We start from the raw sequence: 113,209 nt of genomic DNA, 5'->3' as shown, positions 1-113,209 counted from the left end.
TTTCATACACACCGAGCTTGCGGTGCAGCGGGGATTCGTCGGCGATGAAGACGAAGGCGGACTGGTCGGCCGAACGGTTGCTCAGCGTCACGGGTTCGTAGCCGGGCGCGCAGCAGGTGTCGGCCTCGACCAGGCCGAAGGTCTTGCCGCAGGTGGACACGTCGACGCCGCCTTCGATCAGGTGGAACACCTGCGCCGGCGAACGCGCCGGCAATGTCAGTGTCTGGCCGGGTCTGAGCATCAGCGCGTAGAAGCCCAGGATGTTCTCGGCGTCGTCGCCCGTTTCGGGGTTCACGTAGGTCACCTGCACGCAGTCGAGGTCCGGCTGGTTGGCGGCCATGGCCTGCAGCGCGGCGCGCGTGTCGACCCAGGGGTAGCGCAGCATCGGGTAGCGCTTGCCGCTGCGCGAGAACACCTGCGTGGGCACCACGCCGGCGCGAGTCCAGGCGCGGTCGCCGCTGCCCTGTTGGACCTGTTGGCGCGAGCCGTTGATGTGGTAACTCGCCTCCATGTAATAGACCAGCGGCAGGTCCAGCACGTCCAGCCACACCACCGGGTCGCTGCCGTCGTGGCCGTGCTCGTGCCACAGGCCGGTGGGCGTGAGGATCAGGTCACCGCGGCTCATCGGGCACTGCTCGCCATCGACGGTGGTCCAGGCGCCTTCGCCCTCGACCACCATGCGCACCGCGTTGGGCGTGTGGCGGTGGCTGGGCGCCCACTCACCCGGCAGCAGCAGCTGCATGCCCAGGTAGATGGCGGGGCTGGCCTTCATGTTCTCCAGCCCGTGGCCGGGGTTGGCCAGCACGAGCACGCGGCGCTCGGCCTTCTCGATCGGGGTCAGCTCGCCGGCCTTGAGCAGCAGCGGCTTGAGCGTGGCGTAGGGCCAGTGCACGGCCTGCGTGGCGCGCTTGGGCACGCCCGGCGGCAGCACGGCGCGCAGGCTGGGCCACAGCGGCACCAGGTTGAGGTTCTTCAGGTCGTCGCGGTAGTCCTGCGGCAGGTCTTCCAGTCGGCCGAGTGCGTGGCTCATGTCTTGTCTCCTTGGGCCGGATCTGCTCCCGCCGCATGCTAATAATCAGTGTGCTGATGATAAGAGGGCGGTTAGACTGGGTCAATCATCGAATCTCCGTTGCCCACCACCCTTGCCCTGTTTGCCATGGACACCCCCGAACCCGCCGGAATCCAGATCGACCAGCAGCCCGGCTACGCGATCCGGCGCCTGCACCAGATCTCGGTCGGCATCTTTCTGCAGGAGGCGGGCGAGCTCGGTGTGACGCCGGTGCAGTACGCCGCCCTGCAGGTGGTGGGCAACCAGCCCGGCATCGACCAGCGCACGCTGGCGCGCAGCATCGCGCTGGACACCTCCACCACCGGCGGCGTGGTGGACCGGCTGGAGGCGCGCGGCTGGCTGGAGCGGCGCCTGTCGCCGCAGGACCGTCGCGCGCGCCAGCTGTTCCTGACGCCCGCGGGCGAGCAGGGCCTGGCCGACACCGTGCCCGCCATGCTGCGCGCGCAGGAGCAGATCCTGGCGCCGCTCACCCCGCGGCAGCGCACCGAGTTCATGCGCCTGCTGCTGGTGCTGGTGACGCAGAACAACGACCTGAGCCGGGCACCGGCCGAGGTCGCTGGCCGATAGTGCCTGACGCCCCGTCAGGCCAGGTCTTGGTGGAAGTCGCTGGCGCCGGGCTTCCAGTAGGCCGAGACCTTGACGTGGCTGCGTGGCCGTCCGCGTTCGTTCAGCAGGATGTCGCGCAGCCGCCCCATGCATGCGGCTTCGCCCGCGCACCAGACAAATCCGTCGCCTGCGGGCAGGTCCACCGTGCGCATGGCGTCGCACAGCGCCTCGCCGGACGGCAACCAGCGCAGGTTCAGACCAGGGCGCTCAGGCAGCGCCTGTTGGTCCTGCTCGTGCGGGGTGTGCAGCAGCACCGTGGTGGGGGTGCCCGCCGGCAGTTCGTCGAGCCGCCGCGCGATGGCGGGCAGCGCCGTCGCATCACCGGCCAGCAGGTACCAGGGCAGGTCGTCCGCAATGACGATGGAGCCGCGGGGGCCGCCGATCACCGCCGCGTCGCCCGCCCGGGCGCGCTGCGCCCAGGCGCTGGCCGCGCCCCCTTCGTGCAACGCGAACACCAGGGTCAGCTCCTGGCGGACCGTGTCGAAATGGCGCGGCGTGTAGTCGCGCCGGTGTTCCTGTCCGTCGGCGTCGGTGAAGATGAACTTGACGTGGTCGTCGAAGGAGAGCGAGACGAAGCTGGCCAGCGCCGGCCCGCCGAAGGTCACGGCCAGCAGGCCTGGGCCGAGCGGCCGGACATGGCGCACGCGCACGTCGCGGCGCAGCAGTTCGTGGCGCACGCGGCGCGTCGGGCCGGGTGGGTGCTCGGTGGGAACAGGATGGGACATGGGATGGGTGAATTGATTGATAATGTCATCCATTCTGTCAAAGCAAGTTGATGGAGTCAACCAATATGTCGAAGCTGTCCGATGACGATCTGATGGAGGCGGTGCACGACCTGATGCACCTGGCCCGCGCGCAGCTGCTGCGCCACATGCCCGACGATGGGCTGGGGCCGATGGAAGGGCGGGCGCTCGGCTTCTTCGTGCGCCACCCGGGCAGCACGCAGACCGATCTGGTGCAGCACGCGGGGCGGGACAAGGGCCAGCTGGCGCGCCTCATCGCGGTGCTCAAGGACAAGGGCCTGCTGGTGGCCCGGCCGGACGGGCACGACCGCCGGGTGATCCGGCTCTATCCCACCGAAGCGGCGCAACACCGGCACGAGTCCGTCATGCGCCACCGCCGCCAGGTGGCGGCCCGAGCCGCCCGCGGGCTGGAGGCGCCGGAACGGCAGGCGCTGCTGCGCGCGCTGCGCCACATGCAGGACAACCTGCGAGACGGCGGGCCTTGAAGGGCGCGCGCGGGCGCCGCGCTGGCGTCTGCGAAACAGAGGCGCCGGGTACACTGCGCGCGGAAAAAAAGCCGGCATGAAGATCACCATCGACACCGACGCCCAGTCCCTGGAGTACCAGGCCGGCGATGAAACCCCGAAGCGACTGCCGCTGTACTCGTCCGAGGCCTTCCGGGTGGTGTCCCAGGTCTGGCTCAGGCAGGAGTGGAACCTCCTGCACTGGCAGTCGTTTTCCTGGCTGGGCTTCCAGCTCTGGCAGCTGCCGGAAGATGTGCTGCGGCTGCAGGAGGTGATCGCCAGCGTGCGTCCCGACGTCATCATCGAGACCGGCGTCAACCGCGGCGGCAGCGCCGTCTTCTTCGCCTCGCTGTGCCGGGCGCTGGGGCGCGGGCGGGTGATCTCGATCGACATACAGATACCCCCGGAGCTGCGCGAGGCGGTGAACGCCTGCCCGCTGGGTGACCTCATCACCCTGATCGAGGGCGACTCGGCTTCTGCGGCGGTGGTGGACCGGGTGCGCCGTTCCGTGGGGCCGGGCCAGACGGTGTTCGTGTTTCTCGACAGCGACCACAGCAAGGCGCATGTGCGCCGGGAACTGGACGCCTACGGCCCGCTGGTCACACCGGGTTCCTACATCGTCGCGACCGACGGTGTCATGGCCCATCTCGCGGACACGCCCGGGGGCCAGGCGCACTGGCTTGAGGACAATCCGGCCGCGGCGGCGCGCGCCTACGCGGCCGAACACCCCGAATTCGAGCTTCGCCGGCCCGCAGCGCTCTACAACGAGGCCTTTGTTGAAGAGGCGCTCACCTACTGGCCCGACGCCTGGCTGTACCGACTCCATCCCCCCGCCGACTGAATCCATGCACACGAGTTCCCGCGACAAGATGCGCCTTTTTGTTGAACAGTACCTGGGCGCGCGTCGCGGGGAGCCGCTGGTCATCCACGACCTGGGCAGCCAGGACGTGAACGGTTCGTACCGCGACCTGTTCGATTCCCCGAACTGGCGCTACACCGGGCTGGACATGGTGCCCGGCGACAACGTGGACCTGGTGCTCAAGACGCCCTACACGTGGCGCGAGGTGGCCAGCGGCTCGGTCGATGTGCTGGTGTCCGGGCAGGCCTTCGAACACATCCGCTACGTGTGGATCACCATGCTCGAGGTGGCCCGCGTGCTCAAGCCGGGCGGCCTGTGCATCGTCATCGCGCCGTCCAGCGGGCCGGAGCACCGGTACCCGGTGGATTGCTGGCGGTTCTACCCCGACGGCATGGAGTCCCTCGCCCGTTTTGCCCAGCTCGATCCCGTTCAGGTGAAGACCCAGTGGCAGGACGAGGGCCATGACGACGGCAGCGATGTCTGGCACGACTCCGTGCTGGTCTGCCGCAAGCCCGACCATGGCCCCTGGTGGAACCTCAAGAGCGCGCTCAAGCGCTGGCTGCAGCACCGCAGCCTGGTCCAGGGCCTGCCCGATCCGGCACCTCTTCCTGAAGCGGCGGCGCTGCGCGTCGCCATGCCAGCGCCGGCCACCTTGCCGGCTGCACCTGCGACACCCGCAGCAGCGGAACCGCCCGCGCTGTCGCAGTGCCGCTTCTACCACTCGGTGGACCTTCCCGGCGGCGAGTCGGTGAAGGGGGAATGGGACCTGCGCCCGAACGTGGATGCGTATCTCGGCGGTGTCGACTTCGCGGGGCGCTCGGTGCTCGAAGTAGGGCCGGCCAGCGGCTTCCTGAGCTTTCACATGGAGGCCGCGGGCGCCCGGGTCACGGCGTTGGAGCCGCCCATGGAGCACCTCTGGGATGTGGCCCCCGTGCCCGGTTTCGACGTTGCCGGCTGGCGCCAGGAGTTTGCCCACGTCATCACGGGGGTGCGCCAGTCGTTCCAGTACCTGCACCATGCCCGCGCCTCCCGGGTCCGGCTGATCGTGGCGCATCTGGACGCCCTGCCCGAATCGGAGGGGCCATTCGACATCGGCCTGCTGGCCTCGGTGCTGCTGCACTGCCGTTCGCCGTTCTCGGTCATGGAGCAGCTGGCGCGCCGGGTCCGCGACACCCTCATCGTCACCGAGGTGTACGACGCCAACCTCGGGGATCTGCCGGTCTGCCGCCTGCTGGCGGACCCCGCGATCCCGCAGGTGCACACCTGGTGGGCACTGACGCCCGCCTTTGTCATCCAGTCCCTGGGGCTGCTGGGATTTCCCGACGCGCGGCTCAGCATCCACCACCAGAAGCGGGATGTCGACGGCGCCATGGTCCCGATGTTCACCGTCGTGGCGCGGCGCGCCTGGCCGCCGCAGCAACCGACACCAAGGAACCCTGATGCACGATTCTGACGCCAGCCTGCTGGAGCCACTGCTCTCACCTGCGCTGGACAGCCTTTTCCGGACACCCCGGCGCCTGGGCAAACCCAGCGGGTGGTGGGGCCATGTGCCTTTTGCGTTCTGGATCGTCCAGGCGACCGAACCGCGACTGCTGGTGGAACTGGGCACCCACCATGGCGTGTCCTATGCCGCCTTCTGCGACGCCGTGCTGCAGCACCGTCTGCCCACCCGCTGCTTCGCGGTGGACAGCTGGCAGGGCGACGCACATGCCGGTTTTTTCGACGAGGCGGTCTACCGCGACGTCCAGGCCTTCAACGACGCCCACTACGGCGGGTTCTCCGAACTCATCCGGGCCGACTTCGACACCGCGGTCGCGCACTTCGCCGACGGCTCGATCGACCTGCTGCACATCGACGGCTTCCACACCTACGAAGCCGTGCGGCACGACTACGAAACCTGGCGGCCCAAGCTGTCCGAGCGCGCCGTGGTCCTGTTCCACGACACCAATGTGCGCCGGGACGACTTCGGCGTGCACCGCTTCTTCAGCGAGCTGGCGGGCCGCCATCCCCACTTCGAATTCCTGCACGGCAACGGCCTGGGCGTGGTGGCCCCCGGGCGGGCCATGCCGGCGGCTGTCGCGCAGCTGTGCAACGCCGCATCGACGGCACAAGGCGTCGCTATCCGGGAGCGCTTCGCCGCGGCGGGCGCCCGCTGGCTTGGCCACGCCAATGAACGTGAGATGGAGCGTTCCTTCGCGCTGCAGGTCGACGCCCTGGTCGCTGCGCGCGCCCAGGTGAGCAGCGAGCGCGACCGGGCGCAGGCCGCCGTGGCGCGTCTGGACGGGGAACTCGCACGGGAGCGGGCGGCCGTTCAGGCGCAGCGCCAGGACGCTGGCGAGCGGGATGCCTCGCTGCGCAAGCTGGCCCGGCTGGAAGGGGAGATGAGAACCGCGCGCCAGGAGCGTGCGCTGGTGGAGCATGGCCTGACCGAAGCACGCCAGACCATCGCCACCCTGACGCTGCAGCAGCGCGCGCTGGCCCAGACCCTGGAGACCGCCGAGCCCGCTTTGCGCCAGCTGCTGTCCACGCTGCTCGCGCCCCCGGAGCGAGGGCCTGCCGCCGACAGGCCGGGCGTCCTGCAGCGGCTGCAGCGGCGGCTGGGCCGGCGCGAGCCACCGGACCCGCAGCAGCCGGTGATCGACACCGTGCGCCGCTCGGCATTCTTCGACGCGGCCTGGTACCTGGCGGCCCACGCCGATGTGGCCGACGCCGGGGTCGACGCCGCCGTGCACTACGCGCTGTTCGGCGGCCTGTCGGAAGGCCGGGACCCCGGGCCCTGGTTCTCCACCCGGGCCTATCTGGAGGCCCACCCGGATGTGGCGCAGGCCGGACTCAATGCGCTGTACCACTTCGAGGTCCACGGCCGACACGAGGACCGTGGCTTCCCCCTCAGGCCGCTGGACCGGCCGTGGCCGGCCACGCCTGCCCCGGCCCCGGTCGTGGTCGAGCCGCCCGCGGCGGTGCAAGATGCCAAGCTGGCGTTCCGCCAGCGCAGCCAGGACGAGCTCGCGCGGTTTCTGCAGGACGGGCACGAGCTGCACTTGCCCACCGCAGAAACACCCCGCGTCTCCATCGTCGTGGTGCTGCACAACCAGGCCGAACTGACGTTCAAGTGCCTGGCGTCGCTGGTGGAGGCGATCGAGGCCCCTTGCGAGGTGCTCCTGATCGACAACGCATCCACCGATGCCACCGCCACCCTGCTGGCCAGGGTGCGCGGCGCCCGGGTGCTGGCTCAGGACGAGAACCTGCATTTCCTGCGCGCGGCCAACCTGGGGGCCACCCACGCCCGGGGTGAGCACCTGCTGTTCCTCAACAACGATGCCCAGCTCAAACCCGGATCGATCCGGGCGGCGCTGGCCCTGCTCGACGGCCGGGGGCGCGTCGGTGCGGTGGGCGGCAAGGTGGTGCTGATGAACGGCCGCCTCCAGGAGGCGGGCAGCATCGTCTGGGCCGATGGCAGTTGCTCGGGATACGGCCGGGGCGAGGACCCGGACGACGCCGCGTTCCAGTTCCGTCGCGAGGTGGACTACTGCTCGGGGGCCTTCCTCATGGTGCGACGCGCTCTTTTCGAGGCGCTGGGCGGGTTCGATCCGGCGTACGCGCCGGCCTACTACGAAGAGACCGACTTCTGCATGCGCCTGCACCAGGCCGGACACACCGTGGTGTACGAGCCGCAGGTCGAGATCCTGCACTACGAGTTCGGCAGTTCGGAGAGTGAGCAGACCGCGGTGGGGCTCATGCAGGCGCACCGGGCGGTCTTCGTCGACCGCCACGCCCAGGTGCTGGCCCGGGGGCACCGGCCCCACGGAACACGCGCCATCGAGGCACGCCAGCGCCCGGCCACGCAGCCGCGCGTGCTGGTGGTCGACGACCGCATCCCCGTCCCGTCGCTGGGCTCTGGTTTCCCGCGGGCGCGCCAGCTCGTCCACAGCCTGCACGAAGCCGGTGCCTTCGTCAGCCATTACCCGCTGACCTGCCCGCAGGTCGACCTGGTGGAGGCCTACGAGGTGCTGCCGCGCGAGGTGGAGATCATGGCCGGTCGCGGCATCGACGGGCTGGCCGACTTCCTGCGCGAGCGCTGCGGGTACTACGACGCGGTGATCGTCAGCCGGCCGCACAACATGGACCGCTTTCTCCGCGCCTGCCGGGAGGTTCCCGCCTTCCTGCCCGGCACCGCGCTGGTCTACGACGCCGAGGCGATTTTCGCCACCCGCGAAACGCTGCGCGCCCAGGTGCTGGGCGAGCCGGCACCGGAGGAAGACGGTGCGGCTGCGCTGACCCGCGAACTGCAGCTGGCCGAGGCGGCCCGCCACGTCTTCGCCGTGAGCGAGGCCGAAGCCGAGCGGTTCCGCCAGGCGGGCTGCCAGGACGTGCGGGTGCTGGGCAACGGCATTGCCGCGCAGCCCACGCCCCAGGGTCACAGCGAGCGGCGCCACCTGCTGTTTGTCGGCCGGTTGGCGGAGGAGGGTTCGCCCAACGCCGATTCGGTGTGCTGGTTCGTGCGCGAGGTCATGCCCCGGCTGGACCAGCTGATCGGCGAAGGCTATGTGCTCCACCTCGTGGGCAGCCCGTGCGAGAGCCTCCAGCAGGCGCTGGGCGGACCGCGGGTGGTGTTCCATGGCCGTGTCGAGGACATCCGGCACTTCTATGAACAGGCCCGCGTGTTCATCGCGCCCACCCGCTTTGCGGCCGGCATCCCCCTCAAGGTCCAGGAGGCGGCGGCGCAGGGCGTGCCGGTGGTGGCCAGCGGACTGGTGGCGACGCAGCTCGGCTGGGCCGGGCAGGGTGCCCTGCTGGGTGCGGACAGCGCCGAGGACTTCGCCCAGGCCTGCGCGCGGCTCTACTTCGATGCCGCCCTGTGGCAGAAGACCCGCCAGGCGGCGCTGGCGGCCGTGGAGCGGGACTGCGCTCCGCAGGCGTTTGACGCGACGGTGCGGGCCGTGCTGCGCGAAGCGTGTGAGTCGTCGGGCCGGCCGGTCGATCTGGCGCCCGGGAATGAACAGGCGCGCGTGTCGGAGGCCTGGAGCGTGTCACCGTCGCAGCGCCAGGACATCCAGGGCATGAACTGGATGGCGCATCCGAGGGTCATGGCACGCCTCCACCACAAGGCCACCGGCCAAGAAGGCACGGATGTGTACATCCATCTGAAGGACACGCTGACCCGTCTGGGCTGGAGCCTCCCTGTGCCGCGCCTGGTCAGCCTGGGCTGCGGGTTCGGGGCCCTGGAGCGCGGTTTCGCGCAGATCGGGCTGGCCAGCCGGATCGATGGTTACGACATCGCCGAAGGCGCGATTGCCGGTGCGCGCGCACGGGCCGCCGACATGGGGCTGGACCAGCTGCACTACCACGTGGCCGATCTGGAGCGGCTGGAGCTGCCCGAAGCGTCCTGCGACCTGGTGGTCGGCTTCCAGTCGATCCACCACGTCAACGACCTGGACCGCCTGTTCCGCATGGTCCGGCGGGCGCTGCGCCCGGGCGGTATCTTCCATCTGCACGAGTACGTCGGGCCCGACCGCTTCCAGTGGACCGATGCCCAGCTGTCCCACATGAACGCCTTCCTGCAGACCCTTCCCGAGCGCTACCACCGCCTGCCCAACGGCGTGGTGCGGGGGCCCCGGGAGCGTCCGCGTGCGGCCGACGTGATCGCCTGCGATCCGTCCGAGGCGATCCGTTCCTCGCAGATCATTCCCACGCTGGAGAAGCACTTCCGCGTGCTGGACCGGCGCGACCTTGGCGGGGCCTTGCTGCACATCGGGCTGAGCGACATCGCGCAGAACTTCAGCGAGTCCAGCGCCGAAGACATGGCCCATCTTGACCGCTTCTTCGCGCTGGAGGACCAGCTGATGGCCGAAGGTCAGATCGGCTCCGACTTCGCCGTGCTGACGGCGGTTCGGCCGCACGACGAATGATCTTCAGCTCCGTCGAGTTCCTCTTCTACTTCCTGCCGATATTCCTGCTGGTCTACCAGGTCTCGGGCCGCCACAACGCGGTGTTGCTGGTGGGCAGCGCCGTGTTCTATGCCTGGGGTGAACTCCGGAACGCATGGGTGCTGGCAGCGTCGCTGGCCGGGTGCTACCTCGGCGGCCTCGCGCTCGGCCGCGAGGCAGACCGCCGGGACCGCCAGCGCTGGGTGCTGGTGGTGTCGCTGCTGTTCCAGCTCTCGCTGCTCGTGGCCTTCAAGTACCTCGGTTTCCTGGCCGACACCCTGCACGACCTGGGCTGGCAGGTGTCCATCGAGCCCGGGTCGGTGCCCGTCCTGCCGGTGGGCATCTCGTTCTTCACCTTCCACGCCATGTCCTATCTGGTCGACATTTACCGCGGCCAGTTGCCCGTCGAACGCAAGCTCTCCCGGCTGACCAACTACATCCTGCTGTTCCCCCATCTGCTGGCCGGTCCCATCGTCCGGTACGCCGCCATCCGGCGGCAACTGATCCGGCGCCACCCGACCATGGCCCGCCTTCGCTTCGGCATGGAACTGCTCATCATCGGTCTGGGGCAGAAGCTGCTGCTGGCCAACCCGTTGGGCAGCGTGGTCGACGCGATCTACCAGATCGACAGCCATGCGCTGACCACCGCCATGGCCTGGCTGGGCGCAATCGCCTACGCGTTCCAGGTGTACCTGGACTTCTCGGGCTATTCCCACATGGCGCTCGGACTGGCGCTGCTGCTGGGGTTCTCGTTTCCCCGCAATTTCCGTTTCCCGTTCCACGCCCTGTCGGTGCGCGAGTTCTGGCGCCGCTGGCACATCAGCCTCTCGTCCTGGCTGCGCGACTACGTGTACACCCCGCTGGGGGGCAGCCGCCGCGGCGGGGGCAGCACCATCGCCAACATCCTCATCGTGTTCGGGCTTTGCGGCCTGTGGCACGGGGCCGGCTGGAATTTCGTCTGCTGGGGGCTCTACAACGGCGGACTCATCGTGCTGGAGCGGCTGGGGCTGGGCAGGATCACGGCGCGCTGGCCCCGTGTGTGCCAGCAGCTCTACGCCTGGCTGGCCTTCGTCATCGGCATGGTCATGTTCCGCGCCGTGGACTTCGCGCAGGTCGGAACGGTCTATGCCGCCATGGCCGGCGGGTCGTCCGCCGCGGCCGGCGCCCTGCATCCAGGCCGCTTTCTGGACGTATACACGGTGCTGGTGGTGCTGCTGGCCTTCTCATCGATGCTGCCCCTGTCGCGCTGGCTCGGCGGGGGGCACTTCGTGCGCCCGCGCTGGGCTCCGGTGCGCTGGGTTTTCCTCACGCTGGTGCTGGTCCTCGGTGCGATGAGCCTGGCGTCCGGCAGCCACAACCCCTTCCTCTACTTCCGCTTCTGAGCATGAAGGCCCTGCCGACCCGCCGCGCAAATGCCCTGGTGCTGGCCCTGTGGTGCGCCCTGCTGCTGACGCCGCTGCTGGTGCACCTGTTCCGGCCGCCGCACGAGGCGCCGCTGGAAAACCGGACACTCGCACCGGCACCGGGCTGGCCCCGCACCCTGGACGAGGGCAGCACCTTGCCGGTGAGGACGCAGGCCTGGATGCGCGACCATTTCGGTCTGCGTGGCGAACTGCTGGAGGCCAGCCACCGCTGGCGCCATCGGTTGTTCGGCGATTTTCTGTCCGCCGATCTGGTCCCCGGTCAGGCGGGCGAAGTGTTCTACAACGTGTTCGGCGACACCGCGGGCAGCTCGCTGCGGGTGATGTGCGGGGCCGAACGCATCAAGCTGCCGGTGGTCGGCCAGCGGGTCGCGGACCTGCTGGCAGCGACACGTGCCGAGCTGCCCCGGAGCTACCTGATGATCGCCCCCGACAAGTCGCGCCTGCGGCCTCGGTTGTTGCCCCGCTGGCTGCAGGTGGAATGCGCCAGTGGTCAGCCGCCGGCCGAATCCTTGGTTGGCCGACTGGCGCAGCAGCCCGAGATCGCGGACCGGCTGTTCTACCCCATCGATGCGATGCGCCAGGTCGATGGGGTGGACCCGGTCTACCGTCCCTGGAACCTGCATTGGGACTTTCATGGTGCTGCCGTCGCCGCCGACTGGCTGGCACAAGGCCAGTGGGGCATGCCCCGTCGCTACGAGGTCGCGCTTGAGCCGCGGGAGACCGCATTCGACCTCCAGGGCTTGGCGCCCGGCGTGGAGCACCGCGACACCACCCTCGTGCCGGTGTATCCGGATGGGCAGGTGCTGGTGTGCCACAACGACCCGGCCTGCTTCCCCGAGTTCGCCGCCGAGGCCGCCCTGCTGTTCCAGGTCGCCCGTGTGCGCTCGGCCTGGCAACTGCCCGCGGGACAGCGCCGGCCCACGCTGGTCATCATCGGCGACTCGTTTGGCGACAACATCACCGAACCCTTGGCGCGCTACTTCGCCGAGGTCTGGTACCTGTCGATGAACCACCTGTCCCGGCTCAGTCCGGAGCAGCGCCGGCATGTGCGGTCGGTCGTGATCGACCAGTTCCGGCCCGACGTGTTGCTGCACGTGTACAACGAAGGCACGGTGCTGGTCGACCAGGCCCGGTACCTCGGACTGGCCCGGGCGCTGCTGGAACCTGTACCCACCCAGTAACCCGTTTCATGGACAATTGAAACCAAGTTACAACGGAGACACCTCATATGCCCCAGCGCGCCACCAAAATCGTCGCCACCCTTGGTCCTGCGTCCAGCGACCCCGCCCTGCTTGAAGCCATGATCCGCGCCGGCGTGAACGTCGTTCGGCTGAACTTCTCGCACGGCAAGGCGCAGGACCACATTGACCGCGCCAACCTCGTGCGCGAGGCTGCGCGCCGCGCCGGCCGCGAGGTGGGCATCATGGCCGACCTGCAGGGCCCCAAGATCCGCGTCGGCAAGTTCGCCGAAGGCAAGGTGATGCTCGAACCCGGCCAGCCCTTCGTGCTCGACGCCTCGCGCACCGAGCCGGGCGACATCGCCGGTGTGGGCCTGGACTACAAGGAGCTGCCGCGCGACGTGAAGGCCGGCGACACCCTGCTGCTCAACGACGGCCTGATCGTGATGACGGTGGACAAGGTGATCGGCGATGCCGTGCACACCACGGTCAAGCTCGGCGGCGAGCTGTCCAACAACAAGGGCATCAACAAGCAGGGTGGCGGCCTGACCGCGCCCGCGCTGACCGCCAAGGACATGGAGGACATCAAGACCGCCATGAGCCTGATGGCCGACTACGTGGCCGTGAGCTTCCCCAAGAACGCGACCGACATGGAACTGGCGCGCCAGCTGTGCAACATGGCCGCGGCGCAGTACAACCACAAGCCGGGCCTGATCGCCAAGATCGAGCGCGCCGAGGCGATCCCCGAGCTGGCCAACATCCTGCGGGTGTCCGACGGCATCATGGTCGCGCGCGGCGACCTGGCGGTGGAGGTGGGCAACGCGGCGGTGCCGGGCCTGCAGAAGCGCATGATCAAGATGGCCCGCGAAATGGACAAGGTGGTCATCACCGCGACACAGATGATGGAGTCCATGATCGTCAACCCGGTGCCCACGCGCGCCGAGGTGAGCGACGTGGCCAACGCCGTGCTCGACGGCACCGACGCCGTGATGCTCAGCGCCGAGACCGCGGCCGGCAAGTACCCGCTGGAGACCGTGGAGCAGATGGCCGCCATCTGCCAGGAGGCCGAAAAGACCGACCACGACCCGCTGGAAGACGACTTCGTGGGAGCGACCTTCACCCGCATCGACCAGGCCATAGCCATGGGCGCGCTGTTCACCGCGCACCACCTCAAGGCCAAGGCCATCGTGGCGCTGACCGAGTCGGGCTCGACCGCGCTCTGGATGAGCCGCCACAGCGTGCGCATGCCGATCTATGCGGTCACGTCCAAGCTGTCCTCGCAGCGCAAGATGACGCTCTACCGCAATGTGCGGCCACTGCTGGTGGACACCAGCGCCGACCGCGACACCGCGCTGGCCGAGGCCGAGGCCGACCTGAAGGCGCGCGGCGTGATGCAGAAGGGCGACGTCTACGCCATCACCGTGGGCGAGCCCATGGGCACGCCGGGCGGCACCAACACGCTGAAGATCTGCCGGGCGGCCTGAACCGCCTGTCATCGGCACGCAAGGCCGGGCGCCTTAAAATCCCTGGAGTTACAGACCGGTTACCAACTTTGACTAGGGGATCCTCATGGCGCTCGTTTCCATGCGCGAACTGCTCGACCACGCTGCGGCCAACGGCTACGGCATTCCGGCGTTCAACGTCAACAACCTGGAGCAGGTGCAGGCCGTCATGGCCGCGGCCGACGAGGTCGGCGCACCCGTCATCCTGCAGGCCTCGGCCGGCGCCCGCAAATACGCCGGGGAAGCCTTCATCAAGCACCTGATCCAGGCCGCCGCCGAGATGTACCCGCACATCCCGATGGTGATGCACCAGGACCACGGCACCAGCCTCAAGGTCTGCGAAGGCGCCATCGGGCTGGGTTTCGGCTCAGTGATGATGGACGGCTCGCTGATGGAAGACGGCAAGACGCCGGCCAGCTTCGACTACAACGTCGACGTGACCCGCAAGGTGGTCGAACTGGCCCACAAGACCGGCGTGACCGTGGAAGGCGAACTCGGCTGCCTGGGCAACCTGGAAACCGGTGATGCCGGCGAGGAAGACGGCATTGGCGCCGAAGGCAAGCTGGACCATTCCCAGATGCTGACCGACCCCGAAGAGGCCGCCCAGTTCGTCAAGGCCACCCAGCTGGACGCGCTGGCGATCGCCATCGGCACCAGCCACGGCGCCTACAAGTTCAGCCGCCCGCCCACCGGCGACATCCTGGCCATCAGCCGCGTCAAGGAAATCCACGCCCGCATCCCCAACACCCACCTGGTGATGCACGGTTCGTCGTCGGTGCCGCAGGAATTGCGCGCCATCATCAACCAGTACGGCGGCGCGATGAAGGAAACCTACGGCGTGCCGGTGGCCGAGATCCAGGAAGCCATCAAGCACGGCGTGCGCAAGATCAACATCGACACCGACATCCGCATGGCCATGACCGGCGCGGTGCGCAAGTTCATGGCCGAGAACCCCGAGAAGTTCGACGCCCGCGAATGGCTCAAACCCGCCCGCGAAGCGGCCAAGGCGGTGTGCAAGCAGCGCTATCTGGAATTCGGCTGCGAAGGCCAGGGCGCCAAGATCAAGGGCGAGACGCTCTCCGTGATGGCCGCCCGTTACGCCAGCGGCGAGCTGGCTCAGAAGGTGGTCTGATCCCGCCGGGACCGACCTGCGATAATCCGCCGGAATGGTTCAAAGCCCGTTGACTGTTCGGTCACCGGGCTTTTTTCTTGTCTGTCACTTTCTCCGCGACCGATCATGAGCACCGCCCTGCACACCTCCGCCCTCAAGTCCCTGCCCCTGCTCGCACGCGGCAAGGTGCGCGACAACTACGCCGTGGGCGACGACCGCATCCTGATGGTGGCGTCCGACCGCATCAGCGCCTTCGACGTGATCATGGGCGAGCCGATCCCCGGCAAGGGCGAACTGCTGACCACGCTCAGCCTGTTCTGGTTCGACCAGCTCGGCCCCAAGGGCCTGAACATCTGCCCCATCCACCTCACCGGCGACGCGCCCGAGAGCGTGGTCTCGGCCGAAGAGGCGCCCCAGGTCACCGGCCGTTCGATGCTGGTGCAGCGCCTCAAGCCCATTCCGGTGGAGGCTGTGGTGCGCGGCTACCTGGCCGGCAGTGGCTGGAAGGAATACCAGGAGAGCCGCTCGGTCTGCGGTGTGCCACTGCCCGAGGGCCTGCAGAACGCGTCCAAGCTGCCCGAGCCGATCTACACCCCGGCCGCCAAGGCCGAGATGGGCGAGCACGACGAGAACATCACCTACGAGAAGACGGTGGAGATGGTCGGTGCCGACATCGCCGCGCAGATCCGCGACAAGGCCATTGCCCTGTACAAGGCCGCGGCCGAGATCGCGCTGAAGAAGGGCATCATCATTGCCGACACCAAGTTCGAGTTCGGCCTGGACAAGAACGGCACCGTGGTGCTGATGGACGAGGTGCTGACGCCCGATTCCTCGCGCTACTGGCCGGCCGACCAGTACGCCGTGGGCAGCAACCCGCCCAGCTTCGACAAGCAGTTCCTGCGCGACTGGCTGGAGACCGCCAAGGTCAACGGCCAGCCCTGGGACAAGGCACCGCCCGCGCCGCGATTGCCGCGCGAGGTGATCGAGAAGACTGCCGCCAAGTACCAGGAAGCGCTGACCCGTCTGATGGGTTGACCTGCGGGGGCCCGCCCCGGGGCGGGGGCGAAGGGTTGTTCGGCCGGTGGTGCCGGTTACCGCGAGGTTACTGGGTAGAGTGCGGTCACCGAACACCAGGAGACGCATCATGTACACTGCCCACCCCCAGCGCTACGAGCGCATGCCCTACCGCACCGTCGGCAAGAGCGGCCTGAAGCTGCCTAGCATCACTCTCGGCCTGTGGCACAACTTCGGCGATGCCACGCCGATGGAAACGCAGCGCGCCATGCTGCGCACCGCTTTCGACGCCGGCATCACCCACTTCGACCTGGCCAACAACTACGGCCCGCCCGCCGGCAGCGCCGAGACCAATTTCGGTGAACACCTGCGGCGCGATTTCCGGCCCTACCGCGACGAGCTCATCATCTCCAGCAAGGCCGGCTACGACATGTGGCCCGGCCCATACGGACAGGGCGGTGGCTCGCGCAAGTACGTGCTGGCCAGCCTGGACCAGAGCCTGAAGCGCATGGGGCTGGACTACGTGGATATCTTCTATTCCCACCGCTTCGACCCCGACACGCCGCTGGAAGAAACCATGGGCGCGCTGGCCACGGCGGTGCAGCAGGGCAAGGCGCTGTACGTGGGCATTTCCAGCTACTCGGCCGGCAAGACGCGCGAGGCCGCGGCCATCCTGCGGCAGATGGGCGTGCCGCTGCTGATCCACCAGCCGTCGTACAGCCTGCTCAACCGCTGGGTCGAGGAGGCGCTGCTCGACACCTTGCAGGCCGAGGGCATGGGCTGCATCGCCTTCAGCCCGCTGGCGCAGGGCCTGCTGACGAGCAAGTACCTCAACGGCGTGCCGCAGGATGCGCGCATCCACCGCCCCGGGGGCGGATCGTTCAAGCAGGAACACCTGAGCGAACAGAACCTGGTCCATGTGCGCGCACTCAACGACATGGCGCAGGCGCGCGGCCAGAGCCTGGCGCAGATGGCCGTGGCCTGGGTGCTGCGCCATCCGGGCATGAGCTCGGCGCTGATCGGCGCCAGCAAGCCCGAGCAGATCACCGAGCTGGTCGGCGCGCTGCAGAACCTGCACTTCGGCGCCGACGAACTCGCCGCCATCGACCAGCACGCGGTGGACGGCGGCCTCAACCTCTGGAAGAAGCCTTCGACCGACCAGCGGCTGTGACGCCGGGCGCCGCCCGGGCGGGGTCCAGCGACATTTCCTGGGCGAGCGCCAGCGACTCCTGCATCACCGCGCGGGTGGCCGGGCTGAGCGGGCCGGTGCGTGCCAGCGCCAGCGCGATGTGGCGCACGATGGGCGGGTCCACCAGGCGCGCGGCCTGGAAGCGGTGCTGGCTGCGCGCCACGTCGATGGCGTAGGACCCGAGCAGCGCGTAGGCGCCGCCCTGCGAGGCGATGCCCAGCTGCAGCGCGAGCGAATCGGCCTCCAGCACCACGTTGAGCTGCACGCCGCGCTGGCGCGCCACCTGCTCCAGCTGGTCGCGCCAGCTGCTGGGGCGGCAGAAGGCCACCAGCGGCAGGCCGTCCAGCGCCCTGAACTTCACCGTCGGTTTCGCGGTCACCGCGTCGCCCTCCGGGCCGACGAGGTAGGTCTGCGCCTCGGCCAGCGACAGCGCGTCGCTGCCGTTGGGCTGGCCGTGGCGGAACAGCAGGGCCAGGTCCAGGCTGCCGTCCTCCAGCCAGGTCTCCAGCTGCGCGCCCTGGCCCTCGCGCACGCTCAGCTGCACCAGCGGGTGCTGCTGGCGCAGGCGGGCGAACAGCGTGCTCACGAAGGGGTGGGCCAGCGACGGGATGGTGCCCAGGCGCACGCGGCCCATGGTCTGGCCGGCGGTGGCGCGGACGTCGTTCTCCAGCTGCTCGGTGCTGCGCAGCCAGACCCGCACCTTGGGCGCGATGCGCTGGCCGAAGGCCGTGAGTGCGACACCCCGGCCGGTGCGCTCGAACAGGCGCCCGCCGCACCGCTGCTCCAGCTCGGCGATCTGCCGGCTCACATGCGGCTGGCTGGTGCCGTGCAGCAGCGCGACCTTGCTCAGGCTGCCGGTTTCGGCGGCGTCGAGGAACAGCTTCCAGAGCGCAGGATTCATGGACTTGGCATGCGGAAAACGTATGTCTGAAATGTACCGTCAGACAGTTCCGCTATGGGTTGCGTTGGCCGACAGTCCGTTCCACGGCGGCGGACCTGCAGGGCCCCGCCGCCCAGGCGGTCACCGGGCAGAAAGCACGGCGGCTGTGCCGAACGAACCCCTTGCTGAGGAAATGCCATGAAAGCTCCTGATCTGCGCGGCCTGAACCCCGCCCCCGTGACCCCCTTCACCCGCGACGGCGCCGTCGACTACGCGGCCATCCAGCGCCTGGGCCGCTGGCTGGCCAGCGTGGACGGCGTCAAGAGCCTGACCGTGCTTGGCCACGCTGGCGAGGGCACCTTCCTCGAACGCGACGAGCAGTTCAAGGTCATCGAAGCCTTCCGCAAGGCGGTGGACGACAAGCTGCCCATCATCGCGGGCATCACGCTCGAAGGCACCCAGGTGGCGGCCGCCGAAGCCCGGCGCGCTGTGGAGGCCGGCGCTTCGGCCGGCCTGGTCTATCCCTCGCACGGCTGGCTGCGCTTCGGCTACCAGAAGGGCGCACCGCAGGACAAGTACAAGGCCATCTACGAGGCCAGCGGCCTGCCGCTGATCCTGTTCCAGTACCCCGACGCCACCAAGTGCACCTACGACCTGGAAACGCAACTGGACATTGCCGCCCTGCCTGGCGTGTTCGCCATGAAGAACGGCGTGCGCAACATGAAGCGCTGGGACCGCGAGATCCCGGTCATCCGCCAGGAGCGCCCCGACCTGCAGATCCTGACCTGCCACGACGAGTACTTGCTGCACACCATGTTCGACGTGGACGGCGCGCTGGTGGGCTATGGCTGCATCGCGCCCGAGCCGCTGGTCGAGATGATCAAGGCCGGCAAGGCCAAGGACTACAAGAAGGCGCGCGAACTGCACGACCGCCTGCTGCCGGTGACCGCCAACGTCTACCACCGCGGCTCGCACATGGAGGGTTCGGTGGCGCTGAAGTGGGCACTGGTGGCGCGCGGCATCCTCGAGCACGCCACGGTGCGCAGCCCGCTGCTGCCGCTGGCCGAAGGCGCCGAGCACGAAATCGCCGCCGCCATGCGCGCCGCAGGCCTGGGCCTGGCGCAGTGAGACCCCTCAGGCGCGCCGGGCCGGCGCGCCTACCATCCACCCGTGGAGACAAGAAGCATGAAGACCAAGATCTGGATGGCCGCCCTGGCGCTGGGGCTGTCGCTGACGGCGCCGGTGCAGGCGCAGGGCCAGTTCCCGTCGGGCACGCTCAAACTGGTCGTTCCCTTTGCCGCAGGCGGCGGGGTGGACCAGGCGGCGCGCCTGCTGGGCCGGCAGCTGCAGACCGACCTGGGCGTGTCGGTGATCGTCGAGAACAAGGCCGGCGCCAGCGGCACCATCGGCGGCAAGGCGGTGCAGATGGCCCCGCCCGATGGCATGACCCTGCTGTTCTCGGCCGCCACCCACGTGCTGGCCAGGCAGGTGCTGGCCAACCCGCCCTACGACCCGCAGGCCGACTTCGCGCCCGTGGCACGTGTGGGTGAGGCGCCGCTGATGCTGGTGATCCCGCCCGGCGCACCGCAGAAGAACCTGAAGGAGGTGCTGGACGCCGCACGTGCGCAACCCGACAAGTGGACCGCCGCCGTGCCGGCCCTGGGTGCGCCCAGCCACCTGGCGACGCTGCTGCTGGCCCAGCAGGGCAGCCTCAAACTGACCATGACGCCGTACAAGGGCACCGCGCCTGCGCTGGCCGACGTGGCTGGCGGCCATGTGCAGTTGCTGATGGATTCCATCATTTCGATCCAGGCCATGGCGAAAAGCGGCAAGGTCAAGGCCATCGCCACCACCATGGCGCGCCGCAGCAAGGTGGCGCCGGACGTGCCCACCGCGGCCGAAAGCGGCTATCCCGGCATGGTCTACGAGTCCTGGTACGGCGTCTGGGCGCCCAAGGGCACGCCGGAAGACCGGGTGCAGCTGCTGAACAAGGCTGTCAACAAGGCGGTGGACCAGCTGGCGAAATCGGGCGCCCTCGACACCCTGGGGATCGAGCCGGTGCAGGAGAGCACCGAGCAGTTCCGCAAGTACGTGGCCGCCGACGTGACCCGCAGCGCCGAGCTGCTCAAGGGGGCTGGCTTCAAGCCTGAGTGAGGCGGCTCAGTTCAGCGCCATGCTGAGCTTGCGCCGGTACTGCGAGACCAGCTGCGCCTGCGGGTCTTCCTGCACCGCCGCCTTGCCCGCCAGCTCGATGCCGCCGGCGCTCTTGCCTGCGGCGGCCGGGTCGGCCTTGGGTTTGGGCGGGGTCATGAGTTCGAGCAGGCCGACGTAGGTCTTGCGCGGGGCCTCGTCGTCCCACTTCTTGTCGCGCATGATGATTTCCAGCAGCTCTTCCAGCGCGGCGGGCCACTCGCCCATGGCGATCAGCACGCGGCTCTTGGCGAAGCGGGTCTCGAAGTCGCGCTTGTTCTGGCCGATCAGCTCGTCGAACTTCTCCAGCGGCCACTGCCCGCGCGGGTCGGTTCCGACAAATTCCAGTGCGTTGAGCCACTGGGCCAGGGCGTCGAAGCGCAGCGGCACGGGGATGCGCGAGAGCGCGGGCGCCAGCGCCCCGGCGGCCTGTTCGAACAGGCCGTGGCTGATGCACTGGCGGATCAGTTCGAAACGCAAGTCGTCGTTGTCGGGCGCCTGGGCCACGGCCTGGGCCAGCTTCTCCAGCGCGGAGCCGGCCTCGGCCTCATCGGCGCCGTTGGCCAGCATCTGCTGTGCCTCGTCGGCCTCGGCCAGGGCGGCCAGCTCGTCCTCGCTGGGCAGGTGCTTGTCCAGGAAGGCCTTGATCTGGCCCTCGGGCAGCGCGCCCATGAAGCCGTCGACGGGCTGGCCGTTCATGAGCAGCACGCAGGTCGGGATGCTGCGGATGCCGAAGGCCGCGGCCAGCTGCTGCTCCTGGTCCGAGTCGATCTTGACCAGCTTGAAGCGGCCGCCGTACTCGGCCTCGACCTTCTCCAGGATGGGGCCGATGACCTTGCAGGGACCGCACCAGGTGGCCCAGAAATCGACCAGCACCGGGGTGTGCATGGAGGCTTCGATGACCTCGGCTTCGAAGTTGGCGACGGTGACGTTGATCATGGCGTGCAGCGGTGGTGTGGGGGCGGGACGTGGCGGCCGGCGTGGCGCGAAACGTAAAATCCGCACTTTACCGGAGCCGCCCGCCCGCGGGCTCCGGCTTCACCCGAGTCCCTTTCCAACAGCGCCCGCCCGGCGCGCACGAGAGCCTTCCCCATGAGCACACCCCTGGTTGGCGTCGTCATGGGTTCCAGCAGCGACTGGGACACCATGCAGCACGCCGTGCAGATCCTCAAAGACTTCGGCATCGCGCACGAGGCGCGCGTGGTCTCGGCCCACCGCATGCCCGACGACATGTTCGCCTACGCCGAAGCCGCCGCAGGCCGGGGGCTGAAGGCCATCATCGCCGGCGCCGGGGGCGCGGCCCACCTGCCGGGCATGATCGCCGCCAAGACGGTGGTGCCGGTGCTGGGCGTGCCCGTGATGTCCAAAGCGCTGTCGGGCGTGGACTCGCTGCACTCCATCGTGCAGATGCCCAAGGGCGTGCCGGTCGCGACCTTCGCCATCGGCCCCGCCGGTGCCGCCAACGCGGCGCTCTTCGCCGTGGCCCTGCTGGCCAACGAAGACCCGGCCCTGCGCCAGTGGCTGCTGGCTTTTCGCGCCGAGCAGACCGAAGCGGCGCGCAACATGACCTTGCCCGTCTGACCCCATGAGCCTCAAACCCTTGCTTCCCGGCGCCCTGTCCGACCGGGGCCAGCAGATGACCTTGGGCGTGATGGGCGGCGGCCAGCTCGGCCGCATGTTCGTGCAGGCCGCGCAGGCCATGGGCTACTTCACCGCGGTGCTGGACCCCGATCCGGCCAGCCCGGCCGGCCTGGTGGCGCACTGGCACATCGACACCGCCTACGACGACGAGCAGGGCCTGGCCCAGCTCATGCAGCGCTGCGACGCCATCACCACCGAGTTCGAGAACGTGCCCGCGCCCGCGCTCATCACCCTGGGCGCGCACCGCCCGGTGGCGCCGTCGGCCAATTGCGTGGCCGTGGCGCAGGACCGCATCCAGGAAAAGGCGCATTTCGTCCAGTGCGGGCCCGTCAGCGGCGTCTACCCCGCGCCCTACGCCGCCATCGAAACGCCCGAGCTGCTGGCCGCGGTGCCGGCCGACCTGCTGCCCGGCATCCTCAAGACCGCGCGCCTGGGTTACGACGGCAAGGGCCAGATCCGCGTGAAGAACCGCGAAGAACTCGCTGCCGCCTGGGACAAACTCGGCCGGGTGCCCTGCGTGCTGGAAAAGCTGATGCCGCTGCAGAGCGAGTGCTCGGTCATCGTGGCGCGCGGCGCCGACGGGCAGGTGGTCGCCTTCCCGGTGCAGAAGAACACCCACCACGACGGCATCCTGGCCATCACCGAGGTCTACGAGGGCGCCGTGCCGGCCGATCTGGCGGCGCGCGCGCAGGCCAGCACGGTGGCGATTGCGAACCACCTGAACTACGTTGGCGTGCTCTGCGTCGAATACTTCGTGGTCGACAACGGCCAGGGCGGCAGCGACCTGATCGTCAACGAGATGGCGCCGCGGCCGCACAACAGCGGCCACTACACGCAGAACGCCTGCGACATGTCCCAGTTCGAGGCGCAGGTGCGCACCCTGGCCGGCCTGCCGCTGCCCGTGCCGCGCCAGCACAGCCCGGCCATCATGGTCAACCTGCTGGGCGACCTCTGGTTCAACCCCAACGGCGTGCGCAGCGCCGCCAGCGAACAGCCGGTGTCGCCGCCCTGGGCGCAGGTGCTGGCGCTGCCCGGCACCCATCTGCACCTGTACGGCAAGCTCAGCGCCCGCCCGGGCCGCAAGATGGGCCACCTGAACATCACCGGCGACTCGGTGGTGCAGGTGCGCGAGACGGCTTCCAAAGTCCTCGTCCTGCTCGGCCTGCCCGCGCTGGACTGAATCCCGTGCCCCTGACCCTGAACGCCAGCGATCCGGCGGCCATTGAGCAGGCCGCGCAGCGCCTGGCCGCGGGCGGCCTGGTGGGCATGCCGACCGAGACCGTCTACGGCCTGGCGGCTGACGCCGGCAACGCCAGCGCGGTGAGCCGCATCTTCACGGCCAAGGGCCGGCCCAGCGACCACCCGCTGATCGTGCACATCCCCCCGGCCGAAGCCGGCGACTGGCGCGCGTCGGTGGCGCTGCTGGCGCACAGCGTGCCGGACTTCGCCGTGGCGCTGATGGCCGCCTTCTGGCCGGGTCCGCTGACCCTGATCCTGCCGCGCCGGCCCGAGGTGGCCGCGGTGGCGGCCGGTGGCCAGGACTCGGTGGGCGTGCGCTGCCCGGCGCACCCGGTGGCGCAGGCGCTGCTGAAGGCAGCAGGTCGGCACGGCGTGATCGGCGTGGCCGCGCCCAGCGCCAACCGCTTTGGCCGTGTCAGCCCGACCACGGCCGCGCACGTGGCCGAGGAGTTCGCCGAGCTGGGCGACGAACAACTGCTCATCCTCGACGGCGGCGCCTGCCCGGTGGGCATCGAATCGACCATCGTGGACTGCTCGCGCGGGCACCCGGTGCTGCTGCGACCGGGCATGCTCACGCCGGCGCAGATCGAGGCCGCCTGCGGTCAGCCCCTGCGCGAGCGCGACGAGGCGGCGCCCCGTGCCTCGGGCACGCTGGAGTCGCACTACGCGCCGCGCGCCAAGGTGCGGCTGATGTCGGGCGAGCAGATCCAGGCCGCGCTGGACGTACTGGGCCAGGACGCGAAGCACATCGCCGTGTACACCCGCACCACACAGCGGGCCGCGCGCGCCGTGGCGCAGCGCCGCATGCCGGCGGATGCCGCCGCCTGCGCGCAGGAGCTGTTCGCGGTGCTGCGCGAGCTGGACGCCACCGGCGTGAAGCTGATCTGGGTCGAGACGCCGCCCGAAGGCGCCGAGTGGGACGGCGTTCGCGACCGGTTGCAGCGCGCCGCGGCCTGACGCGGGCGAATCTTTCCCTCAAGTTCGGCGGCGGCCGGCCGATAGCCCCTGCAGGATGCCCGTCAGGGCGCCTGCACCTCCGTCCGCCGAACCACCTGCGAGCCCGCCGTGAACCGCAACCACTTCGCTTTCCAGAGCGTCAGCGACGACCGTCTGGCCATCAACGACGCCACGAGACACCAGTACTACAGCACCATGCAGGCCGAGACTTGCGACGACGACCTGCTGCTGGCTGCGCTCAACCGCCGCAAGGCGCGCGCGCTGATCGCCCGCCGCGACCACCGCCGGCTGGGCATCGGGCTGGTGGTCCTGGCGGTGTGTGTCGTGCCCGCACTGGTCTGGTGGCTGGGCTGAACCCCCACCCGCGGCGGCTTCAGTCGGGCAGGGCGGCGGTCCACTCGACCAGGGTGTCGAGCGCCGGGCGTGCCGCCATGGCGTTCGGGTGGTTGATGAACCCGACCACCACGTAACGACCACCGTTGCCCGCGTTCACATAGCCGGCGATGCCGGTCACGTCGCGCAGCGTGCCGGTCTTGAGCCAGGCGTTGCCATAGGCCGGGCTACCGGGCTCCCGGCCGACGCGGGCCGCCGTGCCCTTGACCCCGGCCACCGACAGCGACTGGACGAAGGTCGCGCCGCGGGGGTGGCGGGCCGCGTGCTGCAGCAGATCGCCCAGGGCCTCGGGCGTGATTCGCTCGATGCGCGAGAGGCCGGAGCCGTTTTCCATCACCGGCACGGTGTGGCGGATGCCGAAGGTGGTTCTCCACCAGCGCGCAACGATCTCGCGCGAGCGCTCCAGCCGGCCCTGGCGTTCGGGCGTGAGCCGGCCGCGCGGCACGGTCATCGAATCCACCCGCGCGGGCGCCAGCTGCCCCAGCGTGAGGAACAGCTGCTGCGCCATCACGTTGTTGCTCCACTGGTTGACGTCCGCAATGATCTCCGACAGCGGCAGCGACCTCGCCTCGTGCAGCAGGCGGGCCCGGGCCGGGGTGGCGCCCATGACCACCTTGCCGGTAAGCGCGCCGCCGCTGTTGCGCCACAGCCCTTCGAGCGCGCGCGCCGCGTAGCTGGCCGGGTCCTGGTAGGCCACCGGCCACTCCTTGTCGCCGCAGCCCACCGGGTAGCGGCCGGTGAAGCGGATCGCGTTGACGTCGTCGAAGCGGGCACCGATGGCGCCGCGCCAGTCGCCGCAGCCACCGCTGCGGGTGAGCGGCAGCGTGGCGTCCACCGCCAGCCCCGCCATGGGCGGTTCGCTGAACACTCGCGCCACGCCGGCGGCCGGGTCGGGAAAGAACTTGAGCACCACCGACTTGAAGTTCACCAGCAGCGCGTCGGGCCCGGCGTTGTAGGGCCGCAGCGCCTCGCCGTCGAAGGCACCGGGGTCGCGCGGTGGCAGGTCGAAGGCGCTGTTGTCCAGCACCATGTCGCCCAGCACGACCACCACGCCCAGGTTCTGCAGCGCCTGGAAGGCGCCCTGGATGCGTTCGAGCACCAGCTTGGGGTCGCCGCCGCCCTTGATGTAGAGGTTGCCGCGCAGCGTGCCCCGGTCCACCACGCCGTCGGTGTAGAAGCGGGTCGACCAGGTGAAGTCGGGGCCGAGCAGGTCCATCGCGGCGTAGGTGGTCACCAGCTTCATCACCGAGGCCGGGTTGACCGGCTGTTCGGTGTTGAAGCGCACCCGGGCGGCACCGGGGCCACCGACCGGCAGCACCAGGGCCGACATGGCCGCCGCGGGCACCTGGGCGCGCTGCAGCGCCGCCAGCACCGACGGCGGCAGGCCGGTCTGCACGGGGGGCGGAAGCTCCGCGGCGCGCGGCAGCGCGGTGGGTGCGGTGGGTGCGGTGGTGGACGGTGTGCCGGGGGCATGCAGACCCGTATCGGGGGTGAGGCGCAGCTCGCCGGCCGACAGCTCCTGTTCCTGCGCCTGTGCGAGCGCACCACCGCTGACCAGGGTCAGCAGCAGGCCGGTCAGCAGGGCGGCGTGCAGGGGGTGTCGCATGGAGTGCCGATTATGGGTCCGGGCCCCTCACGGATAATCCCCCGAATGCCTGTTTCCGACCTGCGTTTTCTGGCGATCGACTCCAGCACCGACACCCTGTCGGTGGCCCTGGGCTCGGGCGCGCCCGGCGAGACGCCGCTGGCGTTCACAGGACCGGGCGCGGCCCAGGCCTCGGCCACGCTGCTGCCGGCCGTGCAGTCGCTGCTGGCGCAGGCGGGCTGGTCGCTGGCCTCGCTGGACGCGATCGTGTTCGGGCGCGGCCCGGGCTCGTTCACCGGCCTGCGCACCGCCTGCTCAGTCGCCCAGGGCCTGGCCTACGGGGCCGGCGGCCGGCCGGTGCTGCCGGTGGACACCCTGCTGGCGCTGGCCGAATCGGCCCGGCTGCAGCGGATCGCCGACGGTTTGCCGGTGCCTTCCGTGATTGCCGCCCTGCTGGATGCGCGCATGGACGAGATGTATGTGGCCCTGTACGCCTGCGGCCCCGCAGGCCTGCAGACCGGGCCGCTGCAGGCGCCGCGCCTGTGTGCCCCGCAGGACCTGGGCGGCTGGCTGCGCGCCAGTGCGCCGGGCGCGGCGCGCGACGGCTTGCTGGCCGGCAATGTGTTCGAGGTGTACCGCGACCGGCTCGACCTGCCGGCGCTCCCCCGGCAGCCCGCGCTGCCCACGGCCCAGGCCCTGCTGTCGCTGGCGCCGGCGCTGCTGGCGGCGGGCCACGCGGTGGACGCACGCGACGCGCTGCCGCTGTACGTGCGCGACAAGGTCGCGCGCACCACGCTGGAACGGGAGGGCCGGGCATGACCGCCCTGGCTGCGACCTGGCCTGCGGCGGCCGCCGATCCCCAGCGCGGCCGCCGGGTGGCCTTCGAGCCCATGACGGACGCCGACCTGGACGCGGTCTGCGAGGTCGAGAAGACGGCCTATGCCCACCCCTGGTCGCGGCGCCATTTCGCCGATTCGCTGGCCAGCGGCCACCCCGCCGTGATGCTGCTGGCCGAGCCTCTGCCGGGCGAGGTGCCGCACCCGAAGCGCAGCGACGGCCGGGTGCTGCTGGGTTACCTGGTGGCCATGCCCGGTGTGGACGAGGTGCACCTGCTCAACATCACGGTCGCGCCCGCGCAGCAGCGCCAGGGCTGGGCGCGCTTCCTGCTCGACGCCCTGGTGCTGTGGTCGCGCGGCCAGGGCGCGCAGTGGCTGTGGCTGGAGGTGCGCGCGGGCAACGACCCGGCGCGCACGCTCTACACCCGCTATGGCTTCCAGCAGGTCGGCCTGCGCCGCGCTTATTACCCGGCCGGGGGACTGCAGCGCGAGGACGCGGTGGTGATGAGCCTGGACCTGGCGGTCCGCGGCCCGGGAGACGGCGCATGAGCGACGCCAACGACGACCCCACCTCCTTCGTGCCGCACCTGGACGCGCGCCAGCGTGCGATGCTGGCCGAGATGGGCGTGCGCGTCTGGGCGCCGCGCGCCGAAGCGGCCGTGGTGGAGCCTGCGCCGGCTGAGGTGCCGGCGGTGTCTGCTCCGGTGGCGCCCCCGCCGGCCGAGACCCGCCCCTCAGCCCCTCCTGCACCCGCCACCGCGCCGAGGACGGCGCCGGCTGCACCGGCCGTTGCACCGGTGGCCGTGCCGACACCACCCGCGGCCACCGAGCGCCTGCGCCCGGCCGCCGTGGCGCAGATGGACTGGCCGGCGCTGCAGGCGGCCGTGGCCGGCTGCGAGGCCTGCGGCCTGTGCAAGACACGGCGCAACACGGTGTTCGGCGTCGGCGACACGCAGACCGACTGGATGATCGTCGGCGAGGCGCCGGGCGAGAACGAGGACCTGCAGGGCGAGCCCTTCGTGGGCGCGGCCGGTCAGCTGCTGGACAACATGCTGCGTGCCGTCGGCCGCAGCCGCACGGGCGAGGGCGTCAAGGGTGCCTACATCGCCAACGTGCTCAAGTGCCGCCCGCCGGCCAACCGCAACCCCCAGCCGCAGGAGGTCGCGCAGTGCGAGCCCTACCTGGCGCGCCAGGTCGCGCTGGTGAAGCCCAAGATCATCGTGGCGATGGGGCGCTTTGCGGTGCAGTCGCTGCTGCGCACCGAGGAGCCCATCGGCCGCCTGCGCGGCCGCGTGCACCGCTACGAAGGCGTGCCGGTGATCGTGACCTACCACCCCGCCTACCTGCTGCGCACCCCGGCCGACAAGGCCAAGGCCTGGGAAGACCTGTGCCTGGCGATGGAGACGGCCGAAGGCCTCTGACGGTCCGGGGGCAGGGGTTCCCCCGGGTTGGCGGCCCGCGCCGGTCGCGCGATCCTGCGGTCATCACCAACGACGGGAGACCCCCATGACCCAGCTCTTCGACGCCCCCCTCATCGGCACCGGCCCGCGCAAGGTGCTGTGCCTGCATGGCTGGTTCGGCCATGCCCGCGGCTGGGGCCCCATGGTCCAGCACCTGGACAAGGACGCCTTCACCTACGCCTTCCTCGACCAGCGCGGCTACGGCCACCGCAAGGACAGCGGCGGCCCCTACACCATGGCCCAGATCGCGCAGGACGCGCTGGCGCTGGCCGACGCGCTGGGCTGGGACCGCTTTGCCCTGGTCGGGCATTCGATGGGCGGGCTGGCGATCCAGCAGCTGCTGGCCGACGCGCCGCAGCGGGTGCAGGCCCTGGTGGGCGTGACCCCGGTGCCGGCCTCGGGTGTGCCTTTCGACGATGCGGGCTGGACCTTCTTCTCGGCCGCGGCCAAGGACGTGGGCACGCGCCGCGCCATCATCGACCTGACCACCGGCAACCGGCTCTCGGGCGTCTGGCTCGACGGCATGGCCCGGCGCTCGCTGCAGCACTCGGATGAAACCGCGGTGGCCGACTACCTCGTGGCGTGGGCCAAGACCTCGGTGCTGGACCGGGTGCAGGGCCAGACCCTGCCGGTGCTGGTGATCGCGGGCGAACACGACCCGGCGCTGGGCGCCGAGACCTGCAAGGCCACCTGGCTGCAGCACTACCCGAATGCCACGCTGGAGGTGATGGCCAACGCCGGCCACTACCCGATGGACGAGACGCCGATCGCGCTGGCGACGTCCATCGAGCGCTTCCTGATGAAGGCGATGTGAGTCAGGTGGTTGCGGCGGAGCGTTGGGGCCGCAGACCTGCCGCCGGGCCGCCCCAAGGCAGGGTCAGCCCCCTCGGGGGGCAGCGACCCGCGCAGCGGCGGAGCGTGGGGGCCACAGCACCGTGGCGATCGAGAGCATCACCAGCGCCACGGCGGTCCAGTCCTGCCAGTGCAGCACCTCGTCCAGCCACCAGGCGCCGCTGAACACGCCCAGCACCGGGATGAACATCACCGACAGCGTGGACGCGATGGGCGGCAGCTCGCGCGCCAGCACCAGCCAGGCCACCTGCGCGAAGGCGAACACGCCGACCGCGTTGTAGGCGATGGCCGCCCACTGCGCGGGGTTGGGGGCCAGCCACTGGCCGCGCTCGAACAGCAGCGCCAGCGTCGACATCCACAGCGTGGTCGCCACCGTCATCCAGAAGCTGATCGCCAGCGTGGGCGCAGCGATGCGGGTACGGCGCATCAGCTGCGTGCCGACGGCCCAGGTGGCGGCGGCCACCAGCATCATCGCCACGCCCAGCGGCCGCCCCGAGAGGGTGGTGATCTCGTGCCACAGCAGCAGCACCACGCCCAGCGCGGCGGCGGCCACGCCGGCCCAGGCGCGCGTCACCAGCCGCTGGCCGAACCACAGAGCGCCGATCACGGCCGAGAACACCGGCATGGTGTAGCCCAGGATGGCGGCGCGCCCGCTGGAGAGCGACTGGACCGCCAGGATCGCGAGTGTGTGCCAGAAGAACATGTTGAACACGGTGAGCAGGGCCAGCTCGGGCCAGTGTTCGCGACCGATGGTGAAGGGCACGCGGCGCAGCCACAGGAAGCCGCCCAGCAGTGGCAGCCCCAGCCACATGCACAGGGCGCGGAAGGTCAGCGGTGGAAAGCCGGTGACCCCGAACTTCATGATCGGCCAGTTGATGCCCCAGACCAGGGTGAGCAGGACGAGCAGAACGAGTTGCTGGCGGGAAAGCGACATGTGCAGAGCATCACGGTGATGGGGGCGGTTGTCGATGAAGCGGAACGGATTCTTAAGCGGATTTAATAAAATCGCCCGCTTTGCCCGAATCCGACGCCTCCGGTCGGTCGTGATTGTTGTCCAACCAACGCCCGCCGGCCCATGGAAATCATCTGGTATCTGGAATTCATCGCACGGTTCTCGCTCAACCTGGGCGCAGCCAGTGTGCTGATGTTTGGCCTCTATTACAGAAGGCACCACAACCGCGACACCGCGGTCTCCGCCCTGCTGCTCAACGTGTTCGTGTTCGCCGTGCTCACGGTGCTGGCAGACGTGCAGTTCTCGCTGGCGGCGGGTTTTGGCCTGTTCGCGATCCTGGCGCTGTTCACGCTGCGCTCCGAGCAGCTGTCCCGGGTGGACATCGCCTACTTCTTCGGCAGCGCCTCGATGGCGGTGCTGTTCGCCATCAACGCGATCGACCGCGGCCTGATGGTCATCATCATCCTGGCCATGCTGGCCTCGGTCTACGTGCTGGACCACCCCAGGCTCAGCCGCCCGTTGCGCAGCACGCGCATCAAGCTGGACATGGACCGCAGCTTCGACGTGGGCGACGAGGCCGCGGTGGTCGAGGCCGTGGGGCGCCAGACCGGCCTGAAGGCGCAGCGCGTGCAGCTGGTGCGGGTGTGCGGCATCACCGAGACCGTGGAGCTGCAGGTTGAGTACTGATCGTCCGGGCGCCGTCCCCGCGTCCCGGCTGGCCGGCTTCGCCGCCATCGGCCTGGCCGAGCTGAACGGGCAGGCCGCCCTGCTCAAGCGGCTGGAGCGCAAGTACGTGCTGGACCCGGCGGCGCTGGACGGCCTGTTCGACGTGCTGCGCTTCAGCCACACGGTGCTGGAAATCGACGGCCTGCGCTCGCACGGCTACCAGAGCCGCTACTACGACACGCCCGACCTGCTGTGCTTCCGCGCCCACAACCAGGGCCGGGCCAACCGCTTCAAGCTGCGCATCCGGCGCTACGAAGACAGTGGTCTGGCCTTCTGCGAGCTCAAGGAAAAGACCCGGGTGGCGGCGACCGCCAAGTCGCGCGTCCCCCTGAGCGACCCGTCGGACCTCGGCGACGACTTCGGCGGCCTGCTCGGCCGCATCCGGCAGATCGCCGGCGCCGCGGCCGACCGCCGCTTCCTGCCGACGCTGGACGTGGGCTACCGGCGCATCACCCTGTTCGACGCGCGCGACCAGACCCGGGTCACCATCGACACCGGCCTGTCGTTCGGCCATGCCACCGAACCCGGGGTCCACCAGAGCACGGCCAGCGTGATCGTCGAGGTCAAGTCGGCGCGGCCGATGTCGCTGACCGACCGCCTGCTGCGCGATGCCGGCCTGCGGCCGCAGGCGCAGATGTCCAAGTACTGCATCGGCCTGCTGGCGTGCGGGCTCTGGACCGGTGCCAGCCGCTTCGGCGCCAACCACCGGCGGCTGGACTGCCAGCCGGTGGCGCCTGCCGCCCTGTTGGTGGCCGCGGCGGGGGTGGCGGCATGAGGTTCCTGACCGGTCTGGGCCAGGCCTTGCGTTGTCTGGTGCTGCTGCTGGCCTGCGCGTGCTGGCCGGCGCAGGCGGCCGACATCATCAGCCCGCCGCAGTTCTCGCACGAGGCGGGGTTCCATCCCTACACCTTCAAGCTCAAGCTCTACCATCCCGACGCCGGGGTCTCGATCTTCTACACGCTGGACGGTTCGACGCCCTACGTGCAGTTCCCCTACGAGCGCAGCTTCCAGTACAAGACCGCCTACCGCCGCTCGCCGCGCAGCAAGGACGGTGTGCTGGAAAAAGGGCGGCTGGTGACGCTGCCGTACCGCGGGCCGATCAAGCTCTCCCGCGTGTTGAGCGGCGCGGGCCGCTACGCCCGCATCCCCACCAGCTACGGCGACCAGCCGGTGGCGCATCTGCCACCGGCACCCCCCGGCGCGGACCCCTATGGGTTGCAGCGGGTGTGGGACGAGTTCCTGGAGTACTCGCGCAATGGGATCGACGCCTGGGCGGGTGCAGACCCGGCGCAGGCGCTGGTGCACCCCCGCGCCAGCGATGGCCAGGTGGACCGGGCCGTGGTGGTGCGGGCGGTGGCGGTCGGTCCGCGCGGCGAGCGCAGCCACGTCGTGACCCGCAGCTTCTTCTTCGGCAACCCGGCGCGTTTCAACCTGCCGGTGGTGGTGCTCACGGCCGACCCTGAGGACCTGTTCGGCCACGAGCAGGGCGTGCTGGTGGCCGGGCGGCGCTTCGACGCCTGGCGCGAACGACATCCGCACCACACCGCCACCGCGGGCACGGCCGACGCCAACTGGCGCGACGAGGGCGACAGCTCCGAGCGCGCCGTGCACGTGGAATACCTGGGCATGGAAAACGGCCGGCTGCAGTCCCAGCCGGCCGCGCAGTCGGCGGGTCTGCGGGTGCACGGGGCCTTCAGCCGGGCGGCGACCAACAAGTCCATGCGCCTGCACGCACGCAAGCGCTACGGCCAGGACGACATGGACGTGTTCGGTTCCATGGACCGGCCCTTTCCGGCCAAGCAGGTCATCCTGCGCAACGCGGGCAACGACCGCACGGGGGCGCTGTTCCGGGACGCCGTGCTGCACCGGGTGATGGACGGCCTGCACCTGGAGGTCTCGCGCAGCCGCCCGGTGTCGGTGTTCGTCAACGGCGAGTACTGGGGGCTGTTCAACCTGCGCGAGCGCCTGGGCGATGACCACTTCGCCGGGTTGGCCGGGGTCAAGGACTCGGACATCGAACTCAGCCGGAACTACGGGGTCTCGGAGGAGCAGCCGGGCATGGCGACCGAATGGCTGGACCTGATCGGGCGCATCGAGGCTGCCACGGCGGCGGGCCGCCCGGCGGGGCCGGTGGCCGAGGCCGAGATGGACCTGGCCAGTTACATCGACCTGCACATCGCGCAGATCTATGTCGGCAACATCGACTGGCCCTTCAACAACATGCAGGCCTGGCGGGTGCGTCCGTCGGCCTCGGTGCCCCCGCGGGCCCAGGCGCACCGCAAATGGCACTGGTCGGCCAACGACATGGACGCTTCCTTCCACGTGCCGGGCACCCCCAAGCTGACCGACATGCTGTCGGATCAGGGGCCGCGCGGCCGGCCGGACCTGGCCTGGAGCACCCGGCTGTTCCGCGCGCTCATGAAGGACCCGGCGGTCCGGGCGCGGTTCCTGCAGCGTTATGTGGACCTGCTGAACACCCGCTTCGCACCGGAGCGCGTGCACCGATTTGTCGACCAGTACCGCGGGGAGATCGCCACCGAAGTGCCGCACCACATCAACCGCTGGCGCGTGCCGGCCGACGTGGCGGCCTGGGAGCGCTCGGTCCGCCACGTCAAGGGGTTTGCCAGCCAGCGGGTGGGGGCGCAACTGGCGGAGTTCCAGTCGCTGTTCGGGCTGGAGGCGCCGGTGGCGATCCAGCTGGGGCCGCTGGTGCCGGGCGCGGTGCTGCAGGTCAACGGACTGCGCCACGAGGGCGATCCGTCGCAGCCGGTGACGCTGCGCTACTTCAAGGGCATGGCGCTGAAGATCGAGGTGCTCGAAGGCCCGTGCCGCCGCGTCCAAGGCTGGCAGGGGCAGGGCACCCGTGCGGCGTCGCTGGACCTGGTGGTGGACCAGCCGCTGGTGCTGCGGCCCGTGCTGGGCCCGTCCTGCGAGCCTGCGAGCGCCGCCGCGCGACCACAGGGTTCGTAAAATTCGGGGATGACCTTCCTCGACATGCTGGGCGCGGCAGAGCGCCAGAACCAGTCCCTGCTCTGCGTCGGCCTCGACCCCGACCCCGCGAAATTCCCGGCCGGCCTGAAGGGCGACGCCTCGAAGATCTACGACTTCTGCGCCGCCATCGTCGAGGCCACGGCCGACACCGTGATCGCCTTCAAGCCGCAGATCGCCTACTTCGCCGCGCACCGCGCCGAGGACCAGCTCGAAAAGCTGATGCGGCACATGAAGGCGGTGGCGCCGCAGGTGCCGGTGATCCTGGACGCCAAGCGCGGCGACATCGGCAGCACCGCCGAGCAGTACGCCATCGAGGCTTTTGAGCGCTACGGCGCCGATGCCGTGACCCTCTCGCCCTTCATGGGCTTCGACTCGGTCCAGCCCTATCTGAAGTACCCCGGCAAGGGCGCCTTCCTGCTCTGCCGCACCTCCAACCCCGGCGGCGACGACCTGCAGAACCAGCGCCTGGCCTCGGTGGACGGCCAGCCGCGGCTGTACGAACACGTGGCCGGCCTCGCGCAAGGGCCGTGGAACCTCAACGGCCAGCTGGGTCTGGTGGTCGGCGCCACCTACCCGGCCGAGATCGAGCGCGTGCGCGAACTGGCCCCGACCCTGCCGCTGCTGATTCCCGGTGTGGGCGCGCAGGGCGGCGACGCGGTGGCCACCATCCGCGCCGGTTACCGCACCCGGGGCGGGGCGACCACCGGCCCGGTGATCGTCAACAGCTCGCGCGCCGTGCTGTACGCGTCCGGTGGCGCCGACTTCGCGGCCGCCGCGCGCGCCGAGGCGCTGCGCACGCGCGAGGTCCTGAACGCGGCCAAGGCCTGAACGGAGGCCGACCATGAAGCTCTACGTGTCGCCCCGGGCCCCCAACCCGCGCCGGGTGCAGATGTTCCTGGCCGAAAAGGGCATCGACCTGGCCGCGGCCGGCATCGAACTGGTGAACGTCGACCTCAACGCCCAGGAACACAAGAGCGCCGCCTTCCGCGCCAAGAGTCCGCTGGCGCGCATCCCCGCGCTGGAATTCGACGACGGGCGCGTGCTGACCGAAACCCGGGCCATCTGCACCTGGATCGAAGGGCAGCACCCCGAGCCCAACCTGATGGGCGTGGACGCCACCGAGCGGGCCTTCATCGAGATGGCCGACCGGCGCATCGAGTGGTACTTCCTGCTGCCCATCGCCAACTGCGTGCGCCACACCCACCCAGGCCTGGCGCCGCTGGAGCAGCCGCAGTTCCCCGACTTCGGCCGCTCGCAGGGCGAGAAGCTGCGCGAGACCGCGGCCTGGCTGGATGCCGAGCTGCAGCGCCAGCCCTGGATGGCGGGCGAGCGCTTCACGATCGCCGACATCACTGCGTTCTGTGCCATCGAGTTCGCGAAACTGATGCGCTTCAACGCCGGCGAGCAAGGGTTTTCCGCCTTGCAAGCCTGGCGCGACCGGGTCGCGCAGCGCCCCGCCGCACGGGCCTGAACCCAATGCCGGACGCCCCGCCGGGGCATCCGTGGGGCCCTTCATGTTGGGTGGCTATGATCTGCGCCCATGCTGTCCATTTGTCATCGCTCGGGCCTGGGTCTGGTTTTGTGTGCGTCCGCCGTCGCCGCGTCTGCTGCCGACGATGACTGGCTCACCATCGAAGGCGATTACCTGATCGGCGCCTCGGTCGTGTCCGGCAACGGACACATCGGCGACGCGCCGGTGCGCTACGACTTCAAGCCCATGTGGGCCTTCCAGCTGGGGCCTTTCCGGGTGTCGCGCTCCCGCGCCTCCAGCCTGCTCAAGGCGGGCCGGGAGGAACTGGAAACCGGGGTCAGCGCCGACTTCGGCATCTTCAACGACTGGCGCCTGGGCGCTTCCCTGCGCATGGACAACGGGCGCGACTTCGGTGGCGACCCCCGCTTTCGCGGCCTGCCCGACATTCCGTCCACCCTGCGCGCCCGCATTTCCACCGGCTCGGCGCTGGGCGAGCGCTGGAGCTGGAGCACCAGCATCGACAAGGACCTGCTGGGGCGGCGGGGCGGGTCCCGGCTGTCGGCCGGGCTCGGCTACCGCCACCCGTTGACGGAACACAGCTACTGGGACTTCGGGCTGGGCGCGACCTACGGCAACGAGACCTACCTGCAGACCCATTACGGCATCACGCCCGAAACGGCTCAGAGCGTCGGGCGTTCGCCCTTCACCCTCAGCAGTGGCTGGGAGAACATGCGCACCAGCCTGCAGTACACCCATGTGCTGAGCGAGCACTGGGTGCTGTTCGGTGGCCTGGACCTCTCGCGCATGCTGTCGGCGCCCTCGCGCAGCCCGCTGGTGGGCCGCAAGACGACGCATTCGATCAGCGCCGGCATCGCTTTCCGCGGCAAGCGCTGATCCTCAGCGACTGAGCAAGCGCGCCAGATAGCGCCCGGTGTGGCTGGCCTCGCAGGCCGCCACGTCTTCCGGCGTGCCCTGCACCACCACCGTGCCACCGCCCGAGCCGCCTTCGGGGCCCATGTCGATCAGCCAGTCGGCGGTCTTGATCACATCAAGGTTGTGCTCGATCACGACGATGGTGTTGCCCGCGTCGCGCAGCTGGTGCAAGACCTTGAGCAGCAGCTCGATGTCGGCGAAGTGCAGGCCGGTGGTCGGCTCGTCCAGGATGTAGAGCGTGCGGCCGGTGTCGCGCTTGCTCAGCTCCTGGGCCAGCTTGACGCGCTGCGCCTCACCGCCCGAGAGCGTGGTGGCGCTCTGGCCCAGGCGCACATAGCTCAGGCCCACGTCCAGCAGGGTCTGCAGCTTGCGGTGCAGGGTGGGCACGGCGCTGAAGAACTCGGCCGCCTGCTCAACCGTCATGTCCAGGATCTGCGCGATGTTGCGGCCCTTGTACTGGACCTCCAGCGTCTCGCGGTTGTAGCGCCGGCCGTGGCAGACCTCGCAGGGCACATAGACATCGGGCAGGAAGTGCATCTCCACCTTGACCACGCCGTCGCCCTGGCAGGCCTCGCAGCGGCCGCCGGCCACGTTGAAACTGAAACGGCCCGGCCCGTAGCCGCGTTCGCGCGCGGTCGGCACCTCGGCCATCAGCTCGCGGATGCCGGTGAACAGGCCGGTGTAGGTGGCGGGGTTGCTGCGTGGCGTGCGGCCGATGGGGCTCTGGTCGACGTTGATGACCTTGTCGAAGTGTTCGATGCCCTCGATGGCCTCGTGTTCGGCCGGCTCGTCGTGCGAGCGGTAGAGCGTGCGCGCCACCGCGGCGTACAGCGTGTCGTTGACCAGCGTCGATTTGCCCGAGCCGGAGACGCCGGTCACGCAGGTCAGCAGCCCGACCGGGAAGGCCACGCTCACGTCCTTGAGGTTGTGGCCCTTGGCGCCGCGCACGCGGATTTCCTGCAGCTCGCCCAGCGTGGCCTCGTGCGAGGCCTGGCGTTCGGCGCGGCGCTCGGCGGCCGGGCTCATGGGAAACCTCGACTTGACCGGCGCCGCCTTCACCTCGGGCTTGATCACCGGCAGCCAGGGCGTGCGCCGCGCGGGCACCGCGATCTGCTTGGTACCGCTGAGGTACTGGCCGGTGAGTGAATTCGGATCGGCCATCACCACCGCCGGCGTGCCCTGCGACATCACGCGCCCGCCGTGCACGCCCGCGCCGGGTCCGATGTCGATCACGTGGTCGGCGGTGCGGATCATGTCCTCGTCGTGCTCGACCACCAGCACGGTGTTGCCCAGGTCGCGCAGGTGCTGCAGCGTGCCGATCAGGCGGTCGTTGTCGCGCTGGTGCAGGCCGATGCTGGGCTCGTCCAGCACGTACATCACGCCCGACAGACCCGAGCCGATCTGGCTGGCCAGTCGGATGCGCTGGGCCTCGCCGCCGCTGAGTGTGTCGGCGCTGCGGTCCAGGCTCAGGTAGTTCAGGCCCACGTCGTTGAGGAACTTCAGGCGCTGGCGGATTTCGTTCACCACGCGCGCGGCGATGTCGGCCTTGGCCCCCTGCAGTTCGAGGCGACGGAAGTAGTCCAGCGCCTCGCCCAGGGTGATGTGGCTGACCTTGTAGATCGGCTGGCGCTGTTCGCCGTCGCCCACGAACACATGGCGCGCTTCCTTGCGCAGCCGCGTGCCGCCGCATTCGGGGCAGGGCTGGGTGCTGCGGTAGCGCGCCAGCTCTTCGCGCACCGCGACCGAATCGGTCTCGCGGTAGCGGCGCTCGAAGTTGCGGATGATGCCTTCGAAGGGGTGTTTCTTCGTGACCTTCTTGCCCGCGCGCTCGCCCGATTCCAGCGCGTAGCTGAATTTGATCTCTTCCTCACCCGAACCGTAGAGCAGCACCTGCCGCACCTTGTCCGGCAACGATTCCCACGGCGCCTCGGGGTCGAAACCGTAGTGCGCCGCCAGGCTCTCGATCATCGCGAAGTAGTAGCCGTTGCGCCGGTCCCAGCCCTTGATGGCGCCGCTGGCCAGGCTCAGTGTGGGGAAGGCGACCACGCGCTCGGCGTCGAACACCTCGGTGTGGCCGATGCCGTCGCAGGCCGGGCAGGCGCCCAGGGGCGAGTTGAACGAGAACAGGCGCGGCTCCAGCTCGCCCACGGTGTGGGTGCAGACCGGGCAGGCGAACTTGGCCGAAAACGCCTGCTCGGCGCCGGTGTCCATGTCCACCGTCAGCGCGCGGCCTTCGGCCAGACGCAAGGCCGCTTCAAAGCTTTCGGCCAGGCGCTGACGCTGTGGATTCGCGCCTTCTTCGTCGGCGGAGCGCACCTTGATGCGGTCGATCACCACGTCGATGTTGTGCTTCTCGGTCTTCTTCAGCGCCGGCAGGGCTTCGGCCTCGACCACCTCGCCGTTCAGGCGGAAGCGCACATAGCCCTGGGCCTGCATCTCGGCGAACAGATCGGCGAACTCGCCCTTCTTCTCGCGCGCCACCGGCGCCAGGATCATCAGCCGGGTGCCTTCGGGCAGGGCCAGCACCGTGTCCACCATCTGCGCCACGCTCTGCGACGCCAGCGGCAGGTCGTGGTCCGGGCAATAGGGCGTGCCGGCGCGGGCGTAGAGCAGGCGCAGGTAGTCGTGAATCTCGGTCACCGTGCCCACGGTGGAGCGCGGGTTGTGGCTGGTGGCCTTCTGCTCGATGGCGATGGCGGGCGACAGGCCTTCGATCAGGTCCACGTCGGGCTTGTCCATCAGCTGCAGGAACTGCCGCGCGTAGGCGCTCAGGCTCTCCACATAGCGGCGCTGGCCCTCGGCGTACAGCGTGTCGAAGGCCAGGCTGGACTTGCCCGAACCCGACAGGCCGGTGATCACCACCAGCGACTGCTTGGGGATGTCCAGGTCGATGTTCTTGAGGTTGTGCGTGCGCGCGCCGCGCACCGACAGGGTGGTGGCGGTGGGGTGGGCGGCGGGGGCGGTGAGCTTGGAATCCACGGGAGGGGCATCAGATGGGCAACCCGACATGATAAGAGGCCGGTCCTTTCCCGGCCAAACCCCGGGGCGCGCCATGACCGACAATCACGCCTTTGCCTCGACCGCACATTCCGCCGTGTCCCCGACCACCGCCACCCCGGATTCGACCGACTCCTCCCGCATGACACCCGACGAGCGCCGCGCCAGCGCCTCACTGGCCCTGGTGTTCGCGCTGCGCATGCTGGGCCTGTTCATCGTGCTGCCGGTGTTCGCGCTCGAGGCCGCCCGCCTGCCCGGCGGCGACGATCCGGCGCGGGTGGGCTTCGCCATGGGCCTGTATGGCCTGACCCAGGCCTTCCTCCAGATCCCCTTCGGCACCGCGTCCGACCGCTTCGGCCGCAAGCGCACCATCGTCGCCGGCCTGCTGCTGTTCGCGGTGGGCAGTGCCATCGCCGCCTGGGCGCCGGACCTCACCTGGCTGGCCGTCGGCCGCGCGGTGCAGGGCGCGGGCGCCATCTCGGCCGCGGTCACCGCCTTTCTGGCCGACGTCACGCGCGACGCCGTGCGCACCAAGGCCATGGCCATGGTGGGCGCCAGCATCGCGTTGATGTTCGCGCTGTCGCTGGTGATCGCCCCGCTGCTGGCCGGCTGGGTTGGCCTCTCGGGCATCTTCACCATGACCTGCGCGCTGGCGCTGCTGGGCATCGCCGTGGTGCTGTGGGTGGCACCACCCGAGCCGGTGGTTCACAAGCCGTCGGACATGCAGCAGGTGCGCGGCGGCCTGGGCGAGGTGCTGCGCCACGCCGGCCTGCTGCGCCTGAACCTGGGGGTGTTCGTGCTGCACGCGGTGCAACTGGCCATGTGGATGGCGCTGCCCGCGCTGCTGGTGGACGCCGGACTGGCCAAGGCGGACCACTGGCAGGTCTACCTGCCCGCGGTGGCGGCCTCGCTGCTGGTCATGGGCGGCGTGCTGTTCCCCATGGAGCGCAAAGGCCGGTTGCGCGCGGCCTTCCTGGTGTCCATCGGCCTGATCCTGGCGGTGCAGCTGGGCCTGTGGGCCGTGGCCGGCGCAGCACCGGGCCTGTGGACCCTGGGCGGCCTGCTGTTCGTGTTCTTCATCGGTTTCAACATGATGGAAGCCAGCCAGCCCAGCCTCGTGTCCAAGCTGGCGCCGGCCCATGCGCGCGGCGCCGCGCTGGGGGTCTACAACACGCTGCAGTCGGTGGGTTTCTTTGTCGGCGGCGCCGTCGGCGGCTGGCTGGCCCGCACCCAGGGGCCGACTGGCCTGTTCGCCGCCTGTGCGGTGGCGACGCTGGTCTGGTTCGTGGTGGCCTGGCCGATGAAGGCGCCCGCGCCGAAGGGCTGAAACACCGTTCCGGACTCAGCTGGCGCCGTCCGGCGGGGGCGCGGTTTCCTTCGCCTCCCGTGCGCGGGCCTGTGCTTCGCGCAGGGGCCGCATCATCAGCCCCGACAGCGTGCTGTAAAGCGGGCGGCTGATCAGACGCGCGATCAGGCTGGCGATCATGGCCGAGGCCATCAGGCTCAGCACCATCGGACGGCCGTCGATCATCTCCATCACGATGATGAACGAGGTCAGCGGCGCCTGCGTGGCCGCAGCCAGGAAGCCGGCCATGCCCATGGCGATCAGGCTCGGTGCCAGGGTCTGGAACTGCGCGCCCGCCACCAGCTGGGCCATGTCGTGGCCGACGCCGGCACCAATGGACAGCGAGGGCGCGAAGATGCCGCCGGGCACGCCGCTCCAGGTGGTCAGCCAGGTGGCGACGAATTTGAGCAGCACATACAGACGGGACGCGTCGCTCTCGCCGGCCAGCATGTGCCGCACTTCTTCGGCACCGGCCCCGAAGGTGGCGCCGTCCGTGACCAGGCCGATGATGGCGATCAGCAGCCCGCAGCCGGCGGCAAAGCGCACCGGGTACCGCTTGCGGAAGGCGCTGAAGCGGTCGGGCATGCCCGCCGCCGAGGCGGCCAGCAGCCGCGCAAACAGGCCGCCGAGCACACCACAGGCGATGGCCACCGACAGGCCGGGCAGCAGGGCGCCCCAGCCCAGCCGGGTCACGGCCACCGAACCGAAATAGCTGAGGTTGCCAAAAGCCGAAATGCTCACCAGGCCTGCCAGGACGATGGCCGCGATGATCAGGCCGCTGTTGCGCGACTCGAGTTTCTTGGACAGTTCCTCTATGGCGAACACCACGCCGGCCAGCGGCGCATTGAACGCTGCCGCGATGCCGGCCGCCCCGCCGGCGACCAGCAGGGCGTGATCGTTCATCCCCGAGCCGGGGCGCAGCCAGCGGCGCGCGTTGTGCATCACACCTGCGGCCACCTGCACGGAAGGCCCCTCGCGCCCGGCCGACAGTCCGGCGAGCAGGCTCATGGAGCCGAGCAGCATCTTGGCCACGGTCAGGCGGATCGACACGAACCGCTGGCGCATGTCGCGTGGCAGGTGGGGGTCGAGGGCCGTCATCACCTGCGGAATGCCGGAGCCGGCGGCGCCGGGCGCGAAGCGGCGTGTGGCCCAGACGATGAAGGCGGTCAATGCCGGGGTCCAGATCAGGACCGCCCAGGGCGACCGGGCATGCAGGTGCGCGAACCACTCGAAGGCGGTTTCGCTCATCAGGGTGAAGATCACCACGCACAGGCCGGCGGCAACGGCATAGGCCAGCACGATCGACCGGTCCAGCCAGCCCCGTCCGTCCGACAGCTCGTCCTGCAGGTTCTGGAAAAAGTCCGGCTCACCTTTCATGGGCCCCGCAGTGTAGAAGCAAGCGTGCCCCCGGCCGGTTTATCTCAGTTCACAGGTCGTCTTCGCGGGTCGGACGGCGGGGAAGAAGGGCACTTGCGGCACAATGTCCGACCGCCCCGGCGCCGTCGCGGCGCCTGGTTCCAGTTCAGCAGGGTTCATCCATGGCATCCGTCAACAAAGTCATCCTCGTCGGCAACTGCGGCCGCGACCCCGAAATCCGTTACCTGCCCTCGGGCCAGGCGGTGGCCAACGTGAGCGTGGCCACCTCCAGCCGGCGCAAGGACCGCAACAGCGGCGAGACCATCGAAGACACCCAGTGGCACCGCGTCACCTTCTACGACCGCCTGGCCGAAATCGCCGGCGAATACGTCAAGAAGGGCCGCCCGATCTATGTCGAAGGCCGCCTGAAGTACGGCACCTATGTGGACAAGGCCACCGGCGTGGAAAAGAACACCGTGGACATCATCGCCACCGAACTGCAGCTGCTCGGCGGCCGCGAAGGCATGGGCGGTGGCGACGAGGGCGGTGGTGGTGGCGGCTACAGCCGTCCGGCCGCCGCTCCGCGCCAGGCGCCCGCGCCCCGTCCGGCACCGGCCCCCGCTCCGGCGGCCGCCCGTCCGGCCAGTGGTTTCGACGACATGGACGACGACATCCCGTTCTGATTCGAAGGAGACGGCCCCACCGCTCACCAGGCCCGCTCCCTCTCCGGGGTGCGGGCTTTTTTGTCGGCTCGGCGCCGTATCAGGGTTCAAGTCCGGGGGCGAACTGCCGAGGTAACAGGCTTCATTTGGGTCATCGCATGCATCAGGAACAGCACGTGCTTCGGCAGGGCCTGCTCGAGCTGGCCGGCGACACCTCGGTCGGGCTGCGCTGCTGCGAGAACATGGTGTCCCGGCTCGGGCGGCTGCTGGGCGTCCGGTACGTGTTCGTGGGGGTCATCGGCCCGGGGGAGGATCAGACGGTCCACTCCCTGGCCACCGCCATCGGCGGCGCGCTCTCGCCCAACTTCAGCTACGACCTGTCGGGCTCTCCCTGCGAAAGCATCGTCGGCAAAGGCATGTGCGTCTACTCCGGCGACGTCTGCGCCGAGTTCCCGGAGGACGCGCTGCTCAAGGAGATGGGCGTCAGCAGCTACCTGGGGGCGCCCATCTTCGACACCCAGGGCCAGGGCATCGGGCTGCTGGTGCTGCTGGACGACAAGCTGCTGCCCGACTCCGCGGAGCTGCGGGCGCTGGTCCAGATGCATGCGGCGCGGGCCGGGGTCGAGATCGACCGCATGCGCTACGAGCAGCGGCTCGAATCCCTGTCGGCCTCGCTGACCCAGGAGGTCGCCCGGCAGACGGCCCATCTGGAAGAGGCCAACCGGCAGCTGGCCTCGTTTGCCTACTCCATTTCGCACGACCTGCGCACGCCCCTGCGGCACATGATGGGCTACGGCGAGCTGATGCTCGGACTGGACAGCGTCGGCCAGGACCCCGAAGCCCGAAGCTGTGTCGAGGCCGTGCTGCAGGCGGGGTCGAAGATGGCGGTCATGATGGAGGCGCTGCTCGACTACTCGAGCAACCGCCAGGCCGAGCCCCGTTGCCAGTGGGTCGACCTGCCGGCGCTGCTCGCGGACATCGCCGCCCAGCTGGTGGGCGGCGCCGACCGGCTGCCGCGGCTGGAGTGGCCTGACGAGGCGAGGGTGTGGGCCGATCCGGCGCTCATCCGCATCGTGTTCCAGAACCTGCTGGGCAACGCGATCAAGTACAGCAGCAAGCACCCCAGCCCGCGGGTCTCGGTCACCTGCAGCGCAGGCATCGACATGGACGAGATCGCGGTCGAGGACAACGGCATCGGGTTCGACATGCAGCACGCCGACCGTCTGTTTGGCGTGTTCCAGCGGCTGCATGCCGAAAGCGACTACCCCGGGCACGGCATCGGGCTGGCGAACGCCCTGGGCATCGTCCGGCGGCACGGCGGGCAGATCGGCTTCCACGCCCGCCCCAACGAGGGTGCGCGGTTCGTGGTGTCGCTGCCCAGACCGCCGCAGACCCGGGGCTGAGCCGCCTGTGCCGGGCCGGGTGACAGAGGGGTTTCGGCACAATCGCGCCATGGACACCGCCCAACCCCTGCTGCCAACCAACGACCCCCTGCGCGAGATGCTGCACAACGAGGTGCATGCCCGCCCGCCAGCGCGCATCCGGTTGCCGGCGCTGGTGGTGTTCATCGCCGTGACCAACGATGGCGTGAGCCGCGAGCAGGAGCTGGCGCACCTGCGCCGCCTGCCGGGCCAGCAGGACCTGCAGGCCGAGCAGCTCAGTGGCAGCTTCCTGCGCCTGCGGCTGCCGGGCTACACGCTCAAGTGGGAACGCCACACCGAATTCACCCGCTACTCGCTGGTGCAGCCGCTGCCCGAAGGCGCGCAGCTGGGCGCCCGCGACCCCGAACTGCTCTCGCACATCGTGCTGCCGGCCGACTGGCTGGCCGGCATCCCCGGGCGCACGATCGCGGCCATCAAGCTGGTGATGCTGCACGGCGACCTGGCGGACCCGCACGAGGCCCTGGCGCAGGGCCGCACCTGGCTGGGTGAGCACACCGTGGTGGCCTCGCTCATGGGCAACCAGTCCCATTCGATGGTGATCACCGACCTGATGCTGCGGGAGTCCGGCTACGAACGCATCCTGGTGGTGGCGCCGCCCGACACCACCGAAACCCGGGCCGGCCGCATCTCGCAGCGCCTGTTGGAGATCGAGACCTACCGCCTGCTGGCCCTGCGCGGCCTGCCGGTGGCCAAGCAGCTCGGCCCGTTCCTCTCGCGCTGCGAGGCGCAGCTGGCCGACATCACCGCCCATCTGGAGAGCAAGAGCGCCACCGACCAGAGCCTGCTCGACACCCTGGTGTCGCTGGCCGCGGGGGTGGAGCGCGCCATCGCGGAGCACGCCTACCGCTTCTCGGCCACGCGGGCCTACGACGGCCTGGTGGCGCAGCGCATCGCCGAACTGCGCGAGCAGCCGGTGCCGGGCACCCAGACGATCGGCGAGTTCATGCAGCGCCGGCTGTCACCGGCCATGGCCACGGTGCAGGCCACCGCGCAGCGCCTGGCCTCGCTGTCCGAGCGCATCACCCGCACCAGCGCCCTGCTGCGCACGCGGGTGGACATCGCCACCGAGGTGCAGAACCAGCAGCTGCTGGCCAAGCTGACCCGGGGCCAGGAACTGCAGCTGCGCCTGCAGAGCACGGTGGAAGGTCTGTCGATCGCGGCCATCTCGTACTACGTGATCAGCCTGATCCTCTACCTCGGCAAGGCGGGCAAGGAGATCGGCCTGCCCATCAAGCCGGAGCTGCTGGCCGGCGCGGCGATTCCGCTGGTGCTGTGGTCGGTCTGGTGGACGACGAAGAAGATCCACGAGAAGCTGCACGCGGATCATTGAGCCCCTGCGCCAACCTGGGGCGGCGCGGGGCGTTCAGCTGCACCCGTTGTGCTGCTTCCACAGCGTCTCATGGCCGATGGCCTTGGCGAAGGCCGGCACCTGGCATCGTTCGGCGTCGGCCGCTGACGTCTCGCCCGGCGTGGGCTTGAGGCCCATCTCTTCCAGCGTCGCCATGTCGTCAAAGCCCTGCAGCGGGCCGGTGCGGTCGACCCAGCCCTTGGCCGCCACGAGCACGGCGGCGAAGGCCAGCAGCACGGCCGCCTGCGGCAGCGGCAGGCCCCAGCCCTTCTTCTGCGCCGGCAGCTCGCACACCCCGCCCGGGCACAGCTGGGCCTGCTCCTTGTGGAACAGGTTGTAGAGCTTGCAGCCCAGGCAGATGCCGAAGGCGGTCTCGAAGAACATCAGCAGCAGGCAGCTGCCGCAGATGAGCATGTTCAGCGGCCCCATGTAGCGGTTGAACACCATCAGGTACAGCATGGCCAGGCCCAGCAGCAGGCCCAGGCCCCAGGCGAAGCGCTTCTGCGGCGCGCCCACCCATTCCGGTGCCTGGTGGCGCACGATCCAGCCGCCGGCGATCATGCTCGGCGCCCAGCGCGGGTTGAGCATGCGCAGTGTCATGTCGACCAGGAACACGATGATGAACAGGCGCGTGTACTGGAAGTTGCCCAGCAGGAAGGAGTGCATGAACGACACCACGGCCGGGAAGAACAGCAGGCCGGCGGCGGCGCGGACCATGCGCTCGTTGACGACGCGGACCGGGTAGCCCTCGACCTGCTCACCGAAGGCGAACAGGCTGTTTTCAAGTTTTTTCATGCATGCATCCTGATATTTGAATGGATACCTGGAACTCTAGACCGATCAGGACGTTCCCGCCACCGGGTTTCTGGCGGGGGGCCGGCGTGGGGTGGCCGTGGTGGGACGCACCCCCGCCCCACGAACCTCGATGCGCACCCGGTCCAGCACCTCGCCGCGGGCGTTGAGCAGTTCGATCTGGTGTTTGCCCGGCCAGGGCATCCACGCCACTTCTTGGCCCTTGCCCAGCGGCTGACCGTCGATGCGCCATCGCACGTGGCCGGCCTCGGCCCGGAGCGTCAGGCGCTGGTGGGCGGGCGGGATGTCGGGATCGATGGCGAGGATGGTGCCGGTGGCCGGGCTGAGGATGCGCGGGCGCAGTGCCGGCGCGCCGCTGTCGCTGTCCGTGCCCAGGGCGAACAGCGGCTGTTCGGTGCCGGCGATGAACCACTCGCGCCGCGCGGGTTCGAGCTGCTGGCCGAAACGCACGGCCTGCGCCACCACGCCGGCCGGCGGTGTCGGCGCGCGGCTGGGCTGGCGTTCGTGCAGCCAGCGCATCAGGCCGGCCCAGACCGGCGCCGCGCCGGTGGTGCCGCTCACGTCGCCCATGGGCGCGCCGCTGGCGTTGCCGACCCAGACGCCCACCGTGTAGCGCTGCGACCAGCCCACCGCCCAGTTGTCGCGCATGTCCTTGCTGGTGCCGGTTTTCACGGCGGTCCAGACGCGGGTGGCCAGCAGGCTGTCGGTGCCGAAGGTGGCGGCCCGCGCATTCGCGTCGGACAGGATGTCGCCCACGATGAAGGCAGCGCCGGGGTCGAGCACCGCCTCGCTGCGCACCGCCAGGCGCGGGCCGGCCAGCAGCGGCGCGACCGGTGCGTGGCGGCCCTGGTTGGCCAGCGTGCGGTAGGCGTTGGCCAGCGAGAGCAGGCTCACCTCGGGGCTGCCCAGCGCGAGGCCGAGGCCGTAGTAGTCGCCGCTTTCGCGCAGCGGCAGGCCCAGGCGCAGCAGCTGCACTGCGAAGTCCTCGGGCGAGACCATGGCCAGCGTGCGCACGGCCGGGATGTTCAGCGAGGAGGCGAGCGCGGTGCGCACCGAGACCCAGCCGCGGAAGTGCCGGTCGTAGTTCTGCGGGATGTAGAGGCCGCCCGCGGTCGGGATGTGCGTCGGCGCGTCCTCGATCAGCGAGGCCGCGCTCAGGCGCTTCTCGGCGAGAGCCTGGGCATAGAGAAAAGGCTTGAGCGTGGAGCCGGGCTGGCGCAACGCGGTCACGCCGTCGACCTCGGCCGCCTGGCTCAGCAGGCCCGACGAACCGACCCAGGCCAGCACCTCGCCGCTGGTGTTGTCGAGCACCACCACCGCGCCGTCTTCGACGCGCCGCCCCAGCAGCGAGCGCAGCTGGCGCTGCAGCAGGGTCTGCGCCTCGCGCTGCAGCGGCGCCCAGAGCGTGGTGCGGACCTGTGCCGGCACCGCGCGCGTGCCGGCCTGCTGGCGCCATTCCGCCAGCGCACGCCGCGCCGCGTGCGGGGCGTCGCCCTCGCTGGCGGCCCAGCGGCGGTCGCGCAGCACGCTGCCGGCCAGCAGCCGCACCGACAGGCAGTCGGCCTTCGCACCCTGGGCACGCGCCATGGCCTGCTGCACCTCGCAGGCGCGTGCGGCCACGCGCTCGGGCGCGGCGTTGGGCGCGCGCACCAGGGCGGCGGTGATCGCCGCTTCGTCCGCGTTCAGCCCGTGCGGCGCCTTGGCGAACAGGCTGCGCGCGAGCGCGTCGACGCCGACGATCTCGCCGCGGAAGGGCACGCGGTTGAGGTAGGCCTCCAGGATCTGGTCCTTGCGCCAGCGCGTCTCCAGCCACTGCGCCCACACCGCCTGCCCGGCTTTCTGCGTCCAGCGGCGGCCGTTGGCGCCGGCCTTGAGGTCGCTGTCCAGCAGGCCGGCCAGCTGCATGGTGAGGGTGGAGGCGCCGCGCGTGCGCGTGTTCCACAGGTTGCCCCAGGCGGCGGCCGCGACGGCCTGCCAGTCGACCCCGCTGTGTTCGTAGAAGCGCCGGTCCTCGCTGTAGACCAGGGCGCTGCGCAGCGCGGGCGAGACCTCGGGCAGCGCGACCCAGGCGCCCTGGCGCACCGTCGGGTCGGTGCGCTGGCGCTGCAGCAGCTCGCCGTGACGGTCGAGGAAACGGGTCTCGGAGGTCGGGTGCGCGGCCTTCACTTCGGCGAAGCTGGGCAGGGCGGCTGCCGGCCGCGCGAGGCCGCCGGCCAGCAACCCCACCAGCACCCAGCCCGGCAGTGCCCGCAGCTTCACTTGGCCTCCACCTTCATCGGCGCGTTGGGCAGCTCGCCGAACACCTCGGGCGCGTACATCGCCTCGACGCGCGTCGGTGGCAGCGCGAACAGGCCCACGTTGTTCAGCCGCACCGTGTACTCGGTCCTCAAGGTGCCGGCCGGCAGGTGGTCGTAGTAGCTGCGGAAGGCCTCGAAGCTGCGCTCCTCGAACACCGGCCAGCCGCGGCCCGAGCGCTTCTCGCCCGCAGTGGCGATGGCCGAGTCGCGGCCCAGGCCGCTGCCCAGCAGGGTGGCGCCGCCCGGGATCGGGTCGCTGAGCACCACCCAGGTCATGTCGGTGCTGGCGTTGACCTCGAGGGTGACTCGCAGCACGTCGCCCCGGCTGTAGCGCCCGGCCACGGCCTGCTCGACCGGGGTGATGGTCTTCTTGACCGTGTAGCCGGCCGAGACCGGCGCCTTGAGTTCGGTGGCTGCGAGCGCCTGCAGCGTGACCCAGGGCTTGCCGCTGCCCTGGTGCGTCACCGCGAGCGACGACGCGCCGTCTTTCGGCCAGGCCAGGGTGGCGCTGTTGTTGCGCCACGGGCCGGTGGATGTCTTGGGGTCGGCCTTGAAGGGGCCGACGGTGGCAAAGCCCGCGGCCACCGGCGCCTTGGGATCGGCGCGCGAAACCTTGCTCCAGTCGACCGCGGCGCTGGCGGCGCCCAGCGCGGCGCGGGTGCTGCCGGTCACCGGCACTGCCTCGAACCGCGCCGAGAACTTCTGCAGCGCCAGCCCGCCCCAGAGGTTGGCGGTCGTCGTCGACCAGGCGCCGCGCTGCTGGCGGCCGATGAAGCCGCTGGCGATGCGGCCCATGTCGTCTTTCCAGGCCGGGTCGTCCATCACGGCGAGCAGTAGGCGCGCGGTGTTGACGTCACCGTTCTGCATCAGCCACCACCAGCGGTCTTCGGCCTCGGTGCTGAAGACCAGCTTGCTGCCCTGGTACGACAGCCGCGCGCGCAGGATGTTGTTCGCCTCGGCCAGCTTTTCGTCGCGTTTGGGGATGTCGCTCACGCGGCGCAACACGTTGATCCAGTCGATCACCGCGTGCGTGGGCCACTGGTTGGGCGCAATCTCCACGCTCTGCAGCAGGCGCGCATTGGCCCGGCCGTGGCGCGAGAGCGCTTCCACCGCGGCGAGCTTGCGCAGGTTCAGGTCCTGGCGCGGGCTCCAGAAGCCGCGCTCGATCTTGCCGGTGACGAAGTTCTCCAGCCCGCGCAGCATGGCCGCGCGCGCCGTATCGGGCAGGGTCCAGGCCGGGTCGAGCGACGCCGCCTCGTGCGTGGCCGACAGGAGGTAGGCGGTCAGGGTGTCGCTGCCCGAGGGGCGGTCACCATCGCGCGGCGGGAAGTAGTTCGCCAGGCCGTCGCTGTCCAGGTAGGTCGGCAGCTGCGCCAGCACGGTTTGCCAGAGCCTGGCGTCGCGCAGGCCGATGGCCTTGGAGGCCTTCTGCTCCAGGCAGGCAAACGGGTAGTTGGTGAACCACTCGCGCACCGCCGGCAGGCCTTCGGCCAGCGTGGGCTGCAGGCTCATGCGCAGGCCGCCGCGCAGCGCGCCCTGGGCGTCGGTCAGCGCGTCCGCCGGAGTGGCCACCGGCACGGTCAGCGGGCCGTCGAGCTGGGCCAGCGTGGCCTGCCGCACCGTCAGCGGCACCGCCGGCAGCACGCGCTGGCTGAACTTGGCCGCGTCGCGTGCCTGGCCGTTCTGGTCCTGCGCCGTGACCTCCCACAGCAGCGCCTCGAAGCGGCCCAGGCCCAGCGGCACCGGGGCGGTCACGTCCCAGGCCAGCTCGCGGGTTTCGCCGGCGGGGATATCGACCGTCTGCGCGGGCGTCTCGACCAGGGTCGCGCGCGCGCTCACATTCACCTTCATCGGCCGCGCCGTGGTGTTGCGCAGGCTGAACTGCGCCATGAAGCGGTCGCCCTCGCGCACCAGTGGCGGCAGGCCGCTGATGATCTGCAGGTCCTGGGTGGCGCGGAACTTGGCCTGGCCGGTGCCGAACAGGCCCGGGCCCGAATCGGCGATGGCCACCACCTGGAAGCTGCTGATCGCGTCGTTCAGCGGCACCTTCACCGTGGCGCGGCCCTGGGCATCGAGCACCACCGAGGGCTGCCACAGCAGCAGGGTGTCGAACAGTTCGCGCGTCGGGCTGTGGCCGCCGCCGCCGCCGGCCGATATCGCCTTGCGGCCGTAGTGGCGCCGGCCGATGATTTCCATCTGCGCGGTCGCCGTTTCGACGCTCCAGTTCCGCCGCTGCCACAGGCCGGCCAGCAGGTCCCAGCTGTCGTTCGGTCCCAGCTCCAGCAGGGCCTGGTCGACCACCGCCAGCGCCACCTCGGCGTGGGCCGCGGGCTGGCCGTTGGGCAGCCTGGCCTGGATGCTGACCTGTGCGGTGCCGCGCACCGGGTAGGCCTCGCGGTCGGTGGCGACGCTGACTTTGATCTCGTGCGCCGCCGTGCCGACCTTCAGCTCAGCCACGCCCAGCCGGTAGGCCGGCTTGCTCAGGTCGACCAGCGCGGTCGGCGCCACGTATTCCTTGCCCTCGTACCAGAACGCGGTCCACCACTCGCGCGGCGCCTGGTAGCCCCAGGTGAAGAAGCTGTACCAGGGCACCTCGCGCAGCCGCCCGCGCAGCGCCATCACGCTCACGTACACGTTCGGTCCCCAGCCGGGCTCGACCTTGAGGGCTATGGTCGGGTCTTCGCCGTTGAGCTGCACCACCTTGGTGTCGAGGATGCCCTCGCGCTCGATGCTGACCAGGGCGGTCGCGAAGCGGAACGGCATCCGCACCTGCAGCCGCGCGGTCTCGCCGGGTTCGTAGCGCTTCTTCTCGGGCACCACGTCCATGCGGTCGTGGTCCTCGCCGCCGAACCAGAGTTCGCCCTGGCGCGTGACATAGACCGAGGCGGCGCTCTGGTGGCGGTGGCCCTCGCGGTCCTTGGCCACCACGGTCAGCTCGACCTCGCCCGCGTCGTCGAGTTCGGCCTCGCACAGCAGCAGGCCGCGCGCGTCGCTCTTGCCCGAACAGACGCTGCCCAGGTCCTTGGAGGTGGTCTTGTTGTCGTAGGTGTAGAAGCCGCCGACCATGCGCTTGCGCGTGGTGGTCGTCGTCCGGACCGAGGCGCGCACCTCCAGCGGCACATTGGCCGCCGGCTTGCCGTCCAGCGTGAGCGCCAGCGCCTGGAAGCGCGCCTGCTGCCGGGTCGAGACCCAGCCTTCGGTCTTGATGCCCGCGACCACCGCGGCCGGCCAGAGCGTGGTGACGTGGCGCAGGGTCTGGGTCTCGCCGTTGGGGTCGGCGTAGCTGGCCTCGATCAGCAGCTGCTGAGGCGCGGTCACGGCCGGCAGGTCCTTGATCTGTGTGCGGCCGCGGCCGTTCCTGTCCAGCGTCAGCGGCAGCTTGTCGGCCACCAGCTTCTGCGCCGCGTCGGCGCCGTCCTCGCCCTCGTCACGGCCTTCCTGCACGCGGTTGCTGGCGCGCGGGGGTTCGAAGCTGAAGCCCTCGTAGCCGGGGAAGGACAGCGGCTGGCGGCGCATCAGTGCGGACACCTGGGTGGCGAGGTTGCCCGCGCCGCCGCCCGAGAGGTAGCTCACCTGCAGGTCGACCGGCGTGGCCGTCGCCGCCACCAGCGGCTTCTTGTCGTTGGCGCTGAGCTGGCCCTGCAGCACCGGCAACCGGAACTCCTCGACCCGGAACTGCGCGCTGTCCAGGATCTCGGTGCCCTGGCGGCCCAGCGACTGCGAGAGCTGCACCGTGTAGACGCCCAGCCGCGCCGAGGGCGGGATGGCGAACTCGCTGGTCGCGCTCAGGCCGCCGGTCGGCGTCTTGCGCCAGGCCACGGGCTGGCGGAACTCCTGGCCGCTGCCCTGGTGGGTGATGATCAGTTCGCCGCTCTTGAGCTCGGGCACGTGCAGGCCCTTCATGTCCTCGGTGCGCAGGAAGTGCTTCATCGACAGCGTCTCGCCCGCGCGCAGCAGGGCGCGGTCGAGCACGGTGTGGGCGCGCTGCGTGGCGCTGGCGAGGTCGCCCGTGGGCAGGTCGAAGCGCCAGGCCTCGATGCCGCGGTTCCAGTCGCTCCAGGTGAAGGCCAGGTCGTCCACGCCGTCGGCCGACTTGGCGCGCGCGCTGACGAACCAGGCGCCACCGTACTCGCCGTCTTCGGCCTCGCCGTTCTGGCACACCGGCGCGCGGCCGGGGATGCCGTCGAGCTTCACCACGCCCTGCGCGTCGGTCTGGCCCTTGGCCACCGGCTTGCCGCGGCAGTCAGAGACCTGCACCGCCGCGCCGGCGACCGGTTGGCCCTTGTCCAGCGTGGTGACCCAGGCCAGCGCGTTCTCGCGCCCGAGCTTGAAGTGAACGCCCAGGTTGGTCACCAGCGCCGAGCTGCGCACGTACATCGTGCGGCCCTCGCCGTGGCGCTCGTCCAGCAGCGAACGGCCCAGCCGCGGCGAGGCGATCTCGACCACGTGGAAGCCCGGCGGCAGCGGAATGCCCACCACCTCCATCGGGCGCGGGTCGCCCGCCGCCGCCTGGGGCAGGTCCAGCGGCTTCACGCCCGGCAGGCCCTGCAGCAGGCCGAGCATGCGCGACTCGACCCAGTCCCGGTTGTCCTTGTCGATCACCTGGGGCAGCGGCGTCTTCGCCCACTGCGCGGCCAGCTTGCGCTCCACCGTGCCCCCGTGGAACGTGGCGACGCGCTGGTACCAGGCAATGATGTCGGCGTCGCTGGAGAGCCGGAGGTCGCTGACCTTGCTGCCGGACACCGCCAGGCCCAGGGCCTTGAGCCCGGGCTCGACGTTGCGCACGGTGATGGGCAGCAGGGCGGTGCCGCCGGGTTCGGCCAGCCGCTCGACCACGCCGAAGGGCGCAGCCGCGAACTTCACCAGCGGCGGCATCAGGCCGGTCGCCACCTTGAGCGGGAACTGGCCGGCGTTGGCCGGCGCGCGGCCCGAGGCGTCGACCAGGCCCTTGGGCAACTCGACGGTGTAGCTGGCCTTCTCGGTCAGCGTGGGCGGAAAGTCCACGCCGTCCACCGCGTCCTCGCCCTGTGCGCCGTCCTCCAGCTTGGGCGGGAGCGCCTCGCCACCCGCGGCGGGCCTGAGCCGGATCTCTTGCGCCTGCTGGGCGGTGACTGGGGCGTTGAAGCGCAAGGACATGCCGCGCAGCGGCAGGCAGGGCGACTGCGCGTTTTCGCGCTCGCAGCTGAACGTGACTTTGAAGGGTTCGCGCACGGTGAAGTTCAGGCGCTGGTCCTGGCGCGTGGCCACGCCGCTCGGTGTCGCCACGCCCTTGCCCAGCACCAGCTTCACCTTGGCGGCGGGGGTGAGCTGGCGCTGGCAGGCCAGGGCCACCACCTGGTCGGCTGGAATGTCCTTGCGGTTCCAGCCGCGCGCCCGGACCAGCTGGTCGCGTTCGGCGCCGGTGATCAGCTTGACCGCAAGGCGCTCGCCCAGCCCGTCCATGCCGCACCAGGCGTGGGCCTGCACGCTCTCGGGCGACACCGCGCCGTTGAAGCGCAGCAGGAAGTACTGGCCTTCTTCGATGGTCTGACCGTCGGACGGGACGCTCTGGCGCACCACCGGACCGCCGGTCTCGAAGGCAAAGCTCTGTTGGCCGGCCAGTGGTTTGCCATCCAGCGCCACGAAGCCCGGCGCCACCTGCAGCGTGCACTTCACGCCCGGCGGGAGCATCTGCTGGAAGTCGTGCACCCAGCGGCGCTCGTTGAGCCAGCGACCGGTGCCCGCCGAGGCCTGGGGCTCGTTGCAGCTGAGCTGCAGCGGCGCGGCCGCGTTCGGGTTGCCGAAGGCCACCGCGGGCGCGTCGAAATTCGCCACCACCTGCCGCACCCGGGCCACCTCGCCCTGCGGGCTCAGGCCGGTGATCTGCACCGCCCACGCACCACCGGCCGCCGCCAGACCACCCACGATTCCCACCAGCGCACTGCGCACACGGAACACCATGCTGCCACCCCGACCCTTGTTGGAATGGGTGGGAGCCTAACGCAGATGCCCCGGCGTGGGCAGTCTCGATGGACCACCCTCGGCGCTCATTCCAGGGACTTGAGCTTGCGGTAGAGCGAGCGTTCGCTGATGCCCAGCTTGGCCGCCAGCGCGGCGCGGTTGCCCCGGTGCTCGGCGACGATGGCGCGCAGCGTCTCGCGGCTGGCGGCGCGCACCGTGTCGCCGGCCGTGGCCGGTGCGGGCGATCCTGCGGCGGCGCGGCCCGGCCGCCGGCCGGTCGCGATGGCCTCCTCGACATGCGCCGCCTCGATCAGCTCGCCGTCGCACAGCAGGGCGCTGCGCTCCAGCAGGTTGCGCAGCTCGCGCACGTTGCCGGGGAAGGGCTGGGCCTCCAGCAGGTGCATGGCGGCGGGCGCGAGGCGCAGGCGGCGCGGGGCCGCCACCCGCTCCAGCAGCGCCTCGGCCAGCAGGGCCAGGTCGCCCGCGCGCTCGCGCAGCGGCGGCAGAGGAATCGGGAAGGTCGAGAGCCGGTAGTACAGGTCCTCGCGGAAGCGCCCTTCGGCCATCATGCGGTCGAGGTCGCGGTGGGTGGCCGAGACCACGCGGATGTCGGCGTGGCGCGGCTCGGTGCTGCCCACGCGCCGGTACATGCCGGTCTCCAGCAGGCGCAGCAGCTTGACCTGCATGGCCAGCGGGATGTCGCCCACCTCGTCGAGGAACAGCGTGCCGCCGCTGGCCGCCTCGACCAGGCCGCCCTTGGCGGTGGTCGCGCCGGTGAAGGCGCCGCGCTCGTGGCCGAACAGCTCGGATTCGAACAGCGTCTCGGGCAGGCTGGAGCAGTCCACCGGCACCAGCGGCTTGCTCGCTCGCGGGCTGGCCTCGTGGATGGCGCGCGCCACCAGCTCCTTGCCGGTGCCCGACTCGCCCAGCAGCAGCACCGTGGCCGGCGCGGGCGCGACGCGCGCCACCAGGCCCAGCATGCGCTGGAAGGCCGGCGAGCGGCCGATCAGGCCCTGCGCCGCCGGCTGGCCCTGGGCCACGCGCAGCGGCTCCATCTTCTCCACGAAAAAGGCCGGCTGCCCGTCCGCGCCGGGCAGGGGCGAGAGTTCGATGTTCACGTACTCCTCGCCGCGGCGCGTGTGGTGCAGGTGCAGCACGCGCTCGCGCTGGCCCGAGAGCCGCGACTGCGCCAGCGGGCACGACTCGCCGGCCTGGTCGCAGGGCACGGCGAAGTGGTGCGAGACCTCGTAGCAGCGCCGGCCGACCACGCTGCGCTCGGGGCTGAACTGGCGCCGGTAGGCGGCATTGGCCGCCAGGATGCGGTACTGCGCGTCGAACAGGATGTGCGGCTCGGGCAGGCCTTCGAGGAAGGCGGTGAGTTCGGGCAGGGGTTTCATGGATGGACCCGCTGGGGTGGGGGGTATCCGGGATTGTCTGCCAGATCTGGCAGACAAGGCAGTCCCGGCGGCGTTGCGCCGGGCCGGCTGCGGCGTGCCAGCGCGTGCAAGTGCTTGTTGGCAAAGGCGTTGGCGGGCCGGGCGCGGCTGGCATGGATCTTGGAAGGTTGAGTGCTCCGGACCCGACCCGAACCCCGATGAGCCTGCGCATCCTCTACGACGAACACAGCGGCGCACTGAGCTACCTGCTGGCCGACGAAGCGGCGCGCGAGGCCGCCCTGGTCGACCCGCGCAGCAGCGACCGGCCGGTGCTGATGGCCCTGCTGGACGAGGCCGGCCTGCGCCTGCGCTGGGTGCTGCGCACCCACGACCACGACGGTCACGACGACCAGCCGCCCGGCGAGTTCGAGCGCCTGCTGCGGCTGGGGGCGCCAGTGGTGCAGGGCGCCTGGCGCGAGGGTGCCCGCCGCGTGGCGGACGGCGAGCGGCTGCCGCTGGGCGCGGGTTTCGTGCAGGTGCTGCGCACCCCGGGGCACACCGCCCACTGCCAGAGCTACCTCTGGCAGGACCGCATGTTCTGCGGCGACCTGCTGACCGCCGACACCTGCCCGTGGCAGCCCCGGCCGGCCCTGCCGGCGGCGCTGTGGGACAGCGTGCAGCAGCGCATCTTCACCCTGCCCGACGAGACCCTGCTGTACGCGGGCCATGAGCGCCGGGCGCGGGCGGTGACCACGGTGCTGGAGCAGCGGCGCTGGAGCCCCCACTTCGCCGGTCTCACCCGCGACGGGTTCTTCGCCCGTGTGGGCCCGAAACCTCTGCACCGCCGGACATGAACACCCACCACCAGCCCCCCTGCGGCCCGAACCCCGACCACTTCCCGCTGCTCGACAACGAGCTGGACCTGCTGTCCGAACTCGTGCCGCTGGCGGGCCAGCGCATCATCGAACTGGGTTGCGGCAACGCGCGGCTGGCGCGCGGGCTGCTGGAGCGCCATGCGGACAGCGAGGTGGTGGGTCTGGAGGTCGATGCGGTCCAGCACGCGAAGAACCTGTCGCAGCCGCAGGAGCGGCTGCAGTTCCTGTCCGCCAGCGCCGAGGTCGTGCCTTTTGCGCGCCAGAGCTTCGACGGCGCGCTCATGCTCAAGTCGCTGCACCACGTGCCCATTCCCGCCATGGACCGCGCGCTGGCCGAGGTGGCGCGGGTGCTGCGCCCGGGCGGCTGGTTCTATGTGAGCGAGCCGGTCTATGGCGGCGCCCTCAACGACATCGTGCGCCTCTACAACGACGAGGGCGTGGTGCGGGCCGCCGCGCAGGCCGCGCTGGACCGCGCGCTGGCCAGCGGCGCCCACTGGGAGGCGGCCGCCGAGCGCCGCTTTGCCCAGCCGGTGCACTACCCCGACTGGGCCAGCTTCGCCCAGCGCATGCTCTACCCGAGCTTTGCCGACCACCAGATCACGCCGGAGATCGAAGCGCGCGTGCGGCGCGCCTTTGAGCCGCACCTGGGCGCGGACGGCGCCCGCTTCGTGCGCCCCATGCACGTGCGCCTGCTGCGCCGCAGGGGTTGAGACGGCGGCGGCTCAGATCTGGGCCGCGGGGTCCTGCGCCGGCTCGTCCAGCGCGCTGATGGCCTGGTGGTGGGTGAGGAACACCTGCCCCGAGAGCCGCTCCAGGAAGTCGCTGCGGCGCAGGCGGTCCATCACCGGTCCCTTCACCTCGCTCAGGTGCAGCTGGACGCCAGCGTCCTGCAGGGTTCGGTGGATGCTGCGCAGGCTCTCCAGCGCGCTGGCGTCGATGTCGTTCACCGCAGTGCACTGCAGCACCACATGGCGCACGGCGGGGTGGACGGCCAGCTCGGCGGTGATGCGGTCTTCCAGGTGGCGCGCGTTGGCAAAGAACAGGCTCTCGTCCACCCGCAGGCCCAGGATGTGCGGGCGCGTCACCACCTGGTGGCGCAGCACGTTGCGGTAGTGCTCGGTACCGGGCACGTTGCCCACCACGGCGATGTGCGGGCGGCTGCTGCGCCAGATGTGCAGCGCCAGCGAAGCGATCACGCCGACGGTCAGGCCGGTGACCAGGTCGACCAGCAGCGTGACGGAGAAGGTCAGGGCCTGGGCCGCGAAGTCGGCGCGCGCGTAGCGCCAGTTCAGCGGGAAGCTGCGGAAGTCGATCAGCGAGCCCAGCGAGATCAGGATGGTCGCGGCCAGCACGGCCATGGGCAGGTCGTGCAGCCAGGGCGTGAGGAACAGGGCCGTGAAGGCCAGCAGCACGGCGGTGATGATGCCGGCCGCCGGGGTGCGGCCACCGCTTTCGGCCACCACCGAGGTGCGCGAGAAGCTGGCGCCGACCGCGAAGGCGCCGGTCAGGCCGGCCGCCAGGTTGGCACCGCCCATGGCCCGCATCTCGGCGTTCACGTCGATGCGCTCGCGCCGTTTGGCGGCCATGCCCTGGGCGATGGAAATCTGTTCGATGAAGGTCATCACCGCGATCAGCAGGGCCGGCACCATGAGCGCCCGCACGGTGGAGCCCGGCAGTTCCAGCAGCGGTGCCACCACCAGGCTGGGCAGGCCCTGCGGAATCTCGCCCACCACCGCCAGGCCCTGCTGCGGCCAGCCCAGGGCCGTGGTCAGCGCGATGGACAGCAGGATCACCAGCAGCGGCGAGGCCTTGCCCGCCAGGTCCGCCGCCACCGCCGGCACGCCGAGGCGGCACAGCAGGGGCTTGAGCCAGCGCCGGGCCGCCCACAGCGCCGCCAGCGCGCCCAGGCCCACGGCCAGGGTCAGGCCATGGACCTCGCCGAAATGGGCGGCCAGGCTGCGGGCGAAGCTGGGCACGTCGTCGCCGCTCAGGGGCATGCCCAGCACGTGCTTGAGCTGGCTCATGCCGATCAGCAGGCCCGAGGCGGTGATGAAGCCCGAGAGCACCGGCTGGCTCAGGAAGCTGGCCATGAAGCCCATGCGCAGCGCGCCCATCACCAGCAGCGCCGCGCCCACCATCACCGCCAGCACCGCGCTCGCGGCGATGAAGTCGGCCCCGCCGGCGCTCACCACCGTGCCCACCGTCGCGAACGACATGATCGAGCGCAGCGCCGAGGGGCCGGGGCCCAGCACCGTGCTGCTGCCCATGAGGGCGTAGATGACCATGGGCACGATGCTGGCGTACAGCCCGGTGACCGGCGGCATGCCGGCCAGCATGGCGTAGGCCAGGCTCTGCGGGATCAGCAGCAGCGTGACCACGGCCGAGGCCGTCAGGTCGGCGGCCAGCAGCGGGCGGTCGTAGGTCCGGCCCCAGCGGAGGATGGGGAACCAGTCGGTCAGGGGCAGGCGCATGCGGGGCGGGCGGGGCGGGTGGTCGAGGGCGCTATTTTCAGGGACGACCGATAAACTGGCGGCCACCCAGAACCCCGCGCCGCTCCGGCGGGCGGACCACCACCACAGGCCATCCCATGGAACTGCGTCAGCTGCGCTACTTCGTGCGCATCGTCGAGCTGGGCTCGATGAGCCGCGCCGCGATCGAACTGGACGTGGTGCAGTCGGCCCTGAGCCAGCAGATCACGCGGCTGGAGAGCGAGCTTGCCACCCGCCTGCTGAACCGCACGCCGCGCGGCGTGGCGCCCACCGAGGCGGGGGTGGCCTTCTTCCGCGAGGCGCAGCTGACCCTGCGCCACGCCGAGCAGGCCACGCGGGCCGCGCAGCAGGCGCGGCTGTCGGGTTCGGTCTCGGTGGGGCTGGCGCCCACCACCTCGGCGGTGCTGGGCCTGCCGCTGATGCAGGCCATGCGCGAGCGCTACCCCGACGTGCGCCTGCACATGGTCGAAAGCATGTCGGGCCACCTCACGGCCATGCTGAACGCGCGCCAGCTCGACCTCGCAGTGCTGTTCGACACCCGCCTGCACCAGACCCGGCAGGATGGCGGCGGTCGCGGCTGGAGCGTGATGCCGCTGCTGGAGGAAGACCTGTTCCTGGTGCAGCGCGCGGGTGCGCCGCGCCTGCCGGCCGAGATCGCCATCGCCGGGCTGGCCGGGGTGCCACTGATCCTGCCCACCGGGCCGCACGGCCTGCGCAGCACGCTGGACACGGCCTTCGCGGGTGCCGGCATTGCGCCCAGCGTGGTGCTGGAGGTCGATTCGCTGGCCATGGTCATGGCCGCGGTGGACGCGGGCCTGGGCGCCACGCTGCAGCCCTGGGCGGCGCTGGGGCGCTACCCGGACGCGGCGCAGCGCTTCCAGTGCGCGCGCATCACCGACGCGCCGGCGCGCCGCGTGAACCTGCTGTGCAGCCTGTCGGACGACGAGCTGTCGCCGGCCGCGCTGGCCGCGCGCGTGGTGCTCAAGGACTGCGTGCGCACGCTGCTGGGCGAGGGCCGCTGGTCCGGTGCCACCGCCCTGGCGGCATTGCCAGACACCCATCACATCCCGTGATACCCCCATGACGCGGGCCCGCTGCACAGCGGGCGGCGGTCTTCCTACAGTCCTTCCTGTGCCGGACGAGGTCCGGCGCCCCACGAGCGAACACGAAGGAGACCCATGTCAACGGACCCCGATGTCCTGGTGATCGGTGGCGGCAACGCCGCCCTGTGCGCCGCGCTGATGGCGCGCGAAGCCGGTGCCAGCGTGCTGCTCCTGGAGGCCGCGCCGCGCGAATGGCGCGGCGGCAACTCCGCCCACACCCGCAACCTGCGCTGCATGCACGACGCACCGCAGGACGTGCTGGTCGACGCCTACCCCGAAGAGGAGTTCTGGCAGGACCTGCTCAAGGTCACCGGCGGCAAGACCAGCGAGGCCCTCGCCCGGCTGGTGATCCGCGCCTCGGCCACCTGCCGGCCCTGGATGGTGCGCCACGGCGTGCGCTTCCAGCCCTCGCTCTCGGGCGCGCTGCACACCGCACGCACCAACGCCTTCTTCATGGGCGGCGGCAAAGCCCTGGTCAACGCCTACTTCCGCAGCGCCGAGCGCCTGGGCGTGCAGGTGCGCTACGAGGCACCGGTGGACCGCATCGAGATGGACGGCGACCGCTTCGTGGCCGCCTGGGTGAAGGGTGAACGCATCACCGCGCGCAGCTGCGTGCTGGCGGCCGGCGGCTTCGAGTCGAACCGCGACTGGCTGCGCGAGGCCTGGGGCCAGAACGCCCGCGGCGAGTGGCCGTCGGACAACTTCCTGATCCGCGGCACGCGCTTCAACCAGGGCGTGCTGCTGCGCCATTTGCTGAACGACCACGGTGCCGACGGCATCGGCGACCCGACGCAGGCCCACATGGTGGCCATCGACGCGCGCGCGCCGCTGTACGACGGCGGCATCTGCACCCGCATCGACTGCGTGTCGCTGGGCGTGGTGGTCAACCGCGAGGCGCGCCGCTTCTACGACGAGGGCGAGGACTTCTGGCCCAAGCGCTACGCCATCTGGGGCCGCCTGGTGGCGCAGCAGCCCGGCCAGGTGGGCTTTTCCATCATCGACGCCAAGGCCATCGGCCGCTTCATGCCGCCGGTGTTCGACGGTGTGAAGGCCGACACCCTGCCCGAGCTGGCGCGCAAGCTCGGTCTCGACGAAACCACCTTCATGCAGACCCTCAACGACTACAACGCCGCCTGCCGCGTCGGCACCTTCGACCACACCGCGCTGGACGACTGCCACACCGAGGGCGTGGCCCCGGCCAAGACGCACTGGGCCCGGCCCATCGACACCGCGCCCTTCTACGGCTACATGCTCAAGCCCGGCGTCACCTTCACCTACCTCGGGCTCAAGACCGACGAGACCGCGGCGGTGCACTTCGGCGGCCATGCCAGCCCCAACCTGTTCGTGGCCGGCGAGATGATGGCCGGCAACGTGCTGGGCCAGGGCTACACCGCGGGCGTCGGCATGTCCATCGGCACCGCCTTTGGCCGCATCGCCGGCACCCAGGCCGCGCAGGCCGTGTTGAAAGGAGCGCGCCATGCACACGCTTGAAGCCCTGGCCCGCGACGCGAGCGCCCTGGCCCGGGGCGAGGTCGTGCTGTCCGCGCCCGAGACCGAGGTCGCGCGCCAGCTGCAGATCTGCAACGCCTGCCGCTACTGCGAAGGCTTCTGCGCCGTGTTCCCGGCCATGACGCGCCGGCTCGAATTCGGCAAGGCCGACATCCACTTCCTGGCAAACCTCTGTCACAACTGCGGCGCCTGCCTGCACGCCTGCCAGTACGCGCCGCCGCACGAGTTCGCGGTGAACGTGCCGCAGGCCATGGCGCAGGTGCGCGGCCAGACCTATGTGGACTACGCCTGGCCGCCCGCCCTGGGCCGGCTCTACCAGCGCCAGGGGCTCACGCTGTCGCTGGCACTGGCCGCCGGGCTGGCGCTGTTCCTGGTGCTGGCCGTGGTGCTGCAGGGGCAGGGTCTGGGCGCGCTGTGGAGCGCGCCGGGCAGCGACTTCTATGGCCTGTTCCCGCACAACCTGCTGGTGGGCCTGTTCGCGCCGGTGTTCCTGTTCGCCGCGCTGGCGCTGGGCCTGGGCGTGCGCCGCTTCTGGCGCGAGGTCACGCCCGCCACCAGCGGCGCGCCGCTGTCGGCCCCCGCCACCGCCGAGGCGACCGGCGCCGTGCTGCGCCTGAAGTACCTGGACGGCGGCCATGGCGACGGCTGCCACAACGAGGACGACGCCCACACGCTGGCGCGCCGCCGCTTCCACCACTTCACCTTCTACGGCTTCCTGCTGTGCTTCGCCGCCACCAGCGTGGGCACGCTCTACCACTATCTGCTGGACCTGCCCGCGCCCTACGACCTGCCCAGCCTGCCCAAGCTGCTGGGCGCCGTGGGCGGCCTGAGCCTGGCCATCGGCACGGCGGGCCTGTGGCGGCTGAACCTGCGCCGCCACCCGCTGCACGGCGACGCCGCGCAGAAGCCCATGGACCGCGGCTTCATCGCCCTGCTGTTCCTCACCGCCACCAGCGGCCTGGCCCTGTGGGCCGCGCGCGGCACCCCCGCCCTGGCGCTGACGCTGTGCCTGCACCTGGGCGCGGTGATGGCCCTGTTCGCCACCATGCCCTACGGCAAGTTCGGCCACGGCATCTTCCGCACCGCCGCGCTGCTGCGCCACGCGGTCGAGAAGCGCCAGCCCAGCCCCGTGGGTCTGGGCGCCGACTGAGCGGGCGGCTCTGCCCGCGCCACCCACCCTTTTCCCCCACCCCACGAACCTCACCGAGGAGACCTTGCCATGCACAAACGAGCCTTCCTGCGCGCCACCGCGCTCGCCCTGTCCACCCTGTCGCTGGCGGGCCTTGCCCAGGCGCAGGACTTCCCGCCCAAGAAGCCGGTCACGCTGGTGGTGGGGTTTGCGGCCGGTGGCGCGGCCGATGCCGCCGCGCGCCTGATCGCCAAGAAGCTGGGCGAGAACATCGGCCAGTCGGTGATCGTGGAGAACAAGGGCGGTGCGGGCGGCAACATCGCGCACCAGTACGTGGCCAAGGCGGCGACCGACGGCTCGGTGCTGCTGTTCGGCTCGGTCGGTCCGCTGACCATCGCGCCCCACCTGATGAAGCTGGCCTACGACCCCTTCACCGACCTGGCCCCTATTTCGGGCGGCGTGAACTTCCCCAACGTGCTGGTCGTGCACAAGGGCGTGGGCGTGAAGACGCTGGCCGAGTTCGTGCAGCTGGAAAAGAAGAAACCCGGCAGCGTGGACTACGCCTCCACCGGTCCCGGCTCGGCCTCGCACCTGGCGGGTGAGCTGTTCAACCAGCGCGCCGCCATCGACATGGTCCACGTGCCCTACAAGGGCGGCGCGCCCGCGCTGCAGGACCTGCTGGGCGGCCGCATCGCCGCCTACTTCTCGGCGCCGCCCACGGCCATGCCGCACATCGAGAGCGGCAAGCTGGTGCCCCTGGCCACCACCGGCCTCACGCGCCCCGCCTACCTGCCCAACATCCCCACCGTGGCCGAGGCCGGCTACCCGGGTTTCGAGGCGCTGAACTGGTACGCCTTCGTGGCCCCGGGCAAGACGCCGGTGCCGCTGCTGGACCGCTGGAACCAGGAAATCGTGAAGGTGCTGAACGACCCGGGCGTGAAAGAGGCCCTGATGCACCACGGGCTGACGCCCCAGCCCACCACGCGCGCCGACTTCGCGGCCTTCATGAAGAAGGAATCGGCCCAGTGGGCCGCCACCATCCAGGCGCGCAAGATCACCGCGGATTGACTCGGCCCGCAGGCCGCGCGCCTCAAGGCGCGTTGGCGGCCTCGGTGTGGATCACGCCGCCGCCCAGGCAGACCTCGCCGTCGTACAGCACGGCGCTCTGGCCGGGCGTCACCGCCCACTGCGGCTCGGCAAAGCGCAGCGTGAAGCCGGTGTCGTCCACGGCCAGCGAGCAGGGCGCGTCGCTCTGGCGGTAGCGCGTCTTGGCGGCGATCTGCGTGGTGGCCGGGGCTTCACCCGCCACCCAGCTCACATCCTCGGCGCGCAGGCTGGGCGCCAGCAGCCAGGGGTGGTCGTGTCCCTGCACCACCCACAGGATGTTCTTCTCGACGTCCTTGCGCGCGACGAACCAGGGCTCGTGCTCGTTGCCGCCCTTCTGCGCGCCCTTCTCGCGGATGCCGCCGATGCCCAGGCCCTGGCGCTGGCCCAGCGTGTAGAACGAGAGGCCCACGTGCTGGCCGATGGTGCGGCCACCCGGGTCCTTGATGGGGCCCGGCTCCTTGGCGATGTAGCGGTTGAGGAAGTCGCGGAACGGCCGCTCGCCGATGAAGCAGATGCCGGTGCTGTCCTTCTTCTTCGCGTTGGGCAGGCCGATCTCGGCCGCGATGCGGCGCACCTCGGTCTTGGGCAGCTCGCCCACCGGGAACAGGGCCTTCGAAAGCTGCGCCTGGTTCAGCCGGTGCAGGAAGTAGCTCTGGTCCTTCAGCGGGTCCAGGCCCTTGAGCAGCTCGTGTTTCCCGGTCGCTTCGTTCAGGCGCACGCGGGCGTAGTGGCCGGTGGCGATCTTCTCGGCGCCCAGGCGCATGGCGTGGTCCAGGAAGGCCTTGAACTTGATCTCGGCGTTGCAGAGGATGTCGGGGTTGGGCGTGCGGCCGGCCGAGTACTCGCGCAGGAACTCGGCGAACACGCGGTCCTTGTATTCGGCGGCGAAGTTGACGTGTTCGATCTCGATGCCCAGCACGTCGGCCACCGAGGCGGCGTCCACGAAGTCGATGTTGGACGAACAGTACTCGCTGTTGTCGTCGTCCTCCCAGTTCTTCATGAAGATGCCGATGACCTCGTAGCCCTGCTCCTTGAGCAGGTGCGCGCTCACCGCGGAGTCCACGCCCCCGCTCAACCCGACCACCACACGTTGCTTGTTTGCCATGGGGTGGATTATCCCAGCCGGTGTTGGCGCGGACCCCGGCTTCAAAAAATTGGAACGTGACCGGCGAGGGCTTCGAACGATGGCGGCCATTCGCAGACCTACAGTGATTCCCATGCCGGCGCACCGGCGCCGCCCACCAGGAATCCACCATGTCCACCCGCCTGCCCACGCTCTTCATCTCCCACGGCTCGCCCACTTTCGCCATCGACCCCGGCCAGGCCGGCCCGGCCCTGACCGCGCTGGGCCAGACCCTGCCCCGGCCCAGGGCCATCCTCATCGTCTCGCCGCACTGGACCACGCGCGAGCCGCGCGTGGCCACCACGCCGCGGCCGCAGACCATCCACGACTTCGGCGGCTTCCCGCCCGCGCTCTACCAGCTGGACTACCCCGCGCCCGGCGCACCCGACGTGGCGCAGCGCGCCATCGAGTTGCTGCGCGCCGCCGGCTACGCGGCCGAGGCCGACCCGCAGTGGGGCCTGGACCACGGTGCCTGGGTGCCGCTGATGCACCTGTTGCCCGATGCCGACGTGCCGGTGTTCCAGGTCTCGCTGCCCGCGCGGCTGGACGGCGAGCGCGCCTACGCCTACGGCCAGGCGCTGGCACCGCTGGCCGAGGAGGGCGTGCTGGTGATCGGCTCCGGCAGCCTGACACACAACCTCTACGAGGTGCGCTTCGACGCGCCCGATGCGAACGCCGAGACCTACGCGCTCGAGTTTGCGCACTGGATCAATGGCGTGGTGACCGGCCGCGACCACGCGCGCCTGCAGCAGACCATGGCCATCGCTCCGCACGCCCAGCGCGCCCATCCGACGGCCGAACACCTGTGGCCGCTGATGGTGGCCGCCGGTGCGGCGGGCGCCGAGGTGCCGGCCACGCGCATCGAAGGCGGCATCACGCACGGGGTGCTGTCGATGGACGCGTTCCAGTTTGGCGACATCCCCGTCGATACACCCGACGAGGTGGCGGCGTGAACAGGGAGGCCCACATGAACACCCGCACCGAAGCGCCCACGGGCGACCTTGTCCTGCACCGCCCCACGGCGCCCGCGCGCCAGCTGGTGCTGCTGTTCCACGGCGTGGGCGCGAGTCCCGAGGGCTTCGAGCCCCTGGGCCCCGCGCTGGCGCGCGACGACCGCTGGGTGGTGGCGGTGCGCTCGCCGTTCGCGTCCGACCTGGGCGGCGGCTGGCAGTGGTTTTCGGTGCAGGGCGTGACCGAGACCAACCGCGCCGAACGCATCGCGGCGGTCATGCCGCGCTTTGCCGAGACCGTGCGGCGCTGGCAGGCGCACACCGGACTCGACGCCGCGCAGACCGTGCTCGCCGGCTTCTCGCAGGGGGCGATCATGTCGCTCGAATCGACGCAGGCGGGCGAGCCGCTGGCCGCGCGGGTGGTGCCGATGTCGGGGCGCTTCGCCGTGCCGCCGCAGACCGCGCCAGCGGGCGTGGCTTTCCGTTTCATCCACGGCACACAGGACCCGGTGATCCCGGCGGCGTTCAGTTCGCAGGGCGCGCAGCAGCTGCAGGCCCTGGGCGCCGATGCCCGGGCCGACCTGCTGCCCGGGCTCGCGCACGGCATCGACCAGCGCGCCCTGGCGCTGCTGGCCCGTGCGCTGGACGAGGCGGCGCCGTGAACACCGCCGACACCAGTCCGCGGCTCGCGCTGGACATCGGGGCGCACGAGACCATGATCACCGCCGCCACCGGTGTCAGCTGGACCCTGCCCGTGGGCACGGGCTCGCTGTGGCCGTTGTCGGGGAACGGGCCCTCGGCGCTGGCGGTGGAGAACGGCATCCAGACCGTGGAAGACGCGATCGAGCGCGTCGCGGCCCAGGTGCCGTGCGGTGCGCGCATGGTGTTGAGCGCACGCAGTTTGGCGCCGCTGCAACGCGGCGGTGCCATTACCGCTCTGGCGCAGGGGTCCATTGGGCTGGAGGACATCGAGCGCGAGTACCAGCTGCTGGCGGCCCGGGCGGTGGGTGCGCCCTCGGCGCGTGGCACGGGTTTCGACGATGCGGCAGGAGACGCGGTGCTGCTGATCCTGCGCGAACTGATGCACCACCTGGGGGTGCGGTCGCTGCACGGGCCGGACTGAATCCGCGCGCGCCGTGGCCCGCTGTCACGGGACTTTCACGTGCTTGACATACGCTGGGCTTTGCCGGATTCTGCGTTGCGCCGTTTCCGCCACGTCGGCCGCAATCCCGCGGCGGCGGTTCATGTTTTCGTCATCCACACTGAAAGCACACCCATGAAGAACAAGATCTCCCGCGTGGCCCTGGCCGCGCTGCTGCTGACCGTTGGCGCCGCCCATGCCCAGGACAAGACCCTTCGCCTGATCACCTGGGCCGACTACGTGCCCAAGGACGTGATGGAGCAGTTCACCAAGGAGACCGGCATCAAGGTCGAGGTAACGCTCTCGAACAACGAGGAAATGATTTCCAAGCTGCGCGCCACGGCCGGCGCCGGCTTCGACCTGGCCCAGCCCAGCCAGGACCGCATCGCCGGCCCGCAGGCCGAGTTCGGCATCTACAAGCCGATGGACCTGTCCAAGATCAAGTCCGAGCAATTCATTCCCTCGATGCTCGAAGCCACCCGCCTGAACACGACCGTGGGGGGCAAGGTCTACGCCGTGCCGCACATCTGGGGCACCGACGGTCTGGTGGTCAACACCAAGACCTCCAAGGCCGCCGACTACACCGACCTGTGCGCGGCCGAGAACGCCGGCAAGGTCAGCATGCGCCTGAAGCGCCCGACCCTGATCGCCTTCGCCTTCTCCATGGGCAAGAACCCGTTCGCGCTGTACAGCGACGCCAAGGCCTACGGCGCGCTGATGGACGACGTGGGCAAGGCACTGACCGAGTGCAAGAAGAACGTGAAGTTCTACTGGGACGGCAAGGATCAGCTGCTGGCGGGCATGCGCTCGGGCGAGCTGACCACGGCCATGATGTGGGACACCGGCGGCTGGGGCCTCAACAAGACCAACCCGGACATCAAGTTCGTCGCGCCCAAGTCCGGCGCGCTGGGGTGGGTCGACACTTTCGCCCTGCCGGCCAAGGGCAAGAACGACGAGGCCGCCTACGCCTGGATCAACTTCAACATGCGCCCCGACATTGCCGCCAAAGTCGCCACCTCGGCCGGCAACTTCACCGCTGCCAAGGGCGGTGACGCCGGCATGGACCCGGTGCTCAAGAAGCAGTTTGCCGACAGCTTCCCCGAGGCCGCGCTGAAGAACATCAAGTGGTACCCGGCCGTGCCCGCCGGCATCGAGGACATCGAAGGCCGCGTGCTCGACCGCATCAAGGCCGCCAAGTAAACCGATGACCATCGCCCCCGCCGTGACCGCTGCCACCGCAGCGGACCGCGCGGGCGCCTACGACCTGCAGATCCAGACCGTCCGCAAGCGCTATGGCGCGTTTGCGGCGGTCGACGATCTGAGCTTCGGCGTCCGTTCCGGTTCCTTCTTCTCCATCCTCGGGCCTTCGGGCTGTGGCAAGACCACGCTGCTGCGCATGATCGCGGGCTTCATTGCGCCCGACGCCGGCGACATCGTGATCAAGGGCCAGTCCATGCAGGGCGTGCCGCCCAACCGGCGGCCGGTGAACATGGTGTTCCAGCACCTGGCGCTGTTTCCGATGATGACGGTGGGCGAGAACATCGCCTACGGGCTGGAGCGGCGGGGTGTGAAGGGTTCGACGGCCAAGACCAAGGTGACGGACATGCTGCGGCGCGTCGGCCTGCCGGGCAGCGAGGGCAAGCGCATCGACCAGCTCTCGGGCGGGCAGAAGCAGCGCGTGGCGATCGCGCGCTCGCTCGTGCTCGAACCCGCGCTGCTGCTGCTGGACGAGCCGCTGGGCGCACTCGACCTCAAGCTGCGCGAGCACATGAAGGTCGAGTTGAAACAGTTGCAGGCCGAGGTGGGCACCACCTTCGTCTACATCACGCACGACCAGAGCGAAGCGCTGGTCATGTCCGACCAGGTCGCGGTGATGAACCACGGGCGCTTCGAGCAGCTCGGTTCGCCGCAGGACCTCTATTACCAGCCGCAGACGGCGTTCGTCGCCGGTTTTGTCGGCCACAACAACCGCATCGAAGGCCAGGTCGAGACCCGCAATGGCGACCAGGTGCTGCTGCGCACCGGCGCTGGCCTGGGCCTGTGGGCGCAGCGCGTCGGCGCGGTGGACCAGGGTCAGACGGCCAGCCTGTTCATCCGGCCCGAGGCCATCGAGATCGGGCGCAGCCCGCGCGAACTGCCGGCGGGCGAACCCGCCTGGAGCGCGACCGTGCAGGCCGTGCTGTTCGACGGCGGCAACTCCACCGTGCAGGTGCAGGAAGCGCGCACGGGCACACCGCTGCAGATCGCGCTGCCGCTGACCGGCCGCCTGGCCGACCTGCGGGCCGGCGAGACAGTTCATTTCTCGTACCAGCCGTCGCAGGCCTGGTGCTTCGCGGCCTGAACAGCATGGACGTCGCGACCCACCGCCGCTGGATGCTGCTTTTCCTGCTTGCGCCGGCCCTGCTCTGGCTGGGCGGGCTGGTGGTGCTGCCGCACGTCGAGCTGGCCCTGCTGTCGCTGCAGGCCCGCGTGGGACCGGGCCAGTACGCGGCCAGCCTGGACCAGTACCGCACCTTCGTCGACGAGCCGCTGTACTGGAACACCTTCGTGCGCACGGCCGTGATGTCGGTGCTGGCGACGCTGTTCACGCTGCTGCTGGCCTTTCCCGCCGCCTGGTACATCGCCAAGGTCGCCCAGGGGCGGCTGAAGATGGTGCTGCTGGTGCTGTGCCTGCTGCCCTTCTGGGTGAGCGAGATGGTGCGCACCCTGGGCTGGCTGATTCTGCTGCGCGAGACCGGCGTGGTCTCGGGCCTGCTGCAGGCCACGGGCCTGGCGGACCAGCCGGTCGAGCTGCTGTACCACGACGCCACCATCCTGGTCGGCCTGGTCTACGCCTCGCTGCTGTTCATGGTGATCCCGCTGGTCAACAGCCTGGAGAGCCTGGACGACAGCCTGATCGAGGCGGCCTACGACCTCGGCGGCAGCACGGCCAACATCGTGCGCCGCATCGTCATTCCGCATGCCGCCCCGGGCATCGCCGCCGGCTCCATCGTGGTCTTCATGCTCTGCCTGGGCAACTACCTCACCCCCACGCTGCTGGGTGGCAAGGACTCGCTCTGGTTCACCGAGCAGATCTACACCCAGTTCATCACCCGCTTCAACTGGAACCAGGGCGCGGCCTTCGGCTTCCTGCTGCTGTTCCTCTCCAGCCTGCTGGTGTGGGCGGGTCTCAAACTCACCGGTCAGCGGTTTGGCGCCGTGATGAAAGCATCATGATCCCGAGCCTTCCGCGTCCTGCGATCCAGCGATACGGCCTCGCCGCCTTCGTCGGCGCGTTTTTTGTCTTCCTGTTCGTGCCGCTGCTGGTGGTCGCGGTGTTCGCGTTCAACAACGCCGACTACCCGACGCCGCCCTGGATGGGCTTCACGCTCGACTGGTTCTTCGCCGACAGCGACAGCCGCACCGGTCTGCTGCACGACGCAGAACTGCTCAAGGCCATCGGCGTGAGCGCCTGGGTGGCGCTGTGGGTGACACTGCTGTCGGTGGTGGTGGGCACCTGCAACGCCTTCCTGCTGGAACGCTTCGAGTTCCCGGGCAAGAGTGCGGTGGCGCTGCTGTCCATGGTGCCGCTGGTGATCCCGGGCGTGATCCTGGGCATCTCCATCCTGGCCTTTGCCAGCCGCATCGCCAACTTCGCCGACGCCACCTGGGGGCTCGAACTGGAGTTCCTGCGGCCCGGTCTGCCGCTGGTGATCCTGGGCCAGTTCAGCTACATCGTGACCATCGCCACGCTGACCATCTCGGCCAGCCTGCGCCGCTTCGACCGCACGCTCGAAGAAGCTGCGTTCAACCTGGGCGCCAGCCGTGCGGCCGTGCTGTGGACCATCACGCTGCCCTACCTGCGGCCCAGCATGATCGGTGCGGCGGCCATGGCCTTCCTGATGTCGTTCGAGAACTTCAACACCACGCTGATGCTGGTGGGCTCGGACGCGCCGCTGACCGTGCTGATGTACGGCCGCATGCGCGAGGGCGCGACGCCGGTGCTCAACGCCGTCAGCCTGTTCCTGATGGTGGCCTCGGCGCTGCTGGCGGTGCTGCTGATGTGGCGCAGCGCCCGTGCGCCGCGCCCCAAAGCCGCCTGAGGCGCGGCGGCGGCCGCACTCAAGAACCGTCGTACAGACGGTCACACAATCACACAGCTTAATTAAGGTCGGGCTAATCCGGCGCCGTTTCAATGCCCGCACCAGCACGTGCTGGGGTGCTATTGAAAAGGATGTTTCCGATGAAATCGATTGCTGTCGCCGCCCTCATGGTCGCCGTTTCCGGTGTCGCTCTGGCCGGTCCCAAGTGCGAGCAGCCCAAGGAAAAGTGGATGCCCGAAGCCCAGTTCAAGAAGGGCCTGGAAGACAAGGGCTACCAGATCAAGACCTTCAAGGTTTCCAAGGGCGAGTGCTACGAGATCTATGGCTTTGACAAGGCCGGCAAGAAGGTCGAGATCTACTTCGACCCCGTGACCGCCGCCGTGCTCGAAACCAAGTAATTCGTGTGACGCGATGAAGACCTCCGCACTCTCCGAGTCCAGCCGCCCGGTCTGGGACCTGTTTGTCCGTGTCTTTCACTGGACCCTGGTCGGCACCGTGCTGCTCAATCAGTTCGTGCTCGAAGAGGGCGAAACGCTTCACGAGTGGGCCGGCTACCTGGCCGCCGCACTCGTGGCCGCGCGGATCGTCTGGGGCTTCATCGGTTCGCGCCATGCGCGCTTCTCCGACTTTTTCCCGACGCCGAGTCGCCTGTGGCAACACTTGCGGGCCATGCGTTCGGGCCGACCGGAGCACCACTGGGGCCACAACCCGCTGGGCGCCCTGATGATGTTCCTGCTCATGGGCCTCGTGCTGGGCCTGGGCGTCACCGGCTGGATGCAGGGGCTGGACGCCTTCTGGGGCGAGGAGTGGCTGCAGGAGCTGCACGAGGTGCTGGCGAATGCCCTGCTGCTGTCGGCGGGCCTGCACGCCGCCTCCGCCATCGTGATGGGGCGCATCGAACGCACGCGCCTGGTCAAGGCCATGGTGACTGGCGTCAAAGAACGGTATTGAGCGAGCCCCTACGCTCTGCTGAGCGTGGCACACTGCCGCGCACCATGCTGCGCATCGATCCTTCCGAAGTGGAGTTCACCGCCATCCGCGCCCAGGGCGCGGGCGGGCAGAACGTCAACAAGGTCTCCAACGCCGTGCACCTGCGCTTCGACGTGGCCGCGTCTTCGCTGCCCGAGGCGGTGAAAGCGCGGCTGCTCGCGCACGGCGACCAGCGCATCACCGAGCAGGGCGTGATCGTCATCAAGGCCCAGACCAGCCGCAGCCTGGAGCAGAACAAGGCCGACGCGCTGGCGCGGCTGCAGGCGCTGGTGAACGCCGCCGCCCACGTGCCCAAGGCGCGCAAGCCGACGCGGCCCACGCTGGCCTCGAAGCAGCGCCGCCTGGCGGGCAAGGCCAGCCGGGCGCAGATCAAGCAGGGGCGCGGCCGGGTGCGCGGTTCTGAGTGAATCGGCGCGCTTAAGGTGTTTTTAGGGTTTTCTTAAGTGCTATTTAGCAGCGCATCCGGCCACTGATTTTTAGACTTTCTTCCCATGGCAGGCAACGCATGGGGCGCTGTCGCCAGGCAGCAAAAGCGGACCTGGTCCGCACAAGGAAGTCATCATGAAATTCACCCAACAGGAAATGAAACAGCTGGCCGAAGCCAGCCAGGCCGCCGGTCGCGAGGACCTGTACGCCGGCATCCACAAGGCGCTGCGCGCTGTCATGGCCGAGTGCCTGCTGGCGGTCGGCCGCGCCGACCCGACGGACCCGCAGGACGTGACCGACGCCGGGGCCCGTGTCTGCGCGCTCATGGACCTGTGCGTGTCCCACGTGCACCACGAGAACAACTTCGTGCACCCCGCCATCGAGGCGCGCACACCCGGCCTCAGCGCCGACGTGGCGCACGAGCACCTCGGCCACCTGGAGCAGATCGCCCGCCTGCGCGCGGCGGCGCGGCAGCTGGACACACTGCAGGGCGCGGCGCTGACCAGCGCCCTGCACACGCTGTACCTGGACCTCTCGCTCTTCGTGGCCGAGAACCTGCGGCACATGCACGTGGAAGAAACCGAACACAACGCGGCCCTGTGGTGCGCCTACACCGACGACGAGCTGCGCGCGATCCACGGCGCGCTGGTGGCGACCATCCCGCCGGGCGAGATGATGCTGGTGATGCGCTGGATGCTGCCGCAGATGAACGCGCCCGAGCGGCTGGCGGTGCTGGGCGGCATGCGCCAGGAGGCACCGGAGCCGGTGTTCCGCGCGGTGCTCGATGTCGTGCAGCCGCACCTGTCGCCGCGCGACTGGGCCAAGCTGAGCGGTGGGCTGGGCCTGCCCGCCGTGCCAGGGCTGGTGGACGCGGTGTGAGGCGCCGGTCGACCCTCAGGCCTGCACGGTCTGGAGGTCGACCGCGGCGCCCACCCGCAGGCGGAAGCGCCCGCGGCCCGTCTTCTCGATGCGCAGCGCCGGGCACTGCTCCTGCAGGCGGCGCGCAAGCAGCAGCAGCCGCGCCTCGAGGTTGTCCACCACATCGGGCAGGCCCAGCCCGGGGTCGAGCCGCAGCTCGCGGTTGCAGAACTCCTGGCGGCCCTCGCGGCGGTGCACCTGCAGCAGCTTCCAGAGGATGGCGCCGGCCACGCCCTTGATGAGGTAGGCGTTGTTGATGAAGACGCTGTGGTTGGCCGGGTAGTAGCGCACCTGCAGGGCCGGTCCCCGCGGGGGCGCCGCGACCGGCTCGGGGGTGTCGTCCTCGGGGTGCTCGCCCACCTCCGGCGTTTCCTGCAGCCGGTCGATGGCTGCGGCCAGCTGGCCCGCCAGCGTGACCAGCAGGTCTTCGTCCTCGAAGCTGAAGCGCAGGTCCTGCGGGCTTTCGACGAACAGCACGCCCAGCACCCGGTCGCCCGAACGCAGCGGCACCGCCAGCTGGCTGTGGGGCTCGGGCAGCCCGGGGTAGGGGATTTCGGTCATGTCGGCCGGCGCCAGGCCCCGGTCTTCGAGACCGCTGCGCACCGCCTGGCTGTAGAGGTAGGCGCTGGTCATGTGCATGATGCGCACCGGCGTGCCTTCGCGGGCGGCCACGCCGATGACGCCATCGCCCAGCGCGATCTCCGATCCCACGCCCGAGGTGGCGTAGCCGCGGCTGGCCACGGTGTAGAGGCGCAGCGTGGCCGGGTCGAGGATCAGCACCATGGAATGGGCAATGTCCATGTCGTGTTCCAGCGTCTGCAGCGTCGCCTCCAGCGCCTCGTCCAGCGTGGTGGCGCGGGCCAGCCGCTCGCTGCCGCGGCGCAGCGCGCCCAGCAGGCTGCAGCGCGGCGCGCCGCCGGGCAATGGTTCACCGGGCACCCGTTCGATGTCGAGCACTTCGTAGATGTCGGAGCCGCGCAGCACGAAGACGCTGGCCATGCCGCTGTGCGAGGCGATGCCCGCCAGCTGGGCCTTCATGCTCTCGAACACCGGTCCGCCGGTTTCGGTGCGCAGGTAGCGCAGGTGCAGCCGGTAGAACTGCGCCGTCACCGGGTGCAGCAACAGCACGGTGGCGCGCGGGTGTTCCAGGATGTTGCGGCGCGTCTTGTTGAAGAACTGGAACGACAGCGCCACGTGCCGCTCGTCCACATGGAACACCTGCGAGATGTAGGCCACGTTGGGCGTGCCGTCGGCCGCCGTGGTGGCCATGATGGCCGGGATGGCCCCTTCGAAGCAGGGTCGCACCTCGCCCAGCGTGACTGCGCCGTTCATGCCGGCCCCCGCAGCGGCTGGCCCGCCCTCGGGCCCGGGGTCTGGTCGAAGGCCTGTTCCGGCGCGAAGGTGACGGCGCTCAGGTCTTCCAGGCGGTGCGCCAGCATGGCGGCGGCGAAGTCGGGGGAGAAGCCGATGCGGCCCAGCTCGCCCTGCATGGCCAGCAGGTAGCGCTGCAGCGCGGGCACATCGTCTGGCGTGACCTCGCGCAGGCGCGCGCTGTTCGATTTGAGCTGCACCGTGCGGTGGCTGTGGGGCTCGCTGAACACCACCGCGACCCGACCGGTACGGGCCACGTCGTGCAGCAGCTGCGCCGACTGCGCGCGGTTGAGGAACACCGTGACCTGTTCGCCCTGCGGTCCCACCTGGCTGCCCACCGCGCGCATCAGGCTGGGGGTCAGGTCAGGCCCGCAGGAGCTCACGATGACCGACACGCCGCGCGCCATCATGGCCAGCAGTTCCGGGGGCAGCAGCGGGGGAGTGCCTGGGGTTTCCAAGGGGCAGCGCCTGTGTCGGGAAAACCGTGGGTAGGAGCCGCCGATGATAGTGAGCCGCCCGTGCGCGGCCAAGTGCGGGCCGCGGCGGACGATGGTTTGCTCAGTTGCGTGGCGCAGTTTCCACGAAGCTGCGCAGCGACCACACGAGCGAGGGTTCGAGCACGCCGTCCCAGGGCGGCATGTGCACGATGCCGAACTTCTGTTTGCCGTAGCGGACCGATTTGACGAAGAAGTGGTCGGCGTCCGACAGGCAACGCTGGCGCAAGGCAGGGTCCTTCACGCGCTGGCAGGCCATGCCGATGCGGCGCAGGTCGGGGGCAGGTGAGCGCATGCCGTTGGCGTTCTCGCCGTGGCAGCGGGCGCAGGTCTGGTTGAAGATGGTGCCACCGATGCGGGCTGCGTCGGCGTTGCCGCGCAGGGGGTTGAGGTCGGCCCAGCCGGGTGCGATGGCCGGCAAGGCGGCGGTGTCCACGTCCGGGCGCTTGACGTCGGCGTCGGCCCGTGCCGTCAGGACGGTGAGGGACAGACCCAGCAGGCACAGGGCCCGCGATGCGCTGAGGGGGTGCGTCATGGTCAGTCCCAGCCCTTCGGACAGCCCTGGCAGTCCACCATGTTGGACGATGGGAAGACCGAATAGAGCATGACGTTGCCGTCGAACACCGCGCCCTGCAGGTTGACCTGGTTGAACTTCGCCTCCTGCAGGTTGTTGCCGATGAAGCGGGTGCCCAGGAACCAGGATTTGTCGAGCCGCGCGATCTCCAAGCTGGCGCCGTTGAATTCTGCCCCCGAGAAGTCCGAGCGCAGCAGGCGTGCGCCTTCGAGGTCGGTGCCGTAGAAGCGCACCCTCTTCAGGTTGGCGTTGGACACGGTGGCCTTGGACAGCCTGGCGCCGGTGAGGTTCGCACCTTCCAGATCGGCCACGGCCAGGTTGGCACCGCGCAGGTCGGCCCGGGTCAGGTCGGCCCCGCGGAAGTCGGCACCGGCCAGGTTGCTGCCCACCAGGTTGGCATGGCGAAGGTCGGCGCCGGGGCAGCGGGTGTAGGGCCAGATGGGACAGCCGTTGATGACCAGCGGCTGGTCGGCGTCGGTCGGGGCTTCGGTGCCAGGCGCCTGTGCGCCGGCGCCGGCGCACAGGGCTCCCAGCACCGCGGGCGCCAAGCGCCGGATGAGTGGCGTGAACATAGTGGGTGAAAGAAAAAAAGACCTGACCCGCCCAGAGGATCGGAGGGGGCGTGCCAGGTCAACGCAAAGGGTGAATCAGCGCGAAGCCACCTGTTTGGGCAGCTTGAAGACCCACATAGATCCCCCCTGGGACACCTGCTTGGTCAGCTCGGCCATGTCGCCGCCCCACAGCGGCACCGCGCCGCCGTAGCCCGACTGGATGCCGATGTACTGCTCGCCGTCCATCTCCCAGGTGACGGGGATGGAGACAATGCCCGAGCCGGTCTGGAACTTCCACAGCTCCTTGCCGGTTTTCTGGTCGAAGGCCTTGATGTAGCCGTCGGACGTGCCGGTGAACAGCAGGCCGCCGGCGGTGGTCAGCGTGCCGGCCCAGAGCGGGAACTGCTCCTTGTGCTCCCAGGCAATCTTGCCGCTCACCGGGTCGATGGCGCGCAGCACGCCCACGTGGTCGTTGAACAGCTTCTTGATGCGGAAGCCCTGGCCCAGGTAGGCCGCACCCGGCTTGTAGGTGATCTTCTCCGCCCAGTAGTCCATGGCCCAGTGGTTGCCCGGGATGTAGAACAGGCCGGAGTCCGGGCTGTAGCTCATCGGCATCCAGTTCGTGCCGCCCAGGAAAGGCGGCGAGACGAAGATGCTCTCACCCTTGTCCTGGCCGTCTTTGGGCTGCGGCGGGTACTGTGCGTCGACCACCTGGGGCATGCCGGTTTTCAGGTCGAAGCCCTTGGTCCAGGTGATGCCGTCCACGAAAGGCCAGGCGTTGATGATGGCGTTCTGCTTCCAGGGGTGGCCGCCGCCGGCCTTGGCGAGTTTTTCGCGGTCGGTCACGAAGAAGTAGCCGTTGCGGTCGGCGTGGGCCGAGGCCTTGACCACCTTGCCAGTCTTGGGGTCCTTGTAGTCGAACAGCAGCACCGAGTTGTTGCCCGAGAAGTCCCAGGCGTCGTTGGGTGTGTGCGAGAAGAAGCCTTTGAGCTCGCCGGTGGTCGGGTCCACGTAGGCCTGGCCCGAGGTGTACAGGCTGGGCCAGTTGATCGGCTTGTCGCCAGGGGCGGTGCGCTTCCAGGTGTTCCACGGCGCGGGGTTGCCGGTGCCCACGACGATGGTGTTGGTCTCGACGTCGAAGGACGCCGTCTGCCAGGGAGCGCCGCCGCCGTGGCTCCAGGCCTCGACCTTCCCGGTGGGCGAGTTCGGGTCGTTGGGCCACGTTGGGGCCTTGGGGTCGCCGGTCGGGGTGCTGGGCTGGCCGTTGAGGCGACCCACGTGGCCCTCGACAAAGGGCCGGGCCCAGAGCTCCTTGCCGGTGTCCACGTCGCGGGCGTAGAGGAAACCGACGACGCCGAACTCGTCGCCCGAGGAACCGTGCACCAGCATCACCTTGCCGGTCTTCTGGTCCTTCACGATGAAGGGTGCGCCTGTCATGGTGTAGCCCACGGCGTGGTCGGCAAACTTCTCTTTCCACACCACCTTGCCGGTGGCCCGGTCCAGCGCCACGATGGACGCGTCCAGCGTTCCGAAGAACACCTTGTCGCCGTAGATGGCCGGGCCGCGGTTGACCACGTCGCAGCAGGGGCGGATGTCTTCGGGCAGGCGGTGTTCGTAGCTCCACAGGCGCTTGCCGGTGCGCGCCTCAATGGCGACGAAGCGCGAGTACGACGCGGTGGCGTAGATCACGCCGTCGTGCACCAGCACCTGGCCTTCCTGGCCGCGCTGTTTCTCTCCGCCGAACGAGTAGCTCCACACCGGCAGCAGCCCGGCGACGTTCTGGGTGTTGATGGTCTTGGCCGGGCTGTAGCGCTGGGCGGTCAGGCCCAGGCCGTAACTCAGCACATCGCCGGTGGTCTTGTGGTCGTTCGCGATGTCTTCCCAGGTCACCGGCTTGGCGGCATGGGCGGTCGCGGTCAGCAGGGTGGCCAGTGCGAGCGCAATGTGGCTCGGCCGCGGGGTGAACGCAGGGCGTGCGGTCATGGTGGGTCTCCTCGGTGTGGGTGGTGGCTGCCGGGTCGCAGCGGAACTGCAGAGCGCCGCCAGTATCGGCAGCGCCCGGATCACCGTCGCGGGAGCGCCGCCCCCTCAACCCGGGAAAAATGCCCGACAGGCCCGGGAAAGCCGGACAGGGTGGCATGTGGATTGCGAAGCACGGGTTCCCTGTCGCCTGGAGCAACCCATGGACCTCAGACACCGATTGCTGGCTTGCCTGTCGGCGGGCTTCGCGGCCCTGCTGGTGGCGGGCGCGCTGCTGGTGGCGACGAGCCTGCGGGACGACGTGCAGGACGAGCTGGAAGGCACGGCGCGGCTGGTGGCGCTGGTCCTGCAGGCGGCCCAGGCCTCTCCCCAGGGCAGCGAGGCCGCGCACCGCGCGGTGGACAGCCTGCTGGCCCGCGGCGGGCTGCGCCATGTCCGCGTGGAGTGGGTGCGTTCAGCCGCGGAGCAGCCACTGCTCCATTCCGCAACAACCCGGGACGAGGACGCCGGCTGGGCGGAGCGACTGGCCGGCCTGCAGGATTGGGATTTACCCGAATACCGGCTCGCGGTGGGACCGAACGAACAACTGCTGATCCGCATGGACCCGCGCAGCGAGGTCGACGAGGTGCTGGAGGATGCGGCGGCGATGCTGGCGGTGTTCCTGCTGTTTGCGGGTGTGTCCCTGGCGGCCGCCTGGTGGGCCGCCGATCGGGCCTTGCGCCCGGTGCGCGAACTGGAGGAGGGCCTGGCGCGCATCGGTCGCGGAGAGCTGGACCGGCCGATGCCCCCCATGGCCTTGCGCGAGTACCAGCGGGTGGCCCATGCCATCAATCGACTGGAGCAGACCCTGGCGCAGGCGCACGAGAGCGAGCGCCGTCTGGGACAGCGGTTGATGGCGATGCAGGAGAGCGAACGGGAGGAACTCGCGCGCGAGCTGCACGACGAGTTCGGCCAGGGCCTTGCGGCCATGGGCGCGGCGGCCGCCTTTGTCGAACGGCACGCCGACTCCGCGCGTCCCGACACCCTGGTCGAATGCGCGCGGGACATCCGCACCGCATCGACCCGCATGACCCTGCAGGTGCGAAGCCGGCTGCGACAGCTGCGGCCGCACGGCCTGGAGGCCATGAACCTTCGCGAGGCCATCACTGAGCTGGTGTATGGCAGTCGCCTGCGGGCCGAGGGCGTTGCCATCGAGACCCAGGTGCCGGACGTGCTGCCCAGGTTGTCGGCGGAGGCGGGTCTGGCGCTGTACCGGACGGTCCAGGAGGCGTTGACCAACGTGTTGCGCCACGCCCATGCCGCGCGCGTGCGCCTGGTCATTGCCCTGGGTGCGCAGGGTTTGCAGATGACGCTGGACGACGATGGTGCGGGGCGTGCGAACGACGTGTTGCGGGCAGCCCGGGCCGGCGTGATGGGCATGCGCGAGCGGGCCGCCATGGCGGGCGGTCGCTTCGAATTGGGCACCGCCCCGCTGGGGGGGCTGCGCGTGATGCTGTGGCTGCCGCTGGCAACCCAGGGACAAGGAGACTTCGATGGTGAATGTGCTTTTGCTGGATGACCATGCCGTGGTGCGCACCGGCTACCGCCGGCTGATCGACGCGGAGCCGGACCTGCGCGTGGTGGCCGAGGCCAGCACGGCGGATGAGGCCTATGCCCACCTCCAGCTGGGCGGCATCGACGTGGCGGTGGTGGACCTGAGCCTGCGGGGTGCCAGCGGCGTCGAGGCGATCCGGCGCCTGGTCGCCCGGGACCCTCAGCTGCGTGTGATGGTCTTGTCCATGCACGACAGCCCCGGGTACGTGACGCAGGCCATGCGCGCCGGTGCGCTGGGCTACCTGAGCAAGAGCAGCGAGCCGGGTGACATGCTCGACGGCATCCGGGCGGTGGCGCGCGGCCGACGGGTGCTGGCGCCCGATGTCGCCCGGTCGCTGGCCGACGCCTCGCTGGACGGTGACGGCCTGCTCAACCGGTTGACGCCGCGGGAGTTCGAGGTGTTGCGGCTGGCCGCCACCGGCGAAGCCACGCACCGGATCGCCAGCCAGATGCACCTGAGCCCGAAGACGGTGCTGAACCACCTGTCCATGGTGCGGCAGAAGCTGGGCGCCGACAGCGACTTCAAGCTGCTGCGCCTGGCGGTTCGCCACGGACTGGTGGACCTGACCGGTGAAGCCGCTTGCTGAGGTCGGAACCCTCAACGCGCCACGAACACCGACAGATCCGTCTGCACCGTGTCGAGCGCAAAACGCCGCCCGGCCAGGTGGTCCTCGATGCAGCGCAGCACCAGCGGGCTGCGATGGCGGTCGGCGCTGGCGCGCACCTCGTCGGGCGTCATCCACAGGGTGCGCACGATGCCGGTGTCGAGCCGGCGGTGGGCGTCGAACCCGCCCAGCTCGCCGCAGTAGGCGAAGCGCAGGTAGGTGATGTCCTCGCCCGTGCGCTCGCGCTGGAAGCGCGAGAGGTAGATGCCCACCAGCGCGGTCGGGCGGAAGGCAAAGGCGGTTTCTTCCAGTGCCTCGCGCGCCACGCCCTGTTCGGGGCTCTCACCCGGGTCCAGGTGCCCGGCCGGGTTGTTCAGGCGCAGGCCCTCGGGCGTCTCTTCCTCCACCAGCAGGTAGCGGCCCTCGCGCTCGATGATCGCGGCCACGGTGGCACTGGGTTTCCATCGGGTGTTCATGGCGCCATTATCCCGACCGACCGTTCGGGTGTTCCTTTGAACGGGACATCCTGCCGCATCATGAAATTCGGCAGGGATGCGATGGGTCTGGGGGCATCCGGTGCTTGGTACAAACCCTTGTGCGACAAGGGCTTGCGGCTGGTGAAGGCCTGAAGGGCGTCGGTTAAGCTGGCGCGCTGCCAACGGCGCTCCCGGGCGGGCGCTCGCGCCGACCAGGGACGGCGTCCGTTAGGCGCGAGAGACAACACGGGGCGGAGGGCCCCGGCGCACATGATTGGAAAAAGACGAATGTCCAGAAGGATGTGGAAGGCGGCGGTCTGCGGCTGGATGCTCTGGGGAGCGGTGGCCAGCCACGCGGCCGAGTTCTCGGTCGGGCGGGTGGACATCCGGTTCGCTGACGAGGGCTGGAAGGAAGTGCCCCTGCCGGATGCGGCGCAAGCCTACGGGGGCGACCGGTCGGGCGCGCTGGCGGTCCAGGAGAAGCTGTTTGTCCGGGATGGAGGCGCCAGCGAAACGCCGGTGCTGATCCTGGTGAGCGCCAATTCGGAGGGGCTGGGCGGTGGCCGGGGCGGCCACATGACGTACTCGGTCGAGTGCAAGTCCGATGAACACAACTACCGCGAAGGCAACGAGGGCTTCAGGGCCAGCTTCGCCCAGTGCCTGACGGTGACGCCCCTGTACGACGGCCCCGGCGTGATCAAGGCCCTGGCACCCCAGCTGGAAGGGGCTCTCAAGACCGAAGGCGCCGAGATGCCGCCGTTCTACACCGTGTGGAGCCGTCACGCGATCTCCACGGGTTCGTTCGTGGACGTGCGTGTCTTCACCGTGTTTCCGATCAGCGCCGAAAGCGCCGCTGCTGCAGACGCACTGCCCAAGGACGTGCCACCTGCCCATGTGGTGTGGGGACGCCAGCTCAAGGACGCGGTCAAGAGCAGTGTGTATTCGCTCTCTGGCCGTCTGGACATGCCGCCCATCCGGCTGGTCGCGCCGCCGCAGCCTGCCGCGGCCGGCGGCGGCTGACCGCACGCCCTGCACTGTTTTTTGAACTTCCAGCAATGAGGACCTGCCCATGACTTCTGGCGCCCCGACCGACACCGCCGCTGCCACCCCGCAGCGCATCGGCATCCCCCGTGAAATCTTCCCTGGTGAAAAGCGCGTGGCCACCGTGCCCGACGTGGTCACCAAGCTCGCCAAGCTGGGCTTCGGCGTGGTGGTGGAGACCGGTGCCGGTGAGCTCGCCGACCTCTCCGACGATGCCTACCGCGAGGCCGGTGCCAGCATCGCCGGCTCGACCGCCGAGCTCTGGAGCAGCGCCGACATCGTCTTCAAGGTGCGCCCGCCCACCGCCGACGAGGTGGCGCTGATGCACGCGGGCCAGACCCTGATCGGCTTCGTCTGGCCGGCGCAGAACCCCGACCTGATGCAGCAGCTGGCGGCGAAGAAGGTGACGGTACTGGCCATCGACTGCCTGCCGCGCACGCTCAGCCGCGCGCAGAAGATGGACGCGCTGACCTCGATGGCCGGTGTCAGCGGCTACCGCGCCGTGGTCGAGGCGGCCAACGCCTTCGGCCGCTTCTTCAATGGCCAGATCACGGCCGCGGGCAAGGTGCCGCCGGCCAAGGTGTTCATCGCCGGCGCCGGTGTGGCGGGTCTCGCCGCCATCGGCGCGGCCGCCAGCCTGGGCGCCATCGTGCGCGCCAACGACACGCGCGCCGAGGTCGCCGACCAGGTGGTCTCGCTCGGTGGCGAGTTCGTCAAGGTGGACTACGAGGAAGAGGGCTCGGGCGGCGGCGGTTATGCCAAGGTCATGAGCGAAGGCTTCCAGGCCGCGCAGCGCGAGATGTACGCGAAGCAGGCGCGTGAGGTGGACATCATCATCACCACCGCGCTGATCCCGGGCAAGCCGGCGCCCAAGCTCATCACCGCCGAGATGGTGCGCAGCATGAAGCCCGGCAGCGTGATCGTCGACATGGCGGCCGAGCAGGGCGGCAACTGCGAACTCACCGAACCCGGCAAGGCGGTCGTGAAGCACGGCGTGACCATCGTCGGCTACACCGATCTGGCCTCGCGCATGGCGCGCCAGTCGTCCACGCTGTACGGCACCAACCTGTTCCGCCTGACGGAAGAGCTGTGCAAGACCAAGGACGGCGTCATCAACGTCAACATGGCCGACGACGCCATTCGCGGCCTGACCGTCATCAAGGACGGCGAGGTCACCTGGCCCGCACCACCCATCGCGGCTGCACCCAAGCCGCCGGCCAAACCCGCTGTGGCCGCGCCCAAGGCGCCGGCCCACGGCCACGGCCCGGGCGAGCCCATGTCGGCCAAGACCCTGGCCATCGTGTTCGGTGTCGGCGCGCTGCTGTTCGCGCTGGTCGGCCTCTACGCACCGGCCTCCTTCCTGTCGCACTTCACCGTGTTCGTGCTGGCCTGCTTCGTGGGCTACATGGTGGTGTGGAACGTCACGCCCAGTCTGCACACGCCGCTGATGAGCGTGACCAACGCGATCAGCTCGATCATCGCCATCGGCGCGCTGATCCAGGTCGCGCCGCCGCTGGACGCGGCCGGGGCCGCCGACCGGCCCAACGCCCTGATCCTGGGCTGCGCGGTGGTCGCGCTGGTGCTGACCGCCATCAACATGTTCGGCGGCTTCGCCGTCACGCGCCGCATGCTGGCGATGTTCCGCAAGTAAGAAGAAGAGGACGACACCCATGACCTCCAGTCTGGCCACCATGGCCTACATCGGCGCCACCATCCTGTTCATCCTCAGCCTGGGCGGCCTCTCCAACCCCGAAACCGCCCGCCGCGGCAACCTGTTCGGCATGGTCGGCATGGCCATCGCCGTGCTGGCCACCGTGCTCGGCCCGCGCGTCACCGCGGCCGGCATCCCCTACATCGTCGGCGCGCTGGTCGTTGGCGGCGCCATCGGCCTCTTCGCTGCCAAGAAAGTGCAGATGACGCAGATGCCCGAGCTGGTCGCGCTCATGCACAGCCTGGTGGGCCTGGCGGCCTGCCTGGTGGGCTTCGCCAGCTACGTGGACACCTCCACCGTCTTCGCCACACCGGCCGAGAAGGCCATCCACGAGATGGAGATCTACATCGGCATCCTGATTGGCGCGGTCACCTTCTCGGGCTCGCTCATCGCGTTTGGCAAGCTGTCTGGCCGAATCGGCGGCAAGCCGCTGCTGCTGCCCGCCCGCCACTTCCTGAACCTGGCCGGTCTGCTGGTCGTGATCTGGTTCGGTCGCGCCTTCCTCAATGCACACGACATCCAGTCCGGCATGACGCCGCTGATCGTGATGACCGTGATCGCGCTGCTGTTCGGCATCCACATGGTGATGGCCATCGGCGGCGCCGACATGCCGGTGGTGGTGTCGATGCTCAACAGCTATTCGGGCTGGGCGGCCGCGGCCACCGGCTTCATGCTCAGCAACGACCTGCTGATCGTGGTCGGTGCGCTGGTGGGCTCCTCGGGCGCGATCCTGAGCTACATCATGTGCCGCGCGATGAACCGCAACTTCATCAGCGTGATCGCGGGTGGCTTCGGTGGCGGCGCGCCGGCACCCAAGGCAGCGGCCGGCGCTGCGGCCGAGCCGCAGGGCGAGGTGACGCCGGTCAGCGCCACGGAAACCGCCGAGATGCTGCGCGAAGCCAAGAACGTGATCATCGTGCCCGGTTACGGCATGGCCGTGGCGCAGGCCCAGCACACGGTGTTCGAGATCACCAGACTGCTGCGCGAGAAGGGCGTGAACGTGCGCTTCGGCATCCACCCGGTGGCCGGCCGCATGCCGGGTCACATGAACGTGCTGCTGGCCGAGGCCAAGGTGCCCTACGACATCGTGCTGGAGATGGACGAGATCAACGAGGACTTCCCCGACACTGACGTGACCATGGTGATCGGCGCCAACGACATCGTGAACCCGGCTGCGCAGGACGACCCCACCAGCCCGATCGCCGGCATGCCGGTGCTCGAAGTCTGGAAGGCGCGCACCAGCATCGTGATGAAGCGCTCCATGGCCAGCGGCTACGCCGGCGTGGACAACCCGCTCTTCTACAAGGACAACAACCGCATGCTGTTCGGCGACGCCAAGAAGATGCTTGACGAGGTGCTGGCGGCGCTGCGGGGCTGATCCCGGTCGCCCTGCCAAGGCCCGGCGAGTCCGGGCCTTGTTCTTTTTGTGGGCGGCCTGGCAGACGTTCACTTTTTGTAGCGGGAAAGGTTCAAGGATTGCCGCCCGTGGGCGATGCGTCAGAATCGCGTCAGGGAAAACACGCGCTCGGGGTTCCGGGCCTGAACGGGAAAATGCATGCTGAACGACAACATCGACCCTGGAGACCCTCTCATGACTGAACCGACGCAGGCGTCCGCCGCCCGCCCCTGGCTGGGTGCGTATCCGGACGGTGTGCCGGCCGACATCGACGTCGAGCAATACCCCTCGCTGGTGCACCTGCTGGAAGAGAGCTTCCAGAAGCACGCCGCCAGCACCGCCTACAGTTTCATGGGCAAGGACGTGGGCTATGCGCAGGTCGACAGCCTGTCCCAGGCGTTCGCGGCCTATCTGCAGGGCCTCGGGCTGGTCAAGGGCGATCGCGTCGCGATCATGATGCCCAACGTGCCGCAGTACCCGGTGGCGGTGGCCGGCATCCTGCGCGCCGGCTTCGTGGTGGTCAACGTCAACCCGCTCTACACCGCGCGCGAGCTGGAGCACCAGCTCAAGGACTCAGGCGCCAAGGCCATCGTCATCATCGAGAACTTCGCCGCGACGCTGGAGCAGTGCATCGCTGCGACGCCGGTCAAGCACGTGGTGCTGGCCGCCATGGGCGACCTGCTGGGCCTGGTCAAGGGCGGCATCGTCAACTACGTGGTGCGCAACGTGAAGAAGATGGTGCCGGCCTTCGACCTGCCGCAGGCGGTGCGCTTCAACGAGGCCATTGCGCGCGGCACGCGCGGCACGCTCAAGCGCCCGGACATCCGGCCCGACGATGTGGCGGTGCTGCAGTACACCGGCGGCACCACCGGTGTCTCCAAGGGCGCGGTGCTGCTGCACCGCAACGTGCTGGCCAACGTGCTGCAGTCTGAGGCCTGGAACGCGCCGGTCATGAGCAAGGTGCCGGCCGGCGAGCAGACCACCAGCGTCTGCGCCCTGCCGCTGTACCACATCTTCGCTTTCACGGTGAACATGATGCTGGGCATGCGCACCGGCGGCAAAGTGATCCTGATCCCCAACCCGCGCGACCTGCCGGCAGTGCTCAAGGAGCTGAGCAAGCACACCTTCCACAGCTTCCCGGCGGTCAACACGCTGTTCAACGGCCTGGCCAACCACCCCGACTTCCACACCGTCAACTGGCGCAACCTCAAGGTGTCCGTGGGCGGCGGCATGGCGGTGCAGGGCGCGGTCGCCAAGCTGTGGCTGGAGAAGACAGGCTGCCCGATCTGCGAGGGCTACGGCCTGTCCGAAACCAGCCCGTCGGCCACCTGCAACCCGGTGACCAACACCGAGTTCACCGGAACCATCGGCGTGCCCCTGCCGAACACGTGGCTCAAGTGCCTGGACGACGAGGGCAACGAAGTGCCGCAGGGCCAGCCGGGCGAGATCGCGATCAAGGGACCGCAGGTCATGGCGGGTTACTGGCAACGGCCCGACGAAACCGCCAAGGTCATGACCGCCGACGGCTTCTTCAAGACCGGCGACGTGGGCATCATGGACGCACGCGGCTACTTCAAGATCGTGGACCGCAAGAAGGACATGGTGCTGGTCAGCGGCTTCAACGTCTATCCCAACGAGGTCGAGGACGTGGTGGCTCAGCTGCCGGGCGTGATGGAGTGCGCCGTGGTCGGCGTGCCCGACGAGAAGTCGGGCGAGGCTGTCAAGCTGGTGATCGTCAAGAAAGACCCGGCGCTGACCGAAGCCCAGGTGCGCGAGTTCTGCAAGGCCAACCTCACCGGCTACAAGCAGCCCAAGGTGGTCGAGTTCCGTGAGGAGATGCCCAAGACGCCGGTGGGCAAGATTCTCCGGCGCGAACTCAGAGACAAGAAGTGACGCAGCGCCTGCGACACAATGACAGGGCGGCTTCGGCCGCCTTTGTCATTTCCGGAGCCGTTGCATGACCCGAACCGCCATCGTCGCCGCGCTGCACGACGAACTCGCCAGCGTGCTGGCGCTGATGCCCGACGAGCAGAAAGAGGTGGTGGGCGGGCGCGAGTTCTGGGTCGGTCATCTGCACGGGCAGGACGTGGTGGCGGTGCTGTCGGGCATCGGCAAGGTGTCGGCCGCCACGACCGCGACCCTGCTGATCGACCGCTTCAAGGTGCAGCGCATCGTGTTCACCGGCGTGGCCGGCGGACTGGGCCCGGGCGTGAAGGTGGGAGACGTGGTGCTGGCGCGCTCGTTCCTGCAGCACGACATGGACGCCTCGCCGCTGTTTCCCCGCCACGAGGTGCCGCTGTACGGCCGTGCCCGCTTCGAGGCCGACGCGGCCCTGGCCGACGCGCTGGAGCTGGCCTGCGAGCGCATGCTGCACAGCCTGCCGCAGCAGCTCGGCACCTCGACGGTGGACGCCTTCGGCCTGCAGGCGCCGCGCCTGCACCAGGGCCTGCTGATCAGCGGCGACCGCTTCGTCGCCACCACCGCCGAGAGCGTTGCGCTGCAGCGCGGGCTGCCGGACGCCCTGGCGGTGGAGATGGAAGGCGCGGCCTTCGCCCAGGTCTGCCACGACTTCGGCGTGCCGCTGGCGGTGGTGCGCACCATCTCCGACCGCGCCGACGATGCGGCGCACGTGGACTTCCCGCGTTTCCTGCGCGAGGTGGCCAGCCGCTACAGCGGCGCGCTGATCGACACCCTGCTGCGGACATGAACACCCCGCCTCTCCTGATCGCCGGCTCCGGCAAGCTGGCGCGCGAACTGCTCGCGGGCCTGGCGCCCGACGCCAAGCCATGGAGTGATCGCTCGGACGTGGGCGCGGTGCGGGCCGTGGTGCATGCCGGCTCCGGGCGCGAGCTGCCGGAGATCCTGCGCTTCTGCCGCGAACGCGCGCTGCTGCTGATCGAGCTGTCCACCGGCACCGGCATTGCGGACCTGGCCGATGGCGTGCCGGTGGTGGTCTGCGCCAACGCCAACCTGCTGATGCTCAAGTTCATGGCCATGCTCGCGCGTTGCGGGCCGTGGTTCCGCGGTGAGCCCATGCGCCTGACCGAGTCGCACCAGGCCGGCAAGACCTCGGTGCCGGGCACGGCGGTGGCCCTGGCGGCGTCGCTGGGCCTGTCGCCCGAGGCCATCGTCTCGGTGCGCGATCCGGCGCAACAGTCGGGCGGGCTGGGCATCCCGGCCGCCGACCTGGGGCGCCACGCCTTCCACCGCATCGAGATCGGCGAGGGCGACTGCCGGCTGCGCCTGGAGACCCTGGTGACGGGCGGCGCGCCCTATGCCGAGGGTGTGCGGCGCATCGTTGGCGCGGCGCTGGCCCATCCGCTGGAGCCGCGCTGCCACGACGTGGTCGAGTTCATCGACAAGGGCTGGCTCTGACCAGCCCCGGCCTCACGGCCCTGCATCACTTGAGCCAGCCGCGCTTGCGGAAGTACAGCATCGGCACCACGGCCGACAGCACCATCAGCCCCAGCGCAAACGGGTAGCCCCACTTCTGGCTCAGCTCTGGCATGTACTGGAAGTTCATGCCGTACAGGCTGGCGATCAGCGTCGGTGGCAGCAGCGCGACGCTGGCCACCGAGAAGATCTTGATGATCTTGTTCTGGTTGATGTTGATGAAACCGACCGTCGCGTCCATCAGGAAGTTGATCTTGTCGAACAGGAAGGCGGTGTGGCCGTCCAGCGAGTCAAGGTCGCGCAGGATCTGGCGCGCGTCCTCGAACTGCTCGGCGTTCAGCATGCGGCTGCGCATCAGGAAGCTCACCGCGCGGCGCGTGTCCATCACGTTGCGGCGGATGCGGCCGCTCATGTCCTCGTGGCGCGCGATGGCGGCCAGCACCTCGCCGGCCTTGTTGTCCGTCACGTCGCCCGCGAGCACCTGGCGGCTGACCGTCTCAAGGTCGTCGTAGATGTCTTCCAGCGTGTCGGCGCAGTACTCGGCGTCGGCGTCGAACAGCATCAGCAGCACGTCCTTGGCGTCCTCGATCAGGCCGGGCATGCGGCGCGCGCGCATGCGCAGCAGGCGGAAGACGGGCACGTCCTCGTCGTGGATGGAGAACAGCACGCCCTGGCTCTTGAGCTCGGCGTTGTGCTGGTTGAGGATGAAGGCCACGCGGATGGCGCGCGGGTTCTCTTCGTCATCGATCAGGAAGTCCGAGCGGATGTGCAGTTCGCCGTTGTCTTCCTCGAAGAAGCGGGCCGACTCCTCGATGTCGTCGTCCATCGCGTCTTCGGGGATGGACAGGCCGAAGTGCTGCTTGACCCAGCGCCGCTCTTCGGGCGTGGGGTTCTCCAGGTCGACCCAGATGGGCTTGAATCGGGTCAGCGCTTCGAGCGACTCGATTTCTTCCTGAAACAGGCGGCCATTGGCCAGGGTGAAGACGTTGAGCATGGGGGCTCCCGGGCGGGTGGTCTGGCGAAACCGGGCGCGGGGGCGCACCGGTGGGCGGTTCGGGCGGCGCTTTCAGCCGGCCGGCCGCCTGCGCATCAGACGGTCGCGGGGAGGGCTGAAAGCACACAACTGGGAGGTGTGCTTTCCATGAGGCTCTTTCGGGAACGGGAAGACCGGATTATGGCATCGCCACACCGGGCGAAGAGGCGGCGAGAGGCGCGAAAAAGGCCTTGATTTCGGCCTGGCGGCGCCAGGCATCGTGTTCGCCCAGCTCCATCAGCGCGTTGACGAAGGGTGGCTCGAACATCAGGTAGCTGGCCAGCGAGGCCGCGCTGCCGGCCGCACCGCGCCCGGTGTCCAGCGCGCCCAGGCCGATCAGCGTGTTGCGGGTGGCCGCGGGCAGGCTGGCAATGTGTTTGTGGGTCAGCTCGTCCAGCGAAAAGCTGGGCTGCAGGGCCAGCACGCGCACCGGGTGGTAGGGCAGGGCGGCGGCCAGTCCCTGGGGCAGCTGCGCAATGGTCTGGCTCACGCGCTGGGCCTGTTCGACATCGGCCTGCAGCGTGTCGTGGAACACGCTGGCCATGGCGTGGCCGGCGATGGTGCCTGCGGTGGGCTCGTCGGTCACGCGGACCGCCAGCCCCGAGCGCTGGGGCTGGCCGGCGCCAATGGCCAGGATGCGACGCGCGCCGAAATGGATGGCGGGCGACAGCGGCGAGAGCTGGCGCATCGAGCCATCCCCGAAATGCTCCCGGTGGCCGTCGACCCATAGCGGCACGGCCGGAAACAGGAAGGGGATGGCGCTGGAGGCCATCAGGTGCTCGACCGTGACGGGCTGGAAGTCGGCGCGCCGGCCCGGCCGGTGCCAGGGCGGCACCGGGTGTTTCGGTCGGGTCTGGCAGAAGGTCCAGTGTTCGCCGGTGGAATAGCTGGAGGCGGTCACGCCCAGGGCCTCCAGGTGGCCATCGGCCAGCCCGAGTTCCAGGCTGCGCAGATCGATGGCCCGGTGCAGGGTGTCCACCAGTGGCAGTGTGTCGAGCAGGGCGCGGTGACGGCGCACCTGGCGCGCCAGCGTCAGTCCGGCGACGACGCGGTTGGCCCGCACCCAGGTCGGCGCGTCCAGCCGGTAGACGCGTTCTGACCGCAGGGCGCTCCAGAACGCGGCCAGGTCATGAAAGGCCTGCAGATCCAGCGCGGCACGGCTGGCCAGAAAGGTGGCGTTGAGCGCGCCGGCCGAGGTGCCGAAAAGCCAGCGGAAGGGAAACCCGTGGTCGGTCACCGTTCCGTCGTTGCGCCAGTGGCCGTGCATCACGGCGATGGCCTTGAGCACACCCGCCTGGTAGGCGGTGCGCGCACCGCCACCCATCAGGACCAGCGCACAGGCGCCGTCGTCCGCCGGTGCAGGAGCGGGGCTCAGCAGGTTGTAGGAGATCAGCGTATCGAGGGACACAGAAGAGGGCCTGCGCTTACAGTGGCGGGCTGTTCCGAAAATCATGACACAACATTCCCTCGCTCCCGGCCGCGAGCGCTGGCTGCTGCTGACCATCGCCGGCATCCAGTTCACGCACATCCTCGATTTCATGATCATGATGCCGCTGGGGCCGCAGTTCACGCAGCTGTTCGGCATCAGCGATGCGCAGTTCGGTTTGCTGGTGTCGGCCTACACATTCTCGGCCGGGTTCTCCGGCCTTGCGGCAGCGACCTATGTCGACCGTTTCGACCGCAAGCGGCTGCTGCTGGTGCTGTACGGGCTGTTCGCGCTGGCCACACTGGCCTGTGGCCTGGCGCCCGGCTATGGCTTCCTGATGGCGGCGCGCGTCGCCGCCGGGTTGTTCGGTGGCGTGCTGTCGGCGCTGTCGCAGACCATCGTGGCCGACGTGGTGCCGTTCGAGCGGCGCGGGCGCGCCATGGGTATCGTGATGTCCTCGTTCTCGTTCTCCACGGTGGCCGGTGTGCCGATCGGCCTGTTCCTGGCCTCTCACTGGGGCTGGCAACTGCCGTTCCTGGCCATTGCCGGTCTCAGCGGTGTGCTGGCGGTCGCGGCGGCGCTCACGCTGCCTCCACTGCGCGGCCATCTGCACGCCCACGGCAAGCCGTCGGCCTTGCGCGCCATCGGCCGCGTGCTGGCCAATCGCAACCATCTGCGGGCGTTCGGCTTTTCCGCGCTGCTGGTGTTCGCAGGGTTCTGCGTGATTCCGTTCATCACCATCTACCTGCAGTCCACCGCCGGCGTTCTGCCGGAGCAGGTGCCCTACATCTACCTGATCGGCGGTGTCACCACCCTGGTCACCGCCCGCTGGATCGGTCGCCTGACCGACCGCCGGGGCAAGGTGGCCGTGTTCAGCGCGCTGGCCGCCATCGTCACCGCGCCGATCCTGACGATGACGTTGCTGCCGCCCTGGCCCTTGCCGGTGATCCTGGTGGCCACCACGGCCTTGTTCGTGTTTCTCAGCGGGCGAATGATCCCCGGCATGGCCCTCATCACCGGAGCCGCCGATCCGTCCCTGCGTGGCACCTTCATGGCGCTCAACGGGGCGGTGCAGTCGGCTTCGATGGGGTTCGCCTCGTTCCTGTCCGGCCTGGTCATCGGTCGCGATGCCGCAGGACAGGTGCAGAACTACTGGGTGGCGGGGGTGATTGGCGTCGGTGCCAGTCTGGCGTCCATCGCTCTGGCGCGCCGCCTGGTCATCCATTCGGCCGCACCCGCCGGACGGGCATGAATGCCAAGGTTTTCTTTGATGTCCTTTGTTGCGCTGCGGGCTTGCGCCCCGGCGCAATCGTGGGCATAGTGGGTTCAAGACATCCCCGAGGCCGCAGGGGGGTCCGCCCCACCGGCGGCTTGTGTCAACCCGGAGCATTAGGAGGCTCTTGTATGAACCTGACGATCAGCGGTCACCACCTCGAAGTCACCCCCGCCCTGCGCGGTTACGTCACTTCCAAACTGGAACGCATCTCCCGACACTTCGACCAGGTGGTCGACATCAAGGTGCTGCTGACGGTGGACAACCTCAAGGAGAAAGACCAACGGCAGAAGGCCGAATGCAACATCCATGTCAAGGGGAAAGACCTGTTTGCCGAATCGGCTCACGCCGATCTGTACGCCGCTGTCGATGAACTGGCCGACAAGTTGGACCGTCAGGTGCTGCGCTACAAGGACAAGGCGCAAGATCACCACCACGATTCGGCCAAACGGCTGATGTGAGTCCCCGCTGCGGCCGGCCGCCTTGGCGCCGCGCGTGCTGCAATGCAACAAGCCGCTTGGAAAGTCAAGCGGCTTTTTTGTACCTGCTGTCTAGGCAAGCATCCTCAACTCGGCATAATTTGCGCTCCGAAGAGGCCCCAATGAACCGTCTATCCGTGATCCTGCCTGCCACCCAAGTGCTCGTTGGTGTGGACGCCACCAGCAAGAAGCGTGCTTTTGAAGAGGCGGGCCTTCTGTTTGAAACCCTGCATGGTCTCAACCGTGCGCTGATCACCGACAGCCTGTTCGCCCGGGAGCGCCTGGGCTCCACCGGGCTGGGTCATGGCGTGGCCATTCCCCATGGTCGCATCAAGGGCCTCAAGCAGCCGCTGGCCGCCGTGTTCCAGCTGGGCAACCCGATCGGCTTCGACGCGCCCGACGAACAGCCGGTGCAGCTGATGATCTTCCTGCTGGTGCCGGAAGCCGCCACGCAGAAGCATCTGGAAATCCTCTCCGAGATCGCCGAACTGCTCAGCGACAGCCCGCTGCGCGAGCAGATGAAGAACTCGACCGACGCGGCCGCCCTGCACGCGCTCATCACCGGTTGGCAGTCGGCCCACGCGGCCGCATAAGACTTGCCTGCCCCCACGCTCCACCGCTGCGCGGGTCGCTGCCCCCCGAGGGGGCTGGTCTTGCCTTGGGGTGGCCTTGTGGCAGGCCCTTCCAACGTCGTTTCATGAAGCCCACCGTTGTCAGTGCCGACGTTCTTTTCGAAGACCACCGCGATGCGCTGAAATGGCAATGGGTCGCCGGGCTCGGAGCGTCCGAGCGCCGGTTTGACGAGGTTGCGGTGCGCGAAGCCCGCTCGGGCGCCGACTTGGTTGGCTACCTCAACTACATCCATCCGTACCGTGTCCAGGTGTTCGGTGAGAGGGAGATGGCCTACCTCACCAGCCCCAGCGACGACGACAACCGGCGCCGCATCGCGCGCATCGTGACCCTGGAGCCGCCGGTGCTGATCGTGGCCGACGGCCAGGCGGTGCCTGATCCGCTGATGGCGATGGCCGAACGTGCACAGATCCCGATGTTCGCGACGCCCGAGCCGGCCGCGTTCGTGATCGACGTGTTGCGGGCCTACCTGTCGCGCCACTTTGCCGACCGGTCTTCCATGCACGGCGTGTTCATGGACATCCTGGGCATGGGGGTGATGATCACGGGCGAGTCGGGCCTGGGCAAAAGCGAGCTGGGGCTGGAACTGATCTCTCGTGGTCACGGTCTGGTGGCCGACGACGCGGTGGACCTCTACCGCATCAACCAGACCAGCGTGGAGGGGCGCTGCCCCGAGCTGCTGCAGAACCTGCTGGAAGTGCGCGGCATCGGCCTGCTGGACATCAAGGCGATCTTTGGCGAAACCGCGGTGCGCCGCAAGATGCGCTTGCAGCTCATCGTGCACCTGGTGCGCAAAGAAACCATGGAGCGGGACTACGACCGGATGCCGCACGAGCCCCTGTACCAGGATGTGCTGGGTGTACCCGTCAGGAAGGCCGTGATCCAGGTGGTGGCCGGCCGCAACATCGCCGTGCTGGTGGAAGCGGCGGTGCGCAACACCATCCTGCAGTTCCGCGGCATCGACACCTACCAGGAGTTCGTCTCGCGCCACCGCGCGGCCATGATGCGCAGCGAGTGAATCAGGGACCGCGACGGGTCAGCGGTGATCCGCCGGTGTGGCGCGGTGCGGGCAATCCGCCTTGCTGCACGTGGCGTACAGCGAGAGGGCGTGTTCCTGGAGCACAAACCCCCGGGTTTTGGCAATCATCTGCTGGCGCTTTTCGATTTCCGGATCGAAGAACTCCTCGACCCGACCACAGTCCAGGCACACCAGGTGGTCGTGGTGCTGGCCCTCGTTGAGTTCGTAGACGGCCTTGCCCGACTCAAAGTTGCTGCGCGAGAGCAGGCCGGCCTGCTCGAACTGCATCAGCACGCGGTAGACCGTGGCGAGGCCAATGTCGGAGTGCTCTTCGAGCAGGATGCGGTAGACGTCCTCCGCCGTCATGTGGCGGCGCTTGGCGTTTTGAAAGACTTCGAGAATCTTCAGCCGCGGCAGGGTGGCCTTCAGGCCCGTGCTCTTGAGTTCTTCGATGTTGGACATGGCGGCAGAAGCGGGTGGCAATTGAATGGCCGCCGGATCCTGTCTGGACCCCGGGGCTACAATGGCCGGATCATATCGTCAGCGCGCGGCGGTGGTGCCAATGACCCGGGGATCCCCGCGGTCGAGCGCTTTATCTGAGAGTCGCACATGCGCCTGTCTATCCTGAATCCCCTGATGCAGCCGCAGGCCCGTATCCGCAGTGGCGCATGGCCACGCTCTGCACTGGTGCTGGCTGCCTGCATGGCCCTCGGGGCCTGTTCCAGCGTGGGTGAGAAGATGCCTTCCGCCTCCAGCGTGGCGGGTTTCGTGACGCCCTACAAGGTGGACGTTCTTCAGGGCAACGTGGTGACCCGCGAGCAGGCCCAGGCGCTGCAGCCGGGTATGGCGCGCGACCAGGTGCGTGGCGTGCTGGGCTCGCCGCTGCTGGCCAGTGTCTTTCATGCCGACCGCTGGGACTATGTGTTCACCCTCAAGCGCCAGGGACAGCCGCCGCAGCAGCGCCGGTTGACCGTGTTCTTCAAGGGCGACGTCATGGACCGCATCGAGGCGGACGAACTCCCCAGCGAAACCGAGTTCGTGTCGTCCCTGGATTCCCGCCGCAAGACCGAGAAGGTGCCGCCACTGGAGGCCACCGAAGAGCAGCTCAAGGCCTTCCAGGCGCGCAATGCAGGGTCTGCGCCCGCCCCGGCGCCGGCGACCCCAGCCGCGCCCTCCACTTCTTACCCACCGCTGGAAACCTCAGGGGCACCACGATGAGCCTGGCGACCGACTCCCTGCACCGGGTGTGCATCGCCGGTGCCAGTGGCCGCATGGGCCAGATGCTGGTCGACGCGGTGCGTGGCAGCGGTGACTGCACGCTGACCGGCGCGCTGGATGTGGCGACGAGCACCGCCATCGGCCTCGATGCAGGCGCGTTCTCCGGCAGGTCCACAGGGGTAGCAATCACTGCCGACCTCGCCGCCGGACTGGCGGGCAGCCAGGTGCTGATCGACTTCACCCGCCCCGAGGGCACGATGGCGCACCTCAAGGCCTGTGTGGCCCACAAGGTCAACCTGGTGATCGGGACCACGGGTTTCAGCGATGAGCAGAAGGCCGAGATCGCGGAGGCCACGAAGTCGATCGCCATCGTGATGGCGCCCAACATGAGCGTGGGTGTGAACGTCACGCTCAAGCTCCTGGAGATGGCGGCCAAGGCCCTGTCGACCGGGTACGACATCGAGATCATCGAGGCACACCACCGCCACAAGGTCGATGCCCCCAGCGGCACAGCCCTGAAGATGGGCGAGGTGATCGCCGACGCCCTCGGCCGCAACCTCAAAGACTGCGCGGTGTACGGCCGTGAGGGTGTCACCGGCGAGCGGGATCCGTCGACGATCGGTTTTGCAACCGTGCGCGGCGGTGACATTGTGGGCGACCACACCGTGCTGTTCGCCGGCACCGGCGAGCGCATTGAAATCACCCACAAGTCCAGCAGCCGCGCCACCTATGCGCAGGGCAGCCTGCGCGCGGTGCGGTTCCTGGCCGGCCGGTCGGCTGGCCTGTACGACATGTTTGACGTGCTCGGCCTGCGCTGAGCCGGACGGGACGAGGGAGAACGATTCATGGGTGGCGTCTGGCAAACCATCTGGCAGGGCGATGCGGTCAGCCGCAGTGTGGCCCTGCTGCTGCTGGCCATGTCGGTCGCGAGCTGGGTCGTGATCCTCTGGAAGGGGTGGCTCCTGCGCAGGGCGGTGCGCGACGTTCAGACCTCGACCGCCGCCTTCTGGCAGGCCGGATACCTCGACGAGGCGCAGCAGCGCCTCAAGACCTTCGATCCCCGCCGTCTGGTGCTGCCTCTGCTGGAGGCCGCCCGCACCATCGAACAGGCCGCCCCGCAGACGCTGGCCGCCGCCGGCGACCGCTCGCAGCAGCTCACGCGCGCGCTGCGCGATGCGCTGCACCGGGTGCTGCACCGCCTGCAGTTCGGGCAGGTGCTGCTGGCCACCGTGGGCTCCACGGCGCCTTTCGTGGGCCTGCTGGGCACGGTGTGGGGCATCTATCACGCGCTCACCGAGATCGGCATCGACGGCAAGTTCCGCATCGAACAGGTGTCCGGCCCCGTGGGCGAGGCGCTGGTCATGACGGCGGCCGGACTGGCCGTCGCCATCCCGGCGGTGCTGGCCTACAACGTGCTGGGCCGTCAGATCGCCCGCATCGAGGCGGATCTCGAGGGCTTCGCGCGCGACCTGCGCGAGCTGCTGGTGCACCACCAGGAGCGTGCGCAGTGAGCTTCGGACGACTGGAAAAACCGGGCGGCAACCAGCCGATCAGCGACATCAACGTCACGCCGCTGGTGGACGTGATGCTGGTGCTGCTGGTGATCTTCATCATCACCGCGCCGCTGATGTCCAGCCGGCTGGAGCTGGAGCTTCCCAAGACCGAAGACAAGGCCGCCCAGGTCGAGGAGCCCGAGGCCTTCGTTTCGATCAGCGTCGATGCACAGGGTCAGGTCTACTGGGACGAGCAGCCGGTGGATGCGGCCGCGCTCCAGAAGCGCCTGGAAGAGATCGCCAGGCGCGACCCGGAAACCGAGCTGCAGCTGCGCGCCGACACCGCGGTGCCCTACGGGCGCATGGTGCAGCTGATCGGGATGGCGCAGTCCGTCGGCCTTTCACGCATCGGTTTTGTGGCCGATCCGGCCACGGGCGCACCCTCCGCGCCGGTGCCGGGCCGCTGAACCGCAAGCCCTAAAATCAGGGGCGACGCAGTCCGCTGCCCCTTCCGAACGCCGGCCCAGCCCGGCCCCAGCCCCATGCAAGACAAATACGCCCACCAGGACGTCGAGCGCGCAGCGCACGCCCACTGGACCGCCACCGACGCCTACCGCGTGACCGAAGACGCCGGCAAGAAGAAGTTCTATGCCTGCTCCATGCTGCCCTATCCCAGCGGCAAGCTGCACATGGGCCACGTGCGCAACTACACCATCAACGACATGCTCACGCGCTACCTGCGCATGAACGGTCACAACGTGCTCATGCCCATGGGCTGGGACGCCTTCGGCCTGCCGGCCGAGAACGCGGCACTCAAGAACGGCGTGCCGCCGGCCAAGTGGACCTACGAAAACATCGCCTACATGAAGCAGCAGATGCAGGCGATGGGCTTGGCCATCGACTGGTCGCGCGAGGTCGCCACCTGTTCTCCGGACTACTACAAGTGGAATCAGTGGCTGTTTCTGAAGATGCTGGACAAGGGCATCGCCTACCGCAAGACCCAGGTCGTCAACTGGGACCCGGTGGACCAGACCGTGCTGGCCAACGAGCAGGTGATCGACGGCCGCGGCTGGCGCACCGGCGCGTTGGTCGAAAAGCGTGAGATTCCCGGGTATTACCTGAACATCACGTCCTATGCCGACGAACTGCTCAACCACGTGCAGCTGGGCAATGAGAAGGCGACGCTCAACGGCTGGCCCGACAAGGTCCGCCTGATGCAGGAAAACTGGATCGGCAAGAGCGAGGGTGTGCGCTTTGCCTTCACGCACGACATCCAGGGTACCGACGGCGCGCTGATCGGCGACGGCAAGATGTACGTGTTCACCACGCGCGCCGACACCATCATGGGTGTGACGTTCTGCGCGGTGGCCGCCGAGCACCCGCTGGCACACCACGCCGCCTCGACGCAGCCCGCGCTGGCCGCCTTCATCAACGAGTGCAAGACCGGCGGCACGACCGAGGCCGAGCTGGCCACGCAGGAAAAGAAGGGCATGGCCACAGGCCTGTTCGTCACCCACCCGCTGACCGGCGCACAGATTGAGGTCTGGGTCGGCAACTACGTGCTCATGAGTTACGGCGACGGCGCTGTCATGGGTGTGCCGGCGCACGACGAGCGCGATTTCGCGTTCGCGCTCAAGTACCAGTTGCCGATCAAGCAGGTCGTGGCGGTCGAAGGCGAGACCTTCTCCACCGACGCCTGGGCCGAGTGGTATGGCGACAAACAGAAGTGCGTGTGCGTGAACTCCGGCGAACTCGACGGCCTGGGCCACAAGGCCGCGGTGGACAAGGTCGCCGAGCTGCTGGCCGCCAGGGGTCTGGGCGAGAAGAAGACCACGTTCCGCCTGCGCGACTGGGGCATCAGCCGCCAGCGCTACTGGGGCACGCCGATCCCGATCATCCACTGCGAGTCCTGCGGCCCGGTGCCGGTGCCCGAGAAGGACTTGCCGGTGCGCCTGCCCGAGGACCTGGTGCCGGACGGCAGCGGCAACCCGCTGAACAAGTGCGAGGCCTTCCTGAAGGTGGACTGCCCCTGCTGCGGCAAACCCGCGCGGCGCGAGACCGACACCATGGACACCTTCGTGGATTCGTCCTGGTACTTCATGCGCTATTGCGACCCGACCAATTCTGAAAAGATGGTCGCGGGCGGCGCCGACTACTGGATGCCGATGGACCAGTACATCGGTGGCATTGAGCACGCCATCCTGCATCTGCTGTACGCGCGTTTCTGGACCAAGGTCATGCGCGATCTGGGCCTGGTGAAGGTGGACGAGCCCTTCACCAAGCTGCTGACGCAGGGCATGGTGCTCAACCACATCTACTCGCGCCGCACCGAGAAGGGCGGCAAGGAGTATTTCTGGCCGCACGACGTGGAGCATGTGCTCGACGAAGGCGGCAAGATCGTCGGCGCGAAGCTGAAGAACGCGGTGGGTGACCTGCCGGTGGGCACGGCCATCGACTACGAGGGCGTGGGCACCATGTCCAAGTCCAAGAACAACGGCGTCGACCCGCAGGACCTGATCGAGAAGTACGGCGCCGACACCGCGCGCCTGTACACCATGTTCACCGCGCCGCCCGAGGCCACACTGGAGTGGAACGACGCGGCCGTGGAGGGCAGCTACCGCTTCCTGCGCCGCGTCTGGGGGTTCGGCCACAAGCTCAGCGCCATCGGTGGCCTGGGTGCGCTGGCGGCCGGCGTGTCGGGACAGAGCCTGTCCAAGGCGGCCAAGGCGCTGCGTCTGGAGATCCACACCGTGCTCAAGCAGGTGGACTATGACTACCAGCGCATGCAGTACAACACCGTGGTCTCGGGCGCGATGAAGATGCTCAACGCGCTGGAAGACTTCAAGGGCGATGGCGGCGAGGGCGACAACGCCGCGCTGGCAGAGGGCTTCGGCATCCTGCTGCGCGCGCTGTATCCCGCCACCCCGCACATCGCCCACACGCTCTGGAGCGGGCTGGGCTATGCCGCCGTGTCGGGCGACCTGCTGGATGCGCCCTGGCCCAAGGCCGATGAATCGGCCCTGCAGCGCGACGAGATCGAGCTGGTCCTCCAGGTCAACGGCAAGCTCCGTGGCAGCGTGACCGTGCCGGCCGGCGCCGACAAGGCCGCCATCGAGGCCGCTGCGCTGGCCAGCGAGGCGTTCCAGAAAGCCGCCAACGGCGCTGCGCCCAAGAAGGTCGTGGTGGTGCCCGGCCGTCTGGTGAACGTGGTGGTATAAAACTTCGATTCCCGTCGCATGTCCCCTTTCAACCGAGCGAGAACCCAAGCCATGGCCCCTGCTGTCCTGAAATCACCGGCCCGTCGGGCCGCCCTGCGGGGTCTGGCAGCGGCCGGTTCGGCAGGTCTTCTGGCCGGTCTGACGGGCTGCGGTTTTGCGCTGCGCCAGGCGCCCAAGTTCGCGTTCGAGTCGGTGCAGGTGGCGGGCTTTGAAAACACCTCGGTGTCCCGGTCGCTGCAGCAGGCGCTGGTGTCGTCGGGGCTGCGCGTGGTCAATTCGTCGGCTGGCGCCCGGGCGCCGGTGGATCCCGCGCAGGCCGCGGTGCCGCCGCAGGTGGTGCTCATCGTCACACTGGACCGCCATGAGCGCGTGGTGTCCGGCCAGACCGACACCGGCCAGGTGCGGGAACTGACCCTGCGCGCCCGGTTCCGTTTCCGGCTGGTGACCCCGGCGGGAAAGATCCTGATCGAAGACACCGAGCTGCTGCTGGAGCGCGACATCAGCTTCAGCGAAACGGCGGCCCTGGCCAAGGCCGCCGAAGAGAACCTGATGTTCCGCGACATGGACGGCGACATCGTGCAGCAGGTGCTGCGCCGGCTCGCCGCTGTGAAGACCCTCTGATCCCATGCAGCTTGCCGCCCCGCAGCTGGCCGGGCATCTGCAAAAGGGACTGCGCTCCCTCTACACGCTGCACGGTGATGAGCCGCTGCTGATCCAGGAGGCGGCGGATGCGATCCGTGCCACCGCGCGCGCCCAGGGCTACACCGAGCGCACCGTGCACACCGTGGCCGCTGCCCACTACGACTGGAGCGAGGTGCTGGCCAGCGGCGGTTCGATGAGCCTGTTTGCCGACCGGCAGCTGATCGAGATCCAGATCCCGTCGGGCAAACCGGGCAAGGACGGCTCGCAGGTGCTGCAGCAAGTGGCCGAGGCCGCGCGGGACAACGACTCGACCCTCACGCTGGTGCTGCTGCCGCGGCTGGACATGGCCACGCAGAAGGGCGCCTGGTTTGGCGCTCTGGACAGTTTTGGGGTCACCGTCCGGGTGGACCCGGTCGAGCGGCAGGCGCTGCCCGCCTGGATCGCCCAGCGCCTTCAGGCCCAGGGGCAGCGGGTGTCGGCCGGAGAAGCAGGGCAGCGCACGCTGCAGTTTTTTGCCGACCGGGTCGAGGGCAACCTGCTGGCGGCGCACCAGGAAATCCAGAAGCTGGGTCTGCTGTATCCGGCTGGCGAACTGAGCTTCGAGCAGATCGAGAACGCGGTGCTGAACGTGGCCCGCTACACGCCGTTCAAGCTGGCCGAGGCGGTGCTGGGCGGCCAGGTGCTGCGGGTGCAGCGCATGCTCGATGGCCTGCAGGCCGAGGGGGAGGCTGCGGTGCTGGTGCACTTCGCGCTGTCCGAGGACATCCGCACGCTGCACCGGGTGCGCGCCGCGATGGACGCCGGCCGGCCGCTGCCCATGGCACTGCGCGAGAACCGGGTCTGGGGTGTCAAGGAAAAGCTGATGGAGCGCGCGCTGCCGTTGATCCGGCCCGCACAGCTGGCGCAGTGGCTGCAGGACGCGCACACGGTGGACGGTATCGTCAAGGGGCTCAAGCAGCCCGACTGGCCGGCCGATCCGTGGGACGCCTTGCACCGCATGGCACTGAGGGTGGCCAATGCCTGTGCGCTGAAGTAGGCACTCTGCGAAAATCGCGTGATGAACGCGATTTCCACTTCCGAACTGATGAACACCCTGGGTAGCCAGGCCAAGGCCGCTTCGGCGCTGATGGCCAAGGCCGGTGCCGCGACCAAGATCAAGGTGCTGCGCGAGCTGGCGCGCCTGCTGCGCGAGAACGTCGCCCCGCTGCAGGTGGAGAACGCGAAAGACCTGGAGCGGGCCCGCGCCGCCGGTCTGGCCGAGCCCATGGTGGACCGGCTCAAGCTGACGCCCAAGGTGCTGGAGACCTGCGCCGAGGGCTGTGAGCAGCTGGCGGCCATGCCGGACATCATCGGCGAGATCTCGGGCATGAAGCAGATGCCCAGCGGCATCCGCGTGGGCCAGATGCGGGTGCCCATCGGCGTGTTCGGCATGATCTACGAGAGCCGCCCGAACGTGACCATCGAGGCCGCCAGCCTGAGCATCAAGAGTGGCAACGCCTGCATCCTGCGCGGCGGTTCCGAGGCCATCGATTCCAACCGGGCGCTCGCCGCGCTGGTGCAGCAGGCCCTGGTGGCCGCGGGTCTGCCGGCCGACGCGGTGCAGCTGGTGCCCACCACCGACCGCGCCGCCGTGGGCCAGCTGATCGCCATGCCGCAGTACGTGGACGTGATCATCCCGCGCGGTGGCAAGGGCCTGATCGAGCGCATCAGCGCCGAGGCCAAGGTGCCGGTCATCAAGCACCTGGACGGCAACTGCCACACCTACGTGGACGACCCCTGCGACATCGCCATGGCGGTGAAGGTGGCCGACAACGCCAAGACCCAGAAGTACAGCCCCTGCAACGCCACCGAAAGCCTGCTGGTGGCGCGCGGCGTGGCGGCTGAGTTCCTGCCAAAGATCGGCGCCGTCTACGCCGCCAAGGGTGTGGAGATGCGCGGCTGCCCCGAGGCCCAGGCCATCCTGGCCGCCGTGCCCGGTGCCCATGTGACGACCGCCAGCGAACAGGACTGGAGCGAGGAATACCTCGCGCCCGTCGTCAGCGTGAAGCTGGTGGACGGCGTGGACGAGGCCATCGCCCACATCAACCGCTATTCCAGCCACCACACCGACGCCATCCTCACCACCGACCACGTGCACGCCCAGCGCTTTCTGCGCGAGGTCGATTCGGCAAGTGTCATGGTGAATGCGAGCACCCGCTTCGCAGACGGCTTCGAGTACGGGCTGGGCGCCGAAATCGGTATCAGCACCGACAAGTTCCACGCCCGCGGGCCGGTCGGCGTCGAAGGCCTGACCTCGCTGAAGTACGTGGTGCTGGGCGAAGGCGAAATCCGCACCTGAGCGGGGCTTGCAAGCCGGGCCGCCGCCCCCATTTCCGACCTTTGGCTGTCTTGGCCGGTCCCTACAATGGGGCGGTCGTCTTATTCTTCGCGCAAAGGTTGTCCCATGGTTCCGCACCTCGTCACGGCATTGACCGGTCCGATCAACGAGCTGGAGCAGCGGATCCTCGAGTCCACGCCGGTGATCGAGCGCTGGTTCCGTCTGGAATGGATGGAGCACACCCCGCCGTTCTACACCTCGGTGGACGTGCGCAACGCCGGCTTCAAGCTGGCACCGGTCGACACCAACCTCTACCCCGGCGCCTGGAACCACCTGACGCCCGAGATGATGCCGCTGGCGGTGCAGGCGGCGATGGCGGCGATCGAGAAGATCTGCCCCGAGGCCAAGAACCTGCTGCTGGTGCCGGAAAACCGCACCGACTCCTTCTACCTGGCCAACCTGGCGCAGCTGCAGCGCATCTTCTACCAGGCCGGCCTGAACGTGCGCCTGGGCTCGCTGTCCAACGACATCAAGGCACCGACCACCTTCGACCTGCCCGGCGGCGAGTCGGTCACGCTCGAACCGCTGATCCGCAGCAAGCGCCGCCTGGGCCTCAAGCACTTCGACCCCTGCACCATCCTGCTCAACAACGACCTGGCCGCCGGTGCGCCGGGCATCCTGGAAGACCTGCACGAGCAGTACCTGCTGCCGCCGCTGCACGCCGGCTGGGGCATCCGCCGCAAGAGCAACCACTTCAAGGCCTATGAAGAGGTGGCCAAGCGTTTCGGCAAACTGCTGGGCATGGACCCCTGGCTGATCACGCCCATGTTCAACCAGTGCGGCGCGGTGAACTTCGCCGAGCAGAGCGGGCTGGAGTGCCTGCGCAGCAACACCGACGCGCTGCTGGCGCGCGTGCGGCGCAAGTACAAGGAATACGGCATCAACGAGAAGCCCTTTGTCGTCATCAAGGCCGACAACAGCCATGCGGCGCTGGGCCAGCTGACGGTGCGCGACGCCAAGGAGCTGGACGATGCCTGGTTCCAGGCGCGCGCCAAGGCCACTGCGGGGCACGCGATCGGCGAAGTGATCATCCAGGAAGGCGTGCTCACCAACGAGCGCATCAACGCCGCCGTGGCCGAGCCGGTGGTCTACATGATGGACCGCTACGTGGTGGGGGGCTTCTACCGCGTGCACGCCGACCGCAGCACCGACGAGAGCCTGTCGGCCCCGGGCGCGAGCTTCGTGCCCCTGGCCTTCGAGCAGAGCGCCCAGCTGCCGCAGCCGGGTGCCAAACCCGGGGCCAGCGTGCCCAACCGCTTCTACATGTACGGGGTGATCGGTCGGCTGGCCATGCTGTCGGCCGCCTACGAACTCGAAGCCACCGACCCCGAGGCCGAAACCTACGACTGACGCCGGACGGTTGTTGCGCCGCAACATCCGGCGCCCGGCCGTCCGTTTGAGGCCATCTCCCGGCTGACAGCCAGGTGGGCGCGGGCGCAGAATCGCGGTCTTCCAGACAACGGGTCTGGCCCGCCCGGGCCGGACGGTTTTGTGTCCTCGAACAAGTCGTCGCTTGCTGCGCTCACCCTGGGCGCCATCGGTGTGGTCTACGGCGATATCGGCACCTCGGTGCTGTACGCCATCAAGGAAATTTTCGGGTCGGGCCATGTGCCCTTCACCCACGCCAACGTCTACGGCGTGCTCTCCATCGTCTTCTGGACGCTGACGGTCATCGTCTCCCTCAAGTACGTCACCCTCGTGCTGCGCGCTGACAACGGCGGCGAAGGCGGCCTGATCGCGATGCTGGCGCTGGCCTCGCAGGCGGTGAAAGACAAGCCCGAACTGCGCAAGTGGCTGCTGGCCATCGGCATCTTCGGCACCTCGCTGTTCTACGGCGACGGCGTCATCACACCGGCCATCTCGGTGCTGTCCGCGGTGGAGGGTCTGGAGGTGGTGTCGCCCCACTTCAGGAAATACGTGGTGCCCATCACGCTGCTGGTGCTGTTCGCGCTGTTCTTCGTGCAAAAGCGCGGCACGGGTGGCATCGGCCGGTTCTTCGGACCGATCACCGTGCTGTGGTTCCTGTCCATCGCCCTGCTGGCGGTCCCACACATCGTCGGCCACCCCGAGATCCTGGGGGCGCTCAGCCCGCACCATGCGCTGCGCTTCATGTGGGAGCAGCCGGGCACGACTTTCATCATCCTGGGCGCGGTGGTGCTGTGCGTCACCGGTGGCGAGGCGCTGTACGCCGACATGGGCCATTTCGGCAAGAAGCCGATCCGCCTGGCCTGGTTTTCCATCGTCATGCCCTGCCTCACCATCAACTACTTCGGCCAGGGCGCGCTGCTGCTGGAAGACCCGGAGGCGGTGAAGAACCCCTTCTTCAACATGGCGCCCGACTGGGCCCTGCTGCCCCTGGTGGGCCTGGCCACCATGGCCACGGTGATCGCCTCGCAGGCGCTGATCTCCGGCGCCTTCAGCGTGACCAAGCAGGCCATCCAGCTGGGCTACCTGCCGCGCCTGAACATCCGCCACACCAGCGTCAGCGACACCGGGCAGATCTACATCCCCTTCGTCAACTGGGGCCTGTTCACCGCCATCGTGCTGGCCGTGGTGATGTTCAAGTCCTCGTCCAACCTGGCGGCGGCCTACGGCATCGCCGTCACGCTGGACATGCTCATCACCACGGTGCTGACCTTCTTTGTCATCCGCTACGGCTGGAAGTACCCGCTGGCCCTGTGCGTGGCCGCCACCGGCTGGTTCTTCATTGTCGACCTGGCCTTCTTCAGCTCCAACCTGCTCAAGCTGTTTGCGGGCGGCTGGTTCCCGCTGCTGATCGGTGGCGTGGTGTTCACGCTGATGATGACCTGGAAACAGGGCAGGGCCCTGATGGCCAAGGCGCAGCAGGCCGAGGCGATCGAGCTGGACAGCTTCCTCGAAGCCGTGTTCATGGACCCGCCCACGCGGGTGGCCGGCACGGCCGTGTTCCTGACCGCGGACACCGGCACCGTGCCCAACGCGCTGCTGCACAACCTCAAGCACAACAAGGTGCTGCACGAACAGAACCTGTTCGTCACCGTGCGCAGCCACGAACGCCCCTGGATTGGCCTGGACAAGCGACTGGAAGTGGAGCCGCTGGGCCACGACTGCTGGCAAGTCGTCATCCACTACGGCTTCAAGAACGACCCGGACGTGCCCAAGGCGCTGGAACTGATGCGCGGTCGCGGCTGCGACCTGGAGCCCATGCTGACCAGCTACTTCCTCTCGCGCGACCTGGTGGTGCCCACGCTGGGCGAGGGCATGGCGCTGTGGCGCGAGAAGCTGTTCGCGCAGATGCACCACAACGCGGGTGCGGCGGCCGAGTTCCTGAACCTGCCGGCCAACGCCGTCATTGAACTGGGCTCCAAGCTGGAGATCTGACGCCCGGCACAATCGCCGGATGTCTTTTTTCCGTGACCTGAACCTCTCTGCCGCCACGGCCGGTTTCGTGGCGGTGCTGGTGGGCTTCACCAGCTCGGTCGCCATCGTCTTCCAGGCCGCGCAGGCCTTCGGCGCCACGCCCGAGCTCATCACCTCGTGGATGTGGGCGCTGGGCCTGGGCATGGGCCTTTGTTCGGCCATCCCCTCGCTGATCCTGAAGAAGCCCGTGATGGTGGCCTGGAGCACGCCGGGTGCCGCGGTGCTGGCCACGGCCGGCCTGGCCGGCGGCTTCACGATGGCGCAGGCGGTGGGCGCCTTCATGGCCTGCGCCGTGCTCATCATCCTCTCGGGCGCGACCGGCCTGTTCGAGCGGGTGATGAACCGCATTCCCATGGCGATTGCGTCGGCGCTGCTGGCAGGCGTGCTGGCGCGCTTCGGCCTGCAGGCCTTCGCCGCGGCGCAGACCGCGCTGCCGCTGGTGGTGCTGATGCTGCTGGCCTACCTTCTGGGGCGGCGCTTCCTGCCGCGCTACGCCGTGCCGCTGACGCTGCTGGTGGCAGTGGTGACCGTGGTGGCCAACGGGCAGTTCAACGCCGGTGCGCTCACGCTGCAGTGGGCGGTGCCGGTGTTCACCGCGCCCGAGTTCACCTTCGGTGCCTTCGTCAGCCTGGCGCTGCCGCTGTTCATCGTGACCATGGCCTCGCAGAACCTGCCGGGCGTGGCCGCGATCCGCGCCGCGGGCTACCACATGCCGATCTCCAGGATCATCACCATGACCGGCGTCGCCACCCTGGTGCTGGCGCCCTTCGGCGGCTACGCGCTCAACCTCAGCGCCATCACCGCCGCCATCTGCATGGGCGAGGAGGCGCACGCCGACAAGGACAAGCGCTACACCGCGGCCGTGGCCTGCGGGCTGATCTACATCGCCATCGGCCTGGTGGGCGCGGCGGTCACCGGTCTGCTGCTGGCCTTCCCCAAGGAACTGGTGCTGGCCATCGCCGGACTGGCGCTGCTGGGCAGCATCGGCGGCGGCCTGCATGCGGCGCTCAAGGACGACACCCACCGCGAAGCCGCGCTCATCACCTTCCTGGTCACGCTCAGCGGCGTGGTGATTGCCGGCATCGGCTCGGCGTTTTGGGGTGTGGTCGCCGGCGCGCTGGCGCTGTTTGTGCAACAGTACGGAGCCCGAAAGCACACACCATGAACATCCTCTTCGTTGCCGATCCGCTGGAGTCCTTCAAGACCTACAAGGACACCACTTTTTCCATGATGCGCGAGCTGCAGCAACGCGGCCACGCCATCGCCGCCACCGAGCCACGCCACATGGGCTGGCGCAGCGGCGGCACCGTCAACGCCACGGTGCGCCGCATCCGCCTGACCGGCGATCCGCACGACTGGTTCTCGGTCACCGGCGAGGCGGTCGAATCGCTGAAAGACTTCGACGCCGTGGTCATGCGCAAGGACCCGCCGTTCGACAGCGAGTTCTTCTACTGCACCCACCTGCTGGAGCAGGCGCAGCGCGAAGGTGCGCGCGTGTTCAACCGGCCCTCCGCGCTGCGCGAGCACCCGGAAAAACTCGCGCTGATGGAGTTTGCCGAGTTCGCGCCGCCCACGCTGGTGACGCGCTCGCCCGAGGCCATCCGCGCCTTCCACGCCGAACACCGGGACATCATCCTCAAGCCGCTGGACGGCATGGGCGGCATGGGCATCTTCCGAGTCGGCGCCGACGGCATGAACCTCGGCTCCATCATCGAGACGCTCAACCAGGGCGGCGCCACCAGCGTGATGGTGCAGCGCTACCTGCCCGAGATCGTGGACGGCGACAAGCGCCTGCTGCTGATCGGCGGGAAGGTCGCGCCCTATGTGCTGGCGCGCATCCCGCAGGGCAACGAGGTGCGCGGCAACCTGGCGGCGGGTGGCAAGGGCGTGGCCCAGCCGCTGTCCGACGAGAACCGCGCCGTGGCCGAGGCCATCGCGCCGGTGCTGGCGGCGCGCGGCCTGCTGCTGGTGGGGCTGGACATGATCGGCAACAAGGTCACCGAGATCAACGTCACCAGCCCGACCTGCTTCCAGGAGATTCACGACCAGACCGGCTTCGATGTGCCGGCCATGTTCGCTGACGCCTTGCTCGATGCGCTGGGCCGCTGAGCCCTTGCACCCAAATCGCTAGCGCCAAATGCATGCCGGCCGCCGTCGGTCATGCATCAAGAACCCTTGGTCCCGAAGTCGGCCGATCGTGACAAATTCGATCGGTAGAAAGTACGCACACAAGGGTTAACCCGGTCTTGCTTGGCTTGCGAGGGTGTGGGTGCTGCATTACAAATACGCGGGCCAGGGGAGAGTAAGCATCCGAACAGCACACCATGCCCGAGAACATCGATACGAAGCGCACCATTTTTGCCAAGACCGCCTTGGGCCAGCAGCAGATCCAGACGCGCGACCTGGGACTTTCACCGATCGTGCGCCGCGCCCTGGTGCTGGTGGATGGCAAACGCACCGCCGACGAGCTGTCGGTCTTCCTCGTGGGCAAGGGCGACATCGCAGAGGTGCTGGAGCAGCTTCTGCAGCTGGGTTGCATTGAAGCCGTCGGTCAGGCCCCCGCCGCAACAACGTCCAGGGCGGCCGCGTCCCATGAGCGGATGGCGGCGGCTCACACCGCAGGCGAGCCGGACGACACCGGGGCAGACCTGGCGGGGCTTCCGCCGGCGGACAGCCGCAGCGCCCAGGACAACGAGATGGCGCGCAACTTCATGATCAATTCGATCAACGCCATCATCGGGCAGAACATGCGCGTCACCCTGGTCACCAACATCTTCCAGGCGCAGGGATCGGAAGGCCTGCGCAAGGTTTACCGCGACTGGGAAACCAGCATGGCGGGGCACAGCGCCGGTGCCCGCAGACTGCCAGAGCTGCGCGAGAAGCTGTTCAAGATTCTGTGAGCGACCCGCCGCCCTGAGGCAGGCCGTCAACGAACACCTTGAGTTCCCCGGGCTCGAACGCGGTCCATTGCTCGTCGCTGGTCAGCGGTGTGGTGACGATCACGGCCGCGCGGTCGCCGGGCTGGTTGACCTCGGCGAAGTTGACCGTCCAGTCGTGGTCCATCAGCGTGGCCTTGGAGAACGGGTACTGGCGCACCAGATAGTGGAGTTTCGTGCTGCAGTGCGCCCACATCGCCTCGCCGTTGGACAGCAGGAAGTTGAAGGTGCCGAAGCGGGTGACCTGCGGGATCAGTTCGCGCAGGGTGTGCGTCAGCTCCTCGACGCTGGGCAGGCTGGCGTGCGACTTGGCCAGTTCCTGCATCAGCCAGCAGAAGGCGCGCTCGCTGTCGGTGGTGCCGACCGGGCGGAACGCGCTGTGCAGCTTGGGGAAATAGTCCTTGAGGTCGCCATTGTGGGCGAACACCCAGTGCCGGCCCCAGAGCTCGCGCGTGAAGGGATGGGCGTTCTCCAGGCTCACCTCGCCGATGGTGGCCTTGCGCACGTGGGCGACGATGTTCCTGCTCTTGAGCGGGTAGCTGCGCAGGAACTCGGCCATGCGCGAGTTGGCCGCGCTCTCGTGGTCGATGAACAGCCGCAGGCCCCGGCCCTCGAAGAAGGCGATGCCCCAGCCATCCGCGTGGTGGTCGGTGGCACCACCGCGCCGGCAGAAGCCGGTAAAGCTGAAGGATGCGTCGGTCGGGGTGGCGCAGTTGAGGGCGAGCAGCTGGCACATCCGACTATTGTCCGGCAGCCTTCCCGGTTTTTGCACGCATTTTCACGGCGGCCCCGATGGCAAGCGCACAAATGGCTGCGACCATGAAAAACGTCTCGTTGAACGGCGCGAGGTGGCCGGGCGCGGTGTTGCCCGGGACCAGCTTGAGGCCGTGCGCCGCGGTTCGCCACTCCAGCACGATGCCGCACAGGCTCACCCCCGCGGCGCCACCCAGCATGCGCAGGAAGTTGATGGCGCTGGCGCCCTGCGGGATCTGTGCACGTGCCAGACCGCGCATCGCCCCGACGTTCAGCGAGGGCAGGATGAAGCCAAGACCGAGCCGGCCCAGGATGGCCCAGGCCACCAACAGGGTGAGGGTCTGGGCGCGGTGGTCGGTGTCGATGGTAGGCATCAGCGCGAACGAGCAGGCCAGCAACAGCAGGCCGATGCTCACCAGGCGGTGGGCCGGCTGGCGGTCCGAGATCCGGCCCACGACGGCGATGGTCACGGCCAGCACCAGGCCGGCGGGCAGCAGGATGGTGCCGACGAACGACGCCGACAGGCCCAGGCCCATCTGCATGTAGACCGGCAGCAGGTAGGTCGAGCCGAACAGCGCGACGCCGTAGATGAAGGCCACGATGCTGCCCATTGCGAAGCGCCGGTCGCGGAACAGCGAGAGGTTCAGCAGCGGGTCCGTGCCCTCGTGGGGGTGGCGGGCGCGCGCCAGCAGCATGCGCCGCTGCAGCGCCACGAAGACCAGCAGCGCCAGCGCGGCCCCGCCCAGCAGCCCGGCCGCCGCGAGGGGCGTGCCGCCCTTGAGCTCCACCAGGCCGTTGAGCAGGCACAGCGTGCCGGCCGTGGCCAGCAGCAGGCCGCGCCAGTCCAGCGCGGCGCCCTGCGGATTGGGGGCGGCACCGCCGGGGGCGGTGGTCGGCACGAAGCGCCGTGCCATCCACAGCGAGGCCAGGCAGAACGGCACCACCAGGAAGAAGATGGAGCGCCAGCCGAAGGCGTCGACCAGCAGGCCACCGATGGACGGGCCCAGCGCCGGCGCCAGCACCACGCCCATGCCGAAAATGCCGCTGGCGCGGCCCTGTTCCTGGGAGTCGAAGGCGCGCAGGATGATGATGGCCGGGATCGGCTGCACCACGCCCGCGGCCAGCCCTTCGGCCACGCGCGCGGCCAGCACCAGCGGGTAGTGCTGTGCGAAGCCGCCCACCAGGCCGCCGACCAGCAGCAGCCACATGCAGCCGGTGTAGGTGCGGCGGTAGCCATAGCGCGTCAGCAGCCAGGGCGTGGTGAGCATGGACACCGTCATCGCCGCCATGAAGCCCGAGGAGGCCCACTGCGCGCGCTCCTGGCCGAGTGCGAAGTGGTGGCTCATGTCGGGGATGGCCACGTTGACGATGGTCGAGGACATGACCGAGGCCATGGTGCCGACCATCACCGAGAGCAGCAGCAGCCAGCGGTAGCGCGGCCCGTGGCGTTCGCGCAGGGCGGCGATGGAATGAGGGTCGGGTGGTGTGTTCATGGGGGCGGGTCCAGGCGGCAGCTTATCGGGTTTGTCGGTGCCCGGCGTCGCCGGGGGCATGCCGCGTACCATTGCCGGAACCCGCGCGCGGCACTCAGGCCGGTGCGGCCCGCAATGCGCCTCTTGCTGGTGGAAGACGACTCGATGATCGGCGAATCGGTGCTCGACCTGTTGCGCGCCGAGCAGTACGCCGTGGACTGGGTGCGCGACGGCGACGCTGCTGATACGGCCCTGCGCACCCAGGACTACGACCTGGTGCTGCTCGACCTCGGCCTGCCGCGGCAGGACGGCCTGTCGGTGCTGCGCCGGCTGCGCGCACGCCGTTCCCGCGTGCCGGTGCTGATCGCCACCGCCCGCGACGCCCTGGCCCAGCGCGTCGAAGGCCTGGACGCCGGGGCCGACGACTACGTGGTCAAACCCTATGAGATGGACGAGCTGCTGGCGCGCATTCGCGCCCTGCTGCGCCGCGCCTCGGGCCGGGCGGAGCCGGTCTACGAGCACCAGGGCGTGTGCATCAACCCGGCCACGCGCGAGGTCACGGTGAATGGCGAACCGGTGGTGCTCTCGGGGCGCGAGTGGGCGGTGCTGGAGCCGCTGCTGGCGCGGCCCGGGATGGTGCTCTCGCGCGCGCAGCTGGAAGAAAAGCTCTACGACTGGAAGCACGAGATCAGCTCCAACGCGGTCGAGGTCTACATCCACGGCCTGCGCAAGAAGCTGGGCGCCGACCTGATCCAGAACGTGCGCGGCGTCGGCTACCTGGTGCCCAGGGCATGAGGCTGCGCTGGCCCACCTCCCTGCGCGCCCGCCTGCTGGTGTTCGTGCTGCTGGCCATCCTGGCCACCGCGCTGCTGCAGGCCGCCCTGGCCTGGCGCGCGGCGCGGGCCGAGGCCGACGCCCTGTTCGACTACCAGATGCGCCAGACCGCCCAGACCCTGCGCGCCGGCCTGCCCGAGGGCCTGGCCACCGGCGTGCTGCCGGTGCCGCCGT

The 113,209-nt window shown here is 69.4% G+C and carries 100 protein-coding genes (2 of these 100 running past the window's edge); 75 read left to right on the top strand and 25 right to left on the bottom strand.

Annotated features, from left to right (window positions below; translation table 11 throughout):
• Positions 1–1,030, bottom strand: partial view of a cupin domain-containing protein gene (locus HPS01S_RS13780; protein ID WP_066157048.1) — the 5' portion only. Its footprint begins 8 nt before the window's first position; only the first 1,030 of its 1,038 coding nucleotides appear in the window; its start codon is at positions 1,028–1,030; its stop codon lies beyond the left edge, outside the window.
• A gap of 126 nt (positions 1,031–1,156) precedes the next feature.
• Here HPS01S_RS13780 and HPS01S_RS13775 point away from each other — a divergent pair, with 126 nt between their 5' ends.
• On the top strand, positions 1,157–1,636 hold the full coding sequence (locus HPS01S_RS13775) for a MarR family winged helix-turn-helix transcriptional regulator (protein WP_066157184.1): 480 nt from the start codon (positions 1,157–1,159) through the stop codon (positions 1,634–1,636).
• A 14-nt stretch (positions 1,637–1,650) separates the two neighbouring features.
• On the opposite strand, the gene HPS01S_RS13770 is transcribed toward HPS01S_RS13775, so the two are convergent.
• Positions 1,651–2,400, bottom strand: coding sequence for a siderophore-interacting protein (locus HPS01S_RS13770; RefSeq protein WP_066157047.1), 750 nt, complete (start codon positions 2,398–2,400; stop codon positions 1,651–1,653).
• A gap of 65 nt (positions 2,401–2,465) precedes the next feature.
• Between HPS01S_RS13770 and HPS01S_RS13765 the strand changes: the two genes are divergently transcribed.
• The 10 genes from HPS01S_RS13765 (at position 2,466) to mgrA (ending at position 17,107) form a co-directional block, all read left to right on the top strand.
• The gene (locus tag HPS01S_RS13765) at positions 2,466–2,903 is read left to right on the top strand and encodes a MarR family winged helix-turn-helix transcriptional regulator (RefSeq protein WP_164868382.1); all 438 of its coding nucleotides are present in this window, start codon (positions 2,466–2,468) and stop codon (positions 2,901–2,903) included.
• Positions 2,904–2,979: 76 nt separating this feature from the next.
• Complete coding sequence (locus tag HPS01S_RS13760) at positions 2,980–3,762, top strand: CmcI family methyltransferase (RefSeq protein ID WP_066157044.1); 783 nt, start codon at positions 2,980–2,982, stop codon at positions 3,760–3,762.
• A 4-nt stretch (positions 3,763–3,766) separates the two neighbouring features.
• Positions 3,767–5,233, top strand: a complete 1,467-nt coding sequence (locus HPS01S_RS13755; RefSeq protein ID WP_066157042.1) for a methyltransferase domain-containing protein — start codon at positions 3,767–3,769, stop codon at positions 5,231–5,233.
• A complete protein-coding gene (locus HPS01S_RS13750; RefSeq protein ID WP_066157039.1) occupies positions 5,220–9,689 on the top strand; it encodes a class I SAM-dependent methyltransferase in 4,470 nt (1,489 codons plus the stop codon). The genes HPS01S_RS13755 and HPS01S_RS13750 overlap by 14 nt, the downstream gene beginning before the upstream one ends.
• Complete coding sequence (locus tag HPS01S_RS13745; protein WP_066157037.1) at positions 9,686–11,089, top strand: MBOAT family O-acyltransferase; 1,404 nt, start codon at positions 9,686–9,688, stop codon at positions 11,087–11,089. The genes HPS01S_RS13750 and HPS01S_RS13745 overlap by 4 nt, the downstream gene beginning before the upstream one ends.
• Before the next feature lie 2 nt (positions 11,090–11,091).
• A complete protein-coding gene (locus HPS01S_RS13740) occupies positions 11,092–12,312 on the top strand; it encodes an alginate O-acetyltransferase AlgX-related protein (protein ID WP_066157034.1) in 1,221 nt (406 codons plus the stop codon).
• Between the two features lie 47 nt (positions 12,313–12,359).
• Complete coding sequence (gene pyk / locus HPS01S_RS13735) at positions 12,360–13,793, top strand: pyruvate kinase (protein WP_066157028.1); 1,434 nt, start codon at positions 12,360–12,362, stop codon at positions 13,791–13,793.
• 85 nt (positions 13,794–13,878) lie between these two features.
• Positions 13,879–14,943, top strand: coding sequence for a class II fructose-bisphosphate aldolase (fba, locus tag HPS01S_RS13730; RefSeq protein ID WP_066157026.1), 1,065 nt, complete (start codon positions 13,879–13,881; stop codon positions 14,941–14,943).
• A 105-nt stretch (positions 14,944–15,048) separates the two neighbouring features.
• Positions 15,049–15,957 (top strand): phosphoribosylaminoimidazolesuccinocarboxamide synthase, encoded by a 909-nt coding sequence (locus HPS01S_RS13725; RefSeq protein WP_066157020.1) that lies wholly within the window; start codon positions 15,049–15,051, stop codon positions 15,955–15,957.
• A gap of 109 nt (positions 15,958–16,066) precedes the next feature.
• Complete coding sequence (gene mgrA / locus HPS01S_RS13720; RefSeq protein WP_066157017.1) at positions 16,067–17,107, top strand: L-glyceraldehyde 3-phosphate reductase; 1,041 nt, start codon at positions 16,067–16,069, stop codon at positions 17,105–17,107.
• On the opposite strand, the gene HPS01S_RS13715 is transcribed toward mgrA, so the two are convergent.
• Positions 17,067–18,026 carry a LysR family transcriptional regulator gene (locus HPS01S_RS13715; RefSeq protein ID WP_066157015.1) on the bottom strand — a complete coding sequence of 320 codons (960 nt, stop codon included), beginning with the start codon at positions 18,024–18,026 and terminating at the stop codon, positions 17,067–17,069. The genes mgrA and HPS01S_RS13715 overlap by 41 nt on opposite strands.
• Before the next feature lie 177 nt (positions 18,027–18,203).
• Here HPS01S_RS13715 and HPS01S_RS13710 point away from each other — a divergent pair, with 177 nt between their 5' ends.
• Both HPS01S_RS13710 and HPS01S_RS13705 read left to right on the top strand, forming a co-directional pair.
• Positions 18,204–19,133 carry a dihydrodipicolinate synthase family protein gene (locus HPS01S_RS13710; protein ID WP_066157013.1) on the top strand — a complete coding sequence of 310 codons (930 nt, stop codon included), beginning with the start codon at positions 18,204–18,206 and terminating at the stop codon, positions 19,131–19,133.
• Positions 19,134–19,190: 57 nt separating this feature from the next.
• Positions 19,191–20,159: a Bug family tripartite tricarboxylate transporter substrate binding protein gene (locus HPS01S_RS13705; protein WP_066157010.1), complete on the top strand. Its 969-nt coding sequence runs from the start codon at positions 19,191–19,193 to the stop codon at positions 20,157–20,159.
• 6 nt (positions 20,160–20,165) lie between these two features.
• Here HPS01S_RS13705 and trxA read toward each other — a convergent pair whose 3' ends face one another.
• The gene (trxA, locus tag HPS01S_RS13700; RefSeq protein WP_066157008.1) at positions 20,166–21,134 is read right to left on the bottom strand and encodes a thioredoxin; all 969 of its coding nucleotides are present in this window, start codon (positions 21,132–21,134) and stop codon (positions 20,166–20,168) included.
• Between the two features lie 153 nt (positions 21,135–21,287).
• Between trxA and purE the strand changes: the two genes are divergently transcribed.
• The 4 genes from purE to HPS01S_RS13680 all read left to right on the top strand — a co-directional run bounded on the left by purE (position 21,288) and on the right by HPS01S_RS13680 (position 24,386).
• Positions 21,288–21,776, top strand: coding sequence for a 5-(carboxyamino)imidazole ribonucleotide mutase (gene purE / locus HPS01S_RS13695; RefSeq protein ID WP_066157005.1), 489 nt, complete (start codon positions 21,288–21,290; stop codon positions 21,774–21,776).
• A gap of 4 nt (positions 21,777–21,780) precedes the next feature.
• Complete coding sequence (locus HPS01S_RS13690; protein ID WP_066157002.1) at positions 21,781–23,016, top strand: 5-(carboxyamino)imidazole ribonucleotide synthase; 1,236 nt, start codon at positions 21,781–21,783, stop codon at positions 23,014–23,016.
• Positions 23,017–23,027: 11 nt separating this feature from the next.
• The gene (locus tag HPS01S_RS13685) at positions 23,028–24,032 is read left to right on the top strand and encodes an L-threonylcarbamoyladenylate synthase (RefSeq protein ID WP_066157178.1); all 1,005 of its coding nucleotides are present in this window, start codon (positions 23,028–23,030) and stop codon (positions 24,030–24,032) included.
• A gap of 108 nt (positions 24,033–24,140) precedes the next feature.
• Positions 24,141–24,386, top strand: coding sequence for a hypothetical protein (locus HPS01S_RS13680; RefSeq protein ID WP_066157000.1), 246 nt, complete (start codon positions 24,141–24,143; stop codon positions 24,384–24,386).
• A gap of 19 nt (positions 24,387–24,405) precedes the next feature.
• On the opposite strand, the gene dacB is transcribed toward HPS01S_RS13680, so the two are convergent.
• A complete protein-coding gene (dacB, locus tag HPS01S_RS13675; protein ID WP_066156996.1) occupies positions 24,406–26,031 on the bottom strand; it encodes a D-alanyl-D-alanine carboxypeptidase/D-alanyl-D-alanine endopeptidase in 1,626 nt (541 codons plus the stop codon).
• A gap of 45 nt (positions 26,032–26,076) precedes the next feature.
• Here dacB and tsaB point away from each other — a divergent pair, with 45 nt between their 5' ends.
• The 4 genes from tsaB (at position 26,077) to HPS01S_RS13655 (ending at position 29,120) form a co-directional block, all read left to right on the top strand.
• Complete coding sequence (gene tsaB, locus HPS01S_RS13670; RefSeq protein WP_066156993.1) at positions 26,077–26,829, top strand: tRNA (adenosine(37)-N6)-threonylcarbamoyltransferase complex dimerization subunit type 1 TsaB; 753 nt, start codon at positions 26,077–26,079, stop codon at positions 26,827–26,829.
• Positions 26,826–27,395, top strand: coding sequence for a ribosomal protein S18-alanine N-acetyltransferase (rimI, locus tag HPS01S_RS13665; RefSeq protein ID WP_084397369.1), 570 nt, complete (start codon positions 26,826–26,828; stop codon positions 27,393–27,395). Before tsaB ends, rimI begins: the two co-directional genes overlap by 4 nt.
• Positions 27,392–28,267, top strand: coding sequence for a uracil-DNA glycosylase (locus HPS01S_RS13660; RefSeq protein WP_066156990.1), 876 nt, complete (start codon positions 27,392–27,394; stop codon positions 28,265–28,267). The genes rimI and HPS01S_RS13660 overlap by 4 nt, the downstream gene beginning before the upstream one ends.
• Before the next feature lie 85 nt (positions 28,268–28,352).
• Complete coding sequence (locus HPS01S_RS13655) at positions 28,353–29,120, top strand: alpha/beta fold hydrolase (RefSeq protein WP_066156988.1); 768 nt, start codon at positions 28,353–28,355, stop codon at positions 29,118–29,120.
• 63 nt (positions 29,121–29,183) lie between these two features.
• On the opposite strand, the gene HPS01S_RS13650 is transcribed toward HPS01S_RS13655, so the two are convergent.
• A complete protein-coding gene (locus HPS01S_RS13650; protein WP_066156986.1) occupies positions 29,184–30,092 on the bottom strand; it encodes a DMT family transporter in 909 nt (302 codons plus the stop codon).
• 141 nt (positions 30,093–30,233) lie between these two features.
• Here HPS01S_RS13650 and HPS01S_RS13645 point away from each other — a divergent pair, with 141 nt between their 5' ends.
• From HPS01S_RS13645 to HPS01S_RS13620, 6 genes are all read left to right on the top strand, one after another.
• Positions 30,234–30,797, top strand: coding sequence for a DUF4956 domain-containing protein (locus HPS01S_RS13645; RefSeq protein ID WP_066156983.1), 564 nt, complete (start codon positions 30,234–30,236; stop codon positions 30,795–30,797).
• On the top strand, positions 30,787–31,611 hold the full coding sequence (locus tag HPS01S_RS13640; RefSeq protein WP_066156981.1) for a polyphosphate polymerase domain-containing protein: 825 nt from the start codon (positions 30,787–30,789) through the stop codon (positions 31,609–31,611). Before HPS01S_RS13645 ends, HPS01S_RS13640 begins: the two co-directional genes overlap by 11 nt.
• Positions 31,608–33,806, top strand: coding sequence for a CotH kinase family protein (locus HPS01S_RS13635; RefSeq protein ID WP_066156978.1), 2,199 nt, complete (start codon positions 31,608–31,610; stop codon positions 33,804–33,806). Before HPS01S_RS13640 ends, HPS01S_RS13635 begins: the two co-directional genes overlap by 4 nt.
• 9 nt (positions 33,807–33,815) lie before the next feature.
• Positions 33,816–34,655 (top strand): orotidine-5'-phosphate decarboxylase, encoded by an 840-nt coding sequence (gene pyrF / locus HPS01S_RS13630; RefSeq protein WP_174545250.1) that lies wholly within the window; start codon positions 33,816–33,818, stop codon positions 34,653–34,655.
• Positions 34,656–34,668: 13 nt separating this feature from the next.
• Positions 34,669–35,298 (top strand): glutathione S-transferase family protein, encoded by a 630-nt coding sequence (locus tag HPS01S_RS13625; protein WP_066156971.1) that lies wholly within the window; start codon positions 34,669–34,671, stop codon positions 35,296–35,298.
• 69 nt (positions 35,299–35,367) lie between these two features.
• Positions 35,368–36,192, top strand: coding sequence for a MipA/OmpV family protein (locus HPS01S_RS13620; RefSeq protein ID WP_066156969.1), 825 nt, complete (start codon positions 35,368–35,370; stop codon positions 36,190–36,192).
• 3 nt (positions 36,193–36,195) lie between these two features.
• Here the strand turns inward: HPS01S_RS13620 and uvrA are convergent, their stop codons facing one another.
• Positions 36,196–39,240: an excinuclease ABC subunit UvrA gene (gene uvrA / locus HPS01S_RS13615; RefSeq protein ID WP_084397367.1), complete on the bottom strand. Its 3,045-nt coding sequence runs from the start codon at positions 39,238–39,240 to the stop codon at positions 36,196–36,198.
• A 130-nt stretch (positions 39,241–39,370) separates the two neighbouring features.
• Between uvrA and HPS01S_RS13610 the strand changes: the two genes are divergently transcribed.
• Entirely contained in the window at positions 39,371–40,555 is a 1,185-nt protein-coding gene (locus HPS01S_RS13610) for an MFS transporter (protein ID WP_066157172.1), read from the top strand.
• Between the two features lie 15 nt (positions 40,556–40,570).
• Here the strand turns inward: HPS01S_RS13610 and HPS01S_RS13605 are convergent, their stop codons facing one another.
• Positions 40,571–41,950 (bottom strand): chloride channel protein, encoded by a 1,380-nt coding sequence (locus HPS01S_RS13605; RefSeq protein ID WP_084397366.1) that lies wholly within the window; start codon positions 41,948–41,950, stop codon positions 40,571–40,573.
• A gap of 161 nt (positions 41,951–42,111) precedes the next feature.
• Between HPS01S_RS13605 and ssb the strand changes: the two genes are divergently transcribed.
• The 3 genes from ssb to HPS01S_RS13590 all read left to right on the top strand — a co-directional run bounded on the left by ssb (position 42,112) and on the right by HPS01S_RS13590 (position 45,363).
• Complete coding sequence (gene ssb, locus HPS01S_RS13600) at positions 42,112–42,612, top strand: single-stranded DNA-binding protein (protein ID WP_066156964.1); 501 nt, start codon at positions 42,112–42,114, stop codon at positions 42,610–42,612.
• 137 nt (positions 42,613–42,749) lie between these two features.
• A complete protein-coding gene (locus HPS01S_RS13595) occupies positions 42,750–43,994 on the top strand; it encodes a sensor histidine kinase (protein ID WP_066156960.1) in 1,245 nt (414 codons plus the stop codon).
• A 49-nt stretch (positions 43,995–44,043) separates the two neighbouring features.
• Positions 44,044–45,363, top strand: a complete 1,320-nt coding sequence (locus HPS01S_RS13590; protein ID WP_066156957.1) for a DUF3422 family protein — start codon at positions 44,044–44,046, stop codon at positions 45,361–45,363.
• 33 nt (positions 45,364–45,396) lie between these two features.
• Here HPS01S_RS13590 and HPS01S_RS13585 read toward each other — a convergent pair whose 3' ends face one another.
• The 4 genes from HPS01S_RS13585 to HPS01S_RS13570 form a co-directional block, all read right to left on the bottom strand.
• The gene (locus HPS01S_RS13585; protein WP_066156953.1) at positions 45,397–46,176 is read right to left on the bottom strand and encodes a DUF4395 domain-containing protein; all 780 of its coding nucleotides are present in this window, start codon (positions 46,174–46,176) and stop codon (positions 45,397–45,399) included.
• Positions 46,177–46,221: 45 nt separating this feature from the next.
• Entirely contained in the window at positions 46,222–48,447 is a 2,226-nt protein-coding gene (pbpC, locus tag HPS01S_RS13580; protein ID WP_255284215.1) for a penicillin-binding protein 1C, read from the bottom strand.
• A gap of 2 nt (positions 48,448–48,449) precedes the next feature.
• Positions 48,450–54,431 (bottom strand): alpha-2-macroglobulin family protein, encoded by a 5,982-nt coding sequence (locus tag HPS01S_RS13575; RefSeq protein ID WP_066156946.1) that lies wholly within the window; start codon positions 54,429–54,431, stop codon positions 48,450–48,452.
• A gap of 86 nt (positions 54,432–54,517) precedes the next feature.
• Entirely contained in the window at positions 54,518–55,828 is a 1,311-nt protein-coding gene (locus HPS01S_RS13570) for a sigma-54 interaction domain-containing protein (RefSeq protein ID WP_066156940.1), read from the bottom strand.
• 197 nt (positions 55,829–56,025) lie between these two features.
• Here HPS01S_RS13570 and HPS01S_RS13565 point away from each other — a divergent pair, with 197 nt between their 5' ends.
• Positions 56,026–56,661: an MBL fold metallo-hydrolase gene (locus tag HPS01S_RS13565; RefSeq protein ID WP_066156936.1), complete on the top strand. Its 636-nt coding sequence runs from the start codon at positions 56,026–56,028 to the stop codon at positions 56,659–56,661.
• On the top strand, positions 56,658–57,392 hold the full coding sequence (locus HPS01S_RS13560; protein WP_174545249.1) for a class I SAM-dependent methyltransferase: 735 nt from the start codon (positions 56,658–56,660) through the stop codon (positions 57,390–57,392). Before HPS01S_RS13565 ends, HPS01S_RS13560 begins: the two co-directional genes overlap by 4 nt.
• A gap of 12 nt (positions 57,393–57,404) precedes the next feature.
• On the opposite strand, the gene HPS01S_RS13555 is transcribed toward HPS01S_RS13560, so the two are convergent.
• Entirely contained in the window at positions 57,405–59,153 is a 1,749-nt protein-coding gene (locus HPS01S_RS13555; protein ID WP_066156933.1) for a SulP family inorganic anion transporter, read from the bottom strand.
• A 116-nt stretch (positions 59,154–59,269) separates the two neighbouring features.
• Here HPS01S_RS13555 and HPS01S_RS13550 point away from each other — a divergent pair, with 116 nt between their 5' ends.
• The 4 genes from HPS01S_RS13550 to HPS01S_RS13535 all read left to right on the top strand — a co-directional run bounded on the left by HPS01S_RS13550 (position 59,270) and on the right by HPS01S_RS13535 (position 63,980).
• Positions 59,270–60,244 carry a LysR family transcriptional regulator gene (locus HPS01S_RS13550; RefSeq protein ID WP_066156931.1) on the top strand — a complete coding sequence of 325 codons (975 nt, stop codon included), beginning with the start codon at positions 59,270–59,272 and terminating at the stop codon, positions 60,242–60,244.
• A 105-nt stretch (positions 60,245–60,349) separates the two neighbouring features.
• Positions 60,350–61,765 carry an FAD-dependent tricarballylate dehydrogenase TcuA gene (tcuA, locus tag HPS01S_RS13545; RefSeq protein WP_066156928.1) on the top strand — a complete coding sequence of 472 codons (1,416 nt, stop codon included), beginning with the start codon at positions 60,350–60,352 and terminating at the stop codon, positions 61,763–61,765.
• Complete coding sequence (gene tcuB / locus HPS01S_RS13540; protein WP_066156926.1) at positions 61,752–62,933, top strand: tricarballylate utilization 4Fe-4S protein TcuB; 1,182 nt, start codon at positions 61,752–61,754, stop codon at positions 62,931–62,933. The genes tcuA and tcuB overlap by 14 nt, the downstream gene beginning before the upstream one ends.
• A 69-nt stretch (positions 62,934–63,002) precedes the next feature.
• Positions 63,003–63,980, top strand: coding sequence for a Bug family tripartite tricarboxylate transporter substrate binding protein (locus HPS01S_RS13535; protein WP_066156924.1), 978 nt, complete (start codon positions 63,003–63,005; stop codon positions 63,978–63,980).
• Positions 63,981–64,002: 22 nt separating this feature from the next.
• Here HPS01S_RS13535 and mnmA read toward each other — a convergent pair whose 3' ends face one another.
• Positions 64,003–65,124 carry a tRNA 2-thiouridine(34) synthase MnmA gene (gene mnmA / locus HPS01S_RS13530; RefSeq protein WP_066156921.1) on the bottom strand — a complete coding sequence of 374 codons (1,122 nt, stop codon included), beginning with the start codon at positions 65,122–65,124 and terminating at the stop codon, positions 64,003–64,005.
• Positions 65,125–65,273: 149 nt separating this feature from the next.
• On the opposite strand from mnmA, the gene HPS01S_RS13525 reads away from it, so the two are divergent.
• From HPS01S_RS13525 to HPS01S_RS13475, 11 genes are all read left to right on the top strand, one after another.
• Complete coding sequence (locus HPS01S_RS13525) at positions 65,274–66,095, top strand: dioxygenase family protein (protein WP_066156918.1); 822 nt, start codon at positions 65,274–65,276, stop codon at positions 66,093–66,095.
• 14 nt (positions 66,096–66,109) lie between these two features.
• Entirely contained in the window at positions 66,110–66,754 is a 645-nt protein-coding gene (gene ypfH, locus HPS01S_RS13520) for an esterase (RefSeq protein WP_066157165.1), read from the top strand.
• Positions 66,751–67,215 carry a hypothetical protein gene (locus tag HPS01S_RS13515; protein WP_066156916.1) on the top strand — a complete coding sequence of 155 codons (465 nt, stop codon included), beginning with the start codon at positions 66,751–66,753 and terminating at the stop codon, positions 67,213–67,215. Before ypfH ends, HPS01S_RS13515 begins: the two co-directional genes overlap by 4 nt.
• Before the next feature lie 153 nt (positions 67,216–67,368).
• Positions 67,369–68,433 carry an extracellular solute-binding protein gene (locus HPS01S_RS13510; RefSeq protein ID WP_066156913.1) on the top strand — a complete coding sequence of 355 codons (1,065 nt, stop codon included), beginning with the start codon at positions 67,369–67,371 and terminating at the stop codon, positions 68,431–68,433.
• 4 nt (positions 68,434–68,437) lie between these two features.
• Entirely contained in the window at positions 68,438–69,574 is a 1,137-nt protein-coding gene (locus HPS01S_RS13505; RefSeq protein WP_066156910.1) for an ABC transporter ATP-binding protein, read from the top strand.
• Between the two features lie 5 nt (positions 69,575–69,579).
• Positions 69,580–70,449: an ABC transporter permease gene (locus HPS01S_RS13500; RefSeq protein ID WP_066156907.1), complete on the top strand. Its 870-nt coding sequence runs from the start codon at positions 69,580–69,582 to the stop codon at positions 70,447–70,449.
• Positions 70,446–71,315, top strand: coding sequence for an ABC transporter permease (locus tag HPS01S_RS13495; protein ID WP_066156904.1), 870 nt, complete (start codon positions 70,446–70,448; stop codon positions 71,313–71,315). Before HPS01S_RS13500 ends, HPS01S_RS13495 begins: the two co-directional genes overlap by 4 nt.
• A gap of 140 nt (positions 71,316–71,455) precedes the next feature.
• Positions 71,456–71,713, top strand: coding sequence for a PepSY domain-containing protein (locus HPS01S_RS13490; protein ID WP_066157162.1), 258 nt, complete (start codon positions 71,456–71,458; stop codon positions 71,711–71,713).
• A gap of 13 nt (positions 71,714–71,726) precedes the next feature.
• Positions 71,727–72,266, top strand: coding sequence for a cytochrome b/b6 domain-containing protein (locus HPS01S_RS13485; RefSeq protein ID WP_066156901.1), 540 nt, complete (start codon positions 71,727–71,729; stop codon positions 72,264–72,266).
• 44 nt (positions 72,267–72,310) lie between these two features.
• Positions 72,311–72,712, top strand: coding sequence for an alternative ribosome rescue aminoacyl-tRNA hydrolase ArfB (gene arfB / locus HPS01S_RS13480; protein WP_066156899.1), 402 nt, complete (start codon positions 72,311–72,313; stop codon positions 72,710–72,712).
• Between the two features lie 154 nt (positions 72,713–72,866).
• Positions 72,867–73,610 carry a hemerythrin domain-containing protein gene (locus tag HPS01S_RS13475; RefSeq protein ID WP_066156897.1) on the top strand — a complete coding sequence of 248 codons (744 nt, stop codon included), beginning with the start codon at positions 72,867–72,869 and terminating at the stop codon, positions 73,608–73,610.
• A 15-nt stretch (positions 73,611–73,625) separates the two neighbouring features.
• On the opposite strand, the gene HPS01S_RS13470 is transcribed toward HPS01S_RS13475, so the two are convergent.
• The 5 genes from HPS01S_RS13470 to HPS01S_RS13450 form a co-directional block, all read right to left on the bottom strand.
• Complete coding sequence (locus HPS01S_RS13470; protein WP_066156895.1) at positions 73,626–74,981, bottom strand: GAF domain-containing protein; 1,356 nt, start codon at positions 74,979–74,981, stop codon at positions 73,626–73,628.
• Entirely contained in the window at positions 74,978–75,478 is a 501-nt protein-coding gene (locus HPS01S_RS13465) for a hypothetical protein (protein ID WP_255284214.1), read from the bottom strand. The genes HPS01S_RS13470 and HPS01S_RS13465 overlap by 4 nt, the downstream gene beginning before the upstream one ends.
• Before the next feature lie 100 nt (positions 75,479–75,578).
• Positions 75,579–76,049, bottom strand: coding sequence for a c-type cytochrome (locus HPS01S_RS13460; protein WP_066156893.1), 471 nt, complete (start codon positions 76,047–76,049; stop codon positions 75,579–75,581).
• Between the two features lie 2 nt (positions 76,050–76,051).
• The gene (locus HPS01S_RS13455; RefSeq protein ID WP_084397364.1) at positions 76,052–76,660 is read right to left on the bottom strand and encodes a pentapeptide repeat-containing protein; all 609 of its coding nucleotides are present in this window, start codon (positions 76,658–76,660) and stop codon (positions 76,052–76,054) included.
• Positions 76,661–76,735: 75 nt separating this feature from the next.
• On the bottom strand, positions 76,736–78,622 hold the full coding sequence (locus HPS01S_RS13450) for a methanol/ethanol family PQQ-dependent dehydrogenase (RefSeq protein WP_066156890.1): 1,887 nt from the start codon (positions 78,620–78,622) through the stop codon (positions 76,736–76,738).
• 199 nt (positions 78,623–78,821) lie between these two features.
• Here HPS01S_RS13450 and HPS01S_RS13445 point away from each other — a divergent pair, with 199 nt between their 5' ends.
• On the top strand, positions 78,822–80,177 hold the full coding sequence (locus tag HPS01S_RS13445) for a HAMP domain-containing sensor histidine kinase (protein WP_066156888.1): 1,356 nt from the start codon (positions 78,822–78,824) through the stop codon (positions 80,175–80,177).
• Complete coding sequence (locus HPS01S_RS13440) at positions 80,152–80,799, top strand: response regulator (RefSeq protein ID WP_066156883.1); 648 nt, start codon at positions 80,152–80,154, stop codon at positions 80,797–80,799. Before HPS01S_RS13445 ends, HPS01S_RS13440 begins: the two co-directional genes overlap by 26 nt.
• Before the next feature lie 11 nt (positions 80,800–80,810).
• Here the strand turns inward: HPS01S_RS13440 and HPS01S_RS13435 are convergent, their stop codons facing one another.
• Positions 80,811–81,293, bottom strand: coding sequence for an NUDIX hydrolase (locus HPS01S_RS13435; protein ID WP_066156881.1), 483 nt, complete (start codon positions 81,291–81,293; stop codon positions 80,811–80,813).
• 288 nt (positions 81,294–81,581) lie between these two features.
• On the opposite strand from HPS01S_RS13435, the gene HPS01S_RS13430 reads away from it, so the two are divergent.
• From HPS01S_RS13430 to HPS01S_RS13405, 6 genes are all read left to right on the top strand, one after another.
• Entirely contained in the window at positions 81,582–82,313 is a 732-nt protein-coding gene (locus tag HPS01S_RS13430; protein ID WP_157576309.1) for a hypothetical protein, read from the top strand.
• Between the two features lie 49 nt (positions 82,314–82,362).
• Complete coding sequence (locus tag HPS01S_RS13425; protein ID WP_066156878.1) at positions 82,363–83,985, top strand: Re/Si-specific NAD(P)(+) transhydrogenase subunit alpha; 1,623 nt, start codon at positions 82,363–82,365, stop codon at positions 83,983–83,985.
• Positions 83,986–84,004: 19 nt separating this feature from the next.
• Entirely contained in the window at positions 84,005–85,423 is a 1,419-nt protein-coding gene (pntB, locus tag HPS01S_RS13420; RefSeq protein WP_066156877.1) for a Re/Si-specific NAD(P)(+) transhydrogenase subunit beta, read from the top strand.
• 213 nt (positions 85,424–85,636) lie between these two features.
• A complete protein-coding gene (locus tag HPS01S_RS13415) occupies positions 85,637–87,334 on the top strand; it encodes a long-chain-fatty-acid--CoA ligase (RefSeq protein WP_066157153.1) in 1,698 nt (565 codons plus the stop codon).
• 64 nt (positions 87,335–87,398) lie between these two features.
• Positions 87,399–88,148 (top strand): 5'-methylthioadenosine/adenosylhomocysteine nucleosidase, encoded by a 750-nt coding sequence (locus HPS01S_RS13410; RefSeq protein ID WP_066156873.1) that lies wholly within the window; start codon positions 87,399–87,401, stop codon positions 88,146–88,148.
• A complete protein-coding gene (locus HPS01S_RS13405) occupies positions 88,145–88,816 on the top strand; it encodes a hypothetical protein (protein WP_066156870.1) in 672 nt (223 codons plus the stop codon). The genes HPS01S_RS13410 and HPS01S_RS13405 overlap by 4 nt, the downstream gene beginning before the upstream one ends.
• Positions 88,817–88,841: 25 nt before the next feature.
• Here HPS01S_RS13405 and corA read toward each other — a convergent pair whose 3' ends face one another.
• Positions 88,842–89,828 carry a magnesium/cobalt transporter CorA gene (gene corA / locus HPS01S_RS13400; protein WP_066156869.1) on the bottom strand — a complete coding sequence of 329 codons (987 nt, stop codon included), beginning with the start codon at positions 89,826–89,828 and terminating at the stop codon, positions 88,842–88,844.
• A gap of 178 nt (positions 89,829–90,006) precedes the next feature.
• Entirely contained in the window at positions 90,007–91,275 is a 1,269-nt protein-coding gene (locus HPS01S_RS13395) for a patatin-like phospholipase family protein (RefSeq protein ID WP_066156867.1), read from the bottom strand.
• 43 nt (positions 91,276–91,318) lie between these two features.
• Here HPS01S_RS13395 and HPS01S_RS13390 point away from each other — a divergent pair, with 43 nt between their 5' ends.
• The 4 genes from HPS01S_RS13390 to hprK all read left to right on the top strand — a co-directional run bounded on the left by HPS01S_RS13390 (position 91,319) and on the right by hprK (position 94,693).
• A complete protein-coding gene (locus tag HPS01S_RS13390) occupies positions 91,319–92,545 on the top strand; it encodes an MFS transporter (protein ID WP_066156864.1) in 1,227 nt (408 codons plus the stop codon).
• Between the two features lie 152 nt (positions 92,546–92,697).
• Positions 92,698–93,027 (top strand): ribosome hibernation-promoting factor, HPF/YfiA family, encoded by a 330-nt coding sequence (gene hpf / locus HPS01S_RS13385; protein ID WP_066156861.1) that lies wholly within the window; start codon positions 92,698–92,700, stop codon positions 93,025–93,027.
• Positions 93,028–93,167: 140 nt separating this feature from the next.
• Positions 93,168–93,638 carry a PTS sugar transporter subunit IIA gene (locus HPS01S_RS13380; protein ID WP_066156858.1) on the top strand — a complete coding sequence of 157 codons (471 nt, stop codon included), beginning with the start codon at positions 93,168–93,170 and terminating at the stop codon, positions 93,636–93,638.
• A 104-nt stretch (positions 93,639–93,742) separates the two neighbouring features.
• Positions 93,743–94,693, top strand: a complete 951-nt coding sequence (gene hprK / locus HPS01S_RS13375) for an HPr(Ser) kinase/phosphatase (protein WP_066156855.1) — start codon at positions 93,743–93,745, stop codon at positions 94,691–94,693.
• An 18-nt stretch (positions 94,694–94,711) separates the two neighbouring features.
• On the opposite strand, the gene fur is transcribed toward hprK, so the two are convergent.
• Positions 94,712–95,155: a ferric iron uptake transcriptional regulator gene (gene fur / locus HPS01S_RS13370; RefSeq protein WP_066156852.1), complete on the bottom strand. Its 444-nt coding sequence runs from the start codon at positions 95,153–95,155 to the stop codon at positions 94,712–94,714.
• Between the two features lie 174 nt (positions 95,156–95,329).
• On the opposite strand from fur, the gene HPS01S_RS13365 reads away from it, so the two are divergent.
• From HPS01S_RS13365 to HPS01S_RS13305, 13 genes are all read left to right on the top strand, one after another.
• A complete protein-coding gene (locus HPS01S_RS13365; protein ID WP_066157151.1) occupies positions 95,330–95,911 on the top strand; it encodes an outer membrane protein assembly factor BamE in 582 nt (193 codons plus the stop codon).
• Positions 95,908–96,729, top strand: a complete 822-nt coding sequence (gene dapB, locus HPS01S_RS13360) for a 4-hydroxy-tetrahydrodipicolinate reductase (RefSeq protein WP_066156849.1) — start codon at positions 95,908–95,910, stop codon at positions 96,727–96,729. Before HPS01S_RS13365 ends, dapB begins: the two co-directional genes overlap by 4 nt.
• A 27-nt stretch (positions 96,730–96,756) precedes the next feature.
• The gene (locus tag HPS01S_RS13355) at positions 96,757–97,422 is read left to right on the top strand and encodes a MotA/TolQ/ExbB proton channel family protein (protein ID WP_066156846.1); all 666 of its coding nucleotides are present in this window, start codon (positions 96,757–96,759) and stop codon (positions 97,420–97,422) included.
• Positions 97,419–97,871: an ExbD/TolR family protein gene (locus HPS01S_RS13350; protein WP_066156844.1), complete on the top strand. Its 453-nt coding sequence runs from the start codon at positions 97,419–97,421 to the stop codon at positions 97,869–97,871. Before HPS01S_RS13355 ends, HPS01S_RS13350 begins: the two co-directional genes overlap by 4 nt.
• Positions 97,872–97,946: 75 nt before the next feature.
• Positions 97,947–100,622: a leucine--tRNA ligase gene (gene leuS, locus HPS01S_RS13345; protein WP_066156842.1), complete on the top strand. Its 2,676-nt coding sequence runs from the start codon at positions 97,947–97,949 to the stop codon at positions 100,620–100,622.
• Between the two features lie 51 nt (positions 100,623–100,673).
• Positions 100,674–101,243 carry an LPS-assembly lipoprotein LptE gene (locus HPS01S_RS13340; RefSeq protein ID WP_079367384.1) on the top strand — a complete coding sequence of 190 codons (570 nt, stop codon included), beginning with the start codon at positions 100,674–100,676 and terminating at the stop codon, positions 101,241–101,243.
• 4 nt (positions 101,244–101,247) lie between these two features.
• Positions 101,248–102,300: a DNA polymerase III subunit delta gene (gene holA, locus HPS01S_RS13335; protein WP_066156840.1), complete on the top strand. Its 1,053-nt coding sequence runs from the start codon at positions 101,248–101,250 to the stop codon at positions 102,298–102,300.
• 21 nt (positions 102,301–102,321) lie between these two features.
• On the top strand, positions 102,322–103,602 hold the full coding sequence (locus HPS01S_RS13330; protein ID WP_066156838.1) for a glutamate-5-semialdehyde dehydrogenase: 1,281 nt from the start codon (positions 102,322–102,324) through the stop codon (positions 103,600–103,602).
• Between the two features lie 105 nt (positions 103,603–103,707).
• Positions 103,708–104,991: a glutamate--cysteine ligase gene (gene gshA / locus HPS01S_RS13325; RefSeq protein WP_066156836.1), complete on the top strand. Its 1,284-nt coding sequence runs from the start codon at positions 103,708–103,710 to the stop codon at positions 104,989–104,991.
• 141 nt (positions 104,992–105,132) lie between these two features.
• Positions 105,133–107,001 (top strand): potassium transporter Kup, encoded by a 1,869-nt coding sequence (locus HPS01S_RS13320; RefSeq protein WP_066156834.1) that lies wholly within the window; start codon positions 105,133–105,135, stop codon positions 106,999–107,001.
• 19 nt (positions 107,002–107,020) lie between these two features.
• On the top strand, positions 107,021–108,205 hold the full coding sequence (locus HPS01S_RS13315) for a benzoate/H(+) symporter BenE family transporter (protein ID WP_066156832.1): 1,185 nt from the start codon (positions 107,021–107,023) through the stop codon (positions 108,203–108,205).
• The gene (gene gshB / locus HPS01S_RS13310; RefSeq protein ID WP_066156828.1) at positions 108,202–109,149 is read left to right on the top strand and encodes a glutathione synthase; all 948 of its coding nucleotides are present in this window, start codon (positions 108,202–108,204) and stop codon (positions 109,147–109,149) included. The genes HPS01S_RS13315 and gshB overlap by 4 nt, the downstream gene beginning before the upstream one ends.
• A 215-nt stretch (positions 109,150–109,364) precedes the next feature.
• The gene (locus HPS01S_RS13305) at positions 109,365–109,940 is read left to right on the top strand and encodes a hypothetical protein (protein ID WP_066156825.1); all 576 of its coding nucleotides are present in this window, start codon (positions 109,365–109,367) and stop codon (positions 109,938–109,940) included.
• Here HPS01S_RS13305 and HPS01S_RS13300 read toward each other — a convergent pair.
• Together HPS01S_RS13300 and HPS01S_RS13295 are read right to left on the bottom strand one after the other, a co-directional pair.
• On the bottom strand, positions 109,927–110,712 hold the full coding sequence (locus tag HPS01S_RS13300; protein WP_066156823.1) for a class II glutamine amidotransferase: 786 nt from the start codon (positions 110,710–110,712) through the stop codon (positions 109,927–109,929). The two genes, HPS01S_RS13305 and HPS01S_RS13300, sit on opposite strands and share 14 nt — an antisense overlap.
• A gap of 4 nt (positions 110,713–110,716) precedes the next feature.
• Positions 110,717–112,222 (bottom strand): MFS transporter, encoded by a 1,506-nt coding sequence (locus HPS01S_RS13295; RefSeq protein WP_066156821.1) that lies wholly within the window; start codon positions 112,220–112,222, stop codon positions 110,717–110,719.
• A gap of 114 nt (positions 112,223–112,336) precedes the next feature.
• Between HPS01S_RS13295 and HPS01S_RS13290 the strand changes: the two genes are divergently transcribed.
• Positions 112,337–112,996: a response regulator gene (locus HPS01S_RS13290; RefSeq protein WP_066156818.1), complete on the top strand. Its 660-nt coding sequence runs from the start codon at positions 112,337–112,339 to the stop codon at positions 112,994–112,996.
• Positions 112,993–113,209 carry the beginning of an ATP-binding protein gene (locus tag HPS01S_RS13285; protein ID WP_066156816.1) on the top strand. It continues 1,121 nt past the right edge of the window, so only the first 217 of its 1,338 coding nucleotides appear in the window; it begins with the start codon at positions 112,993–112,995; its stop codon lies off the right edge, out of view. Before HPS01S_RS13290 ends, HPS01S_RS13285 begins: the two co-directional genes overlap by 4 nt.

Source organism: Hydrogenophaga pseudoflava NBRC 102511, from assembly GCF_001592285.1.
In the GTDB taxonomy this organism is placed as follows: Bacteria; Pseudomonadota; Gammaproteobacteria; order Burkholderiales; family Burkholderiaceae_C; genus Hydrogenophaga; species Hydrogenophaga pseudoflava.
The sequence above is the reverse complement of the archived record's forward strand: the minus strand, read 5'-3'. Positions and strand labels throughout refer to the sequence as shown.

Coding starts and splice junctions, on each gene's coding strand:
- HPS01S_RS13775 (WP_066157184.1), top strand. CDS start 1,157: ATGGACACCCCCGAACCCGCCGGAATCCAGATCGACCAGCAGCCCGGC.
- HPS01S_RS13770 (WP_066157047.1), bottom strand. CDS start 2,400: ATGTCCCATCCTGTTCCCACCGAGCACCCACCCGGCCCGACGCGCCGC.
- HPS01S_RS13765 (WP_164868382.1), top strand. CDS start 2,466: ATGTCGAAGCTGTCCGATGACGATCTGATGGAGGCGGTGCACGACCTG.
- HPS01S_RS13760 (WP_066157044.1), top strand. CDS start 2,980: ATGAAGATCACCATCGACACCGACGCCCAGTCCCTGGAGTACCAGGCC.
- HPS01S_RS13755 (WP_066157042.1), top strand. CDS start 3,767: ATGCACACGAGTTCCCGCGACAAGATGCGCCTTTTTGTTGAACAGTAC.
- HPS01S_RS13750 (WP_066157039.1), top strand. CDS start 5,220: ATGCACGATTCTGACGCCAGCCTGCTGGAGCCACTGCTCTCACCTGCG.
- HPS01S_RS13745 (WP_066157037.1), top strand. CDS start 9,686: ATGATCTTCAGCTCCGTCGAGTTCCTCTTCTACTTCCTGCCGATATTC.
- HPS01S_RS13740 (WP_066157034.1), top strand. CDS start 11,092: ATGAAGGCCCTGCCGACCCGCCGCGCAAATGCCCTGGTGCTGGCCCTG.
- pyk (WP_066157028.1), top strand. CDS start 12,360: ATGCCCCAGCGCGCCACCAAAATCGTCGCCACCCTTGGTCCTGCGTCC.
- fba (WP_066157026.1), top strand. CDS start 13,879: ATGGCGCTCGTTTCCATGCGCGAACTGCTCGACCACGCTGCGGCCAAC.
- HPS01S_RS13725 (WP_066157020.1), top strand. CDS start 15,049: ATGAGCACCGCCCTGCACACCTCCGCCCTCAAGTCCCTGCCCCTGCTC.
- mgrA (WP_066157017.1), top strand. CDS start 16,067: ATGTACACTGCCCACCCCCAGCGCTACGAGCGCATGCCCTACCGCACC.
- HPS01S_RS13715 (WP_066157015.1), bottom strand. CDS start 18,026: ATGAATCCTGCGCTCTGGAAGCTGTTCCTCGACGCCGCCGAAACCGGC.
- HPS01S_RS13710 (WP_066157013.1), top strand. CDS start 18,204: ATGAAAGCTCCTGATCTGCGCGGCCTGAACCCCGCCCCCGTGACCCCC.
- HPS01S_RS13705 (WP_066157010.1), top strand. CDS start 19,191: ATGAAGACCAAGATCTGGATGGCCGCCCTGGCGCTGGGGCTGTCGCTG.
- trxA (WP_066157008.1), bottom strand. CDS start 21,134: ATGATCAACGTCACCGTCGCCAACTTCGAAGCCGAGGTCATCGAAGCC.
- purE (WP_066157005.1), top strand. CDS start 21,288: ATGAGCACACCCCTGGTTGGCGTCGTCATGGGTTCCAGCAGCGACTGG.
- HPS01S_RS13690 (WP_066157002.1), top strand. CDS start 21,781: ATGAGCCTCAAACCCTTGCTTCCCGGCGCCCTGTCCGACCGGGGCCAG.
- dacB (WP_066156996.1), bottom strand. CDS start 26,031: ATGCGACACCCCCTGCACGCCGCCCTGCTGACCGGCCTGCTGCTGACC.
- tsaB (WP_066156993.1), top strand. CDS start 26,077: ATGCCTGTTTCCGACCTGCGTTTTCTGGCGATCGACTCCAGCACCGAC.
- rimI (WP_084397369.1), top strand. CDS start 26,826: ATGACCGCCCTGGCTGCGACCTGGCCTGCGGCGGCCGCCGATCCCCAG.
- HPS01S_RS13660 (WP_066156990.1), top strand. CDS start 27,392: ATGAGCGACGCCAACGACGACCCCACCTCCTTCGTGCCGCACCTGGAC.
- HPS01S_RS13655 (WP_066156988.1), top strand. CDS start 28,353: ATGACCCAGCTCTTCGACGCCCCCCTCATCGGCACCGGCCCGCGCAAG.
- HPS01S_RS13650 (WP_066156986.1), bottom strand. CDS start 30,092: ATGTCGCTTTCCCGCCAGCAACTCGTTCTGCTCGTCCTGCTCACCCTG.
- HPS01S_RS13645 (WP_066156983.1), top strand. CDS start 30,234: ATGGAAATCATCTGGTATCTGGAATTCATCGCACGGTTCTCGCTCAAC.
- HPS01S_RS13635 (WP_066156978.1), top strand. CDS start 31,608: ATGAGGTTCCTGACCGGTCTGGGCCAGGCCTTGCGTTGTCTGGTGCTG.
- pyrF (WP_174545250.1), top strand. CDS start 33,816: ATGACCTTCCTCGACATGCTGGGCGCGGCAGAGCGCCAGAACCAGTCC.
- HPS01S_RS13625 (WP_066156971.1), top strand. CDS start 34,669: ATGAAGCTCTACGTGTCGCCCCGGGCCCCCAACCCGCGCCGGGTGCAG.
- HPS01S_RS13620 (WP_066156969.1), top strand. CDS start 35,368: ATGCTGTCCATTTGTCATCGCTCGGGCCTGGGTCTGGTTTTGTGTGCG.
- uvrA (WP_084397367.1), bottom strand. CDS start 39,240: ATGTCGGGTTGCCCATCTGATGCCCCTCCCGTGGATTCCAAGCTCACC.
- HPS01S_RS13610 (WP_066157172.1), top strand. CDS start 39,371: ATGACACCCGACGAGCGCCGCGCCAGCGCCTCACTGGCCCTGGTGTTC.
- HPS01S_RS13605 (WP_084397366.1), bottom strand. CDS start 41,950: ATGAAAGGTGAGCCGGACTTTTTCCAGAACCTGCAGGACGAGCTGTCG.
- ssb (WP_066156964.1), top strand. CDS start 42,112: ATGGCATCCGTCAACAAAGTCATCCTCGTCGGCAACTGCGGCCGCGAC.
- HPS01S_RS13595 (WP_066156960.1), top strand. CDS start 42,750: ATGCATCAGGAACAGCACGTGCTTCGGCAGGGCCTGCTCGAGCTGGCC.
- HPS01S_RS13590 (WP_066156957.1), top strand. CDS start 44,044: ATGGACACCGCCCAACCCCTGCTGCCAACCAACGACCCCCTGCGCGAG.
- HPS01S_RS13585 (WP_066156953.1), bottom strand. CDS start 46,176: ATGAAAAAACTTGAAAACAGCCTGTTCGCCTTCGGTGAGCAGGTCGAG.
- HPS01S_RS13575 (WP_066156946.1), bottom strand. CDS start 54,431: ATGGTGTTCCGTGTGCGCAGTGCGCTGGTGGGAATCGTGGGTGGTCTG.
- HPS01S_RS13570 (WP_066156940.1), bottom strand. CDS start 55,828: ATGAAACCCCTGCCCGAACTCACCGCCTTCCTCGAAGGCCTGCCCGAG.
- HPS01S_RS13565 (WP_066156936.1), top strand. CDS start 56,026: ATGAGCCTGCGCATCCTCTACGACGAACACAGCGGCGCACTGAGCTAC.
- HPS01S_RS13560 (WP_174545249.1), top strand. CDS start 56,658: ATGAACACCCACCACCAGCCCCCCTGCGGCCCGAACCCCGACCACTTC.
- HPS01S_RS13555 (WP_066156933.1), bottom strand. CDS start 59,153: ATGCGCCTGCCCCTGACCGACTGGTTCCCCATCCTCCGCTGGGGCCGG.
- HPS01S_RS13550 (WP_066156931.1), top strand. CDS start 59,270: ATGGAACTGCGTCAGCTGCGCTACTTCGTGCGCATCGTCGAGCTGGGC.
- tcuA (WP_066156928.1), top strand. CDS start 60,350: ATGTCAACGGACCCCGATGTCCTGGTGATCGGTGGCGGCAACGCCGCC.
- tcuB (WP_066156926.1), top strand. CDS start 61,752: ATGCACACGCTTGAAGCCCTGGCCCGCGACGCGAGCGCCCTGGCCCGG.
- HPS01S_RS13535 (WP_066156924.1), top strand. CDS start 63,003: ATGCACAAACGAGCCTTCCTGCGCGCCACCGCGCTCGCCCTGTCCACC.
- mnmA (WP_066156921.1), bottom strand. CDS start 65,124: ATGGCAAACAAGCAACGTGTGGTGGTCGGGTTGAGCGGGGGCGTGGAC.
- HPS01S_RS13525 (WP_066156918.1), top strand. CDS start 65,274: ATGTCCACCCGCCTGCCCACGCTCTTCATCTCCCACGGCTCGCCCACT.
- ypfH (WP_066157165.1), top strand. CDS start 66,110: ATGAACACCCGCACCGAAGCGCCCACGGGCGACCTTGTCCTGCACCGC.
- HPS01S_RS13510 (WP_066156913.1), top strand. CDS start 67,369: ATGAAGAACAAGATCTCCCGCGTGGCCCTGGCCGCGCTGCTGCTGACC.
- HPS01S_RS13505 (WP_066156910.1), top strand. CDS start 68,438: ATGACCATCGCCCCCGCCGTGACCGCTGCCACCGCAGCGGACCGCGCG.
- HPS01S_RS13500 (WP_066156907.1), top strand. CDS start 69,580: ATGGACGTCGCGACCCACCGCCGCTGGATGCTGCTTTTCCTGCTTGCG.
- HPS01S_RS13495 (WP_066156904.1), top strand. CDS start 70,446: ATGATCCCGAGCCTTCCGCGTCCTGCGATCCAGCGATACGGCCTCGCC.
- HPS01S_RS13490 (WP_066157162.1), top strand. CDS start 71,456: ATGAAATCGATTGCTGTCGCCGCCCTCATGGTCGCCGTTTCCGGTGTC.
- HPS01S_RS13485 (WP_066156901.1), top strand. CDS start 71,727: ATGAAGACCTCCGCACTCTCCGAGTCCAGCCGCCCGGTCTGGGACCTG.
- arfB (WP_066156899.1), top strand. CDS start 72,311: ATGCTGCGCATCGATCCTTCCGAAGTGGAGTTCACCGCCATCCGCGCC.
- HPS01S_RS13475 (WP_066156897.1), top strand. CDS start 72,867: ATGAAATTCACCCAACAGGAAATGAAACAGCTGGCCGAAGCCAGCCAG.
- HPS01S_RS13470 (WP_066156895.1), bottom strand. CDS start 74,981: ATGAACGGCGCAGTCACGCTGGGCGAGGTGCGACCCTGCTTCGAAGGG.
- HPS01S_RS13460 (WP_066156893.1), bottom strand. CDS start 76,049: ATGACGCACCCCCTCAGCGCATCGCGGGCCCTGTGCCTGCTGGGTCTG.
- HPS01S_RS13455 (WP_084397364.1), bottom strand. CDS start 76,660: ATGTTCACGCCACTCATCCGGCGCTTGGCGCCCGCGGTGCTGGGAGCC.
- HPS01S_RS13450 (WP_066156890.1), bottom strand. CDS start 78,622: ATGACCGCACGCCCTGCGTTCACCCCGCGGCCGAGCCACATTGCGCTC.
- HPS01S_RS13445 (WP_066156888.1), top strand. CDS start 78,822: ATGGACCTCAGACACCGATTGCTGGCTTGCCTGTCGGCGGGCTTCGCG.
- HPS01S_RS13440 (WP_066156883.1), top strand. CDS start 80,152: ATGGTGAATGTGCTTTTGCTGGATGACCATGCCGTGGTGCGCACCGGC.
- HPS01S_RS13435 (WP_066156881.1), bottom strand. CDS start 81,293: ATGAACACCCGATGGAAACCCAGTGCCACCGTGGCCGCGATCATCGAG.
- HPS01S_RS13430 (WP_157576309.1), top strand. CDS start 81,582: ATGTCCAGAAGGATGTGGAAGGCGGCGGTCTGCGGCTGGATGCTCTGG.
- HPS01S_RS13425 (WP_066156878.1), top strand. CDS start 82,363: ATGACTTCTGGCGCCCCGACCGACACCGCCGCTGCCACCCCGCAGCGC.
- pntB (WP_066156877.1), top strand. CDS start 84,005: ATGACCTCCAGTCTGGCCACCATGGCCTACATCGGCGCCACCATCCTG.
- HPS01S_RS13415 (WP_066157153.1), top strand. CDS start 85,637: ATGACTGAACCGACGCAGGCGTCCGCCGCCCGCCCCTGGCTGGGTGCG.
- HPS01S_RS13410 (WP_066156873.1), top strand. CDS start 87,399: ATGACCCGAACCGCCATCGTCGCCGCGCTGCACGACGAACTCGCCAGC.
- HPS01S_RS13405 (WP_066156870.1), top strand. CDS start 88,145: ATGAACACCCCGCCTCTCCTGATCGCCGGCTCCGGCAAGCTGGCGCGC.
- corA (WP_066156869.1), bottom strand. CDS start 89,828: ATGCTCAACGTCTTCACCCTGGCCAATGGCCGCCTGTTTCAGGAAGAA.
- HPS01S_RS13390 (WP_066156864.1), top strand. CDS start 91,319: ATGACACAACATTCCCTCGCTCCCGGCCGCGAGCGCTGGCTGCTGCTG.
- hpf (WP_066156861.1), top strand. CDS start 92,698: ATGAACCTGACGATCAGCGGTCACCACCTCGAAGTCACCCCCGCCCTG.
- HPS01S_RS13380 (WP_066156858.1), top strand. CDS start 93,168: ATGAACCGTCTATCCGTGATCCTGCCTGCCACCCAAGTGCTCGTTGGT.
- hprK (WP_066156855.1), top strand. CDS start 93,743: ATGAAGCCCACCGTTGTCAGTGCCGACGTTCTTTTCGAAGACCACCGC.
- fur (WP_066156852.1), bottom strand. CDS start 95,155: ATGTCCAACATCGAAGAACTCAAGAGCACGGGCCTGAAGGCCACCCTG.
- HPS01S_RS13365 (WP_066157151.1), top strand. CDS start 95,330: ATGCAGCCGCAGGCCCGTATCCGCAGTGGCGCATGGCCACGCTCTGCA.
- dapB (WP_066156849.1), top strand. CDS start 95,908: ATGAGCCTGGCGACCGACTCCCTGCACCGGGTGTGCATCGCCGGTGCC.
- HPS01S_RS13355 (WP_066156846.1), top strand. CDS start 96,757: ATGGGTGGCGTCTGGCAAACCATCTGGCAGGGCGATGCGGTCAGCCGC.
- leuS (WP_066156842.1), top strand. CDS start 97,947: ATGCAAGACAAATACGCCCACCAGGACGTCGAGCGCGCAGCGCACGCC.
- HPS01S_RS13340 (WP_079367384.1), top strand. CDS start 100,674: ATGGCCCCTGCTGTCCTGAAATCACCGGCCCGTCGGGCCGCCCTGCGG.
- holA (WP_066156840.1), top strand. CDS start 101,248: ATGCAGCTTGCCGCCCCGCAGCTGGCCGGGCATCTGCAAAAGGGACTG.
- HPS01S_RS13330 (WP_066156838.1), top strand. CDS start 102,322: ATGAACGCGATTTCCACTTCCGAACTGATGAACACCCTGGGTAGCCAG.
- gshA (WP_066156836.1), top strand. CDS start 103,708: ATGGTTCCGCACCTCGTCACGGCATTGACCGGTCCGATCAACGAGCTG.
- HPS01S_RS13315 (WP_066156832.1), top strand. CDS start 107,021: ATGTCTTTTTTCCGTGACCTGAACCTCTCTGCCGCCACGGCCGGTTTC.
- gshB (WP_066156828.1), top strand. CDS start 108,202: ATGAACATCCTCTTCGTTGCCGATCCGCTGGAGTCCTTCAAGACCTAC.
- HPS01S_RS13305 (WP_066156825.1), top strand. CDS start 109,365: ATGCCCGAGAACATCGATACGAAGCGCACCATTTTTGCCAAGACCGCC.
- HPS01S_RS13300 (WP_066156823.1), bottom strand. CDS start 110,712: ATGTGCCAGCTGCTCGCCCTCAACTGCGCCACCCCGACCGACGCATCC.
- HPS01S_RS13295 (WP_066156821.1), bottom strand. CDS start 112,222: ATGAACACACCACCCGACCCTCATTCCATCGCCGCCCTGCGCGAACGC.
- HPS01S_RS13290 (WP_066156818.1), top strand. CDS start 112,337: ATGCGCCTCTTGCTGGTGGAAGACGACTCGATGATCGGCGAATCGGTG.